The 115343-nt window shown below is 57.4% G+C and carries 109 protein-coding genes, 1 tRNA gene and 4 pseudogenes (2 of these 114 cut by a window edge); 48 read left to right on the forward strand and 66 right to left on the reverse strand.

The window, feature by feature from the left end; translation table 11 throughout:
* The 7 genes from AACY50_RS07070 to AACY50_RS07100 form a co-directional block, all read right to left on the reverse strand.
* Positions 1-1988 carry the 5' portion of a transporter substrate-binding domain-containing protein gene (locus AACY50_RS07070; RefSeq protein WP_339538344.1) on the reverse strand. Its footprint begins 1231 nt before the window's first position, so 1988 of the gene's 3219 nt are visible here — the first part of the coding sequence; its start codon is at positions 1986-1988; its stop codon lies beyond the left edge, outside the window.
* A 10-nt stretch (positions 1989-1998) separates the two neighbouring features.
* Positions 1999-2625 (reverse strand): response regulator transcription factor, encoded by a 627-nt coding sequence (locus tag AACY50_RS07075; RefSeq protein ID WP_339433448.1) that lies wholly within the window; start codon positions 2623-2625, stop codon positions 1999-2001.
* Between the two features lie 135 nt (positions 2626-2760).
* The gene (locus AACY50_RS07080; RefSeq protein ID WP_339465554.1) at positions 2761-3201 is read right to left on the reverse strand and encodes a chemotaxis protein CheY; all 441 of its coding nucleotides are present in this window, start codon (positions 3199-3201) and stop codon (positions 2761-2763) included.
* A 191-nt stretch (positions 3202-3392) separates the two neighbouring features.
* Positions 3393-4109, reverse strand: a complete 717-nt coding sequence (locus tag AACY50_RS07085; protein ID WP_123533034.1) for an MgtC/SapB family protein — start codon at positions 4107-4109, stop codon at positions 3393-3395.
* Between the two features lie 67 nt (positions 4110-4176).
* Complete coding sequence (mgtA, locus tag AACY50_RS07090; RefSeq protein ID WP_339538345.1) at positions 4177-6876, reverse strand: magnesium-translocating P-type ATPase; 2700 nt, start codon at positions 6874-6876, stop codon at positions 4177-4179.
* Positions 6877-7449: 573 nt separating this feature from the next.
* Positions 7450-8784 (reverse strand): lysine N(6)-hydroxylase/L-ornithine N(5)-oxygenase family protein, encoded by a 1335-nt coding sequence (locus AACY50_RS07095; protein ID WP_339538346.1) that lies wholly within the window; start codon positions 8782-8784, stop codon positions 7450-7452.
* Positions 8785-8919: 135 nt separating this feature from the next.
* Positions 8920-9402, reverse strand: coding sequence for a sigma-70 family RNA polymerase sigma factor (locus AACY50_RS07100; protein ID WP_339538348.1), 483 nt, complete (start codon positions 9400-9402; stop codon positions 8920-8922).
* Positions 9403-9725: 323 nt separating this feature from the next.
* On the opposite strand from AACY50_RS07100, the gene AACY50_RS07105 reads away from it, so the two are divergent.
* Genes AACY50_RS07105 through AACY50_RS07115 form a run of 3 tightly spaced genes read left to right on the forward strand, consistent with a single transcriptional unit; the run spans position 9726 to position 14268 of the window.
* Positions 9726-10895 carry an efflux RND transporter periplasmic adaptor subunit gene (locus tag AACY50_RS07105; RefSeq protein WP_339538349.1) on the forward strand — a complete coding sequence of 390 codons (1170 nt, stop codon included), beginning with the start codon at positions 9726-9728 and terminating at the stop codon, positions 10893-10895.
* The gene (locus AACY50_RS07110; protein WP_339538350.1) at positions 10896-12869 is read left to right on the forward strand and encodes a MacB family efflux pump subunit; all 1974 of its coding nucleotides are present in this window, start codon (positions 10896-10898) and stop codon (positions 12867-12869) included. It abuts the gene before it with no gap.
* A gap of 7 nt (positions 12870-12876) precedes the next feature.
* Positions 12877-14268 carry an efflux transporter outer membrane subunit gene (locus AACY50_RS07115; protein ID WP_339538351.1) on the forward strand — a complete coding sequence of 464 codons (1392 nt, stop codon included), beginning with the start codon at positions 12877-12879 and terminating at the stop codon, positions 14266-14268.
* Positions 14269-14310: 42 nt separating this feature from the next.
* Here AACY50_RS07115 and pvdP read toward each other — a convergent pair whose 3' ends face one another.
* Entirely contained in the window at positions 14311-15930 is a 1620-nt protein-coding gene (gene pvdP, locus AACY50_RS07120; protein ID WP_339538352.1) for a pyoverdine maturation tyrosinase PvdP, read from the reverse strand.
* Between the two features lie 186 nt (positions 15931-16116).
* On the opposite strand from pvdP, the gene pvdM reads away from it, so the two are divergent.
* From pvdM to AACY50_RS07145, 5 genes are all read left to right on the forward strand, one after another.
* Positions 16117-17487, forward strand: coding sequence for a pyoverdine-tailoring dipeptidase-like protein PvdM (gene pvdM, locus AACY50_RS07125; RefSeq protein ID WP_339465565.1), 1371 nt, complete (start codon positions 16117-16119; stop codon positions 17485-17487).
* Positions 17484-18764 (forward strand): pyoverdine-tailoring periplasmic protein PvdN, encoded by a 1281-nt coding sequence (pvdN, locus tag AACY50_RS07130; protein ID WP_339433458.1) that lies wholly within the window; start codon positions 17484-17486, stop codon positions 18762-18764. The genes pvdM and pvdN overlap by 4 nt, the downstream gene beginning before the upstream one ends.
* Positions 18765-18806: 42 nt before the next feature.
* On the forward strand, positions 18807-19715 hold the full coding sequence (gene pvdO, locus AACY50_RS07135; protein ID WP_339538353.1) for a dihydropyoverdine dehydrogenase: 909 nt from the start codon (positions 18807-18809) through the stop codon (positions 19713-19715).
* A gap of 147 nt (positions 19716-19862) precedes the next feature.
* Positions 19863-21512, forward strand: a complete 1650-nt coding sequence (locus tag AACY50_RS07140; protein WP_339433460.1) for a cyclic peptide export ABC transporter — start codon at positions 19863-19865, stop codon at positions 21510-21512.
* Positions 21513-21629: 117 nt separating this feature from the next.
* Entirely contained in the window at positions 21630-24092 is a 2463-nt protein-coding gene (locus AACY50_RS07145; RefSeq protein WP_339433461.1) for a TonB-dependent siderophore receptor, read from the forward strand.
* 568 nt (positions 24093-24660) lie between these two features.
* On the opposite strand, the gene AACY50_RS07150 is transcribed toward AACY50_RS07145, so the two are convergent.
* Positions 24661-25326 carry a ribonuclease T2 gene (locus tag AACY50_RS07150; protein WP_339433462.1) on the reverse strand — a complete coding sequence of 222 codons (666 nt, stop codon included), beginning with the start codon at positions 25324-25326 and terminating at the stop codon, positions 24661-24663.
* A gap of 165 nt (positions 25327-25491) precedes the next feature.
* Here AACY50_RS07150 and AACY50_RS07155 point away from each other — a divergent pair, with 165 nt between their 5' ends.
* Both AACY50_RS07155 and AACY50_RS07160 read left to right on the forward strand, forming a co-directional pair.
* On the forward strand, positions 25492-25974 hold the full coding sequence (locus tag AACY50_RS07155) for a hypothetical protein (protein WP_339538354.1): 483 nt from the start codon (positions 25492-25494) through the stop codon (positions 25972-25974).
* A gap of 76 nt (positions 25975-26050) precedes the next feature.
* Entirely contained in the window at positions 26051-26842 is a 792-nt protein-coding gene (locus AACY50_RS07160; RefSeq protein WP_339433464.1) for a transporter substrate-binding domain-containing protein, read from the forward strand.
* 3 nt (positions 26843-26845) lie between these two features.
* On the opposite strand, the gene AACY50_RS07165 is transcribed toward AACY50_RS07160, so the two are convergent.
* Entirely contained in the window at positions 26846-27055 is a 210-nt protein-coding gene (locus AACY50_RS07165; RefSeq protein ID WP_339433465.1) for a hypothetical protein, read from the reverse strand.
* 133 nt (positions 27056-27188) lie between these two features.
* On the opposite strand from AACY50_RS07165, the gene pseH reads away from it, so the two are divergent.
* Entirely contained in the window at positions 27189-27740 is a 552-nt protein-coding gene (gene pseH / locus AACY50_RS07170) for a UDP-4-amino-4,6-dideoxy-N-acetyl-beta-L-altrosamine N-acetyltransferase (RefSeq protein ID WP_339433466.1), read from the forward strand.
* A gap of 6 nt (positions 27741-27746) precedes the next feature.
* On the opposite strand, the gene rimA is transcribed toward pseH, so the two are convergent.
* The 3 genes and pseudogenes from rimA to AACY50_RS28715 all read right to left on the reverse strand — a co-directional run.
* Positions 27747-28526, reverse strand: a complete 780-nt coding sequence (rimA, locus tag AACY50_RS07175) for a S6 modification regulatory phosphodiesterase RimA (protein ID WP_339433467.1) — start codon at positions 28524-28526, stop codon at positions 27747-27749.
* A gap of 145 nt (positions 28527-28671) precedes the next feature.
* A complete protein-coding gene (locus AACY50_RS28710; RefSeq protein WP_409339157.1) occupies positions 28672-29544 on the reverse strand; it encodes a methyl-accepting chemotaxis protein in 873 nt (290 codons plus the stop codon).
* Positions 29530-30606, reverse strand: a pseudogene (locus AACY50_RS28715) (methyl-accepting chemotaxis protein); the annotation flags it as partial. The gene AACY50_RS28710 and the pseudogene AACY50_RS28715, both read right to left, overlap by 15 nt.
* A gap of 598 nt (positions 30607-31204) precedes the next feature.
* Here AACY50_RS28715 and AACY50_RS07185 point away from each other — a divergent pair.
* Both AACY50_RS07185 and AACY50_RS07190 read left to right on the forward strand, forming a co-directional pair.
* Positions 31205-31606, forward strand: a pseudogene (locus AACY50_RS07185) (phage tail protein).
* Positions 31603-31902, forward strand: coding sequence for a hypothetical protein (locus AACY50_RS07190; RefSeq protein WP_445261474.1), 300 nt, complete (start codon positions 31603-31605; stop codon positions 31900-31902). The pseudogene AACY50_RS07185 and the gene AACY50_RS07190 overlap by 4 nt, the downstream one beginning before the upstream one ends.
* On the opposite strand, the gene AACY50_RS07195 is transcribed toward AACY50_RS07190, so the two are convergent.
* The 3 genes from AACY50_RS07195 to AACY50_RS07205 form a co-directional block, all read right to left on the reverse strand.
* Positions 31889-32164, reverse strand: coding sequence for a hypothetical protein (locus tag AACY50_RS07195; protein ID WP_339538355.1), 276 nt, complete (start codon positions 32162-32164; stop codon positions 31889-31891). The genes AACY50_RS07190 and AACY50_RS07195 overlap by 14 nt on opposite strands.
* A gap of 477 nt (positions 32165-32641) precedes the next feature.
* Positions 32642-32731 (reverse strand) — tRNA-Ser (locus tag AACY50_RS07200).
* Complete coding sequence (locus tag AACY50_RS07205; RefSeq protein ID WP_339433880.1) at positions 32727-32975, reverse strand: hypothetical protein; 249 nt, start codon at positions 32973-32975, stop codon at positions 32727-32729. The genes AACY50_RS07200 and AACY50_RS07205 overlap by 5 nt, the downstream gene beginning before the upstream one ends.
* A gap of 631 nt (positions 32976-33606) precedes the next feature.
* Between AACY50_RS07205 and AACY50_RS07210 the strand changes: the two genes are divergently transcribed.
* Positions 33607-33951 carry a hypothetical protein gene (locus tag AACY50_RS07210; RefSeq protein ID WP_339538356.1) on the forward strand — a complete coding sequence of 115 codons (345 nt, stop codon included), beginning with the start codon at positions 33607-33609 and terminating at the stop codon, positions 33949-33951.
* A 541-nt stretch (positions 33952-34492) separates the two neighbouring features.
* The gene (locus AACY50_RS07215) at positions 34493-37156 is read left to right on the forward strand and encodes a TrlF family AAA-like ATPase (RefSeq protein WP_339538357.1); all 2664 of its coding nucleotides are present in this window, start codon (positions 34493-34495) and stop codon (positions 37154-37156) included.
* A 43-nt stretch (positions 37157-37199) separates the two neighbouring features.
* Here AACY50_RS07215 and AACY50_RS07220 read toward each other — a convergent pair whose 3' ends face one another.
* From AACY50_RS07220 to AACY50_RS07335, 24 genes are all read right to left on the reverse strand, one after another.
* Positions 37200-38177 carry a hypothetical protein gene (locus AACY50_RS07220; RefSeq protein ID WP_339538359.1) on the reverse strand — a complete coding sequence of 326 codons (978 nt, stop codon included), beginning with the start codon at positions 38175-38177 and terminating at the stop codon, positions 37200-37202.
* Positions 38150-38854 carry a hypothetical protein gene (locus AACY50_RS07225; protein ID WP_339538361.1) on the reverse strand — a complete coding sequence of 235 codons (705 nt, stop codon included), beginning with the start codon at positions 38852-38854 and terminating at the stop codon, positions 38150-38152. Before AACY50_RS07225 ends, AACY50_RS07220 begins: the two co-directional genes overlap by 28 nt.
* A complete protein-coding gene (locus AACY50_RS07230) occupies positions 38851-39411 on the reverse strand; it encodes a baseplate complex protein (protein WP_339538362.1) in 561 nt (186 codons plus the stop codon). The genes AACY50_RS07225 and AACY50_RS07230 overlap by 4 nt, the downstream gene beginning before the upstream one ends.
* Positions 39408-40331 carry a hypothetical protein gene (locus AACY50_RS07235; protein WP_339538363.1) on the reverse strand — a complete coding sequence of 308 codons (924 nt, stop codon included), beginning with the start codon at positions 40329-40331 and terminating at the stop codon, positions 39408-39410. The genes AACY50_RS07230 and AACY50_RS07235 overlap by 4 nt, the downstream gene beginning before the upstream one ends.
* Positions 40328-41035 (reverse strand): DUF4376 domain-containing protein, encoded by a 708-nt coding sequence (locus AACY50_RS07240; RefSeq protein WP_339538364.1) that lies wholly within the window; start codon positions 41033-41035, stop codon positions 40328-40330. Before AACY50_RS07240 ends, AACY50_RS07235 begins: the two co-directional genes overlap by 4 nt.
* Positions 41036-41043: 8 nt before the next feature.
* Positions 41044-42702, reverse strand: a complete 1659-nt coding sequence (locus tag AACY50_RS07245) for a phage tail-collar fiber domain-containing protein (RefSeq protein WP_339538365.1) — start codon at positions 42700-42702, stop codon at positions 41044-41046.
* A gap of 9 nt (positions 42703-42711) precedes the next feature.
* Entirely contained in the window at positions 42712-43236 is a 525-nt protein-coding gene (locus tag AACY50_RS07250; protein WP_339538366.1) for a phage tail protein, read from the reverse strand.
* The gene (locus tag AACY50_RS07255; RefSeq protein WP_339538367.1) at positions 43233-44408 is read right to left on the reverse strand and encodes a baseplate J/gp47 family protein; all 1176 of its coding nucleotides are present in this window, start codon (positions 44406-44408) and stop codon (positions 43233-43235) included. The genes AACY50_RS07250 and AACY50_RS07255 overlap by 4 nt, the downstream gene beginning before the upstream one ends.
* The gene (locus AACY50_RS07260) at positions 44405-44722 is read right to left on the reverse strand and encodes a DUF2590 family protein (protein WP_339464392.1); all 318 of its coding nucleotides are present in this window, start codon (positions 44720-44722) and stop codon (positions 44405-44407) included. The genes AACY50_RS07255 and AACY50_RS07260 overlap by 4 nt, the downstream gene beginning before the upstream one ends.
* Positions 44719-46704 (reverse strand): phage tail tape measure protein, encoded by a 1986-nt coding sequence (locus tag AACY50_RS07265; RefSeq protein ID WP_339538368.1) that lies wholly within the window; start codon positions 46702-46704, stop codon positions 44719-44721. Before AACY50_RS07265 ends, AACY50_RS07260 begins: the two co-directional genes overlap by 4 nt.
* A gap of 5 nt (positions 46705-46709) precedes the next feature.
* The gene (locus tag AACY50_RS07270; protein ID WP_339538369.1) at positions 46710-46850 is read right to left on the reverse strand and encodes a DUF6890 family protein; all 141 of its coding nucleotides are present in this window, start codon (positions 46848-46850) and stop codon (positions 46710-46712) included.
* Positions 46851-46873: 23 nt separating this feature from the next.
* Positions 46874-47164: a putative phage tail assembly chaperone gene (locus AACY50_RS07275; protein ID WP_339464390.1), complete on the reverse strand. Its 291-nt coding sequence runs from the start codon at positions 47162-47164 to the stop codon at positions 46874-46876.
* Positions 47161-47688 (reverse strand): lysis system i-spanin subunit Rz, encoded by a 528-nt coding sequence (locus tag AACY50_RS07280; protein WP_339538370.1) that lies wholly within the window; start codon positions 47686-47688, stop codon positions 47161-47163. The genes AACY50_RS07275 and AACY50_RS07280 overlap by 4 nt, the downstream gene beginning before the upstream one ends.
* A complete protein-coding gene (locus AACY50_RS07285; RefSeq protein ID WP_339538372.1) occupies positions 47685-48212 on the reverse strand; it encodes a lysozyme in 528 nt (175 codons plus the stop codon). Before AACY50_RS07285 ends, AACY50_RS07280 begins: the two co-directional genes overlap by 4 nt.
* Positions 48209-48505 (reverse strand): hypothetical protein, encoded by a 297-nt coding sequence (locus AACY50_RS07290; protein WP_339538373.1) that lies wholly within the window; start codon positions 48503-48505, stop codon positions 48209-48211. Before AACY50_RS07290 ends, AACY50_RS07285 begins: the two co-directional genes overlap by 4 nt.
* Positions 48505-48714 carry a TraR/DksA family transcriptional regulator gene (locus AACY50_RS07295; RefSeq protein WP_339496295.1) on the reverse strand — a complete coding sequence of 70 codons (210 nt, stop codon included), beginning with the start codon at positions 48712-48714 and terminating at the stop codon, positions 48505-48507. The genes AACY50_RS07290 and AACY50_RS07295 overlap by 1 nt, the downstream gene beginning before the upstream one ends.
* Positions 48714-49166 (reverse strand): phage protein, encoded by a 453-nt coding sequence (locus AACY50_RS07300; RefSeq protein ID WP_339433274.1) that lies wholly within the window; start codon positions 49164-49166, stop codon positions 48714-48716. Before AACY50_RS07300 ends, AACY50_RS07295 begins: the two co-directional genes overlap by 1 nt.
* Positions 49167-49172: 6 nt before the next feature.
* Complete coding sequence (locus tag AACY50_RS07305) at positions 49173-50288, reverse strand: DUF2586 domain-containing protein (RefSeq protein WP_339538375.1); 1116 nt, start codon at positions 50286-50288, stop codon at positions 49173-49175.
* Positions 50289-50299: 11 nt separating this feature from the next.
* The gene (locus AACY50_RS07310; RefSeq protein WP_339538376.1) at positions 50300-50980 is read right to left on the reverse strand and encodes a virion morphogenesis protein; all 681 of its coding nucleotides are present in this window, start codon (positions 50978-50980) and stop codon (positions 50300-50302) included.
* The gene (locus tag AACY50_RS07315; RefSeq protein WP_339538377.1) at positions 50970-51419 is read right to left on the reverse strand and encodes a phage tail protein; all 450 of its coding nucleotides are present in this window, start codon (positions 51417-51419) and stop codon (positions 50970-50972) included. Before AACY50_RS07315 ends, AACY50_RS07310 begins: the two co-directional genes overlap by 11 nt.
* A complete protein-coding gene (locus AACY50_RS07320; protein WP_339538378.1) occupies positions 51416-51877 on the reverse strand; it encodes a head completion/stabilization protein in 462 nt (153 codons plus the stop codon). Before AACY50_RS07320 ends, AACY50_RS07315 begins: the two co-directional genes overlap by 4 nt.
* 98 nt (positions 51878-51975) lie before the next feature.
* On the reverse strand, positions 51976-52680 hold the full coding sequence (gene gpM, locus AACY50_RS07325; RefSeq protein WP_339538379.1) for a phage terminase small subunit: 705 nt from the start codon (positions 52678-52680) through the stop codon (positions 51976-51978).
* Positions 52677-53699, reverse strand: a complete 1023-nt coding sequence (locus AACY50_RS07330; protein WP_339538380.1) for a phage major capsid protein, P2 family — start codon at positions 53697-53699, stop codon at positions 52677-52679. Before AACY50_RS07330 ends, gpM begins: the two co-directional genes overlap by 4 nt.
* A complete protein-coding gene (locus AACY50_RS07335) occupies positions 53700-54626 on the reverse strand; it encodes a GPO family capsid scaffolding protein (RefSeq protein WP_339433282.1) in 927 nt (308 codons plus the stop codon). It abuts the gene before it with no gap.
* 163 nt (positions 54627-54789) lie between these two features.
* On the opposite strand from AACY50_RS07335, the gene AACY50_RS07340 reads away from it, so the two are divergent.
* From AACY50_RS07340 to AACY50_RS07350, 3 genes are read left to right on the forward strand one after another with little or no spacing between them, the layout of a single operon-like run.
* Positions 54790-56847 (forward strand): terminase large subunit domain-containing protein, encoded by a 2058-nt coding sequence (locus AACY50_RS07340; RefSeq protein ID WP_339538381.1) that lies wholly within the window; start codon positions 54790-54792, stop codon positions 56845-56847.
* Complete coding sequence (locus tag AACY50_RS07345; RefSeq protein WP_339495596.1) at positions 56759-57625, forward strand: phage portal protein; 867 nt, start codon at positions 56759-56761, stop codon at positions 57623-57625. Before AACY50_RS07340 ends, AACY50_RS07345 begins: the two co-directional genes overlap by 89 nt.
* Before the next feature lie 52 nt (positions 57626-57677).
* Complete coding sequence (locus tag AACY50_RS07350) at positions 57678-57935, forward strand: ogr/Delta-like zinc finger family protein (RefSeq protein ID WP_339495589.1); 258 nt, start codon at positions 57678-57680, stop codon at positions 57933-57935.
* Here AACY50_RS07350 and AACY50_RS07355 read toward each other — a convergent pair.
* The 6 genes from AACY50_RS07355 to AACY50_RS07380 all read right to left on the reverse strand — a co-directional run bounded on the left by AACY50_RS07355 (position 57911) and on the right by AACY50_RS07380 (position 62466).
* A complete protein-coding gene (locus AACY50_RS07355; protein ID WP_339538382.1) occupies positions 57911-58123 on the reverse strand; it encodes a hypothetical protein in 213 nt (70 codons plus the stop codon). The genes AACY50_RS07350 and AACY50_RS07355 overlap by 25 nt on opposite strands.
* Positions 58124-58635: 512 nt before the next feature.
* Positions 58636-58878: a hypothetical protein gene (locus tag AACY50_RS07360; protein ID WP_339538383.1), complete on the reverse strand. Its 243-nt coding sequence runs from the start codon at positions 58876-58878 to the stop codon at positions 58636-58638.
* Positions 58872-59156, reverse strand: a complete 285-nt coding sequence (locus tag AACY50_RS07365; RefSeq protein ID WP_339538385.1) for a hypothetical protein — start codon at positions 59154-59156, stop codon at positions 58872-58874. The genes AACY50_RS07360 and AACY50_RS07365 overlap by 7 nt, the downstream gene beginning before the upstream one ends.
* Before the next feature lie 61 nt (positions 59157-59217).
* A complete protein-coding gene (locus AACY50_RS07370; RefSeq protein ID WP_339538386.1) occupies positions 59218-59469 on the reverse strand; it encodes a hypothetical protein in 252 nt (83 codons plus the stop codon).
* 13 nt (positions 59470-59482) lie between these two features.
* Complete coding sequence (locus AACY50_RS07375) at positions 59483-59776, reverse strand: hypothetical protein (protein ID WP_339538387.1); 294 nt, start codon at positions 59774-59776, stop codon at positions 59483-59485.
* Between the two features lie 470 nt (positions 59777-60246).
* Positions 60247-62466 (reverse strand): toprim domain-containing protein, encoded by a 2220-nt coding sequence (locus AACY50_RS07380; protein ID WP_339538388.1) that lies wholly within the window; start codon positions 62464-62466, stop codon positions 60247-60249.
* 213 nt (positions 62467-62679) lie between these two features.
* Between AACY50_RS07380 and AACY50_RS07385 the strand changes: the two genes are divergently transcribed.
* Entirely contained in the window at positions 62680-62877 is a 198-nt protein-coding gene (locus tag AACY50_RS07385) for a hypothetical protein (protein WP_339538389.1), read from the forward strand.
* A gap of 34 nt (positions 62878-62911) precedes the next feature.
* Here AACY50_RS07385 and AACY50_RS07390 read toward each other — a convergent pair whose 3' ends face one another.
* Positions 62912-63133, reverse strand: coding sequence for a hypothetical protein (locus AACY50_RS07390; RefSeq protein WP_339538390.1), 222 nt, complete (start codon positions 63131-63133; stop codon positions 62912-62914).
* Positions 63134-63220: 87 nt separating this feature from the next.
* Here AACY50_RS07390 and AACY50_RS07395 point away from each other — a divergent pair, with 87 nt between their 5' ends.
* The 5 genes from AACY50_RS07395 (at position 63221) to AACY50_RS07415 (ending at position 67431) form a co-directional block, all read left to right on the forward strand.
* Complete coding sequence (locus AACY50_RS07395; RefSeq protein WP_339538391.1) at positions 63221-63466, forward strand: helix-turn-helix domain-containing protein; 246 nt, start codon at positions 63221-63223, stop codon at positions 63464-63466.
* Positions 63467-63645: 179 nt separating this feature from the next.
* Complete coding sequence (locus tag AACY50_RS07400; RefSeq protein ID WP_339538392.1) at positions 63646-64653, forward strand: phage integrase; 1008 nt, start codon at positions 63646-63648, stop codon at positions 64651-64653.
* A gap of 41 nt (positions 64654-64694) precedes the next feature.
* On the forward strand, positions 64695-65384 hold the full coding sequence (locus AACY50_RS07405) for a crotonase/enoyl-CoA hydratase family protein (protein WP_339538393.1): 690 nt from the start codon (positions 64695-64697) through the stop codon (positions 65382-65384).
* A 217-nt stretch (positions 65385-65601) separates the two neighbouring features.
* Positions 65602-66324: a 1-acylglycerol-3-phosphate O-acyltransferase gene (locus tag AACY50_RS07410; RefSeq protein ID WP_339465576.1), complete on the forward strand. Its 723-nt coding sequence runs from the start codon at positions 65602-65604 to the stop codon at positions 66322-66324.
* Between the two features lie 135 nt (positions 66325-66459).
* Positions 66460-67431: a magnesium and cobalt transport protein CorA gene (locus AACY50_RS07415; RefSeq protein WP_339538394.1), complete on the forward strand. Its 972-nt coding sequence runs from the start codon at positions 66460-66462 to the stop codon at positions 67429-67431.
* 47 nt (positions 67432-67478) lie between these two features.
* On the opposite strand, the gene AACY50_RS07420 is transcribed toward AACY50_RS07415, so the two are convergent.
* The 3 genes from AACY50_RS07420 to AACY50_RS07430 form a co-directional block, all read right to left on the reverse strand.
* Complete coding sequence (locus AACY50_RS07420; RefSeq protein WP_339433877.1) at positions 67479-68207, reverse strand: amidotransferase; 729 nt, start codon at positions 68205-68207, stop codon at positions 67479-67481.
* Between the two features lie 94 nt (positions 68208-68301).
* Positions 68302-70446 (reverse strand): 3-hydroxyacyl-CoA dehydrogenase NAD-binding domain-containing protein, encoded by a 2145-nt coding sequence (locus AACY50_RS07425; RefSeq protein WP_339538395.1) that lies wholly within the window; start codon positions 70444-70446, stop codon positions 68302-68304.
* Between the two features lie 23 nt (positions 70447-70469).
* Entirely contained in the window at positions 70470-71675 is a 1206-nt protein-coding gene (locus AACY50_RS07430; protein WP_339433875.1) for an acetyl-CoA C-acetyltransferase, read from the reverse strand.
* A 640-nt stretch (positions 71676-72315) separates the two neighbouring features.
* Between AACY50_RS07430 and AACY50_RS07435 the strand changes: the two genes are divergently transcribed.
* Positions 72316-73083 (forward strand): c-type cytochrome, encoded by a 768-nt coding sequence (locus AACY50_RS07435; protein ID WP_339433882.1) that lies wholly within the window; start codon positions 72316-72318, stop codon positions 73081-73083.
* Between the two features lie 122 nt (positions 73084-73205).
* On the opposite strand, the gene AACY50_RS07440 is transcribed toward AACY50_RS07435, so the two are convergent.
* From AACY50_RS07440 to AACY50_RS07480, 9 genes are all read right to left on the reverse strand, one after another.
* Positions 73206-74015 carry a transglutaminase family protein gene (locus tag AACY50_RS07440; RefSeq protein WP_339538396.1) on the reverse strand — a complete coding sequence of 270 codons (810 nt, stop codon included), beginning with the start codon at positions 74013-74015 and terminating at the stop codon, positions 73206-73208.
* Entirely contained in the window at positions 74012-74962 is a 951-nt protein-coding gene (locus AACY50_RS07445; RefSeq protein WP_007914063.1) for an alpha-E domain-containing protein, read from the reverse strand. The genes AACY50_RS07440 and AACY50_RS07445 overlap by 4 nt, the downstream gene beginning before the upstream one ends.
* A gap of 12 nt (positions 74963-74974) precedes the next feature.
* Complete coding sequence (locus AACY50_RS07450) at positions 74975-76384, reverse strand: circularly permuted type 2 ATP-grasp protein (RefSeq protein WP_339433874.1); 1410 nt, start codon at positions 76382-76384, stop codon at positions 74975-74977.
* 465 nt (positions 76385-76849) lie between these two features.
* Positions 76850-77197, reverse strand: a complete 348-nt coding sequence (locus tag AACY50_RS07455; protein ID WP_003223226.1) for a ribonuclease E inhibitor RraB — start codon at positions 77195-77197, stop codon at positions 76850-76852.
* A gap of 207 nt (positions 77198-77404) precedes the next feature.
* Entirely contained in the window at positions 77405-77638 is a 234-nt protein-coding gene (locus AACY50_RS07460; RefSeq protein WP_221733906.1) for a hypothetical protein, read from the reverse strand.
* 276 nt (positions 77639-77914) lie between these two features.
* Positions 77915-78106: a PLDc N-terminal domain-containing protein gene (locus AACY50_RS07465; protein ID WP_221733907.1), complete on the reverse strand. Its 192-nt coding sequence runs from the start codon at positions 78104-78106 to the stop codon at positions 77915-77917.
* A gap of 71 nt (positions 78107-78177) precedes the next feature.
* Complete coding sequence (locus AACY50_RS07470; RefSeq protein ID WP_221733908.1) at positions 78178-78708, reverse strand: hypothetical protein; 531 nt, start codon at positions 78706-78708, stop codon at positions 78178-78180.
* Between the two features lie 86 nt (positions 78709-78794).
* Entirely contained in the window at positions 78795-79313 is a 519-nt protein-coding gene (locus AACY50_RS07475; RefSeq protein ID WP_339465584.1) for an ankyrin repeat domain-containing protein, read from the reverse strand.
* Positions 79314-79410: 97 nt separating this feature from the next.
* A complete protein-coding gene (locus AACY50_RS07480; RefSeq protein ID WP_339538397.1) occupies positions 79411-81249 on the reverse strand; it encodes a long-chain-acyl-CoA synthetase in 1839 nt (612 codons plus the stop codon).
* A 389-nt stretch (positions 81250-81638) separates the two neighbouring features.
* Here AACY50_RS07480 and AACY50_RS07485 point away from each other — a divergent pair, with 389 nt between their 5' ends.
* Positions 81639-81917: a DUF3509 domain-containing protein gene (locus AACY50_RS07485; RefSeq protein ID WP_339433871.1), complete on the forward strand. Its 279-nt coding sequence runs from the start codon at positions 81639-81641 to the stop codon at positions 81915-81917.
* Between the two features lie 86 nt (positions 81918-82003).
* Here the strand turns inward: AACY50_RS07485 and AACY50_RS07490 are convergent, their stop codons facing one another.
* From AACY50_RS07490 to aroC, 4 genes and pseudogenes are all read right to left on the reverse strand, one after another.
* Entirely contained in the window at positions 82004-82549 is a 546-nt protein-coding gene (locus AACY50_RS07490) for a 1,2-dihydroxy-3-keto-5-methylthiopentene dioxygenase (RefSeq protein WP_339538398.1), read from the reverse strand.
* Between the two features lie 162 nt (positions 82550-82711).
* Positions 82712-82786: pseudogene (locus AACY50_RS07495) on the reverse strand (methylthioribulose 1-phosphate dehydratase); the annotation flags it as partial.
* Entirely contained in the window at positions 82783-83928 is a 1146-nt protein-coding gene (locus AACY50_RS07500) for an MFS transporter (protein WP_339433869.1), read from the reverse strand. The gene AACY50_RS07500 and the pseudogene AACY50_RS07495, both read right to left, overlap by 4 nt.
* 31 nt (positions 83929-83959) lie before the next feature.
* The gene (gene aroC, locus AACY50_RS07505) at positions 83960-85051 is read right to left on the reverse strand and encodes a chorismate synthase (RefSeq protein ID WP_339433868.1); all 1092 of its coding nucleotides are present in this window, start codon (positions 85049-85051) and stop codon (positions 83960-83962) included.
* Positions 85052-85181: 130 nt separating this feature from the next.
* Between aroC and AACY50_RS07510 the strand changes: the two genes are divergently transcribed.
* The gene (locus AACY50_RS07510; RefSeq protein ID WP_339433867.1) at positions 85182-86135 is read left to right on the forward strand and encodes an alpha/beta hydrolase; all 954 of its coding nucleotides are present in this window, start codon (positions 85182-85184) and stop codon (positions 86133-86135) included.
* A gap of 99 nt (positions 86136-86234) precedes the next feature.
* Positions 86235-87026: a hypothetical protein gene (locus AACY50_RS07515; RefSeq protein ID WP_339538400.1), complete on the forward strand. Its 792-nt coding sequence runs from the start codon at positions 86235-86237 to the stop codon at positions 87024-87026.
* A 100-nt stretch (positions 87027-87126) separates the two neighbouring features.
* Here the strand turns inward: AACY50_RS07515 and prmB are convergent, their stop codons facing one another.
* A complete protein-coding gene (gene prmB, locus AACY50_RS07520; RefSeq protein WP_339433865.1) occupies positions 87127-88035 on the reverse strand; it encodes a 50S ribosomal protein L3 N(5)-glutamine methyltransferase in 909 nt (302 codons plus the stop codon).
* Between the two features lie 239 nt (positions 88036-88274).
* On the opposite strand from prmB, the gene AACY50_RS07525 reads away from it, so the two are divergent.
* From AACY50_RS07525 to AACY50_RS07555, 7 genes and pseudogenes are all read left to right on the forward strand, one after another.
* Complete coding sequence (locus AACY50_RS07525) at positions 88275-88865, forward strand: cysteine hydrolase family protein (protein ID WP_339433864.1); 591 nt, start codon at positions 88275-88277, stop codon at positions 88863-88865.
* Between the two features lie 131 nt (positions 88866-88996).
* Entirely contained in the window at positions 88997-89317 is a 321-nt protein-coding gene (locus AACY50_RS07530; RefSeq protein WP_007914024.1) for a hypothetical protein, read from the forward strand.
* A gap of 74 nt (positions 89318-89391) precedes the next feature.
* Complete coding sequence (locus tag AACY50_RS07535; RefSeq protein ID WP_221733919.1) at positions 89392-89949, forward strand: Smr/MutS family protein; 558 nt, start codon at positions 89392-89394, stop codon at positions 89947-89949.
* A gap of 264 nt (positions 89950-90213) precedes the next feature.
* Complete coding sequence (locus tag AACY50_RS07540) at positions 90214-91407, forward strand: hypothetical protein (RefSeq protein WP_339538401.1); 1194 nt, start codon at positions 90214-90216, stop codon at positions 91405-91407.
* 132 nt (positions 91408-91539) lie between these two features.
* Positions 91540-91707, forward strand: a pseudogene (locus AACY50_RS07545) (site-specific integrase); the annotation flags it as partial.
* A gap of 88 nt (positions 91708-91795) precedes the next feature.
* Positions 91796-92341, forward strand: coding sequence for a GTP cyclohydrolase I FolE (gene folE, locus AACY50_RS07550; RefSeq protein ID WP_010456659.1), 546 nt, complete (start codon positions 91796-91798; stop codon positions 92339-92341).
* Between the two features lie 102 nt (positions 92342-92443).
* On the forward strand, positions 92444-92815 hold the full coding sequence (locus tag AACY50_RS07555) for a glutathione S-transferase N-terminal domain-containing protein (protein ID WP_339433862.1): 372 nt from the start codon (positions 92444-92446) through the stop codon (positions 92813-92815).
* Positions 92816-92945: 130 nt separating this feature from the next.
* On the opposite strand, the gene AACY50_RS07560 is transcribed toward AACY50_RS07555, so the two are convergent.
* A complete protein-coding gene (locus tag AACY50_RS07560; RefSeq protein ID WP_339466494.1) occupies positions 92946-94112 on the reverse strand; it encodes an aminotransferase-like domain-containing protein in 1167 nt (388 codons plus the stop codon).
* Positions 94113-94194: 82 nt separating this feature from the next.
* On the opposite strand from AACY50_RS07560, the gene AACY50_RS07565 reads away from it, so the two are divergent.
* The 8 genes from AACY50_RS07565 (at position 94195) to AACY50_RS07600 (ending at position 110410) form a co-directional block, all read left to right on the forward strand.
* On the forward strand, positions 94195-94641 hold the full coding sequence (locus AACY50_RS07565; RefSeq protein ID WP_339538402.1) for a MarR family winged helix-turn-helix transcriptional regulator: 447 nt from the start codon (positions 94195-94197) through the stop codon (positions 94639-94641).
* Positions 94642-94874: 233 nt separating this feature from the next.
* Positions 94875-96224 (forward strand): NCS2 family permease, encoded by a 1350-nt coding sequence (locus AACY50_RS07570; protein ID WP_339433859.1) that lies wholly within the window; start codon positions 94875-94877, stop codon positions 96222-96224.
* Between the two features lie 89 nt (positions 96225-96313).
* Positions 96314-96943, forward strand: a complete 630-nt coding sequence (locus tag AACY50_RS07575; protein ID WP_339433858.1) for a LysE family translocator — start codon at positions 96314-96316, stop codon at positions 96941-96943.
* A 136-nt stretch (positions 96944-97079) separates the two neighbouring features.
* Complete coding sequence (locus AACY50_RS07580) at positions 97080-100580, forward strand: calcium-binding protein (RefSeq protein WP_339433857.1); 3501 nt, start codon at positions 97080-97082, stop codon at positions 100578-100580.
* Positions 100581-100975: 395 nt separating this feature from the next.
* Positions 100976-102643, forward strand: coding sequence for a hypothetical protein (locus tag AACY50_RS07585; RefSeq protein WP_339538403.1), 1668 nt, complete (start codon positions 100976-100978; stop codon positions 102641-102643).
* A 235-nt stretch (positions 102644-102878) separates the two neighbouring features.
* A complete protein-coding gene (locus AACY50_RS07590) occupies positions 102879-104573 on the forward strand; it encodes a hypothetical protein (RefSeq protein WP_339538404.1) in 1695 nt (564 codons plus the stop codon).
* 348 nt (positions 104574-104921) lie between these two features.
* Positions 104922-106631 carry a hypothetical protein gene (locus AACY50_RS07595; RefSeq protein ID WP_339538405.1) on the forward strand — a complete coding sequence of 570 codons (1710 nt, stop codon included), beginning with the start codon at positions 104922-104924 and terminating at the stop codon, positions 106629-106631.
* Between the two features lie 227 nt (positions 106632-106858).
* A complete protein-coding gene (locus AACY50_RS07600; protein ID WP_339538406.1) occupies positions 106859-110410 on the forward strand; it encodes a calcium-binding protein in 3552 nt (1183 codons plus the stop codon).
* A gap of 176 nt (positions 110411-110586) precedes the next feature.
* On the opposite strand, the gene uraH is transcribed toward AACY50_RS07600, so the two are convergent.
* Positions 110587-110940 (reverse strand): hydroxyisourate hydrolase, encoded by a 354-nt coding sequence (gene uraH / locus AACY50_RS07605; protein WP_339538407.1) that lies wholly within the window; start codon positions 110938-110940, stop codon positions 110587-110589.
* A gap of 420 nt (positions 110941-111360) precedes the next feature.
* On the opposite strand from uraH, the gene puuE reads away from it, so the two are divergent.
* The 5 genes from puuE to AACY50_RS07630 all read left to right on the forward strand — a co-directional run.
* Positions 111361-112287 carry an allantoinase PuuE gene (puuE, locus tag AACY50_RS07610; protein WP_339466485.1) on the forward strand — a complete coding sequence of 309 codons (927 nt, stop codon included), beginning with the start codon at positions 111361-111363 and terminating at the stop codon, positions 112285-112287.
* On the forward strand, positions 112284-112799 hold the full coding sequence (gene uraD / locus AACY50_RS07615; protein WP_339433963.1) for a 2-oxo-4-hydroxy-4-carboxy-5-ureidoimidazoline decarboxylase: 516 nt from the start codon (positions 112284-112286) through the stop codon (positions 112797-112799). The genes puuE and uraD overlap by 4 nt, the downstream gene beginning before the upstream one ends.
* A gap of 87 nt (positions 112800-112886) precedes the next feature.
* Positions 112887-113882, forward strand: coding sequence for an allantoicase (gene alc, locus AACY50_RS07620; RefSeq protein ID WP_339433962.1), 996 nt, complete (start codon positions 112887-112889; stop codon positions 113880-113882).
* Between the two features lie 120 nt (positions 113883-114002).
* The gene (locus AACY50_RS07625; RefSeq protein WP_016982872.1) at positions 114003-114506 is read left to right on the forward strand and encodes an ureidoglycolate lyase; all 504 of its coding nucleotides are present in this window, start codon (positions 114003-114005) and stop codon (positions 114504-114506) included.
* Positions 114507-114557: 51 nt separating this feature from the next.
* Positions 114558-115343: the 5' portion of a urate hydroxylase PuuD gene (locus AACY50_RS07630; protein WP_339538408.1), read on the forward strand. 558 nt of this gene lie beyond the right edge of the window; only the first 786 of its 1344 coding nucleotides appear in the window; the start codon lies at positions 114558-114560; its stop codon lies beyond the right edge, outside the window.

Here is a 115343-nt window from a genome sequence, read left to right on the forward strand (position 1 = left end):
ACCACCAGTTCACGCAGATTGGCCCGTTCGGGGGCCAGGGACAAATGCCCGTTTTCAATACGTGCAATGTCGAGAATGTCGCCGATCAGGGCCAGCAATTGTTGCCCGGCGTTGGAGGCCACCTGAATCGCCAAGCGATCAGTCACGCCTTCATCGGCCCTTTTCAGCGCCAGTTCGAGCATGCCGATCAACGCATTCATCGGTGTGCGGATCTCGTGGCTCATGGTCGCCAGAAAAGTGGTCTTGGCCCGATTGGCGTCGTCCGCAACGTCCTTGGCTTCCTGCAATTGCTGCAACCATTGCTGACGCTGGCGGATTTGCCTGCGCTGAAAACCGATCCAGACCAATGCCAGTAACAGCAGGCTCGCCGCCGCGACAAATCCCAGGACAATCATGCGGCGATGACGCAGCCAATAGCTATCCTCCACCACCACATCGTGCCCCCAGCGCTCGACCAGTTCGTCCATCTGCTGCGGGGCGATGCTCAGCAGTGCCTTGTTCAGGATCGAATGCAGTATTGGCGCCTGCGGCGAAGTGGCCAGCGCGATACGGGCGGGTTGATCACCCACGGTACCGGTAATGCGCAGACGCGAGCGGTACTGGCGGGCAATCAGATAACGCGCCACCAGCAACGAGCTGACCGTCGCGTCCACTTGGCCTTTGGCGATCAGCGCCATACCTTCGGCGGGACTTTTGACTTCGACCAGGTGAATCGCGGGTACGCGCCCCAGCAGATAAGCGCGCAATGGGTGACCACGATAAATCGCCATGCGCTTGCCCGCCAAGTCGTCGAGATTGCGAGGGCTCTGCGCAGTGGCCGCACTGACCAGCACAAAGGGATTGTTCAGATAGGCCCGGGTGAACTGCAGTTCGGTTTCACGCTCACTGCTGGGTGTCACCACGGGCAACACGTCAAGCGCCTCGGTCTTCAGTTGCTCGATCTGCCGGTCCAGCGAGCCCCCGCGCACGATCTCGAAATGCAGCCCGCTACGCTGGCTGATCAAGTTCAGCAATTGCGCCGAAAGCCCACTGAAACGGCCATCTGCATCAAAGAACGTCAGCGGGGCGAAATCTTCGATGCCGCCGACTCGCACCACAGGGTGTTGGCCCAGCCATTGCTGCTCTGCGGTACTGAGTTGCACCTGCGTCTGTTCGGCCATCTCGGCGAGACCCGCGCTCCAACGCTGTTCTATGCGCAGACGATGCTCCATGGGAATGCTCGCCAACGCCTTGTCGACGAGGCGTCTGAGGCGCACATCGGTTCGCAACAGCGCAAAGCCGAACGGATTGGCATCAAGCCCCGACGGCCCGGCCAATTGCAAGTCGTTGCGATAATTGGTGTTGATCAAGTAGTTGGCACTGATGAAGTCGCCCAGATAAACGTCATCTGCGCCAAACGCCACTGCGCCGAGGGCATCCATCGCCGAAGGGTAGCGCTGCACGAGCGCTTCGGGATAAAACGCCTGCACGCTCGCCAGCGGCAGATAGTCTTCGACCATGGCGACACGCTTGCCGGCCAGGTTCACCGGCAACGTTTCACCGAGCCGGGTCACCAGCATCGGCTGGTCGTCAGCATAGGCCCGAGACAGCATGATTTGCGGGTCAGCGACCTCAAAACTGTTGGACGTACCCAACAGATCGACATCACCGCGTTTGAGCGCAGCCATCACCGCATTGCGGTTGGCATAGCGCCGGACCTCGATGCCGATGCCGAGCAGTTGCGCCAGCAGATCGGCGTAATCGGCCGTGAGCCCTTCCAGTTCATGCTGATTGCGGGTGATCTCGAACGGCGGATAGTCAGGCCCGGACACGCCCATGCGCAACACCGCGTGCTGACGCAGCCTTTGCCGATCCTGCTCGTCCAGAGCAAGCTGGACGCTTTGCAGATCGGTGCGGGTCAGCACCTCCAGCCGCTGCGGCGGTTCACTCGCCCAACAGACGGCCAAAAGGCTCAGCCACAGCCAGCAAATCCGTAATACCAGCCTCATGACCCGGCGCTCAGAGCAAATGATTGCGCTTGGCGAAATCGCGCAAGTGCACCGCCGAGCTGACCCCAAGCTTCTTCATCAGACGGGTTTTGTAGGTACTGACGGTCTTGTGACTCAGGTGCATGTCCTCGGCAATCGTCTTGTTGGCTCTGCCCTGCCCCAGTTGCACAAAAATGCTCAACTCCCGGTCAGAGAGTTGATCGACCATCTGCTTTTCCGTGGTTTGCACGGCGTTCAGTGCGCTGACATTGTCCGGCAGCGCGGAAAAATAGGTGTAGCCCGACATCACCGCCTGAATGGCTTTATGCAGTTGTTGCAACTGATTGGTCTTGGTCACGTAGGCCATCGCCCCCGCACGCAGACAACGTTCCTGGTAAAACAAGGGATCGTGGGAACTGAAGACCAGAATTCGGCAGTCAAGGTCGCTGGCCTTGATTCGCGCCAGTACATCCAACCCGTCAAGCACCGGCAAACGCAGGTCTAGCACGACCAGTCGGGGTTTGTGCTCACGGATCAATGGCAGCACCTCGTTGCCACTGGACGCCTCGTGGATCTGCTTGAAACCCTCGGTTTGCAGCACGATTCGGATGGCGGCGCGCACCACCGGATGATCGTCGACGATCAGCGCAGACTTCATACCCACTCCCAGTGCAAAATCTGGCGATAGGACCACCGGCATGGGCTCATCCAGACTCAGTGGTTGCGCAGCGACTGTTGCACGGAACGGAAAGCGAATCACCTGTCAGACCTGACAGTTGCGGCAAACGTATTTTTATGCGTGGGCTCGACTTCGCACAAACTGATCCTGGTTCCAGGCTGACGATTGATGCTCGGTGGATGCCTCGACCCGCGACATCAAGTGCCTGATCGCTTGCGCATTGGGTAACGCCGCGTGACTGACTTGCACGTTTTCCTGGGCGAACCCCGAAGCCAACTGCAGCGGCGCCGAAGGATCGTTGTATATCAACGCGTGACGGACCTGCGGGTTTTCCAGCAGAAAACCCGGCAGGTCCAGTGAGCCGGCCGTCAGCTCGGCATTGATGACGACCACATCAAACGGTTCACAGCCGTACTCCACAAGGGTCAGCAACTCGACAAGGCTCTGCACAGGGGCAACACGGTAGTAATCGAGGCCATTGAACAGACGTTCGACGTTCATCCGGTGAAAATGCTGCGAGTCGGCGATCAGGATGCGCAGGGTTTTATTGATCATGCTTGATCTCCTGGTGGTGACGGTTTCTGAAGGCGGCAAGCCTACGCAAGCCCTGAGACGCTATCTGTAAGAATTTTCCTAAAAAACCGCTCATTTTTCCGAGCTCTGCACCACGCTGCGCTGTTGCAGCCACCTCAAAAAATCGGCCCCGGCCATCGGCCGTGGATGCCTAGGTAGGATATTTCCCAGCGCTAATCGGTTGTACTCGGACTCCAGAACGCCTGCACCACCAGCGTCGACGTCGAGATCCGCGCCACCAGTGCGTCGAGTTCATCACCATCGACCGAGGTGGTTGCCAGCGTCGCTTCGATCTCGATTTCATCGGCGCCAAAGGCATGCACGTCGACATCGCTGGCCGGGTAGTTACTGCGTTCAAGCTCCGCTTCGAGCAAGGCAAATACGGCTTTTTGCTGCGAGCGTCGGGCGATGACGTAGACGATGTTGGTGACTTCGGCCGAGACCACATCCAGCGGCTGACGGTTGATATTGTTGACGATCGGCCGCAGCAAGGTGTTTGCCGCAAGGATGAACAGCGTGCCGAGCACCGCTTCGGCGAGCAGGTCGGCACCCGCGCAGGCGCCGACCGCAGCCGATGTCCACAGGGTCGCGGCGGTGTTCAGGCCACGCACGTTGCCTTCTTCGCGCATGATCACCCCGGCACCGAGAAAACCGATGCCGGAGACCACGTAGGCAACCACGCGCACCGCGCCTTCAGCGCCGGCAAGACGGTTGGCCATGTCGACGAAAATTGCCGCGCCAACGGCGACCAGCACATTGGTGCGCAGGCCGGCGGTGCGCTGCCGGTACTGGCGCTCGAAGCCGATCAGGCCTCCGAGAATGAAAGCCGCGCTGAGGCTGACGAGAGTGTCGAGCAGCGAGGTGAGATTGAGGTTGTTGATGGCTTGCATGATGAAGTCCTCCTTGAGAACGCATCCCTCCTGTGGGAGCAAGCCCGCTCCCACAGGTACGGTGGTGTTACTGCCAGCCGAACCGGCGGATGTAGAAGCCTTTGACCGCTTGGGTCAGGGCCATGTACGCCAGCAAAATCACCGGCAGGAACACGAAGTACAGCGATGGCAGCGCCTGCAGTTTGAAGTAATGCGCCAACGGCCCCATCGGCAGGAAGATGCCGACCGCCATGATGATCCCGGTCATCACCAGCAGCGGCATGGCGGCACGGCTTTGCAGGAACGGAATCTTCGGCGTGCGGATCATGTGCACGATCAGCGTCTGGGTCAGCAGCCCGACCACGAACCAGCCGGACTGGAACAGCGTCTGGTGATCGGGGGTGTTGGCATCGAACACGTACCACATCAAGGCGAACGTGGTGATGTCAAAGATCGAACTGATCGGGCCGAAGAACAGCATGAAACGCCCGACGTCGCCCGGCTGCCAGCGTTGTGGTTTTTTCAGCATTTCGTCATCGACGTTGTCGAACGGGATGGCGATCTGCGAAATGTCGTAGAGCAGGTTCTGCACCAGCAGATGCATCGGCAGCATCGGCAGAAACGGAATGAATGCACTGGCCACCAGCACCGAGAAGACGTTGCCGAAGTTCGAACTGGCGGTCATTTTGATGTACTTGAGCATGTTGGCGAAGGTTCGGCGCCCTTCAAGCACGCCCTCCTCCAGCACCATCAGACTCTTTTCCAGGAGGATGATGTCCGCCGCTTCTTTGGCGATGTCCACCGCGCTGTCCACCGAGATACCGATATCAGCGGTGCGCAGTGCCGGCGCATCGTTGATGCCATCGCCCATGAACCCGACCACATGCCCATTGCCTTTGAGGGTGCGCACGATGCGCTCCTTGTGCGATGGCGTCAGCTTGGCGAAGACATTGGTGGTTTCCACGGCCACCGCCAGTTCGGCATCGCTCATGCGCTCGACGTCGTTGCCCAGCAACAGGCCCTGTTGCGCCAGGCCGACTTCGCGGCAGATTTTTGCGGTCACCAACTCGTTGTCGCCGGTCAGCACCTTCACGGCGATGCCATGTTCGGCCAAGGCCTTGAGCGCTGGCGCGGTGCTTTCTTTCGGTGGATCGAGGAACGCCACATAGCCGATCAGCGTCAGCAGCGCCTCATCGGCCAGGCTGTAAGTGTCGCGACCTTCAGGCATCGATCGGGCTGCCACCGCTACCACGCGCAAGCCCTCAGCGTTGAATGCGGCGGTGACCTGACGAATCCGGGTCAGCAATTCATCGCTCAAGGCTTCATCGACGTCGCCGTGACGCACACGAGAGCACACCGCCAGCACTTCTTCCACCGCGCCTTTGCAGATCAATTGATGCGCCTGACCACGCCCTTCGACCACCACTGACATGCGCCGACGGTCGAAGTCGAAAGGGATCTCATCGACCTTGCGAAACGCCGTGCCGACCTTGAGTTCACGGTGGACTTCGACGTGTTCCAGCACCGCCACATCCAACAGGTTTTTCAGGCCGGTCTGGTAATAGCTGTTGAGATAAGCCATTTCCAGCACGTCGTCCGAGTCTTCACCCCAGACGTCGACGTGGCGCGCCAGAAAGATCTTGTCTTGGGTCAGGGTGCCGGTCTTGTCGGTGCACAGCACGTCCATGGCGCCGAAGTTCTGGATCGCATCGAGGCGTTTGACGATGACTTTTTTGCGCGACAGGAATACCGCGCCTTTGGCCAACGTCGAGGTGACGATCATTGGCAGCATTTCCGGGGTCAGGCCCACGGCAATCGATAGCGCGAACAGCAGCGCTTGCGTCCAGTCACCCTTGGTGAAACCGTTGATGAACAACACCAGCGGCGCCATCACGAACATGAAGCGGATCAACAGCCAACTGACTTTGTTGACGCCTTGCTGGAACGAGGTAACGGCCCGATCCGTCGCGCCCACGCGTTGCGCCAGCGCACCGAAATACGTGCTGTTACCCGTGGTGAGAATCACCGCCACCGCCGTGCCCGAGACCACGTTGGTGCCCATGAACAAAATGTTGTCCAGCTCCAGCGGGTTGCGCGTGTCGCGATCCGCCTGACGTGGGAATTTCTCCACTGGCATCGACTCGCCGGTCATCGCCGCCTGACTGACAAACAGGTCTTTGGCGCTGAGCACGCGGCAATCGGCAGGAATCATGTCACCGGCCGACAACACGATCAGATCGCCGGGCACCAGTTGTTTGATCGGCACTTCAGTGCGTGGCTCATCACGGCGCATGACGGTGGCGGTGTTGCTGACCATCGCCTTGAGCGCATCAGCCGCCTGGTTGGATTTGCTTTCCTGCCAGAAGCGCAACAGCGTCGACAGCACCACCATGGAGAAAATCACCACGGCGGCTTGCAGATCTTCGGTCAGCCACGAGATCCACGCCAGCAGTGTCAGCAGCAGGTTGAACGGGTTTTTGTAGCAGTGCCACAGGTGGGTCCACCATGGCAGCGGTTGCTCGTGTTCGACTTCGTTGAAACCGTACTGCGCACGCAGCGCATCGACTTCCAAGTCGGTGAGGCCGTCGCAATGGGTGCCCAGTGAAGACAGCAATGCACCACTGTCGCAATGGGCAGCATCGACCAGCGTGTTGGCCAGAGTGGGGGGGACTTCACGGCTGACCGTGGTGTCGGTGATCGATTCCAGCAACGCCAGACGACGGAAGTGCCGGGCGAAGTGACGGGTCCGCAGAAAGCCTGCGAAAAATTCCTTGAGCGTAAGTTTCATGGCTGTTGCCCCTATGGTCAGCCGGGAAACCGTCAAGCAGGTACGGCCGCGCCTGTGCCGCCGGAAAAACCGGCACGGCAAGGCTTGGCGCGCCGGTCAGAAAAGACAGGCGTGTCGATAGGGCTGCGATGACGACGATGAGTCGAAATCACGCTCTTTCAGTGTCGATGAGAAGGAACGTCCAGACATGACCCAGGACGGGCCATGCACGGGATGCCGCTGCTCGCTTTTACGGCGAGACAACGGCACAAAAGAGGCGCGTTATCTTGCCGAGAATCTGCCGGTTATCGAGACCGGCCGACAACTGTCACTCGAACAAGTACCCACTGTGGGTCTCCGCTATTGATGAAAACGCGCGAAGCTTACGCCCCGATATCTGGAGAGTAAACCGGCAAAAGGAGGTGTATCGGGGAATTACAGGGCTCTTCAGGAAGGGTTCAGGATTCAGAATTTGTGTTGCTTCAAATGGCCCCTTCGCGAGCAAGCCCGCTTCCACATTTTCTCCTGCGTACACAGAAAAACAGTGTGGGAGCGGGCTTGATCGCGAAGGCGATGAATCAGTCGCAGCAGAATCTAGCTGGCAGTCGCCAACAACAGATCCGCCATCGAACGATGCCCACGATGCTTGCCATGCTCATACAACGAGCCGGCAATTTCATCGGCACGAATCGGCAGCACCGACAGCAGTGTGTCGCTCAAACCATGGCTGGCCTGGCAGAAACCCTGCATGTAGATGCCTGCCTTGCAGCGCTCATCGGTGATCACTTTGTAGTGGCGATCGACCTCGAACTCGCCCAGGTATTCTTCCAGCGGCGCCAGCAGTTTGCGGTGCATCTGCCGCTCGTAACCGGTGGCCAGCACCACGGCGTCGTAAAGGCGCACGGTTACCTCGCCGGTGGCGTTGTTGCGCACGGTCAGCTCGATACCGTTTTCGGTGGCGGTGGCGTTTTCGACGGTGGTCAGGGTGCGGAAGGCATGGCGGGCAATCCCGGACACCTTCTGACGATAGAAGATGCCGTAGATGCGCTCGATCAAATCGATGTCGACCACCGAGTAGTTGGTGTTGTGGTACTCGTTGACCAGACGCTCACGCTCGGCGCTGTTTTGCTGGAACACCAGGTCAGTGAACTCCGGCGCGAACACTTCGTTGACGAACGGGCTGTCGTCGGCTGGCTTGAGGGCCGAGCCGCGCAGGATCATGTCGACCTGCACCGACGGGAACGAATCGTTCAGATCAATGAAGGCTTCCGCCGCGCTCTGCCCGCCACCGATGATCGCAATGCTCATCGGCTGATTGCTCACGCACGGCTGCCTGGCCATCTGTGACAAGTATTGCGAGTGGTGGAACACGCGGCTGTCGCCCTTGAGCGCCTTGAACGCCTCGGGAATACGCGGCGTGCCGCCGGCACTGACCACCACCGAACGGGTGGTCCGCGCATGTTGCTGACCTTGACTGTCGCGGGAAATCACGCGCAGCGCTTCGACCTGATGGTTGTGCAGCACAGGCTCAATGGTCAGCACTTCTTCGCCATAACGGCTCTGCTCGGTGAACTGCCCGGCGACCCAGCGCAGGTAGTCGTTGTACTCCATGCGGCACGGGTAGAAGGTGCCGAGGTTGATGAAGTCCACAAGGCGGCCGTGATACTTGAGGTAATTGACGAACGAGTACGGGCTGGTCGGATTGCGCAGGGTCACCAGATCCTTGAGGAAGGAAATCTGCAGCTCGCTCTGAGTCGACAGGGTATTGCCGTGCCAGCTGTAGTTGGCCTGCTTGTCGAGGAACAGCACATCCAGCTCGCCCTGGCTCGGGCCGCGCTCTTGCAGAGCGATGGCCAGCGCCAGGTTCGAAGGGCCGAAACCGACGCCGATCAGGTCGTGAACGATGGGCGATGCAATTGCCTGTGTCATTTCCAGTGTCCTCTGGATGAACCCCTCAACAGCGGGGAAAGGAAAGCCTAAGTGACCTGACCGGCCTTGAGCAGGACGGCAGGTCGTCTGTTGAGTAGGAACGAGAACAGTGAAATAAAATTTAACGACGACGGCTCAATGGGCATCCCATTGTTTGATCCGCAGACGGCAATGTTTCATCGCATTGACGATGTGCTTTTCCACCAGGGCCTTGGAAATACCGAGCTGTGCGGCGATTTCCGGGTGCGACAGGCCGTCGATCTTGCGCAATAGAAAACTGTCGCGGCAGGCGGGCGACAGTTCAGCCAGCGCACGCTGGAGCATTTCCAGACGCTGGCCGTGATCGAGGGTGCCATGGGGGGAAGGCGTGAAATAGCGCTCTTCGTTGTCGAGCACTTCCAGCGGCTCGACCTGGCGCAGCGCGTTGCGTCGATGATCATCGATGACCAGATTCAACGCCGTACGATAAAGGAAGGCCCGGGGTTGCTCGATGGGTGTGTCGCTGGAACGCTCCAGCACCCGCAGATAAGCGTCATGCACCACATCCTCGGCAACCTGACGGTTGCCCAGCTTGGCGTTCAGGAAACACACCAGCTCGCGATAGTAGTTTTCCAACATGACTCCCGGCCGCAAAAGGTGCGGTTTGTGTCCTTGAGCACACTGATCGATCACCCCGCGATGAGCGGTAGCAAGATAGTGGCAACGTAAGGTGCGTAATTTATAGTAATTCTCATATAGATTTAAAGTAGCGTTTGTCTTTGCCCGATAAATAGTCCTGTTCTATAGCTGTTACTGGGTGTGTCCGCGCTTAAATTCCCCTGCACTTTCCTCGTTTACAGGACAGCTCCCCGTGTCTGTCGCGCCCTGCGACGGCGTTCAGCGCTGCCCGAATCCGTGTGCCAGCCGAACGACGGGCCGATTTCCACTGGCCGGAACCCTGCATGAAACGTCCCCGCCCCGCCCGACGCGCCCTGCTTGTAGTCCTTTGTCTGATCCCCGTTGTCGCTTACGCCGCGTGGCAGATCATGCCTCCGGGTCGGGATAGATTCGCCACCGTGCAAGTCACCCGTGACGATATCGAAAGCAGCGTCACTGCACTCGGCACCCTGCAACCACGCCGCTATGTGGATGTGGGCGCGCAGGCTTCGGGCCAGATACAGAAGATCCACGTAGAAGTCGGCGACGTGGTCAAGGAAGGCCAGTTGCTGGTGGAAATCGACCCGTCGACGCAGCGGGCCAAGCTCGATGCCGGGCGCTTCTCCGTCGAGAATCTAAAGGCGCAATTGCAGGAACAACGCGCCCAGCATGAACTGGCGCAACAGAAGTACCAGCGCCAGCAGCATCTCGCCGCCGGCGGCGCGACCCGCGAAGAAGACGTGCAGACCGCCCGCGCCGAGCTGAAAGCCACGCAGGCCCGCATCGACATGTTCCAGGCGCAGATCCGTCAGGCCCAAGCCAGCCTGCGCAGCGATCAGGCCGAACTTGGCTACACCCGCATTTATGCGCCAATGGCCGGTACCGTGGTCGCTCTCGATGCGCGCGAAGGCCAGACCCTCAATGCCCAGCAACAGACACCATTGATCCTGCGCATCGCCAAGCTCTCGCCAATGACGGTGTGGGCCGAGGTGTCCGAAGCCGACATCGGTCATGTCAAACCGGGCATGAGCGCGTACTTCACCACCCTCAGCGGCGGCCACCGGCGCTGGAGCAGCACTGTGCGGCAGATTCTGCCAGTGCCACCCAAACCGCTGGATCAGACCAGCCAGGGCGGCGGCAGCCCGGCCAGCAGCAAAAGCGGCAGCGCCCGCGTCGTGCTGTACACCGTGCTGCTCGACGTCGACAACACCGACAACGCCTTGATGGCCGAGATGACCACCCAAGTATTCTTCGTCGCCAATCAAGCCAAAGATGTCCTCACTGCACCGGTCGCGGCATTGCAAGGCAGCGACACGGCCAACCTGCAGACCGCTCAGGTAGTCGCCGCCAACGGCAACATTGAATCTCGCGAGGTGCGCACTGGCATCAGCGACCGGCTCAAGGTGCAGATTCTCGATGGTTTGAGCGAAGGTGATCACTTGCTGATCGGCCCCGCTGTCGGCAGCGGAGACTGAATGCAAACGCCTCTGATTGACCTGAAGGACATCCGCAAATCCTACGGCGGCGGCGACGCGCCTGAAGTCCACGTGTTGCGCGGTATCGATCTGACGATCCAGGCCGGCGAGTTCGTGGCGATCATCGGCGCTTCCGGCTCCGGCAAATCGACGCTGATGAACATCCTCGGCTGTCTGGACAGGCCAACGTCAGGTGAGTATCGCTTCGCCTCAGAACATGTTGCCGGCCTGAACAGCGATGAGTTGGCCTGGCTGCGCCGCGAGGCCTTCGGATTCGTGTTTCAGGGCTACCATTTGATTCCGTCCGGCTCGGCTCAGGAAAACGTCGAGATGCCGGCCATCTACGCCGGCACGCCGGCCGCCGAACGCCATGCCCGCGCCGCCGCCCTGCTTGATCGTCTCGGCCTCGCTTCACACCTGGGCAACCGCCCCCATCAACTCTCCGGCGGCCAGCAGCAGCGGGTCTCGATCGCCCGCGCCTTGATGAACGGCGGCCACATCATTCTCGCCGACGAACCCACCGGGGCCCTCGACAGCCACAGCGGCAAAGAGGTCATGGCGCTGCTCGACGAGTTGGCGAGCCTGGGTCATGTGGTGATCCTCATCACTCACGATCGCGAAGTGGCAGCGCGGGCCAAACGCATCATCGAAATCCGCGACGGTCTGATCATCAGCGACAGCGCCCGAGACAATCCCGAGGCACAGACCACGGCCAACCCCGGCGCCTTGCAGGCGGTGGATTTGCGCAAGCGTCTGGCCGAGGGTGCCGAGGCCACCGGCGCCTGGAAAGGTGAGCTGGTGGACGCCTTGCACGCGGCATGGCGGGTGATGTGGATCAACCGCTTCCGCACCGCCCTGACCCTGCTCGGGATCATCATTGGCGTGGCGTCAGTGGTGGTAATGCTGGCGGTAGGCGAAGGCAGCAAGCGCCAGGTCATGGCGCAAATGGGCGCATTCGGCTCTAACATCATTTATCTGAGCGGCTCCGCGCCCAATCCGCGCACGCCGCCGGGAATCGTCACCCTCGACGACGTCCATGCACTGGCGAGCCTGCCGCAAGTGCAGCGAATCATGCCCGTCAATGGCGCCGAGGCCGGCGTACGTTACGGCAACGTCGACCATATGAGTTATGTCGGCGGTAACGACACAAACTTCCCGGCAATCTTCAACTGGCCCGTGGTGCAAGGCAGTTATTTCACCGACGCCGACGAAGCGAGCGCAGCGGCCGTTGCAGTGATTGGCCACAAGGTCCGCAGTAAATTGCTCAAGGGTGTGAGCAACCCCATCGGCCAATACATCCTGATCGAGAACGTGCCCTTCCAGGTGGTCGGCGTGCTGGCGGAAAAAGGTGCCAGCTCCGGCGACTCCGACAGCGACGACCGCATCGCCGTGCCCTATTCGGCGGCCAGCGTGCGCCTGTTCGGCACCCGCGATCCCGAATACGTGGCCATCGCTGCCACCGACGCCCGCCGGGTCAAGGAAGCCGAACAGGCCATCGAGCAACTGATGCTGCGCCTGCACAACGGCAAGAAAGATTTCGAACTGACCAACAACGCCGCGATGATCCAGGCCGAGGCGCGCACGCAGAACACACTGTCACTGATGCTCGGTTCGATTGCCGCGATCTCGCTGCTGGTGGGCGGTATCGGCGTGATGAACATCATGCTCATGACTGTGCGCGAACGCACTCGCGAGATCGGTATCCGCATGGCCACCGGCGCCAGGCAGCGCGACATCCTGCGCCAGTTCCTCACCGAGGCGGTGATGCTCTCGGTGGTCGGCGGCATCGCCGGCATCGCCTTGGCGCTGATCGTCGGCGGCGTGCTGGTGCTCAGCGAAGTCGCCGTGGCGTTTTCCTTGACCGCGGTGCTTGGCGCCTTCGCTTGCGCCCTGATCACCGGTGTTGTCTTCGGCTTCATGCCGGCCCGCAAAGCTGCCCGGCTCGACCCGGTCACAGCCCTTACCAGTGAATGATCGATCTATGAAACCACGCCTCAGTTTGTTGACCGTGTGCCTGATCCTCTGCGCCTGCGCCAATCCCGTCCAGCGCCCGGACAGCGGCCTGCTGCCACCGGCGACGTGGCAATCGCCACAAGCCGCCAGCGCCGCCCGCAACAATGCACAGTGGTGGACGCAGTTCGGCAGCCCGGAACTCGACAGCCTGATCGAACAGGCACGCGCCGGCAGCCTCGACCTCGCGGCGGCCGTTGCCCGGGTGCGTCAGGCGCAGGCCGACACGGTGATCGCCGGTGGCTCATTGCTGCCAGAAGTCAAAGCCGGGCTCAACGCCAATCGGCAAACACTGCTGCGCGGTAACGGCTATAGCCAACTGGACGCCAACAGCAGCAACAAGGCCGTGGACTACTTCGATACAAATCTGAGTGCCACTTACGAAATCGACTTCTGGGGCGGCAAACGCGCGTCCCGCGACAGTGCGCAATTCACCCTGCAGGCCAGTGAATTCGATCGTGCGACCGTGGAGCTGACACTGCTCAGCGGCGTTGCCAATACCTATGCAAAAACCCTGTCGCTGCGCGAGCAAAGCCGCATCGCCGAGCTGAATCTGGCCAACGCGCAAAGCGTGCTGAAACGGGTGCAGACGCGCTTTGACTCAGGCTCGGCCACCGCGCTGGAACTGGCGCAGCAGAAGAGCCAGGTCGCCGCGCAACAATGGCAACTGCCGCGCGTGCAACAGGAGGCCCAGGAAGCACTGATCAGCCTGGCCGCCCTGCTCGGCCAACCGGTGCAGCAACTGTCGCCGAAAGAATCCTTCGATCACCTGCACTGGCCGGACATTGCTGCTGGGGTTCCCAGCGAGCTGCTCAGCCGTCGTCCGGACATCGCTCGCGCCGAAGCGCAACTGGCTGGCGCCGAGGCCGACGTCAAAGTCGCCCGCGCGGCCATGCTGCCGGCGCTGACCCTGACGGCTCAGCTCGGCTCAGGCGCCAACCAGTTCGACGACCTGTTCCGCAGCCCGTTCTATAACCTCACCGCCGGATTGGTCGCGCCCGTTTTCAATAACGGCCGTCTCGGCGCTGAACGCGACAAGGCCACGGCACGCCAGCAAGAACTGCTGGAGAACTATCGTGGCGCGATCATCAATGGCTTCGCTGATGTGGAGAAAGCCCTCAACAGCATTCGGCGCCTTGATGAGCAGCGGTTGTGGCAGAACGAAGAATTAAGCCAGGCGCAGACCGCCTTCAACATCGCCCAAAGCCGCTATCAGGCCGGCGCCGAAGACTTGCTGACGGTACTGGAAACCCAGCGCACGTTGTATGCGGCGCAGGATCAGAACGTACAACTGCGGCTGTCGCGGGTGCAGGCGAGCATTGCGTTATACAAGGCACTTGGGGGTGGGTGGCAGGCGCTGTAATTTCGCTGCCTGCCTGCTCGCGAAATAACCATGACGCAGCCCTCAAGCCGGGCTGGTTTTAGGCTTCAGATTGCGCGCATACCATGGTCGTTGCGGCACGCGACGGAACAGGCCGGCGAGCTTGTCCTCGTCGGTGATGAAGGTGATGCGCAGCGCCAGTTTCATGGTTTCCGGGTCCATTTCGACGGTTTTTCCCCTCTGCAATCCCAGCGTGGTGCTGCAACCATGGGTGATCGGCCCCAGCCACGGATCATCGACCTCGACCCAGCGCCCCGGTGCGAACCAATGCACGCCGTTGACTTGCAGGCGCGTGACTTCACCCGGATGGAAACGCTCGTGAGCGCGGAACCAGTCTTCGATCCGGTCATCGATCCAGCCATGAAAATGCCAAAACACCGGATTGACGTGGGACGAGAACGGATCGCCAAGAAAGTCGTTTTCGGCGTTGTACCAGCGTGCGGCGAAGTCCGCAGGATCGCGGGCAAACGGCACCGGTTGACCATTGGACGGATCGCGCGGCACCGAAGCCCAACGCATGTGCAGCCAGTCATGCAGGCCCAACTCGACTTCCGAGCCAAACTGCCCCAGCGTGAGTTTTGCCAGATACGCCGGATCACGGTACTGCGACTCCCAGACCTGGAAATTGCTTTCGTAAGTTTCGGCGGTCTTGATGTCGCTAACCCATTGACTGAACTCGTCATCGCCTGTGGCCGTCCACGTCGGTGGCAAAGCCGTGCCGTCATGATTATCGAAGTAACGGGCAAAACCGATGCGGTCGCGGATCAACTCCGGCTGCGGCAGCGGGAAGTATTCCCAGGAGGGCAGATCCTGCATCGATCGCGCCGTCCCGAGCATGTGCCGGTGCATGAAGAAAAAGTCCACGCCCGAACCGTTGCGATCCTTGCGCGGGCCACGGGCATCACGCTCCTTGTCACGCGGGCCGGGTTGCCAGCCAATGCCGCGCAACGCCTCGCGCTTGTCTTCGGGAAGCTTGTGCCACTTGTCCCGGGTTGCATGCCACAACTGGTGGAACAGGCGATGTTCAGGAGAGATCAGCCAGGCCAGCAACGTCGCGTTCAACGGTGTGCGCTCGCGCGATTCGGGAAACAGGCGCTTGACCGCCACGAAGCGGTTGTCCTGCGCTGGCAGGCTCAACGCCCGATCAAGTCGCAGCGCTTTGCCGCTGAGGGTGCCACTGCCGGCATTGCCGAAGTCGGCCCAGACTTCATCGAGGATCATTTCCAGCTCATAGCTGATCTGGCCATCAGCGCCGATCAGCCGCCAACTCAACTTCGCGGCATCGGCCCCGGCGAGATCGCCAAGAATTCGGTAACAAGGCCTGTCGCCAGAGCGCAAGCGTTCGGGCGCATCGAGAAAGCCGCACACGCCTCGGCCCTTCTGGCCAATGTCCAGAAACACTTGCAGCCCCTTCAGCGGCAAGCCTTCAAGACCTGCGTCACAGCCTTCGAAACGGATGTCCCAAACCCCGCGCAACGCATTCGCCAAGCGTTGCCCGGCCCTGTCGGCGACGTCGAATGATGCTTCGCCAGGCGTGATCGTCGGGTCCGGCTTCGTCCATTCACGATGCCCAAAATAAACCGCCGGCACGGCAGCGCCCGTCAGCGCCAGGCCCGCCATGAACCATCGTCGAGAAATCTTCATTGCCCTACCTGTGTCAGCCATGAAGCAGGCTTTATCCAAGCTAGAACGTTTGTTGCTGCGGCAAATTTAAGGCGCCGCTTTTGCCAGAGGTTCACGCGCCTAAATTTCCCTGCCGACTACTCGTTCTTCCCAGATAGCAAAGGCCCCCGCGCCTGCACCTCGATGGCGAACCTGACTGAGATGGCAATGACAAAACCACGTTCGAAAAAGGCTCTATTGATCGGCCTGCCACTGGCCCTGGCAATCAGCGCCGGCGCAGGCTTTGCCGTTTGGCAACTCGGGTTCAAGGACGACCTCGGCTACCCGGTCAAAGTCATGAAACAGGCCGATGAGCTGCACGAACGCATGCTCTCCTTCGACAGCCATGTCAGCCTGACGCAAAATTTCGGCACCGACGGCCACGAAGCCGACAAGGACGGTGACGGCCAGTTCGATCTGGCCAAGGCCAACCGTGGACGTCTGTCGGGCGCTGCGCTGACCATCTTCGGCTGGCCGGAAATGTGGAACGGTCCGAATGCGCCTCACAAACCGACGCCCGGCTTCGTCGAAGAGGCGCGCAACCAGCAGGAGATCCGCTTCAAGATCATTTCCGGCATGGTCCGTGACTATCCCAATCAGGTCGCCATCGCCTACACCCCGGACGATTTCCGGCGCCTGCACGGCGAAGGCAAGTTCGTGATTTTCATCAGCATGCTCAACGCCTATCCACTGGGCCACGACCTGAGCCTGCTGGACATGTGGACGGCACGCGGCATGCGCATGTTCGGCTTCAGCTACATCGGCAACAACGACTGGGCCGATTCGTCGCGTCCGCTGCCGTTCCTCAATGATTCGCCGGACGCCCTCGATGGCCTCTCGGATCTGGGCAGGCAAGCGGTCAAGCGCCTGAACGATCTGGGTGTGATCATCGACGTATCGCAGATGTCGACCAAGGCCCTTGAGCAAGTCGCGCAACTGAGCCGCACGCCACTGGTGGCTTCGCATTCGGCGCCGCGAGCGATGGTCGATATTCCGCGCAACCTCAGCGACAAGGAAATGCAGTTGATCAAGAACAGCGGCGGCGTCGTCCAGATCGTCGCGTTCTCGCAGTACCTGCGTCCGCTGACTCTGGAAACCCAGAACAAACTCAACGAAATGCGCAAGGCGTTCGACCTGCCGCCATTGCCGAATCTGGCCATGGCGCTGATGCCCGGCGATCCGATCATTGCCGCGTGGTCCGAGCAGAAGTTCGGCCAGTACGCCGGCCGCCTCTACGGGATCCTCGAACAAGAGCCGAAAGCCAGCCTCAAGGATCTGGGGGACGCCATTGATTACGCGGTGCGCAAGATTGGCATCGATCACGTCGGCATCAGCTCCGACTTCAATGAAGGCGGCGGCGTCAAAGGTTTCGAGAACGTGGCAGAGATCCGCAACGTCACCGCCGAGCTGATCTCGCGCGGTTATTCCGAAGCCGACATCGCCAAGCTCTGGGGAGGCAATTTCCTGCGGGTCTGGGATCAGGTCGAAAAAGCCGCGAAACCTTCGCTGGCCACCGCGCAGGAAACCGCCAAGCCATGAGCAATCGCCGTGACTTTCTGAAGCAGGCGGGAATTCTCGCCGCGGCGTTGCCACTGGGGGCGAGCCTGCCGAGTGTCGCCAGCGCCTCAGCAGCCGCGCCGTTGCCACGCAACAAGTGGGCGCAGTTGCAGCAACTGTTCGATCAGGATCCGGATTACCTGCACTTCTCCAATTTTTTGGTCACCTCGCACCCCAAACCCGTGCGCGACGCCATCGAAATGCACCGCTCCGCCCTCGACAAGAACCCTGGCCTGGCGATGGACTGGGATCTGGGTGTGATCGAACAGCGCGAAGAAAACGTGCGGATCTGGGCGGGTCGTTACCTGCAAGTCAACGCGAAGCAGATCGCGCTGACGGGCAGCACCACCGAAGGCTTGGCGACGATTTACGGCGGCGTACATGTGCGCGCCGATCAGGAAATCCTCACCACCGTCCACGAGCATTACGCGACTCACACCATCCTCGCTTTGCGCACCGAACGCGACGGCACGCGGGTGCGCAAAATCCCTCTGTTCAAAGATGTGCACCGCACCAGCAAAGCTGAAATCCTGGCCGCCATCGACAGCGCCATTCGCCCCGAAACCCGCGTGCTGGGGATGTGCTGGGTGCATTCGGGCAGCGGCCTGAAACTGCCGATCGGCGAGATCGGCGCCCTCGTCGACAAACACAACCGTGGGCGCAGTGACGCTAACCGAATCATTTATGTGGTGGATGGCGTTCACGGTTTTGGCGTGGACGACCTGAGTTTCACGCAGATGAACTGCGATTTTTTTATCGCCGGCACCCACAAATGGATGTTCGGCCCGCGCGGCACCGGCCTCATTTGCAGCCGCTTCGAAGAGGTCAGGTACATCACACCGATCATTCCAACGTTCTCCGAAGCGACAACGTTTTCCACCACCATGACCCCCGGTGGCTATCACGCGTTCGAACACCGTTGGGCGCTGGACGAAGCGTTCAAGTTGCACCTGCAATTGGGCAAGGCAGAGGTCGAGGCGCGCATTCACGCGCTTAACAGCTACCTGAAAAAACGCCTGCAACAACGCCCGTCAATTGAACTCGTCACGCCATTGAGCCCTGAGCTGTCCGCCGGCTTCACGTTCTTCCGGGTCAAGGACGAGGACAGCGACAAGATCGCTGCGCACCTGATGAGCAATCGTGTGGTGGCCGATGCCGTCAACCGCGATGTCGGCCCGGTCATCCGCACCGCTCCGGGGCTGCTCAACGACGAAGCCCAGATCGACCGACTGCTGGCCGTGCTCGACCAAGCTCTTTGATCCCGCGCGATCCCTTTTTTTCCTTTTAGCGAGCCCCCTCCAATGAACAGTGAACTGCGTCGTTTTTCCTTGAAGGCTGTGCCGGCACTGATGCTCACCGCCCTCGCCATCAGCCTGCTGCCAGGCGCCGCCCACGCCGCCACGCCACCTGCGCCGGGCAAGGTGTTCAAGGACTGCAAGGACTGCCCGGAAATGGTCGTACTGCCCACCGGCACGTTCACCATGGGCACTCCGGATGACGAAGTCGGCCGCGAACCTGACGAAGGCCCGATGCACCCGGTGACGTTTGCCAACCCGCTGGCGATCAGCCGCTTTCAGATTTTGAAGAGCCAGTGGGACGCCTACCTCACCGACACCGGTTACAACATGCCCGACGGTGACACCCGCCCCGGTCGCGCCTGCAAGGCCGGCATTCCCGACTATCAGGGCAGCGACCCGAAAAAGCAGTACACCGACAAGCATCCGGCGGTGTGCATGGACTTCCCTGAAGTCGAGGCGTACGTGGCGTGGCTGTCGAAGAAAACCGGCAAGCCATATCGACTGGTCAGCGAATCCCTGCGTGAATACGCCGCCCGCGCCGGCAGCAGCGGCCCCTTCCCCTTCCCGTTCGATGAGGGCAAGGAATACAGCATCGCCAAACACGCCAACACCTACGGCGCCGCCGATGGCTACAACTTCACTGCGCCGGCCGGCAGCTTCCCGGCCAACGCCTTCGGCGTCTACGACATGCACGGCAACATCTATGAATGGACAGCCGATTGCTACAACGAAAACTACGTCGGTGCGCCCAGCGATGGCAGTGCCTGGTCGAGCGGCAAATGCGAAGTGCGCCGCATACGCGGCAACGACTGGGGTGAGGCGCCAGTGTTCTCGCGCTCCGGCAATCGCAACGCGACCTACACCGACACGCGCGGCGACTGGATCGGCTTTCGCGTCGCCCGCGATCTGTAGCGCTATCGCCCGGCTAAATTAGCCGTCCTGCCAGTCGTTTTACAGGTGGGCGCCAACCGACACGGCGCGCCACCGCCCTCTACGTCATCCAGGCGAAGCCCGCGAGTCAATGCCGGCCTTCGCCGCTCTCTCAAGCAGGGAACCTCCATGAGCAATCCAACACGCGGGGTGATCAATGAATTGTTCGCCCTGCTCAAACCCTTTCGGCTGATCGTCACCGGCGCGATCCTGCTCGGCATGGTCGGTGGTCTGAGCGTCACCGCGTTACTGGCAACCATCAACAGCGTGCTGCACAGCGAAGGCGACCTGAGCAACACCATGGTCGCGGTCTTCGCCGGCCTGTGTCTGCTAGCCCTGACCACCTCGATTTTTTCCGACATTGGCACCAACTATGTCGGCCAACACATCATCGCCAAACTGCGCAAGGAACTGGGCGAGAAAGTCCTCTCGGCGCCGATCGAGCAGATCGAGCGCTACCGCAGCCATCGCCTGATTCCGGTGTTGACCCACGACGTCGACACCATCAGCGACTTCGCGTTCGCATTCGCCCCGCTGGCGATTTCGATGACCGTGACCCTCGGGTGCATGGGTTATCTGGCGATGCTGTCGTGGCCGATGTTTCTGCTGACGGTGGTCGCCATTCTGATCGGCACGGTCGTTCAGTACATTGCTCGCGGGCGTGGCATGCAGGGTTTCATGAAGGCCCGCGACTACGAAGACGAACTGCAGAAGCACTACCACGCGCTCGCCGAGGGCGCCAAGGAACTGCGCATCCACCGTCCGCGCCGGCACCGCATGTTTGTCTCGGGCATTGAAGGCACGGCGGACAAGATCTGCGACATTCAGGTGCGATCGGTGAACATATTCGTGATCGCCAAGACGCTCGGTTCGATGCTGTTCTTCGTCGTGATCGGTCTTGCGCTGGGCCTGCAATCGCTGTGGCCGAGCGCCGACAAAGCGGTCATGAGCGGCTTTGTACTGGTGCTGCTGTATATGAAAGGCCCGCTCGAACACATCATTGCCGCGCTGCCGATTGTCAGTCGCGCGCAGATCGCGTTCCGCCGTATCGCCGAGTTGTCCGAGCAGTTTTCCTCACCCGAACCGCACCTGCTGCTCAACGATCAAGGCCATAAAAAGACAACGGTGCAGAGCCTGGAGCTGACCGACGTCTCGTACAGTTTTCCGACCGTACAAGGCACGATCCCATTCCGTCTCGGGCCGGTGAACCTGAAGATCGAACAGGGTGACATCCTCTTCATCGTGGGCGAGAACGGCTGCGGCAAAACCACCCTGATCAAACTGCTGCTGGGCCTGTACGCGCCGCAGCAAGGTGAAATCCGCCTCAACGAGCAGATCATCGACGCCACCACCCGTGACGATTACCGTCAATTGTTCACCACGATTTTCGCCGACTACTACCTGTTCGACGACGTGGTGCAGGGCGACACGCACATTCCGCAAGATGCCAACAAATATCTGGAGCGTCTGGAAATCGCGCACAAGGTCAGCGTGCGCGACGGTTCGTTCACGACCACCGACCTCTCGACCGGCCAACGCAAGCGTCTGGCCCTGATCAACGCGTGGCTGGAAGAACGGCCGGTACTGGTGTTCGACGAGTGGGCCGCCGACCAGGACCCGACCTTCCGCCGCATCTTCTATACCGAACTGCTGCCTGACCTCAAGCGTCTGGGCAAAACCATCATCGTCATTTCCCACGACGATCGTTACTTCGATGTCGCCGATCAACTGGTGCGCATGAACGCCGGCAAAGTGGTCACCGAGCTTCAACCCGCCTGATTGTGAAAAATTTGTAAAAAAAGTGCGTTGAGTCTTTCCGGTTTTCGGAAGGCTCAACGTCTTACTTACAGTTAATAGAAATAGTTCTCAGTCAACACTTTGAAGAGTAGAAGAACAATGCCCGCACCGCACGGACTCCACCCGCTCGCCAAGGCTCTGCTGATCCGCCGCTCCTTAGGTTCCACGTTGCCAGCGCTGTGCGCCATGGCTCTGACCCTGCCATTGGCAGGCCAGGCCCAGGCCGCCGCCGTGGCGATCAATATTCCTGCTCAGTCGCTGGGGAGCGCTTTGCAGGAATTCGGCCGCCAGACCAACCTCCAGGTGCTGTACAGCCCGGATGAAGTGAGTGGCCTGCGCAGCACCGCCGTCAACGGCAACCTGGAACCAACGGCCGCGATCGCCCAGTTGCTCAATGGCACCGACATCGCCTACAGCGTGCAGGGCAACAACGTCGCATTGCGCGCCCGCAACGCCAACGGCGCCAGCCTGGATCTGGCACCGACCAACATTTCCGCCTCCGCGGAATCAGCCTGGGGTCCGGTTGCCGGGATCGTCGCCAAGCGCAGCGCCTCGGGTTCGAAAACCGATACGGCGATCAAGGAAATTCCGCAGACCATCAACGTCGTGACTCAAGACGAAATCAAGATGCGCGGTTCGAAGTCGGTGACCGAAGCCCTGCTCTACACACCAGGCATGACCGGCGGCGGTTTTGCAGACCGGGTGAAGATTTTCGACGAGCCAACCTCCCGTGGCTTTTCCCCTACCCCGCTGTACCTCGATGGCCTGCACATGCCTTATGGCGGCGGCAGCACCGGCGGTTCGCTGCAGATCGACCCGTACACCCTGGAGCGCGTCGAAGTGCTCAAGGGCCCTGCGTCGGTGCTTTACGGCCAGAACCAGCCTGGCGGTATCGTCAACATGGTCAGCAAGCGTCCGACCGCCACTGCGCTGCACGAAGTGAAGATCGGTGGCGGCAGCTATGACCGTAAATACGGTGCCTTCGACTTCGGCGGCCCGATTGACGATCAGGGCGAGTTCCTCTATCGCCTGACCGGCGTGTTCAACGACAGCAACTCGGCCATCGACTATGCCAGCCAGAACCGCATGTTGCTGGCGCCAAGCCTGACCTGGCTACCGAACGACCGCACCACCATCACTGTCTTCGGCCAGTACCAGAAAGACCACGACGTACCGGAAGCCCAGGGTTTACCTGCGTTCGGCACGGTCAAGAGCACCTCGAACGGGCGTATCAGCCGCAGCCGGTTCATTGGCGAGCCGGACGTGAACAAGTACCACCGCGAGCAGTTCGTCCTCGGTTACGAAATCGCCCACGAACTCAACGACGTCTGGACCCTGAAACAGAACGCTCGTTACGCCGACGTCAACGACCAGTACGTGGCGCCGCTGCACGGTTATTCGTTCCCGACCAACCCGGTCACCGGCCTTAACGACAATAGCTACCAGAACCGTTACGCGGTGGACTGGTCGCAGCACAACAAGGTTTACGGCATCGATAACATCGCCCAGGCCAAGTTCAAGACTGCCGATATCGACCACACCGTGCTGTTGGGCGTGGACTACTACCACTTCAACTCGCAGTTCCTTGGCCTCTATGACCGCACCGCCCCGGGTATCGACCTGTACAACCCGGTATATGGCAGCCAGATCAATTTCCGCCAGCCGTACAAATGGGACAACACCATCACGCAGACCGGCCTGTACGCTCAGGATCAACTGCGCTGGAACCAGTGGTTCCTGACACTCGGCGGTCGTTATGACTTCGCTGAAACGGATAACAAGCAACCACTGACTCGCGGCCACACCAACCAGAAGGACGAGAAGTTCACCGGTCGTGCCGGCCTTGGTTATGAGTTTGAGAACGGCATCACGCCATACGTGAGCTACGCCGAATCGTTCCTGCCGCAAACCGGTACTGACATGGGCGGCGGCGCATTCGAACCCACCACCGGCAAGCAGTACGAAGTCGGTATCAAGTACGAGCCGACGTCCATCGATGGCTTCATCCAGGTTTCGGCCTACCAGATCGACCAGGACAACATGCTCACCTCGGACCTCAACAATCCGGGTTTCAGCACCCAGAGCGGGACCGTGCGCTCGCGTGGTGTCGAGTTGGAAGGCAAGGTCAATGTCACCCGCAACCTGCGCGTAATGGCTGCGGTGTCACGTAACCAGACCAAGTGGGAGAAAGACAACGACGGTCGTGAAGGTCGCACCCTGGCGATGCGTCCACCACTGACCGCGTCCGCTTGGGTCAACTACGACTTCGACAACTCCACTGCCCTGGCCGGTTTCGGTATGGGTCTGGGTGCACGCTACGTGCGCAGCAGCTACGGTTCGGACTACGAGTCGGACTCGTTCCAGATCCCGTCCTACACCGTGTATGACGCCATGGTCTCCTATGACCTGGAAAAATCGCCGCTGCACATCAAAGGCGTGAAGCTGCAAGCCAACCTGCAGAACCTCACCGACGAGAAGTACGTTGCCGCGTGCAACAGCACCCTCGACTGCTACTACGGCGAAGGCCGTACCATGACCGCCGACGTGACCTACAACTGGTAATACGTTCAGCACTCACTAAAGCGCCGACATCTGTCGGCGTTTTTCTTGCTTGATTGAGCGAGGCGGCCGTTGGGCCGACCATGCTCTTGTAGCCTTTGTGAATATCCGTTTTTTGGGTGTTGCGGCTGGCGGTTCCGCTCTTACAGCGGGTCACTTTTTCCGGACGTACTTCATCTCGCCAAGACTCAGTGTTCCCTCGCTACGGTGGGCTCCAAGTCAAAGGCCAACGCAGATCAAAAGATCGCACCCTTCGGCAGCCTCTACAGGGAATGGGGGCACCCGCCAGAGACTGGTCGGCTGGCAGGCCACCATCGCCAACAGGCTGGCGCCTACAGTTTTAATTTGCGTACACACAACGAGCGTTAGCTCGCGTACAGCGCTTGACCTCAAAGGCCCGTCGGCAGGCTTCGTTCCGGGATTGATCCGGGGGTCGGAGCGCAGCGGCCGTTCGACGAAGTCGAACACATCGAGAGCAGGTGCAGCGAAGGGCTGCCCCCTAAGAAGCCATTACCTTCAAGCAAAAAAGGCGCCCATTCAGGCGCCGTTCCTTGAACAATTGCCGATCACATCACCGCGACGGCGGAACCCGAATATCCCCTGCCCGGCACTGAGTTTTCACACCCTTGCCACAGGCGCCAGGCTGCAGGTCTTTACCCATGCACACGCGTACCTCCGACAATTCCGGGCCGCTGCAAATCACCGCGATGCCATCCGCCGCAATCCCCGGGTTAGCCTTGCGGAACAAGTCGGAAATCTCCTGCGCCTCAAAGTAATAGGACGTACTGAACGGTTGCAGCTCTTGCGGGATTTTCACCGCGCCCACCGCTTTATCCGCCGCATCCAGATAGCCCATCGCGCCGAGACCACTGCACGTGCCATGTTTCGACCATTCGTGATCAAGCAATTTGCGGGTCGGGAACAGCGTCATGCCCTTGCTGCTCTGCTCTGCCGACAGCGTAGCCATCGGCGGGCAGAATTCTGGCCAGCCGCCCTTGGCGTATTGCGGCCACAGACCATGCAGCACGAAACCGTAACCTTTGCCGGAACACTGCACGTCGTCCTTGTGTGTAAGGCAAAACGTCGGCGACCAGGACAACGACAGCAGGTAGTAATCAAACACCCCCGCCACTGATTCCGCCTGCACCTTGCTGGCCTGGGATTGGCGCGCCGAACTCAGGCCGATACTACCGGCCGTCAGCGCAATCACCGCCAAAATTGTAAACAGCTTTTTCATACACCCGCTCCTTGGGACGCTTGCGTCCGTGGTTTTCGATCCTGACCCGACTGGGTCAGCCATGATTTCGACACGCTTGTGTTGCAAGCGCATGACGCAAGGCAACGCTGTACTCCGTTGAAAGGTCTACGATTAATAAGCAGACATCAAACACAGGGATCCGAAATGAGTAAAGCAGACGAACTCGCCGCGAAGCTCAAGCAAACCCGGCACACCCCCGCGGACGACATTACCTGCGCGGAACTGGAGATCGATTGCTGGCCGGCGCAGGTCTATGACCTGTACCACCGCATCGAGGCGTGGTTGCAGCCAGTGACCGAAGTCGGCCTGAAGATTCGACGCAACCCTACCCACGTTTGCGAAAGTTCGCCCGACGGCCAAACCCATGATTACGCCATCGACCAACTGATGATCGAGGCCAACCACCACAGCCTCACGTTTGATCCCATCGCACGCTTTACCGAGGATGGTTGCGGTCGTGTGCAGATTACCCTGCCAGGCAAAGACACTTCCCTGCTGCGCACCGTCGATGAGCACCACGAAAGCCATTGGTGGTTGCAGTCGATGGAAACCGGGCAGCAACTGGATGCGATTGCACTGACGGAAAACAACCTGTTGCAGGTGGTGCAGGAGGGATTAGGCTTGTAAGTGCATCGTACCGATAGGGATCAGCGCCAAGAACGTGGTTAACTTCTCGCTCCGATCCCTTGGAAGCTCGACAGCCATGAGAACAACCACAATCCTGCTCGGTACCCTGCTGGCCCTGCCCCTGACCTTCAGCGCTCAGGCTTCAGAACAATCGTCACATCTGGACACCCTCCAGCAACAAGGCCAACTGCGCGTCTGCACCACCGGCGACTACAAGCCCTACACTTTCAAGCGCGACGACGGCGAATTCGAAGGCATCGACATCAGCATGGCGCGCTCGCTGGCCGAAAGCCTCGGCGTCAAAGTCCAATGGGTGCAGACCACTTGGAAAACCCTGATGCCCGACATGCAGGCCGGTAAGTGCGACATCGGCATGGGCGGGATTTCGGTGACCCTGGAACGGCAGAAAAAGGCCTATTTCAGCAACACCCTTGACGTCGACGGCAAGATCCCGCTGGTGCGTTGCGCCGATCAAGCCAAGTACCAGACCCTCGAACAGATCAACCAGCCCAACGTAAGACTGGTCGAGCCTGCCGGCGGCACCAACGAAGCCTTCGTTCATGCCTTCCTGCCCAAGGCACAACTGGCCCTGCACGACAACGTGACGATCTTTGAGCAACTGCTCGACAACAAGGCCGACGTAATGATCACCGACGCCTCGGAAGCGCGTTATCAGCAGAAGCTCAAACCCGGCTTGTGTGCGGTCAACCCGCACCAATTCATGCAGTACGGGGAAAAAGCCTACCTGCTGCCGCGCGATGACATCAGCTGGAAACTGTACGTCGATCAGTGGCTGCATCTGAGCAAGGTCACTGGCCAATATCAGAAAGTGCTGAGTGAATGGATTGCCGTAACACCTGAGCAGTAATCCTCAGTCGTCATGCAACAGGCCGGAGCTGTATTGGTTGAAGCTGTTAGCCATATTGCTCCCGCCAAACTTCAAGGTGTTGGCATTGCGCCCCTGCGGCGACTGACAGTCGCTGGAGAAACAACTTGTCGTGGTCAACCCTCCCGCCCCCGAACACGCACTCAACACCGACACAGTCGCAATCAACAACACTTTGACGACGTTCAGACTCATGGCACGATTCCCCTCGGGATGGAAAGCAACGATCTTGTGTCAGCATCCTAGGCCCGCGCCGTACCCGGCAACATGAAACTTTCGTGATCGACAGCGCCAGTTCAGAATCACAGCGCCAGACAAGGACATCTGCATGCAATTTCTTCCCTTGACCGAAGCCAGCCCCGACCTCCAGGCCCACGTCCGCCACCTGCGCAATCAGCAAGACGTGCGCAAGTACATGTACACCTCCCACGAAATCACCGAACAGGAACATGCCAACTGGCTGGCCTCCTTGCAGGCCAACCCACGGCAGCAGGTTTTTGTAGTGATCAAGGATCAACAAGCGGCCGGGGTTGTTTCGTTGAATGCGATCAATGCAATGCACAAAACCGCCGATTGGGCGTTTTATCTGGATGTCAGATTGCAGGGTAAAGGACTGGGCAGTGTTGTTGAGTTCTGGATGCTGGATTACGCCTTTGACGTCGCGGGGCTGGAAAAGCTGAATTGCGAAGTGCTGGCGATGAATTCGGCGGTGGTCAAAATGCACCAGAAGTTCGGGTTCGAAGTGGAAGGCGTACGGCGACAGAACGTGGTGAAAGATGGAGTGCGGGTTGACGTCGTGCTATTGGGGATTACCAAGGCTGAGTGGCTACACAAACGCTCGGCGCTGGCCCCCGTTATCGAGCGGATCAGTGCGAGCTGAAGACGCTCAGCGCTTGAGCCACGCCCCCTTTGGAATCTGCGCCAGTGACTTGAAAGCAGGTTTGGCGAACCAGAAACCCTGCATCAGATAAATGCCGCAATCAGCGAGAAAGTCTCTTTCCTGCGCCTCTTCTATGCCCTCGGCGATCACCTCGACGCCCAACTCTCTACACATGTTCACAACGTTACGCACGATGGTCTGGCGAACTCGGTCAAGGTGGATATCCCGGATCAACGCCATATCCAGCTTGATCAAGTCCGGCTGAAAGTCCGCCAATAAGTTAAGACCGGAATAGCCTGCGCCAAAGTCGTCGATCGCCGTCTTGAAACCAAACTCACGGTACTCACGCAAGATGTTCGTCAGATGGCTGTTCTTTTCAACGTGCTCGCCCTCAACCGCCTCGAAGATCAAGCGATCCAGCGGGAACCCGTGAGCGCGCGCCGCTTCAAGCGTGCTGCGAATGCACAATTCCGGACGGTAAACGGCATTCGGCAAAAAGTTGATCGACAGGTACTCGGTCATACCTAACTGAGCCGCCGTGGAAATAGCCCGAACACGACACAGTTGATCGAATCGATAACGATTTTGATCGTCTACCTGCTCCAGAACTGACAACGCCCCCTCACCATTCACGCCGCGAACCAAGGCTTCATGGGCAAAGGTTGTTTGATCGCGCAGATCCACAATGGGCTGAAACGCAAAGGCGAAATCCAGATCCGGCGCGCCTTGGTTTTTGCAGCCCTGGCAGCCTCCGGGTGAGGCGGATGTTTTTGGAAAGTCGGTCATGACGCCCCCTGATAATGGGTTGCAACCGTCCGTGGTGATAAATAAAGAAACAGCGCTTGAGCCGGGTTATCTGCCAACCCAAGCATCACTTTAGCCCAACGGCGCCTGAATATTTGAAGGTGCCGTGGACTGATCGTTCGCATAATCAGGTGCGGAAATGCGCAGTCATTCGCTGCAAGTCCTGCCCCAGCGACGCCAGCTCAATCGTCGCTGCCGCACTCTCTTCGCTGGCAACCGCCGACTGGTCGGCCACATCACGCACGCTGACGATGCTGCGATTAATCTCGTCGGCCACGGCACTTTGCTGCTCGGCAGCGGCCGAGATCTGCAGGCTCATTTCCTGAATCGTACCGATGGACTGATTGATCTCGGTAATCGCCAACTCGGCTTTTTGCGCCAACACCACCGTATCGAGGGTGCGCTCGCGGCTGGAGGCCATCAGCGTAGAGGCCGCTTGCGTGCCTTGTTGCAGGGTAATGATCAGTGCCTCGATTTCCTTGGTCGAGTCCTGTGTGCGCTGGGCCAGCGAGCGTACTTCGTCTGCTACCACGGCGAATCCACGTCCTTGCTCACCCGCCCGCGCTGCTTCGATAGCGGCATTCAACGCCAGCAAATTGGTCTGTTCGGCGACGGCCTTGATCACATCGATCACTTTACCGATCTGCTCACTGTCCTGAGACAGCACGTTCATCGCACCGCCCAACGCTTCAATGGCCACAGCGAGCTCACTGATCTGCACCGTCGCCTGTTTCACCACCGTACTGCCGTGGCGCGCCTGTTGATCGGCCAACGTCGCGGCCGCGGACGCATCGGTGGTGTTGCGCGCGACCTCCTGCACCGTCGAGGCCATTTCGTGCATCGCCGTGGCGACTTGATCGACTTCACTTTTTTGCTGACGAACACCCGCGCTGGTCTGCTCGCTCATCGCCGAAAGTTTTTCCGCCGAGGTCGAAATATGCGTGACACCATTGCCGATGCCTTGCACCAACGTGTTCAGGTTCTGCGCCATGTCTTGCATCGCGTTTTGCAGATCGCCCAACTCATCCTTGCGATTTGATTTGGCCTGTACCGTCAGATCGCCCTTGGCAATTCGTCGAGCCAGATCAACCGTCAATGCCAGCGGCGCAGTGATCTGGCGCGAGATAACCACCGAAGCGAACAACCCGACCAACAGCGCCAACAGGGTCAACACCGCCATCTGAATAAACGCTGAGCGCTGATCTTCAAGCGCCAGGCGCTGCTGGGTATCCATCAGACCGTTCATGATGCTGTCCATCGCCTTGCTTTCCTGATCGACCTGCTGACGCATGCTCTGCTTCTGCGCAAACAGCCCGGCCACTTCCACCAAGACGTCGCGATAACGACGCATCCCGGCGTACGCTTCTTCAACCTGGCTCGACAGGGTCGCCGGCAAACGGGTACGCGCTTCAGTGATATCGCTCAGGAACGTGTCGGTCGTCGCCATAAGCACATTTTTGTTCACCTCATTCGGCACCGCGATGTAGCGACGCAACATCAGGCGAAACAGGGTCATGCCGTTGCGCAAGTCAGCCACCGTACGTAACTCCCGAACGCGCTCGCTATCGGCTGACGCCAGAGCGCTGGTTGTGGTGCTTTCAAGCATCCCGGCAAACGTGTCTGCGTACTTGTCGGACAGCGCACTCAGCGGTTTCAAGGCATCCGTCGTCGACTTGTCGGCATCGATCAGCCGCTTCACCTTTTCATCATAGGCAAGGATAGACGCTTGCAAAGCCTTCAAGGCTTGTTGGTTTTCGGCACGCGTCAACGTTTCCAGTGCCCTGCCCACCAAGCCCTGCAAGACATTGAGCTGAGCGTGATAAGAATCAACGAAAGCAGCGTCAGCCGCAGCTTCGTACTGTTTTTCGGACAATCGCATATTTTGCGTAGCGTCATTCAACGTGCCAATCAGGCGCGTCGTACTCAAGCGATCAACCAGCACGTTGTTGCTGTTATAGCCAATGAAAGCAACGGCCAAAACAGCCAGCAAAAGAATGCCGAAACCGGTTCCCAGCTTGCGGGAAACCTTGATGTCACCCAGGAAATTCGATGCTACTGCCATATTCAGCCTCAAACGCCCTGACGCGAAACGTCAGGCACAAAAAATAGATCTTCGGCAACTGCAGTCACCGTCCAGATATTCGGGGGTCGTCATCCAAGGCGTGTTACGGAACACTCCAGCTGTCCCGGAAATGCAAAATGCGATGCTGTTGATGCATCAAAGAGAAACCCGACGCGAGCATCGGCAGACAAACCAACACGTCGCAAACAGGGTGCCTGCACGCAAGGTTGATCGATTCAGCAAAGATATCTGGAAGGGATGCTATAAACTTTAGGAAAACTTGTACAACTTTTTATTTTTGTATAATCATTGAACTTTTAGAAGCGCGTGATGACGCATTGCCATCACACAATATGGCACATCGCTACTGGCACAAAACGATGCTGAAAATGTCGACTACCGCTCCCATGACAGCACCAACAGCGGTAACCAGAACGCCGACGACCTGATCCCAAGCATCGACGAACTGTGCTGGCGTCACTAAGGCCGCACCGCCGGCGTGACCTAAGCAGTACTCGAAGCCAACCCCGAGCAGCCAAGACGTTTTTCACCCGCAAGGTAGAGCGGACATGAATTACCAACATCATCAGGCCAAGCCATGAACAACCCCGACCGACTGTTGATTTTCATCGACAATGGCAAGGTTCGTTACATCGCCGCGCAGACGCTCTCTTTCGAATACAGTTTCGATCTGCAAGTCATCTTCATCGACTTCGCCGGTCATCCCGACAGCGTCATGTTGCACTTGATTGGTTGGTTGAGCGTCCACCAATCCGAGTTGCTGGAGAACCTCAGCAAAGCCGCGGATGGCATTCAGTTCAAGGCAGACATTCTCGAGCCTGACTTTGCCCCTGATCGAGCGCGTAGTGTTGGGCAAAGACGATTGGGGCAACACCACTATCCGTTATTCAGGGGAACTCCAACGAACTGCCAAATTCCTCATCCGAACTGAATACCTGGCGCTCAGGGCACCGGTAGCGAATGGGGGCTACCGAAATGACCAACCAACGCTGGAGGATTGGGCAGCAGGATTGCTTGGACAGCTTGAACCGGCATCACGCAACAAACTGGCCCGCAATCTCGGTCAAACGTTGCGACGCAGCCAGCGGCAACGAATCATTCAAATACGCGCGGCGGAAAAAGCATAAGCTGCGCGGAAAGGATTGCGCCGAGCGCATGACGACAGAGGTGCGTTATGAACAGCGTGAGGTGCTGGGCTTTAAAGATGCCAACCTTGATTTAATCAAAAATGGATTGCTCAGACACCTCATGCAGACTTCCTTTACAAACGTGTAATTACTGGTTCTTTCCGAGCAAGAAAGTATTTAACCTGCAGCCCGGCATCAACATCAATATTTACCCCTAGCGCATAGTCCCCGCTAGAAGTTGTAAAATAATCCGTCACACTACCTGTATAAACCGCGCCCTCATATTCAACTTTGACACGTTGCCCCGCTGATAAACGCTCATCTTCAATCGATAACGATCGCAGAGAACCCTTAGTCTCTTCTCTTGAGATTAAATAGTTGAATTCATTTACGCTAATTATTTTTTCCATAAACTTTTACCTCCAAGATAATTAACATGATCAAGCCGCTAAATAATCACTGAAAGCATGGAGAGTGGCACCTGTCAAACCTGACAGTAGGCAATACTTATTCGGCATCAAAATGCTGCTATGAATAACCAAATTTTTATTGTGTAACGGTTGGTTCTACAAACCGACAAGACTGAAATTCCCCACACATGGCGCCACCATTGGCGCGGATAGTAAGCAGGCTAATCGGCTTTTAGCCGCCGCCACCGGATCAGTCGATTGGCCTCTCTAGGCCGTTTTTAATCTGTGAACGATTCGCCCTCTCGCCATTCTCGGGGCAGTCACCAAGCGGCACCAAGCGGCACCAAGGCACAACAATGAGAGGCCAAAAATAGGCGTCCAGTCCCATATCGTTCCCATATCGCCATTTTCCAGACGCCAAAAACCACAAACCCCCGACTTTCTCTAGGAAAATCAGGGGTTTGTGTTTACTGAATGTGGCGGTGAAGGAGAGATTCGAACTCTCGATACAGTTTCCTGTATACACACTTTCCAGGCGTGCTCCTTAAGCCACTCGGACACTTCACCGTATCTCTTCAAACATGTTCTGTCTGTCGAGGCGCGCTAATGTAGTCGAAAGCTTTTCCGATGGCAAACTTTTTTTCAGAATTTTCATGCGGTTAAGAGAAGAAGTCGTTTCCACGCTCCGACAGGCCATGGCAAACCGGCCAATCTTCGGTGGGCGCGGCCTTTCTATATAGAAGGCGAAGCGCCAGCCATGTGGCGCGCTACGCTGGGCAAGCCGGGAAACGGTGACTGGCGGGTCAGTCACGGCGCTTTACCTGGCTTGCGTCGGTGAGTAACGTCTGCCCATCTTTCTTACAAGGAATAGCGTCATGAGTGAGTTGATTTCCTATCAACCCTCTGCGCCCCAGCATAGCGGTCAATGCCAGCAATTTTTGACCGAAGCGGAACATTGGCAGTCAATTTCCGAATAAGTTTACGGGCGATGTGGACACAATGTGGACACTGAATGATCGAGTCCTTGTCCTTATTCGTCATCTAACTCTTCGGGCCGAAAACGCATAACAGTGGCGCACTCCCCGTCTAGCCGAACTGATACCCCGCCCGGACTGACCGTCCCAACAACCGTCCCATAGGGCTCTTCCCAGGGTCGACGCTGAATCACCTTTTCTCTCGGTACGCTCACCCGCTTACCGTGTCTAAGCTTTGAAATATCCATACAGCTACTGCCTCACGAAAATCCAAGGCTCATGCTACCCCAGATGGGGATGATTCCATGACGGTCTAAGCACGGCGAGATCTTTGTGGATTTGTGGAGCGGATACCCCCATTTGCAAGGAGCAATGATGGTCTGCTGAAGCTCAACACACCTGAAACGCTTTTACTGATAGCCTTCTGCCGCAGCAAATCAACAATGACCATTGATAGAAGGAATCAAAATGGGTACCTCAATAATTCCGCGCGGCGCGCTTACTTACAAAGAGCCTAATGAAGACCCGGGGGCCGTCGAGCCACAGGACGATAGCTGGATGACGATCGAGGCTGACGAGCTGAAGCAAGGCCCGTTTGAGCCCTGGAGTAAGCCCTCATACAAAGAAGATCCAACTGAATATAGCGTCGTCTTCACTAAAGAATCCCCTGTTGGGACGTTTGAGTGGACAGTTACGTATTCAATGACCCATACAGGTCTGCACGTTGATGACCCCATTCTGAAAGCTCCGGAAGGCGTAGAGGTCAGAGGCAAGATTGAATTCATCACAGATCTCGATGATGAGGACGAGTAAATATTAGGGAACGGCTAACACCGCACTCGTTAGACGTGGCGGGATGATCAATTGTGCAATGCTCATTACTCATCCCGCTCCCCGCCCGCCCCCTGAAAACGAGGCTTCTAAACCTCCTTTAATCTGATCGTTCAGGAACCAACAACCCCACCTGAAGACCGATCAAGATTGAAAAAATCACCTGGTTCGCACGTTTTCGAACACTTGCCCCCAATGAAAACGGGCACTTCTGCGATACATCCTCCACGACTAACTCGTTCACCGATGTGCAGCCGCACTGCAGTTCCCCTCAAAAGTTTGCACTTTGTGCAATACGCGATCGCCTGCAAAGCCCCACGGCCCGCCTGGGCTGCAGGTTCGTTTGCACTACATCCGAATTTGCACAAAAAAATGACGCAAAGCCCGTCGGCGGGAGGGGGATAAGTGCTTTTTTGCACGAATTTTTTTATCCAAGGAATCTTTCACCGACAGACATAAATCTGGCAAAAGGCCATAGCACAGCTATCTTTCTCGCACACCCGACGTGAAATGCGAGGATTTTATGATTGGTTCGACTTGGAACAAATGGGATTTACACCTCCACTCTCCCCTAACCAATCTTTGTAACAACTTCGATAAAACTTCGTTATCTGACTATGCCAAGGCCATTAAGACCGCAAACTTAGCGGTAGTAGGAATAACAAATTACTTTTACTTTAAAGAAAATGAATTGGAACTCGTAAAAGCCGCCTTAATTACGGAGGGTTCAAAAGCCACGGTTTTTGGAAACATCGAATTTCGAATCACTCAGTCCAATAAAGATGGCGAATGGATAAACTTGCACGCAATATTTGCGGAGCACCTCACCACTCAGGAAATAAACGAACTACTATCCAAATACATAGTCCAAAACACAACAAATGATAGCAAACCAATATGGTGCTCCGAAAGTTCATTCCGATCATCAGGTCTGGATGCCGGGCAAATAGTTATCGACGCCCAGAACTTAATAAACTATCTATCCAGCGTACTTAAGCCCGGAAAGGATTTTTTTGTCGCAATTTGTCCGAACGGATATGGTGGGTTTCAACCTAATAAAACTGACGGGAGATCTGTAGCAGTAGCATTGGAATTAGAAAAGCTAGGTCATATTATTTTCGGCCGCCCAAGAGATCGTAGTTTTTTTCTCGATACAAACCGTACTATTGACGCTTTAGCCAAACCAGTATTCAGTTGTTCTGATGCTCACTCACTTGCCCAAATAGGTGAAAAGTATACTTGGGTTAAAGCAATGCCTACCTTTCAAGGCCTCCGCCAAACTGTTTTCGAACCCGCAGATCGAGTACAACAAACAGATGACTTTACTGAAAAAAGTTTTATAAAGCCATATTTCAGTAAAATCTCTATTCACGGCAAAATATTTAGCGATAGTGAGTTATGTTTTGAACGCCAAGACATACCATTAAATCCTAACATGGTCGCAATAATTGGTGGCCGCGGCACCGGCAAGAGTCTCTTCCTCGATGCCATGTTCTCCAAGCTCGGAAACTGTCAAGGCTCTGAGAAAGTGAGGGGAGTTTCAGTTGAAGACATTACTATCACCATCAATCAAGGAGGGGAACAGGGAGTTGAAATCGAATTCAATGACTTAGCAGACGGATCTTATTCTTACCTCCACGTATCCCAAGGAAAAATTCACGATTTCAGTAAAAACCCATCCACCTTGAGCGATGAAATAAAGCGGATGCTTGGCATACGCTTCAATGTATACGATCCTATTGCAACTCAGGAACTCACCGGCATATTGGGCTCCTATAGAGCATTTGTTGAATACTGGGAAGCTACTGACCCCGACCATAAACCAATCAACAAACCAGGCTACCAAAAATCTTTGATCGAAAAGAACACCCAGCTAATATCAACATTAACGAACCCTCAAAACAGCACACTCATACAGCGCTATCAACAAAACTCCAGCACAATCAATGAAAACAATGCATTCATAAACCGTTCAAAAGAAATAAAATCCGAAATAGAACGAAGCATTGCCCTAATCAACACGCGCATCACCGAATACAATAACTATAGAGATTCTGTTATTAAGTCTCCTTTTGCAAACATTGATAACATACTGCAAATATTGACCTCAAACATCACAACTGCCGAAGCCACTGTGACGGCTTTAGATAGAGACAACGAAGTCATTCGCAAAGAGTTTGCCGCACAAGGAATCAATCAAGATATTTCTTCACTACTCAGCAAAATTAACGAATACCAGTTCATCATTGATCAGGCAAAACATAAACTCGATGAAATAGAAACCAAGACACAAGAGTATCACTCCTATGTTGCACGAAGAGGAGAACTATCCGGACAATACAACGGTTATATTGAAAACATGCGAATCGATGTAGACGCAGCTTTTGGCAGGCTGCAACAAAGAAACCCTGACTGGAATGATGAACAAAATAACCTAGTCCAGAGCATGCTTTCAGACATTAATATTACTGGAGAAACGATTTTCGACTTAGAGTCTTTTTATTCAGGTTTGGAACGCTGCATAAACAGAGGGAAGTTTAGAGGATCGGCAGAGAAGACATCGCTAGAAAAACTTCAGCTCACATTCGGCGTATCCAGCAAAGATGATTTTTTCAGACTACTATCCGGTCAAAAAATAATAACTGTGGAAGATACACTTGTCAGCATCGAAGATTTTTTTTGGAAGGGTGAGTATTTCAATCAAGGCGGCAGATACGAACTAATAAACTACCTCTTCTCCCCCGACAGCATAAAAAACTTCCTGTATGTAAATGCTGACTTCACCTACAAAGGCCGTCCTGTTAATAAACTATCTGTAGGACAGCGGGGCACTTTCTACGTATGTTTAAAACTTGCCACCGATCCTTTCGGCAGTCCATTTATCTTCGATCAACCAGAAGACGATCTGGACAACGAATTCATTGTTAACGAACTCGTCCCATTGTTCAACATTATAAAAAAATACAGACAAGTAATAATCGTCACCCACAACGCCAACTTAGTAGTTAACTCTGACGCGGAGCAAGTAATCGTTGCCAGCAATGATGGCGAGCTAGTTTCCTATTATGCCGGAGCACTCGAAGACGGCGATGTCAAAAGTGAAAGAGGTATTCGATCCAAGGTTTGCTCTATACTTGAAGGAGGACACCGTGCTTTTGAGAAACGCGAGCAGAAATATGGAATATAGATTAGCTAGAGTTTTCGCGAGCAGTTCCGACGTCCAACTTACCTCAATAGGAAATGACTTTTAGTTTCGCTAACCGCTCCGAGGCCTCAGTGGAGTAGATTTTGAATAACTCTACATCCTGAGGGCTCGGGACGGATCTGTCAGCATGAGCATGCACTGCGAGTTGAGTATTCATTTTTTTCAAAATATCTAGAACCTCACATACCACTTGAAACAAATTCAATTCATCTGAGCCAATCCAGTTCTTCGGGGCTTGCAGGCGTTGGCCCTTGCCGGCCAAACTTTGACGCAAACCTTCAATCCGTTCATGCATATCGTCACCCACTGTGGCGTTGTGCTTCTGCCCCACAACTACGTTCAGATCCCGGCCGGTCGCCTGGTGCAGATCGCCCACCGCCGCCAGGCTCGCGGATCCTCCTGACATCAGCTTGAGCGCGCCCAGCGCCTCGATCTTTTTCACACCACCCACGTTCTCGGTCGAGTGGTCATCGATATTCTGCGTGTGGTTCTGGAACTGCTCGCGGTTGTCCAGGGCTTCAACTTCGCGCTCAATGGCCTGATCACGGATCTTGCCATCGGTCTGGCGTAGCCAGTTGCCATCGGCGTCGACGCGCTGCTGGGCGGCTTCGCTGTGCTGCCACACCTGATCACCTTTCGGCACCTTGGGCATGCTCAGGCCGTGCGGCAAGATCGATTGAATGTAGGGCTTGTTCGGTAGACCGTAGGCGAAGCACACCACGACCCGCGTGCCCTCCTCCGGAAAGGCATAAATGCCCATTTCCTCCCCACCGGTGGGCAGCGGTAAAGGAACGCCAGTGAGCGGCGGCATGGCCGGGTCCGGCGCGTCGTCGGGGCCGAGAACAACAATGTCCACGGCGTAGCGCGGTCGAAAGTCATCACAGATACCGGCGTCCGCCGGCGCGTCGGCCACGGCGGTGACCCGGGCGAAGCGCGGCAGGTGGTAACCACCGGTGAGTTCGGGAAATTGGCGCTCTACAGCGCGGCGGATTGCGTCTTCCATCGGATGGCCATCTGGTCATTGGCAAGCGTCACGGTGGTGACGCGCTCGCCGTTGTTGATCGTTGCACCTGGTCGCAATCCAGGAAGGGCCGCGACCATCGCACTTTGGTTGCCCTGGTAGCCGTCGAACAGCTCCGTGGGGATTTGCAGCGGCGCCCGGGCGCCAAAAAAACTGTCGGCCCAACTGCCGGCAAACACTTCACCGTTGCCCAGTTGGTGCCATGTGAAGTCGGGAATGCTGAACACCCGGGCCAAACTGTCCATCGCTTGGTAACCGGCGGCGAGGCTGTAGAAATACGGCGACTTCACGCTGGCGTAAGGCCGATCGGGAACGCGGAAGCGCAGACCGGTTTGCTCGCTGACCTCGGCCAGCACCGCACGCAGATCCACATGACGCAGGTTCAGCGGCAGCGGGTTGGCCAGCACGGCGGCCAGCTCGCGGCAAAACAGCACTTGCTCGACCGTGTTCGCGGCGGTGCAGCGCTCGACGTAGCCGATAAAGTGACGTTGCAGCGTGCCTTCGTTGTAGCCGATATCCAGCGTCACCAGACCTTTCAGCGGTACCAAAGATTGAACCGTGAAGTTCGCCCGGCCGGGACTGGTGGCGTCTAGCCGAACGTCTTCCTTGATCAGCGCGATCGGCGCGCCATTAATGGCCAACACCTTGTGCAGCTTCACGTCTGCTCACTCCCGCCCAGCCACTTATCCAAACGGCCCAGCACCTTTTCGAAGCCGCTCAGCGCGGGGTTTTCATCGGTAGCCTCGCCATTGCCGGCAGTACCACCGCCCTCCCCGACAGGACTGCCCGGGGCGTCTTGGGCGTTGACCTTGTTGCTGGCGCGCCGGCCTTCGACTTTTTCCGGATTCGATTCACGCTCGCTCAGCGTGAACTGCACAAGCCAGGCTTTCAGGTTGTCCGCTTCCCGGGCGCTGATACCGTCCGAAAACTCCACCTGGCGCACGCCGAAGGCCTCGGCCGTGTCGTTGACGATCCGGTAAAGGTGAAGCTGGCCACCGCTGGCCGTGGTTTCCGCCAGGCGCAGCAGAGCCGTGAGTTGGGTTTTATCCACAAACGCAATCATCAGCGAAACGGTCAGCGTCTTGGGCTTGAACCCCTTGTGGGCCTTGTCGGTGTTGCTGGTCTGGCCGGACATGTCGCCGCTTTCGATACGCAGGTTGGCGGTGACCTTGAGGTTCTTCCCTTGGACTTTTTGCCCGTCGAGTAGCAGCGTCATAGGCCCACCAGCTCCTGTACAAAACTGAGCCCCTGCTTGCTGCCCACCAATAGCAGCCCGGCGCACTGAATCCATTCGTGGCCCGGGGCATCGCCGGCCAGCAGCTCGTGGCGCAGTTCGCCGGCGTTGCCCGGGCCGATCAGCCGAGCGCGCATGCTGACGTCAGGATTTCCCCCTGCCAGCAGTGCTTTCAGGTCAGCCAATTGCTGATCCCGCCCTTGTTGCTGGGCGCTCTTGCGCGCTGCCAGCGCAGCCAGATCGGCCAACGGCGAACTGTCGGCGGCGTAGCCCTCCAGCACTGCCAATTGGCCCGCCATGGATTGCTTGGCGGCTTTGACCACGGTGCAGCGCTCCAGCGGCAAACCCTGCCAGCGCGGCAAAGGGCCGGCGCCGGGGATCTCCCACTTTTCGCTTTCCAGTTTCATCAGGTGTTGCGCCCGGCGCTCGGTGCGTACCAGGTCAGGAATCGGCAGCAACGCATTGAACCGCGCCAAGCTGCTGGCGAGCTGTTCCAGCCGTGTGCCCAGGAACAAGATCGACAGCGCGTATTGCGGCCCGGTCGGACGCCCGCTGTCGCTGGCGTCCTCCAGCTTGTTGGCGAGATGTTCCAGGACGTTCGGCGCGGACAGAAAGCGCTGGTATCCAGTGCCCTGGCCGACCCCACTTTGGAACGGTGTCACCACCAGACAGGCCGGAACCTGACCCAACTGGTCGGCCAGCGCAGCGCGTCCGGCCGCGATAGCGCCTTTGGCCACATCACCAACCGGCCCCGGGTTGGTGTTGGCCAACCCGCTCAGCCCAGCCAAGCGCTGGGCTGTGCTGGCCAGCTCACCGCCGGCCAGATCCTTGGCCGCTGACAGCCCGCCCATCCATTGCGTGGCCTGCTCTGGCCAGCGCATGGTCACCGGTGCCCAGGTCATGCCGGTGGCGTCCAGGTGATGGCTTTCATTGCCTTGAGGTCTTTGTCTTTCAGCGCTTTGGCCACGGCTTGGCGAAGCGTTTCTGCGTGCTGTTGGGCGGCTTGGCGGAAGCGCACCAGGTCGTGGCTGACTTTCTGCAACTGGGCGATCGTGTGCGGCAGGAAAGTCATTACCTGATGAGCGTCATAACATGGGTAAACGTCGTCCATGCCCAGCAGTACCTGGCCATTCAAATTCACCTGGTCATCGATCGCACTGCTGTAGCGGTAAGACTCGCCCAAGGCGCTGGAGTTGAAGCCGCCGGCGATGTAGGCCGCGCAGTCGGTCGCGATCGCTTGCAGTTTCTTGTCCTGGAGCGCTGCCAACACGGAATCGATGTCATCGATCCATTCACCGTTCTTCCAGATCTGATTCGCCTTGGGTTTCTTCATGGTGTAGCCCGCCGGCACGGGTTCGAAGCCTTCCAGCGTGCGCGCCTCACCGGTGGCGATGCTGTACACCACCGCGCCGCCGAAGTAGTCCACCAGTTGCCAATCTTGGCCATTCCACCAGGCGGCTTTTTGCTCAGGGATCGCCGGCGGCGGGATCTCGATGCACCCGCCGGGAATCATGTAAACGCCGGGTTCCAGTGGCGATTCGTCAGCCTTCACGGCACCAATGAAAATGCCGAGGCGGTCGGTCTGATAGACGAGTTTGTCAGTCATGCTCGATCTCAATACTTGATGCAGAAAAGTAGGGCCATGTTTTTCGGCCGGGTTTCGGTACCGCCGGCGGCGGCTACAGTGACGCCGTGGGTGTGGGCGCCGCCGGCACCAATGCCAACGTTGTGCGCGTGGTTACCGGCAGCATCCATCCCGATGTTGTGAGCGTGCTGTCCGGCCCAAGAGGTTTCGTGCGCACCAGCGGCCTGTTGAACGGAATTGATTCCTCCGGCGCCTTGACCAATACCTGGCGAGCTTGGAGCAGAGTGGTTATGCGCACCTTGGGCATCAGTCCATGCGCGGTGAGCGTGGTTGCCTTGCGCATCCGTCCAAGCGGAGTGGCCGTGGTCACCGACCGCTGCGGCCGAGGCCGTGTGCCCGTGAGAGTGGATCATCATGTCCTGAAAGGAACCAAGCACGCGTGAAGGGTCAAGGCCGCGACCGTCGTCCTTGCCACGAAGGAACAGACCTCGCAGATCGGGCAGGCCAAAAGTCGTGGAATCATCACCAACACCAAACACAACGCCGATGCGCGCAAACAATGCGGCGTAGGTCTTGCGTGACACCACGGCACCGTTGCATCTGAGCCAGCCCGGTGGCGGGACGTCCATCGCAAACGCAGCGACCATACCGGCCATTGAATCTCCGACTTGGGTTTTGAGCCTGTTCAGGGCGGCGGTGGTCGCCAGAATCTCGCTGCTGTTCGTATCTGGATCATCACTTTTGGCGTTGGGAAGGTTTCCCAGCTCAACGTCCACTTTTGTCGTGCCCCGGGCGCGCAGAGTCGCGTAATCACCATCACGCGCCGCGAAGTGTTGAACCAGTGGCCCGCCAATTGGCTCGGGCAGGCGCTCGTCCCAGAACGCCGTCGGCGGTGTGTAATGCGCAATCCGCACGCAGTAATGGCGCACGCCGGCGGCGTCGGTGTAGTCGGCTTGTTCGCCATAGACGACTTTCCACGTCGCAACCCGATCGTTTAACTGCCGCTCCAGGCAGACGTCGAGGGTGATTTTCCCTTCGGGGATCACACCGTTGATCGGCAGAGGCTTCGCCAGAAAAACCCGGACGCCTTCGATGTAGGCCGTGCCCGGGTTTAGCTGGAATCCATCAGCGGTCTTTGCAAAAGCCAGCGAGTCACCGAAAAAGCAGGCGCGCCCATACACGTCGCGGTTACTCAGGCGCTCGCGCTCATCGATGCCGGCAAGGCGCACCGTAAAGTCATGCTGCCAGGTGCTGGCATCGACCGTGACACCCGTCAGTTGCATGGCACCGTCAAAGGCCACCAGAAAGTTTCGCGTGACGTTGTTGCCGATCTGCTGGGGCGGGATGTTCTTGCGCTTTTGTTGCAGCGGCACGTAGGACACAGCGAAAAGTAGGCCGTCCGCGTCCTCAAGGCCCACCCAGTTAAAGTCCCAATCGCCGATGTCCGACCCCAACTGGGCGCTGTAGACGATCTGGTTGGGGTTCACAAAGCCGGCGTTTTCTTTCGGGATGTCGTAGACGTGAACAATCTGCCCAGCGGGCGGCTTGCCGGCGGCGCGATCCACCGGCACTTCCGGATCTAACAGGGGCACATTGGCAAAGATGAATTTGCTGATGATCAGCGGCTTTTTCTGGCTGTGCTTGAGGGCAATCTGGCCTTCACCGGCCAAGGTAATACTGGCGCTCACGGTGCGCTCCTACAGGCTGGCGACCAGCGTTTGCTGGTCGTCGTTAAAGTCGATCAGGGCGATTTGCAGCCCCATGGGAGTGATGGTCACGAAGTCATAGCGCCGGCAGGTGCGTCCGTATTGCTGGATCAGTACGCGCAACAGCTCTGGATTCAGTGACAACTGAGAGTTGCTGAATTTGAGTAACACGACGTCCCAATCCCGATCGGGCTGGCGTTCCTCGATCTCGACGTAACCCACGCCGAGGCGCTCGAAAATGCGTTTCATGCCGGCGGTACTGCCGGCGTCGACGGAGTTGATAAAGGCGTACTTCACACGCAGCCGGAACAGGGATTCCGGTTCACCTTGAAAGCGCGTCACGTCGCGCTGCCAGGCCCACAGTTCAAGGATGCTCATGTGGCAGGTGTCGGGATCGATCTGCGAATAGGGCCAGCGCAGCCAACCGGTGACCGTTTCCCACCACGCCTGTGCAGCGCTGACCAGCTTTGAAAGCTCGGTGCCTTCAAGCCAGAACGGCAATTTGAGCTTGATCACTGGATAGTCACCGACAGGGTTTGTAGGCGAGGGATCGACAGACCGTTTACCAAATCCACGATGGGCGTGATCTTCACCGCCTCAATACCTGGGAACTGCTCGTGCAGTTCTGTCACCAGACGGCTTTTGCTGAATCGCGATTGTGGGTAAGTCAGTGTGGGCTGGTAGTCGCGGGGAGTGCTCTCGCGAAAAGCAGCACGAACAAAGAATTCCACGTCCTGTTTCAGGGCGGTGATTTGCTCCGGCGTCTGGTTGGGAAAGGGCCATATGGTCAAAAAGATGTTGTACTCAATTTCTGGCATGGCCATCGCTAGCAGATCATCACCATGCCCATGATTGCCCTGGTCACGAATGTGCGCGTTGATCTGCTCCAGATAGCTGTCCGCCGGCACGCCTGCATCAAACAGCACATAGGCGTTCGCACTGCCCGGCCCACGCGGTGCGCCGTGTTCGAAATAGACGCCATCCGGACGCACGCCCGGGAAGGCTGAAATCATGGCGCGATACACCGCGTCGGTGTGCCACTGGTTGACCGCCGAGAACTGGTTGCGCACGCGCAAACGCAGTTGGTCGTTCGGCTCCGGATCCGCACCTGGTGATTCCAGCCAGCCGTCCTTGTTCACCACCTGGACAATGCCGGGAATGGGCACGGGCAGGATGGCGTAGTAACCGGGCGCGAGATTGAAGCCACTGCCAGACTCGACCGCCTCCACGGGCACTTCCAGTTGCAACTGACCCGCTACGAACGTCGCCGGCGCCGTGGTAATCAGTTTGTAGACGTTGCCGTTGATGGCGGCTGACTGCACTACAATGCCTTTTTCCAGCTCCAGAACGCCGTCCGGCAAAGCGCGGGTAAACAGCAAGGTGCCACGGGCTTTGGTGGCGCCCTTGCGCTCAACATTGACCGCCCATGCGAGCATGTCCAGCCAGGCGTCCACCGCCGTTTTCACAAAGAAGTTCGGCAGCACCGTCAGACACAGAAAATCCAGCAGCCACAACACTGGCTTGGTCACCAGTGCGGTCATCACCCGCCAGAACGGGGAATAACTGCTGGTGTTGGCCACCTTGGCGCCCTGGGCTTCCACTTCCTTTTCCCACGCAGCCTTCAACCCGGCCTCGGTGGTCGGGATGCCAGCGTCGGCAATCACCTTTTTAAAATCGACCTGGCTCACAGACTTACCTCAATCGAACCGAATTTCAGGGTTTTCGCAGTGACCAGGTACACGCCTGGCTCCTGCTGGGTGATGCGTGCCGTACCGGGCACCAGGCGTTGGTCGTCCTCCACCAACAGTTCCAGTTGCTGGATACAGTCGCGCTGGCGCAGCCGATCGCGCTCAGCCACCAACGTCACCAGCAGCCCGCTATCGCGGATCATGTGCGCGATGTCCTGGGCGATGCAGGCACGGTCATCGATGAGGCGCGGCTGATGCGACGGATCCAGTGCCAGGTCGTTGTCGATGATCAACAGATCGACGTACTCGCTCATCCGCCCACCGCCATGGCAACCATGTTTTCCATTTCCAGCGGCGACATTGGTTTACCGGTGTGGATGTTCACGTTCTCCACATGCGTGCCCTTGTTCTGGCTGCTGTTGTTGTTCTGGATGCTCGTCAACAGGCCACCGGGCGGCACCGCTGAAGGGCGCGCCGGCGAAAGGCTGGGGATTGCCGCGTTGATGGTCTGCTGGGCTTTTTGCGCGGCGTTGGCGGTGTCGGCGGCATTGGTCGCCGCGTCGACGCCGGGCACTTCGGGCATGTCGCCAAGACGCGCCTCGATGTTCACGCCGGGGATGTTGTTCATCAGCTCGATCAGGCTGTTGATGGCCTTCTGAAAAACACTGACGATGCTGTCCCACGCGGTCTTGACCATGCCTGACCATCCGCCTACGGAGCTGAACCAGTCGGAGAGTTTCTGGAATTGCGCGGCGACGAACTGGAACGCCGCCGTGTTCATCAGGGCAGACGTCCATTCGTCCCAGTAGTAAATCGCGACGGCAACGATCGCCACCAGGACAGCGATCCCCATCACGATGACGCCGATCGGGTTGGCCGTCAGGGCAAAGTTGACCAGCCAGATGGCGCCCTGCCACAGCAACATCGCGCCGCGAATAATGCGCAGAGCGGCGCTCAGCGTGTAGATCACGGCGACGTAAGTCAGCATCGCCAGCTTCTGCAAAATGAAGGTCGCGGCAATTCGAAGGTTAAGCAACCGGACGACTTTCCAGACCGTCACCAGACTCAGCCAGGCCATTTTCGAGACGCCTACCACCACGGTCAGCAACGACAGAGCGCCGACAATCACCATGATGGTCAGCGTGGTGATACCGATCACCCGCGTAATGTTTGGGAACAGCGTCGACCAGCGCACCAGGGTTTTGCCGATATCCACCATCTTGTTCATAAACGGGGTCAGTACCGGGATCAGCACCTGGCCAAACACCACACGCATGACCTCGACCAGGGACGCCCATTGCTGCCATGGGTCGACCATTTGCTGGGCCATCTTCTCGGCGTTCTCCAGCCCACGCACATTGCCCAACTGCGCGATGCCGTTGCGCAGTCGATCCGTATCCTTGGCCAGCGCGCCAATCACCTGCGCACCTTCACCACCAAACGCCTCCACCAGCTTGGCCCCGGTCGAGGCGGTGGTTAGATCGCCGAATTTGCCCTGAAGCTTGTCCAGAATGGTCATCATCGGCAGGAGCTTGCCCTGCTGGTCGGTGAACTGCATGCCCAGCTTTTCCGAGGCGGCGCCGATGTTCTCGAAAAACGCCTTGTAGCGTCCGCCGGCGTCGCCGCCTTCCATGGTGCTGCTCAGGGTGCCGATCACTGCCATCTGTTCGGCCAGATCCACGCCGGAGGTCGTAGCGATCGCGCCGGCCTCCTTGAAGGCGTCTTTCATCGCCGCGCCGCTGGTGCGGAACAACTGCACCGCCAGCGCGGTTTGCCCGCCAAGTTTTTCCACCCACGCGCCTTTGCCCATCGCATCGGCTTGGGACTTTTGCAGGTTGTAGAGCGTGCCGACGTATTCGCCCATGGTTTCGGCGTCGGATTTGGTGGCCTTGGCCAGCAGGTTGCTGGTGTTGGTAAAGACGGCGAGCTGGTTGCCGGCAAGCCCCTTGATAGCGCCCTCGATCAGGTACGCCGAGGCCACAAAGTCCTTGGCGTTCTCGCCGTAGTTCACCGCGAACTGCAATGACTTGGCATTGAGCGCAGACAACGCATCCTCGGCCACGCCCAGCGATCGCACGTCGCCCAGGGCGCGATTGACCTCCAATGCTGGTTCCATGGAAGCGCGAATCCCGACCACGGCCGCCGTCACGCCGGCCATGCCCAAACCGATCGTTTTGATGTGCTTTTCGCTCTGCTCGGCAAGGTCGGAAAAACCCATTTTCACCTTGCCCAAGGGGCCGGTGACCTTGTCCTGCAAGCTGAGAATGAAAGCCAGGCTGGCGCTACGGTCTGCCAAAGTCGTTACCCGTTCAGCGCAAGGGCGATGCCGTTAGCCACGGCAAATTCCATGCGTCTCCAGTGTTCGTCCTCCAGCCACTTGGCCGTTCCCATCGCCTCGGGCGTGGGTTCGACTCCAGGTAGCCAGCGGTTCGTCAGGGCCATGAGCTGGCCCAGTCCGTTTTCGCTTAGGCGCTCAGCGTGCTCGAGCGCTTTTTTACGATCACCTCAACGTTGGGTGCGTATTCCTCCAGCAGCGCGCCGGCGATCTGCATCACCATCACCGGGTTGGCCAGCACCGGTTTGAGCGTGGCTTTTTCGTCCTGCTTGACGGTGGTCATCAGCAGGTTGTTGCCCGGTGCGACCTTGTTGGTCTGGGTCAGTGCGTTGAAGTATTTGGTGACGTCCGCCGGGGTCAGGTTGAAGGTGAATTCCTGCTCGCCGACTTCCAGGGTGATTTCGGTGTTCTGTTGGCTCATGGGGTTGTTCTCTTGTTGAGGTTGGAAAAAGTGGTGTCCTGGTGCGCCGGCGATCGCCGGCATACGCCCAGGGCGTATTGCTGCAATCCGAGAATCATTTGCCGGCTTAGGGCGAGCTGATCTCGGAGGGTGAAATAATCCGGTCGAGCGTCTGCTGCGAGTTCGGCGCGTCCTGCATCAGCCACGCGGGCGGCGCCGGCGGTGGCGGGCACAGATCCGGTGGCGGGACAGTTGGCCCGGACGTACAACCGGCCAGTGCCATTGCCAACAGCGCGGCGCAGGCGCCCGTTTTCAGTGAGTGCATCGTTCAATTCCTTGGTGTTTCGTTGGTCGATCGCATCGCGCTCTGCGAGCATCTCGCCGGTGATGCGGGCCGCTTCGCGCAGACCGTTCGCTTCCCATTGCGCGCTGTCGCGCTCGCGCCTGGCGTCGTCGCGCTGATCGGTCACCCGATCAAACGCCACCCACAACAACAGAGCGAACAGCAGCGCGAACGGCGCCAGGCGCAACGGGGAAAGGCTCATCGCAGGCACAGCTCCATTTCAGCCAGCCGGCGGTTGTGCAAGCCTTGAACGAAGCGCTTGCGGCCCTGTGCGTCGGTGACATAAGCCCACACCGGTGTCTTGCCGTCCGGTGCCCAGGCCAACGCTTTGCAGCCGTCAGCGATGCGGCCGGCGTTGATCAATGCCACCGCCCGACTGGCGCAGGTGCTCGGCACGCCAACGTTGTGGCCATGGCTGGTCAGAGCGTCGAAAGTGTTCTGGCCCACGTCAGGGTTGGTGATGCAGTCGGCGAGCTGTAATTGCCCTTTGCTGATAACCAACTGCTCCACCTCGGCACACCGCTCGGGCGACCAGTAATCACCGACCACCACCGGAAACGGGCTGGTGTGTCGGGTGATGCCTTTGCACACGGTCGGCAGGCCACTGGCCAACTTGTCGGCATAAACAGTGTTCTGTCCGTTGCCCTCCCAAGTGCCCAGGAACGCCACCAAAGAGGCGCTGGCCAAGGTCACGGCGCCGGCCTGAATCTTTCCGCGCAGGCTCATGGGAACCACACCCGCAACAGCGCCGGCACCGCCATTTGCAGCACGGCACCAACCAGCGTGAGGATGGTCAGCAAGCGACCGACCTTCGCGCCAATGTCGTTTACCGCGACCGTCAAGGTCTGCTGGCCGGCGTTGAGTTCCGACAGTTGCCCGGCCATGTGTTCGAACCCCTGTTCCAACTTGGTCACGCGGGTCGGCACAGTTTCGTGGCGGTCTTCCAGCTCGCTCAGCCGGTGTTCGAATACAGCGAATCTCTGCTCCAGCGTTCCGAGACGAACGGCGTCAGTTGTCATCAGCGTTTACTCTGCTCAAAGCCCGTCTGGCACGGGACACACCGAGTTTTGCCGCCCAGTGCCTGGCGCGCCGGCGGGATCTCTTTGTCGCAGTCCTGGCAATGGGTCAGGCTCGGCCCGACCGGCACAGGTTTCAGTAGCTGGGCCTTGATCGCCTGTTCACGTTGGCGCTGCTCCAGCTCCTGGGCGCGGTCGAACCAATCCACCATCAGCGCAGCCCCTCGATCTCGGTAGCGTCGAGGTACGGAACGCCATTGATGTGGATAAAGTCCGGACTGGTGACGTCGAACGGCACCTTGTGCTTGGTCTTCTCGCCGCCTTTCGGGTCGATCGACAGCAGGCTGGAGATCTTCACCTTGCAGCCGAACGCCTCTACACGCAGTTCCTCGTCTTCGCCGGCCTTCGCGAAGAACACCGCGTCAAAAGGCTTGAGCTTGCGGAAGCTACCCGCCGATCGCGCCGCGTCGATCAGCAACTGAAGGTTGGAGCTGTCCAGTTCCAGTTCGCCAGCAGCGGCCACGTCGCCCTCCACGTAGCCGTCAGGTACGCCCCGGGTTTGGGCCACGGCCGAGTTGTCGGTGATGTCCAGGGTGCAGCTCTCGACGTGCAGCGACAGATCGCCCAGGCTCACGTCGAAGTTCTTGCCACCAATTTTTGCCATGGGGCGTTACTCCGTTTTTTCGTTGGAAAGATCCAGGGCAATGTTCGCCGTGAGGTCTTTCGGGCAGTTGAGGGGTTTGAGCTTGATGTAGGCCGCGACCTTGGTTTTGCTCAGCCATTCCAGTACCAGGTCACCGTCTTTCGGCGGCTCAATGTCGCCGGGGAACACCTCGCCGTTGAACTTGATCGACTTGGCCATGGCACGCAGCGGCGCCATCAGTTGGTTGGTGTTCACTGCCATGCTGTTGGGCGTGTTGTTTAAGCGGCGATCGGCGACGCGGCGGATCAGCAGCGGGCGGATCTGGCGAGCGGCCTTGTCGGTGATGCGCAGGTATTCCACAACCTGAAAGTCGCTACCGGGGGTGTCCAGCATGTTGCCGTCACCCCAGTACACGCCCGGGTAGTCCGGATAGGTCTGCGATACAGAGAAACGTGCTCGATCCAGCTCGCTGCGTACAGCCGACGGCAGCGGCACTTTTTCACCATCCATTGGCACAGGGCCAAGGCCCAGCACCGGGCCGGTGGCGACACGCATCGGACTGTCCGCGATGCTCACGGAGGAATGCGCCAGGCGCCCGGCGAGAACGCCCAGGTCGTTGCCGTGCAGTTGCGGCACTGGCAAGACACGCGGCGCGGCCAGATCCGCCACCAGCGCCTTTTGCTCGCTCACGTACTGCGCCCAGGTCTGCTCGGCAGTGATGCCGGCAACGGATGCCATGACAAACACGCGGCGCCCGTATTTGTTGTTGAGGGTGATTGCAGCATCGTGCATGGCCGACAGCTCGGCGGCCGTGGTGACAGGCTTGGTAATCACCACAGCCTCCACGGAAAAGCCCTGTTGCTGGGTTTTTTCCAGTGCGGTTTCCCAGTCGCCCTCGGCGCCGATTGGCGCGGCGATACAGGCCCAGCGCTGACCACCGTTCAAGCGGGCGGCGGTGATTTGGGTTTTCAGATCGCTGGCCGGAACGCCCAGGGAGGCGTCCAGATCGCTGTCGGTGTTCAGCGGTATGAACTGGCCGACGTTCTTGGCGGCGGGGCCGATGAAAAGAAAGTAACGCTCAACCTCAGTCACGGCACCCTGGCCTAGATTGAGATTGTCGACGGTGACTTGACCGAGTGCCATGCAGTGCCTCGTTAGCGGGGTGAAGTTAGGATTTGTTGAAAGACCTGGTTAACCAGCTCGCGGGTTTCGTTGCTGGTGGCCACGCCGAGGAACTGACGTTTTGGCAGGGTGATGTCCCAGCTTTGCGCGCCGGAGGTCTCGGTTTTCTCGCCATTCAAAATGCGGATCAGCAGACCGGCCTTGGCGTAGTTCACATGCTGTTGAATCCACGCCACGGACGGCCGCGCCGGCTTCTTTTTGCCCTTCTGGCGAACGCTGAATCCCAGACGGCGCAGGCGTTTCGCCTGTTTTTCCGTGCAGGCGATACCCGGCGCAACGGCGTTCCAGCGCTTCATCTGTGCAGCAGTGCGCCGCTCAGTAACGCCGTTGTGTTGCTGCGTGGCGACCCAGCGAGTCAGGGCGTTTTTCCAGCCCAGTTCGGCCTCGTCGGCACTGACCCGCGTGACTTGCAGCAGCTTGGCCAGACCGGCTTCCATCTTTTTCTTGCCCTTGGCCGATCCCTTGCGTTCGGCGAACGGCGAGCCGTCGACGTTCTGCTGAGCGCGTTGACGCTTGCGACTCATTGAGCGCACGCGCTTGGTCACGTTGTTCAGCAGGCGCCGGCGCAGCTTGGGCGGCAGCTCCAGCAGCGCCAGTTGAGCGTCGACGTTGAGTAGCCCCCTAACATCGAGGTCGCACGCATTAGCGCTCACCGCTGGCCACCTCGCCGTGCTCGGCAACCCAGAGGTCAAACGGGAGGAACGCCCAGCGTTTGCCGAAGGCCTCGATTTCACCGCCCGGCTCTTCAGCCAGATATTGCGGCTCGACGAATTCCAAGGTGATTTCCACGTCGAACAGGTCGTTGTCCAACGGCTCAACCGCGAACTCCGGCGCTGGCAATTCGTACCGATCGCGATCGGTGTCGTGGTTCTCCAGCCAACTGCCCACCAGGGCCATCAGTCGCGCAGGATGGTCGGCGAAACGCTCCAGGATGATCGCGGCGCGATAGTGCATATCGGCAAAGTGCATGCCGTCGACGTCGGGTTTCCAGATCAGCGAGAGCTTCACCTGCTCGGTGAAACTATCGAGCTGTTCAGGCTGGACTAGGCGACGTTCGCGCAGGTACGCGGTTAGACCTTGCAGCTTGATCACAGCAACACCGCCGTGATGCGGCCACGGCCTTGCAGCACCCGGACGGCCTGCTGGCTGAACTCCAAAAAGGTTTCGCCGCGCTCGGGCAATTCCTTGCCGATGTTTTCAGCGCTTTCGCGACGGCTCACGGTCGCGAACTGGGTGAGCAAGCTGGCCTTGGCGCGGCAATACACGGCGCGCTTGTACGTCGCTGCGTGAAATGTGCGCTCAGGTAGCACCGTGGTGTCCGCAGATTCCACTGTGGTGACACCGACTTTCTGCCACTGGCTTTTACGCTTGACCAGGTCGCGGTTGACCTCAATCATCGCGGTGTTCAAATCAGTGACCAGCATCTCGACCAGGTACTCCGCCGGCAGGCGGTAACCCTTCTGGAACTCGGACACGGAGAGGTTCGGCCAGAAGCCGTCGTTCTCAATCGCCTGTTCCACAAAGGTGGTGGGGTTCCCGGAAAAGCTCATTGCTGGCCACTCAAATAGGGGCGGGAAAACTGTTTCAGTGGGTCAGGGCCATAAATGGTTGGCTCACATCCACAGTTTCTCGCCGGGGGGGTAGTCGGTTATTCGGCGGCTTTGGTGGCCAGTTCTTTTGCCAGCGCTTTACGAGCGCCTTCCAGGCGTGTGCCCACGCCGGCGCCGGGGTGCAATTCAGTGGCACGTTCAAAGTGGGTGATGGCTTTCGCCCATTCCTTGGCGTCGAGCGCTCGGATGCCAATCAACTTGTGGTACTTGGCCGGGATCTGTTCGGTCAGATCCCATTCACCATCCACGAAGGGCAGCATGTTGCTCAGGTACGGCTCGGGGTTGCGACCGCACTTCTGCTCGTTTTCAGCCCACTCGATCACCGCATCGCCAACAAAGGTTGGGACGTCACGCTTGAAACGCTCAGGCATCGGTTGCCCTTGCCCGATGGCGAACATCGCCACTTCAAGGCCTAATTCGAACTGCTCGGTGTCGAATAGCCAGACCATGACCTGCATCAGCACCTGGTTCGGGTGATTCAGCCCGGAATCGCGGTAGCGCTCGACGTAGTCCATGTATTTGGGTAGCAGTTCGTCGCGTTTGAGCTGCTGGCGGCTGGCGAGGTTGTTCATCTCGCTGAGACGTTCCAGATCGATCGCCAGCGCGCCTTCCATCAGCTTGAGGTGCTTTTGCGCATTGGCTGGACTGGCCAGGGCAGTGCTGGAGCTGTAAGGCTCGACCGTTGCCACTGCCGCCGGGCCTAGCGCGAGAACACGCCGTTTGTGGGCCAGGGCAATGCTCACGGCAGCAGCTCCAGGTTGCCGGCTTCGATGGCCGCGAATTTTTCCAGTTGCTCGATCACGTAGCCCTCGTTGCGGCCGTTGTAATCTTCGACACGGGAGCGTTTCGGGTTCTCGATCAGGTGACGGCGCCAACTGCTGTCCTGGAAGTACAGCGAGAGGTTGTCCCAACTGGTGACCACTAGGCCCGTGGCTGGAAAGTGAGGGATCAGGAAGGACGGCAAGCCGCCATAGGTGGCGATCACCTGGGCACCTTCAATCCGTTCCTTCTCGGTCGGGGTGTCACCTTGCTTGGCGTACAGCTTGCCCTTGTCGTTGGCCAACAGGTCGCTGCCGATGATGGCGATCAGATCGCCGGCATCACGGAACACCGGATCAATCATCTGTTTGACGTCATGCACCAGGGCGTCAAGGTTGGCGTAGTCGCCGCCCGCGCCGAGGGTGATTTTGCCAGCGGTTTTGCCTTCCTTGAGTACCTGGGCAGGGATCTGTTCGCGGGCGATTTGCAGCCAACCCTTGTTCACATCTTCAAGCATTGGGTGCGCGACGATGTCGGTCTGTGGAGCCGCGTGGGTGCCGTGCCAGCCAATCATGATTCGATCGAGGGCGATCTGGCGTTGCACGGCCGCGCTGTAGCGATCGGCAAAGTCGGGGAACTTGGCCCAACTGTCGATCTTGGCGAAAGACAGCCCTACATCGGACTCGGTGTGAAACAGCTCATAGTCCAGCCCCGACAGATCGCTGAAATCCTTGGCTTCACGGTCGGTCGTTTTGGTGTTGGTGCGGCTGGACACTGGCCCAGTCACGCCGATCATCACCTTTTGACCCTTGATTTCGCTGACCGGTACCACGTTGATGCGACTCAGAAAATCGGATTTCTCGGTGATTTTGTCGTTCAGTTCCTGGGCAATTGCGGGTTCAACGGCGAACTGGCGAGACGCGTCCTGGACGTTGTACGTCTCGGCCAGATCGTCCTGCATCAGAGCGAACTGCTCTTGGGCGTTGCTGCTCAGCGTGGCCATTTACACGACTCTCCGCTTTTGGCTGTGAGTCGCGCCGGTGGAGCGCGGCACTTGGCGACCCTTCGGGGTGTTGAGCAGCGTGTTGAATTTTTTGTCCAGGTTGGCAATCGCAGTGGCCAACGCGGTGGTGGTCGAAGCGCCTTTACGGCGGCGGGAGAATTCGCGCTCTTCTTCGGCGGTGTCGAGAATGTCCTGAACGGAGGTTTCGACGCTATCGATCGGTTCCTGCTCAACCACTACGTCAGCGGTCACAGGCTCGATCAGGGTTTGAATGCCGGCAGAGACGAGCAGCAACTGTTCGACCAGTGCCGCCAGCGCTTTGGCTGTAGCTTCATCCATTGGGGGTTTGCTCTCTGTTTGGGGTTGCGAAGGTGCTGCGGGGGATTCTTCAAGGCCTAAGCGCTTGAACAGGCTGGTGAACAGTGCAGTCAACTTGCCCAGCTCGCCTTTGGGCTCAGCCTCTATCAGGGGGCCAAGCTCGACCGGGGCGGCGAAGTACGCGGCCTTACTGGTCTTATGGGAAAAGTAGAGTTCCTGAGTGCCCAGGCTGGCCGGGGAGTCGGTGACGGCCAGACCGGTCAGGTAGGCTTTGCCGGTGTTCGCGAAGTTCGGGGTGATCTCGATGCTGGTGAACAGCTTTTCACCCTGGTCGTTCAGCGACAGCAACTTGTCATTGGGCTTGAGTTGCGCCTCCAGGGCGATTTGCCCCGGCTCCAGATCTTCACCCTCTTCAACCAGGCGCACGGCGTAAACGGTGCCGTGGGAGCCCATCCAGCGTTCGTGTTCGCTCCAGATAACGGCCGTGTACTTCGACGGTTTGTAGGTCTCGGCGGCGTCACGCAGTTCCTGGGGAAGGATCTCGCGACCATCGGCGGTGGTGCCGCTGGTGGCGACACGTTTCCATAACGAAACAAGGGAACGGGGCATGGGTGTTAACTGCGCTCAGTCGGTGGTTTGAGCCGCCACGATAGGGAGCGAGCAGCGCCCAAACAAACGCTTTGCTTTTGCGTTCCTCCTATTTTCACGATCTAGGAGGATGGCGGAATTTAACCCCGCGTTTTACGTGTTTTCGCCGCATAGACTGCGGCCCATGCTCTATTCAATCGAAGTCAAAGAAGCCGCTAAACGCCTCTATCTGCGCCGCTGCAAGCCGCGAGAGATTCAGGCCCAACTCAAGCTGCCGAACATCCGCATCGTTTATTACTGGATCGCTAAGGGCGGCTGGGACGAGATGCTGTCGGACGAAGAACCGCTGACGGCGGTGGGTCGGCGAATCACCCTTATCCTGGAGAAAGCGGCCACCCTGACCAAAGGCGAACTGGATGAACTGGACCGGCTCACGACCGTTCGCGATCGGCTGTTGAAGCAGTCCGCCAAACCGTTGCCGGCAACGATCACTGATGCGCCATCGGACAACCCGGGAGAACGGCAGGGACAGCGCGGTGAACGCCGCGAACGAGGCGACAAGGGCGGCAAGAGGCGCGAGAAGAAAGTAAAAAACGACGTCAGCGGGCTGACAGAGGTGGACTTCCTCGACAAGTTCATCAGCAAGATGTACGGCTACCAAAAGGAGCTGTTCGCCGCCAAACAGAATCCGTTGACTTGCCGAATTCGGAACATCCTCAAGAGCCGCCAGGTGGGCCTGACCTACTACTTCGCCGGCGAAGCGTTTATGGACGCGGTGCTAACAGGCGACAACCAGATTTTCCTGTCGGCCAGCCGCGCCCAGTCTGAGATTTTCCGCAGTTACATCATCGCGTTCGCACAAGAGTGGTTCGGCCTGGAGCTGACCGGCAACCCGATTGTGCTGAGCAAAGACGGCAAACCATGGGCCGAACTGCGTTTTCTCAGCACCAACAGCAGCACCGCCCAGGGTCACCATGGCCACGTCTACGTTGACGAATATTTCTGGATTCGCGATTTCGAAAAACTGAATACCGTTGCCAGTGCCATGGCCACCCACAAGAAGTGGCGCAAGACCTACTTTTCAACGCCCAGTGCCGTATCGCACCAGGCTTACCCGTTCTGGACGGGTGAGAAATTCCGCAACAGCAAACGCAAAAACGCCAAGAACCCGTGGCCTAGCGAGACACAGGCGGCGATGGGCTCGCTGTGCCCAGACGGACAATGGCGCAAGGTCATCACCATCCTGGACGCCATTGCTGGCGGCTGCGATCTATTCGACATTGAGCAGTTGCAACTGGAGTACGACGAGGACAAATTTCAGCAACTGTTCATGTGCAAATTCATCGACAGCACCATGAGCGCGTTCTCCCTATCCGACTTGGAGCGCTGCTACTCCGACCTGTCGCTTTGGACGGACTACGACCCCGACGATCCGCGCCCCTTCGGCAACAGCCCTGTGTGGATCGGCTACGACCCCAGCCGTACCCGGGACGATGCCAGTTGCGTGGTCGTTGCACCGCCACTGGAGCCTGGCGCCAAGTTCAGGATTCTGGAAAAGCACAGTTGGCGCGGACAGTCGTTCAAGTACCAGGCGGAGCAGGTCAAGAAACTCACCGAGCGGTTCAACGTGCAACACATCGGCATCGATACCACTGGCATCGGCTACGGCGTGTTTGACCTAGTGCGCGATTTCTACCCGCGTGCGACCTCGATTCACTACAGCCTCGAAACGAAAAACACCCTGGTACTCAAAGCCCAAGACACTATTCAGGGCAGTCGGATCGAATGGGATGCCGGCTGGAACGACATCGCTCAGGCCTTCCTGACGATCAAGCGCGGCACCACAGGCGGTGGCCAAGTCACCTACAGCGCATCGCGCACCGACGCCTCGGGTCACGCCGATATCGCCTGGGCGATCATGCATGCCCTGGCCCACGAACCCCTCAATACCAACAAGCAGCGGCGTAGCCGCTACTCAATGACTGGATCAGCAAACAATGGCGCGAAAAAAACGACAGCAAACACCGGCAGCCGCAGCCCCCGGGCGAGCAAGGATGTTTTCATTCGGCGCACCCGAACAGGTACTGAGCGAAAACATCGGGCAGTACCTGGGCGTGTTCGCCACGCACGACGGCCGGATCTACACGCCGCCGGTGTCGCGCCAGGGGCTGGCCAAACTGCTGCGCGCCAACGCACACCACGGCGCCATTCCCGGGTTCAAGCGCAACCTGTTGCTGCGTGAGTTCATCCCGTCGGAGGGCTGCTCGATCACGACCATGGGCCGCGCCGGGCTCGACTTTATGGTGTTCGGCGAGGCGTATTTCCTGCGTAACCGCAACGCCTTCGGGCAGGTGCTTGAGATGGAGCATCTGCCGACGATCAACATGCGGGTCAAGGTGGATGGTGGTTTTGTGATGTTGCTACCGGACGGCAAAGAAGTGGAGTTCGACCAGGACGAAATCGAACACGTCATGAATTACGACGTGGAACAGAACATCTACGGCGTGCCTGATTACCTGGGCGGCATGCAAGCGCTGCTGCTTAACGAGGCCGCGACCCTGTTCCGCCGGCGCTACTACAGCAACGGCGCCCACGCGGGCTACATCTTCTACACCAACGACCCGAACCTGAGCGAAGACGACGAGGACGAGCTGAGGGCGCAGATCACCGCGAGCAAGGGTGTGGGTAACTTCCGCTCGATGTTCGTCAACATCCCGGGCGGCGATAAGGAGGCGATCCAGATCATTCCCGTGGGGGATTTCCAGGCGAAAGACGAGCTGGAGAAGGTGAAGAACATCACCCGTAACGACGTGATTGCCGCGTGGCGGATGAACCCCGCGCTGGCCGGGATCATCCCGGAGAACAGCGGAGGGTTCGGCGACATTGAAAAGATTGATCGGGTTTACACCAACAACGAGATTCGTCCGATCTGTCAGTTGTTCGACCAGTTGAATGATTCACTGCGGCCTGATCGGCGTATCGGATGGCGTGAACCTGTTGAGTCAGGCGCAGCGGTTTGAGGCTGCTTCACGTAGAATAGTGTATGTACATACACCATTGGGAAGGGGCGCAATGCGGATCACTTGTAGAGACTGTGGGGGTAAGGCTCGGATTGGCTCGCGGGAAAACATGAATGTGGAATATGCAAAGCTGTACTGCCAGTGCCTCAACCCACGTTGCGGGCATACATTCGTGATGAGCCTTACCTATTCACACCCTTTGCGTCCTTCTGCTCAGTCGGTCGACCAGTTGATTTTCGACCGACTACGGGAAATGCCGATTGCTCAGCAACGTCAGTTATTTGATCAGCTTAGTTCATTGCCTACCTGATTAAACAACTCTCCTAGTTCTTTAGAACATTCCAGTAATCGACCATGACTCCAAGTCATGGTCGCTACAACACCGCCGCTTTCCTCTTCGTTCAGTGGTCGAGCACCGACTGACACACTTAACGACATTATTACTTTCGCGACTTCTTCTAAAACGTCTCTTGTGTTGATGATTACGCGCTCGTCCATTACTTCGGCTCCATGCTGGGCGGATCAAATTGCGGCGCACTTTACGGATTTAAAAAATAGATTGTCAAATAGTATTTTGGAGGCTTTTTGAACTATGTACCTCACCCAAAAGCTCTCGCTATAAAATCCTGACTCAGCCGGTAGGCCAAGCAGACTGGGGTTCTGTGTGACATTGCAAAAGGCCATTAGTTCACTGAAGCATGCATGATTTTGTAGTTTCATGTATGAGCGATTACATCGATACAGATGTGTTTACTCGTCTCTTGGCTAGTGTTTATTAGTTCAGGCTCTCCGCTACCGGTTTTGTATAGATAAACTCTTGCGTTGTTTTTATCTAATTTGATTTTTTGTGCTGCTGGGTGCGGCCTGCATGATTTGCATATAAGTATATTTTCATGTATGTCAAGAAACAACAGTGATAGAGACTGCGACTGGTTTTTTAGGCAAAGAAAAAGGGCGCCATAGCGCCCTTGTGAACCATTAATTCAGTGCGACTTTAGCCGCTAAAATTATTACGTTTTATTGCGAGGCATCAGTAGGCTCACAACCCCGTATCGACGATGTCCCTGCGAATCTTCGAAAGCGGCAACCACAAGCCCTTCTGGCAAATGGATTTGTGCAATGCCGTTCCCTGTGTCGTGGTGGAGTAGCGCGGTGGCTTCCACCAGGTGAAAATCTGTGGGCAACTCCGCTTGTTTTCGAGCGTTGTCATACGCTGTTTCGCTTACTGCAACAAACTGGCCGTCGATCAGCATGCTGTAACTCCTTTCTGTTGTGGTGCTACTGGTTTGGCGAGCAACTGCGCTAAAACGTCGGCGTCACGGTCAGAAAGGTCGCCAAGCTGTTGTGCCATTGCCGCGAGGCTTTCGAGAAGCTGCCGGGCGTCTGGGGTTTTGTGAACCAGGTAGCCGATCAAGGCGGCGCCGATCATCGCCGTTGCCAATAACGGGCGAGGTGGCTTAAAGGTGACGCTGCCTTGCTCCGCCGGTGTGATAGCCTTGTTGTCGCTGCTGCTTGGGTGCTGTGCTTGCATGGTGTTGCTCCTCTTGTGGTGGTTGGTGTCGGGGAGCTGCAACTCCTCGACACCGTCTCTCTCACGCTTGCCGCAATTGGCTTGCCGTAAATACCGGGCGCTGTTCACAGCGCACTTCAAACAATCCCAGGTCATGCCCATCCACATCGCGCATATGCACGATCGTGACGAACGTCGGCGTGTCCTCCGGGTGATCCCTCCAATGTGCAGCCGCTGCCAGCTCGGCCAGATCCTCCGGTGAGCGCTGGTCGACGTAGCTGCTCGGTAACGGCAGCTCGCCGGGCAGGGTGTTGGCTACGAAGCGAATAATCATTGCTGCCCCCTCCTTACGCTTGGCGCACCAGGTGAACCACAAAATCAGATGGGATTCCGGAGTGAATGCCCTGGGCTTGCAGATTCATCGCGGCTTTGATCTGGAACTGGGTGCAGTCGTCGGCCAGGAATTGCTTGGCACCGGCCATTGCTTTCTCTGCGATCAGGTTCACGAAGTACGGGGTAGTCCACTGCTGGCCGACGAGGATTGGCGCCTCTATGCCTTGCGCTTTCAGTTCGGCTTGAATGGCGAGCAGTTGGGTGGTTTTGCCTGTGGCTCGGTCGCCAGTGATGACTTGTACTTGCATGGTGTTGCTCCTTGTTTTGCTGGTTGGATCAGGCCGCGCCTGAAAAAAATGTCGCGTGTGCCCCGGCGTCCCCCGGAACATCCGGAACAATTAAAAGTGGATGGCCGGCAGCCCAAGGATTACGGGGCTTTCAGCGTGGTGCTTGGGTGGAACGTTTAGCCGGAACATTGCGGAACAGCTTTTTCTTGAAAATCGCTGTAGCCCTTGAACGACGGGCGTTTGCGAGGTGTTCCGGCAAATGGCCACGGTGGAACACTTCTGGAACAGCCATTGGAAAGTTGTTCCGGTGTGTTCCAGCGTGTTCCGGTCTGTGGTGGTGGGCTGATGCTTGTTATCTATCTGTTTTTTATAGATATTTTTCTTATAGATATTAATGTTCCAGATGTTCCACCCAATCAGTGGGCACACACGCATTTGCTTAAAAACACGGGTACACCCCCATACGCATGTCTTTCCCCCAACGACGTTCATCACGATTTACTCCCCTTCCGGAACATCCAGCAGTTGAGCGATCGTTTCTCGATGACCGACCGGACTTTGCGAGTCTCGATGAAGGTGTGTGTGGTGCTGAGCGGCAGCGCACGGTGTAGCTGCGTCGCATGGATGACCTCTTGGCCAGCGAGGCGACAGGCGTTGTGGAAGTGTTCGATGTTGATGGCGATCAGGTCTTTGTCGGCGCTGTGGTTGAGCGTTTCCTGAGTGATATCGCGATCGCCGGCATCATCGCTGATCGAAACCACACGCTCGTTCAGGTAGTGATAGATCTGCCAGAAGCGCCCGGCTGTTGGGTTCTCAATGCTGACGCGCTGCTGTCGATCGATGGCGCGGCGTTCGATGTGCTTGATTACTTGTTCCAGAGTTTCGCCGCTCCAGTCCGGAAAGAGCGTCTGAGTGGCTTTCGCTGCGGCCATCATTTGCGCGTGGCACAGAACAATCCGCTGGTGCTGAAGCGCCGGGTTTGCTTGTAGACGTTGCTCGTATTCGGGAAAGGCGTCGAAGTAGCGCTGGAGCCAGGCGGATTCCTGCCCTATGCAGTGGCCCAGGTAGCCGGCTAATTGCTCGACGGCAATACCGTTGAGGCGTGTGGCCAGAACTTTCAACGCAGGGGTGTGGTGCGCCCTGTTCGCATGGAAATGACAAATACGGGTCAGGATTGCTTCTGAGCCTTCAACACTGGCGTTCTGAGCAATGCACAGGGCTGCGAGAAAGATCAGGCTGTCAGTGTCGTTACTCGAGGACTTAACTCCGACCGTTCTTAGCGTGGCGTTGTGGTCAAACAGGGCTTTCCATTTTTCCCAGTTGTACTGGCTGACGACCGTGCGCCCTTGGGCGTCGACGACCTGGCTATCAGACTCGATAAGCACCACCGGAAGATTGCTCACTTGGGACAGTGCACGGGTCAGGCCGATCGCACTGGCGCCGTCACTGTTGGGCTTGATGCCTTCGAAGTTGGAGCGACCGACCAACCGCCAAAGGAAACGCAGCAAGCTGGACTTGCCGGCACCGGCATCGCCTGTCAGCTCCAGGAAAGGCCACGACTCCTGTTTGGTACGGATCTGTTGCACGAACAGTGTGGCAGTCCACCACGACAATGCCGCGAGTCCGTTCAGGTGATGCACTGCGAAGAAATCGGAAAACCAACCCGGATCGAAGCCAGATCCGCGGATGATCGACAGGCTATTGAGCGACGTTTTCAGGCCGACTTTCCCGACCTCAAGATAACCGTGGTTGTTGGCTAGGTACTCGCGACCCTTGTGATAACCGAACTTCTGAAAGCAGTACGTCTTGCTTGATGCGTCATAGCCGACAAAGGGCAGCGATCGAACTGTCAGCGCGTTGTCGAGCCACTTGCTGCGCAACATGGCCAGCACCTTCTCTCCACCTTCGAAGTTGCCGCCAGGTGTGCGCTCCAGTAGCGATTTGGCGAAGCTGCGCGGGTCACCAATTGAGTTGGGCGCCAGAGGCTCTTTGCAGTTCTGTGCCGCATTCGGGAAATTGAATTGGAAGAAGAACTGCTGATCACCACTGAGGGCATCGCGCTGGATGTATTCAAAGTGCGGAACACAGTTGGCCACCTGCTTCATGTCGCAGTGCTTTTCGAATTTCGGCCAGTGGCCGTTCACCGTGTCGCCGTCCAGATCCTTGTTCAGTTCGTCGGTGTTGATCTTTGCCGAATAGAGACGGTTCTGAAACTCCACCAGGAAGAAGCTGCGCGGCCGCTTGAGATAGAGCAGAAACGCTTTTTTGGCTGAGCTGACAGCGACGAACAAGCGCCCCTGATAACAGGCTTCCAGCATGAATTCTTCATTGAGTTGGCCATCGCGGTATACGTCGTCCCAGTCGCGATCTGCACCGGCGAGCGCCACCCAGGCCTTTTCGTCTTTGGCATGCAGTTGGCTACGGTATTTCGGAATGACGGAGTGGCCGGCCGCGTCGTCGTCCAAGGCGATGACCCACCGGACTTTCTTGCCCTTGTGTTCCTCGACCAGGCTCCAGGGAAAGTTATTGGCCGAGATTGAGGCGACGGCCTTGTAACCGGCAAGGAACAAAGCGATGGCGTGAAAAATGCCCTCCACGATATAGACGGTGTCGCCCGGCTCGATCGTCATGCCCGGCGGTATCCAGCAGCCGCCTTTGTAGTCCATCCCCTTTTTGATGCCGGCTTTGTTGCCCTCGTTGGCCGCGACCATGGTGGCGTCAATGATGCGTTCCCAATAACCGTTGCACAGCGGGAAACGAACCGTGTCAGCCCATTGGCCGTCCTTCATCGGGCGGCGGCCTTGTTCGTACCAGCCTTTCATCTTGCCGATATCAAAGCCGCGATTACGCTGTAGGTAAGCGTCGGCCGTCGCGTTTGGATTCAGTTCGGTACGAGGGAATCGCTCGCTGAGGTTTTCGAACAGGTGGCTGTAGCGCTCCCGAGTTTTTTCCTCGAACTGGCATTGGTTCAAGCGGTTGCACTTGAGCTGGTAGGGCTGCTTACGGGCGATGTACAGGGTGCGTTCGCCGCAGCCTGGGCAAACACCTTTTTGAAAGTAGGTGGCGCCAATGTCTTTGAAATCCAGTTCGTGGTCATGCTCCAGGGCTTCGACCACTTCTAGACGGTAGATGTCTTCGAATTGCATTGGCCGCCCCTCAGCGCTTAGCCGAGGCGGACATGACGCGCTCTGCTTGCTGAGCCGCTTCAATAGCCAGTGCAAGCATGTTGATCAGCACTGCTTCCTTGGAACCTTCGTTCTTTTCACGAATGAGGATCCGGCCACGCTCGATTTCGTTCCGGATGGCTCGTTCGGATTGGCCGGAGCGCCGGGCCAGCTCTCTGACAGTGGTGTAGGGCGTGTCGATCGTGATCTGCATTTGATAAGCTCCATGGGTATATATGCAGCAGATATGTATCTGCACCCACAGAATATGTATGTAAATACACAAAATCAAGGGGTCGTCATGGATTTAGGAAGCAAGCTCAAGGAAGTGCGGCTGACAGAGCGACTGACACAAACTGAAATTTGCGAACTCACCGGCGTCAAAATGGACACTTGGAAGGGCTATGAGTACGGACGCAGCAAATCAGTCAGCTCGGTCGAGTTGCTGAAGGTCACCATGCACCCGAGGTTCAAAAAATACGCGCTGTGGCTAGTGACTGATGAGGTTGCACCTGAAGCGGGTCAGATAAGCCCTGTCATCGGCTAGTACCCCTGCCCGCCCGCCTAACCTGCGACAAGGATTGTTTCGTGCGTGTTTGCCACCCGGTCTGTGTGTGACTTATGTCAATAAAGAAGCTTGAGTCTGGCGAATGGCTCGTGGACTGTCGGCCGGATGGACGCGCAGGCGCACGCGTTCGAAAAAAACTCAGAACCAAAAATGAGGCAATGATTTTCGAACGACGGTTGATGGGAGACGGCGCCAAGGGCGAGTTTGAAAAAAAGCCTAAACGAGACGAGCGCCGACTTTCCGATCTAGTGTCTCTCTGGTTCAAGCTTCACGGCTGTCACCTCAAACAAGGTGAGAAATGCCTAGCTTTTCTTGAGCGCATGGTCAAAAACCTTGGTGATCCGCGAGCTACTGACTTCACCGCGAGCAGCTTCACCCAATACCGATCAGATCGACTTGCCGGTAAATGGGGTCGCGCAAAAGTAGATGAGGCTGGTAAGCGGAACGGTGCAACGACGCCAATCACAGCGAACACGGCAAACCACGAACTGAGTTATCTACGTGCAGTGTTCAATGAGCTGGAACGGCTGGGTGAGTGGTCTGGCGAAAACCCGCTGTCCAAGGTTCGGGCACTGAAATTCGATCAAAGCGAGATGGCGTATCTATCCAGCGAGCAAATATCGTTGTTACTGACAAGGCTGGATAAAGAAACGTCAGACGTCGGTGTCATCGCACGCGTCTGCCTTTCAACTGGTGCACGTTGGGCGGAAGCGGCAAATCTGGAGCCGGGCCAGGTGAGGGATGGCCGGATTCACTTCACTCGAACGAAGTCGGCTAAAAACCGCACTGTCCCGATCGCACCGGCGCTAGAGAAGATGCTTACAAACTGTATGCCGTTCAAGTCGTCTTATCGGGAAACCTGGTACACCTTTGCGGACGTCGTCAACGAGATAGAACTAGGGTTGCCGAAGGGCCAGGTTACGCATGTTTTGCGTCATACCTTCGCAAGCCATTACATGATGAACGGTGGGGATATCCTCACCTTACAGCGGGTGCTTGGACATTCAACGCTGGAAATGACAATTCGTTATGCCCACTTCAGCCCCGGCCACCTTGCGGAGGTGGTCAATTTGAACCCTCTCGCCGGCGACCGTGGACACTTTGTGGACACTTCGCCAAGAAACACCACAAGAAAACCACAATCTCAAATCAATAAAGCCCTTTAAAAATATGGGCTTCAGCCAACTAAAAACAAAAGGAACACAAGATGAGCGACCTGATTTCCTACCACCTCGAAGACGGTATCGCGACCCTGACCTTGAGCAACGGCAAGGTCAATGCCATTTCCCCGGACGTGATTGCGGCGTTCAATGCGGCGCTGGATCAGGCTGTGACTGATCGTGCCATCGTGATCATTACCGGTCAGCCGGGCATTCTGTCGGGTGGTTATGACCTGAAGGTGATGACCGCTGGCCCTAAAGAAGCCGTGTCGCTGGTGACCGCAGGTTCGACGTTGGCTCGCCGTCTGCTCTCTCACCCGTTCCCGGTGATCGTCGCTTGCCCGGGTCATGCCGTGGCCAAGGGTGCCTTCATTCTGTTGTCCGCCGACTACCGCATCGGCGTCGATGGCCCATTCAGCATTGGTCTGAACGAAGTGCAGATCGGCATGACCATGCACCACGCCGGTATCGAACTGGCTCGTGATCGACTGCGTCGTTCGGCATTCCACCGTTCGGTGATCAACGGTGAGATGTTTGATCCGAAAAGCGCTGTGGATGCCGGTTTCCTCGACAAGGTGGTTTGCGCCGAGGAGTTGCAAGGTGCCGCACTCGCTGCCGCGCGTCAGTTGAAGAAGATCAACATGACTGCGCACAAAAACACCAAGCTGAAGGTGCGTAAGGCTCTGCTGGAAACCCTGGATAACGCCATCATCCAGGATCAGGAGCATCTGGGTTAATCACCCGGTTCCAGCATTGAAGAAAAGCCCGGCCGTCGTGTCGGGCTTTTTCCTGCAAGCTCCGTTGAAAGCGCCACGGCTGCTCTAGGACGCGTCTGACAAACAAATCCGAAACATGCGCTTAAACATCGCCTATCTCCTGCCTCTATAGCGGCAATTGCCGAAAACAGTGCACATCCGTACACTGCGCCACCTTTTGTGCCGGTGGGGCCTTAAAATGCTGTTCGTGTTTCGTATGTTATTGATGAGCCTGCACTTTATTTTAGCCGGCGTGCTGGGGGTGATCCTCGGGTTGTGCCGCCCATTCAATCCGGACAACAGCCGTTTATGCGCCCGCCTCTACGCCTTGCCGGCGATGTGCATTTTGCGTCTGCGAGTGAAGTCCGACGTCAGCGGCTTGATGAGCAAGCCTGACAGTTGCGTGATCATCGCCAATCATCAATCCAACTATGATTTGTTCGTGTTCGGCAATGTCGTGCCGCGCCGCACCGTCTGCATCGGCAAGAAGAGCCTGAAGTGGGTGCCGCTGTTCGGGCAATTGTTCTGGCTGGCCGGCAACGTTTTGATTGACCGTGGCAATGCGCACAAAGCGCGCCAGTCAATGCTCACCACCACGCATACCTTGCAGAACGAAGACACGTCGATCTGGGTGTTCCCGGAGGGCACGCGTAACCTCGGTGAAGAACTGTTGCCGTTCAAGAAAGGCGCGTTCCAGATGGCGATTGCCGCGGGCGTACCGATCGTTCCAGTGTGTGTCAGCAGCTACATCAGGCACATGCGTTTGAATCGCTGGCGCAGCGGGAAAGTTCTCATACGCTCGTTGCCGGCAATTCCTACCGCTGGACTGACCATGGACGACATGCCCATGCTCATCAGCCAGTGCCGCGAGCAAATGCGCGAATGCATCGAATCGATGGATCGGCAACTGCAAGCCGCCTGACCAAATAAACCCGCCCCGTGCGGGTTTTCTTTTATGCGGTGAACTGTGCTGATTTCACTGACTCTCAAGCAGCGACACGGCTAAGCTGAAGCCGTGCAATCCCTGTCATCTGCCAAGAAGAAGTGAACCACCACCATGGGTCGAGTTGTTGCTGCCGCGGTGTACAGCGCGGGTAAGAAAGTCACCAATATTACCCTTGATGAAGGCGCCGCCTGGGCCGCCAAAACCGGCCACTTTGTCTGGATCGGCCTCGAAGAGCCGAACGCACAGGAATTGTCCAACCTGCAACGCCAGTTCAACCTGCACGAACTGGCCATCGAAGATGCTCTGGAAAAACACAGCCGGCCAAAACTGGAAACCTTTGGCGACGCGTTGTTTATCGTGACTTACTCGCCAATCCGTGAACACGGGATTTTGCAATTCATCGAAACCCACATCTTCGCCGGCAAGGGCTACATCATTACCGCGCGCAACGGCCACTCGGCGTCGTACGCCCATGTCCGTCAACGGTGTGAAGCACGCCCACTGTTGCTGGAGCATGGAGAAGACTTCGTCCTCTATGCGCTACTCGACTTTGTGATCGAGAACTACCAGCCCGTAGGCGAGGCGATCCATGCCGAAATTGATGAACTTGAGCGCAATGTGCTGTGCAGTGCGCTGAACGAACACGACATTCAAAGGCTTCATGGATTGCGCCGCGACGTAGTGCGCCTGCGCCGGTACGCGGCGCCGATGGTGGAAATCGGCGAAGAACTGCAACGACTGAGCTTTCCGTTTATCGACAAGAACATGCGCCCGTACTTCCGCGATGTGCAAATCCATGTCACAAGACAGATGGAAGACCTGACTACACTGGCGGAAATCGCCAGCCAGACCATCGAAGTCGGTGTATTGCTTGAAGCGTCAAGACAAAGCGTGGTGCAGCGCAAATTTGCGGCGTGGGCCGCGATTCTGGCGTTCCCGACGGCAGTGGCGGGGATCTACGGGATGAATTTTCAGAACATGCCCGAGTTGAGCTGGCACTACGGTTACTTCGGTGTTCTGGGGTTTATTACGGTGGGATGTGTGAGTTTGTGGGCAAGTTTCAAGAAATCAGGCTGGTTGTAGTGCTGTGGTAAGGGAATGCTCCCTTACCACAGATGCCGCGTCAGATTTTAAACAGCTTTAGCTTCTGGCTTGTGCGCCACAAAGCGCATCATCCACTCCGCGACCGTAGCGCCATGATGCTCCTGCTCAAGGCTGGCCACGCCTTTGCTGTAAATCTGCGTACCCAACGCGTCCTGACGCAGTTCGAGCAGCGCACGCGAATAATCGTGAATGAATTCCGGATGGCCCTGGAAGCACAGCACCTGATCATTGATGTGGTACGCCGCAAACGGGCAGAAGTCGCTGGAAGCGATGACCGTGGCGTTTTCCGGTAGCGCCGTCACCTGATCCTGGTGGCTGATCAGCAGTGTGAGTTCCTCACGCACCGGGTTCATCCACGGCGCCCTGGCCGCGAGTTTGTAGTTGTGGGTACCAACGCCCCACCCCTGAGCCGCGCGTTCGCTCTTGCCACCCAGCAGCAGTGCCAGCAGTTGGTGGCCAAAGCACACACCGAGCAGTTTGTCGCCACGTTCGTAGCGGCTCAGCAGGTATTGCTTGAGGGTTTGAATCCACGGGTCGGTACCGAAGGAATCAGCCTTGCTGCCGGTGACCAGGTACGCATCGAACGTCAGGTCGTCGCTCGGGTATTCGCCCTGCATCACGTTGTAGACGGCGAACTCGGCGGCGATCGGTTGCTGCGAGAACAGGCGCTGAAACATCTGCCCGTAACCCTGATATTGATCGACCAGTTCCGGACGCAGGATGTCGGTTTCCAGAATGCAGATGCGTAGCGACATAAAAAATACCTGACACATGATGGGAATAATGAACACCCAGAGCCTGCCCTGAATCACCCAGACAAGGCAAGCCCCGCAGCCTTCTCCCCATCACTTAAAACAGCTCGCCTTTCGCAGCCTTCTCCAACAACAACGCCGGTGGTGCAAAACGCTCGCCATATTGCTCCGCCAGATACTGCGCACGGGCAACGAAGTCTTTCACCCCGTATTGATTGATGAATTGCAACGCACCACCGGTCCACGCCGCAAAACCAATGCCAAAGATCGAACCAATATTGGCGTCCGCCGTTGAGGTCAGCACACCCTCCTCCACACAGCGCACGGTTTCGATGGCCTGCACGAACAACAGACGGTCACGTACATCCTTCGGCGAGATCTGCCCATCAGCCTTCTCGAAACGGGTCTTGAGTTGCGGCCACAAATGCTTCTGTCCACCGGCCGGATAATCATAAAAACCGCCGCCAGCCGCTTTGCCGGGGCGCTTGTATTCGTTGAGCAGCAAATCAATCACGGCGAAGGCCGGGTGCTCAATCAGCGGGTTCCCTTCAGCTTGCAGGTCTTTGGCCGTTTGTTGGCGGATATGGCTCATCAGGCTGAGGGAAACTTCGTCAGATATCGCCAGAGGCCCGACCGGCATACCGGCCTTGCGCGCTTCAGTCTCGATCATCGCTGCGCTTACGCCTTCACCGAGCATGGCGATGCCTTCATTGGTGAAGGTGCCGAACACGCGCGACGTGAAGAAGCCGCGACTGTCGTTGACCACAATCGGCGTTTTCTTGATTTGCAGTACGAAATCAAAACCACGGGCGAGGGTTTCGTCGCTGGTCTGCGCGCCTCTGATGATTTCCACCAGCGGCATTTTCTCCACAGGGCTGAAGAAGTGCAGGCCGATGAATTTGCTCTGATCGGGGACGGCACTCGCCAGACCGGTGATCGGCAAGGTTGAAGTATTGGAAGCGATCACGGCATCAGCGCCAACAACCTTCTGAGCTGCCGAAGACACCTGCGCTTTGAGTTCGCGATCCTCGAATACCGCTTCGATGATCAGATCACAACCCGCCAGGTCGACATCGGTTTCAGTGGCATGAATCCGCGTCAGCACCGCTTCGCGCTGTTCAGCACTCATTTGCCCGCGGGCGACTTTTTTGTCCAGCAGCGCCGCCGAATGCGCTTTGCCCTTCTCGGCCGCGGTCAGGTTGATGTCCTTGAGCACCACGTCAATGCCCGCCGAGGCGCTGACAAAAGCGATCCCGGCGCCCATCATCCCCGCACCGAGTACGCCGACTTTCTGCGTTTTATACGGCGCAAGCCCCTGCGGCCGCGACCCACCGGCATTGATCTCATTGAGCTGAAACCAGAACGTGCCGATCAGGTTTTTCGAAATCTGCCCCGTGGTCAGCTCGGTGAAATAGCGGGTTTCGATCAGATGCGCGGTATCGAAATCCACCTGAGCGCCTTCAACCGCCGCACACAGAATCTTTTCCGGCGCTGGCAGCGTGCCTTGGGTTTTCGTCCGCAGTATTGACGGCGCAATTGCCAGCATCTGCGCCACTTTCGGGTTCGACGGCGTACCGCCGGGAATCTGGTACCCCTTGACGTCCCAGCGCTGTACCGCCTCCGGATTGGCGACAATCCAGGCGCGTGCCTTGGCCAGCAGTTCATCGCGATTCGCCGCCAGCTCATCAATCAAACCGGCTTGCAACGCTTGCTGCGGACGCACTTTTTTACCCTCCAGCAGATAAGGCAGCGCCTTCTCGATACCAAGCATTCGCACCATGCGCACGACCCCGCCGCCACCCGGCAGCAGGCCGAGGGTGACTTCCGGCAAACCGAGTTGCACCGACGCGTCATCCAAAGCGACGCGATGATGACAAGCCAGGCAGATTTCCCAGCCGCCACCGAGCGCCGCACCGTTGATCGCCGCAACCACCGGTTTGCCCAAGGTTTCCAGAGTGCGCAATTGCCCCTTGAGGGACAGCACCATGTCGTAGAACGCTTTGGCTTCTGGCTTACCGACCTTGATCAGCTCATTGAGGTCGCCACCTGCAAAGAAGGTTTTCTTCGCCGAGGTGATGATGACGCCAGCAATGCGGTCTTTTTCAGTGACAAGCCGGGCGACGCAAGCGGCCATAGCCTCGCGATAGAGGGCGTTCATGGTGTTGGCGCTCTGGCCCGGCATGTCGATGGTCAGCACGACGATCCCGTCCTGGCCTTTTTCGTAACGAATGGCTTCGCTCATAACAAGTTCCTTGAATTCGGGGCTCAGAGTCGTTCGATGATGGTGGCAATGCCCATGCCGCCGCCGACGCACAGCGTCGCCAGGCCATAGCGCAGGCGTCGGGCTTCCAGTTCATCGAGCAAGGTGCCGAGGATCGCGCAACCGGTGGCGCCCAGTGGGTGGCCCATGGCGATGGAGCCGCCGTTGACGTTGACCTTGTCCGGATCGACGGCCATGTCCTTGATGAATTTCAGAACCACCGACGCAAACGCTTCGTTGACCTCGAACAGATCGATTTCCTCTACACGCAATCGCGCTTTGGCCAACGCCTTGCGGGTGGCCGGCGCGGGGCCGGTGAGCATGATGGTCGGATCAGTGCTGGTAACCGCCGTGGCGACAATTCGCGCCCGAGGCTGCAGGCCCAGCGCCCGGCCCTTGGCTTCGGAGCCGATCAGCATCAGCGCCGCGCCGTCGACAATGCCGGAACTGTTGCCGGGTGTGTGTACATGGTTGATCCGCTCGACATGGCTGTAGACCCGCAGCGCCGTGGCGTCGAAGCCCATCAGGCCCATCATTTCGAAACTCGGCTTGAGTTTGCCCAGCCCTTCGAGAGTCGATTCGGCACGAATGAACTCATCGTGATCAAGCAGGATGATGCCGTTCTGATCCTGAACGGGCACCAGCGACTTATTGAACGAACCATCAGCTCTGGCCCGCGCCGCTTTCTGTTGCGAGTGCAACGCGTAGGCATCGACGTCCTGGCGACTGAAGCCTTCGAGGGTGGCGATCAGATCGGCACCAACGCCCTGCGGCGTGAAGTGGCTGTGCAGGTTGGTCTGCGGATCCAGCGCCCAGGCACCGCCATCGCTGCCCATCGGCACACGCGACATCGATTCAACGCCCCCGACCACCACCAGGTCTTCAAAACCCGAGCGCACTTTCATGGCGCCGAGGTTCACCGCTTCCAGCCCCGAAGCGCAGAAGCGGTTGATCTGCACGCCCGCCACGCTCACGTCCCAATCGGCCACCTGCACGGCCGTTTTAGCAATGTCAGCGCCTTGATCACCCATCGGCGTGACGCAGCCGAGTACGACATCATCGACCTGGCGGGTGTCCAGCGAGGTTCGCTCTTGCAAAGCACTCAGCAGGCCGGCCACCAGATTCACCGGTTTGACGCTGTGCAGTGCGCCATCGGCCTTGCCTTTGCCGCGGGGCGTGCGTAACGCATCGAAAATCAAAGCTTGGGTCATGACGTCCTCGAACCTGTGCGGTGAGTGATTTCTTGTGCCTTCACTCTTGACCCGAGCGCCTACGGATTCAATGACCCCAGCGCTCAATACGCTTGACGCACACGCTCAGACGGACGGTCATCAGCCGCCGGGTGAACCGGTTCAGGTCGGCGAGTTGTCTAGCAAGCGGGCGGCAAAGAAGCTGGCAATAAGCCTCATGCCTTTTTAATCGCTACCGACATGAACTACATATGAAATGGGTCTAAGCCAAGCGTGACGCGAGCCCTAATGTAAGACAAGTACGTCATGGTCGTCGGGTTTTGCCGGGGCAGGCGTGCTTCAACAGGATGTGCAGCGCTTGCCGTCATGGATATGCAGGCAAGCATCAGGAAATAACAATAAAGGCGGTCAAGCCATGTTCAAACAACCGAAAGTTCGTCAAGCAGGACTCATTCTTTTCGCCACGACGCTGTTGTTGATTTTGCCGAACCTGACCAGGGTCATCGGTTGAACTCAAGCGTCAGGCGCGGCTTGTCGCCACTAAACATGTGACTGGCCCGCTACCCGGGCCGGCGTGTTTGTGCCAACCTTTGCGCACTCCCACAACAATGATGACGATCATTTGAAAGCGCTTATTGTGTTCTTGGCATTGCTGTTGAGCATGCCTTTGGCTGCGGCACAACTGGATCTGCGGCTTGGCCAAATCAGCCGCACCTGGCAGACCGAGGAGTTGCTCAAACATCCTCAAGTACAAACCCTCACGATCAAAAATGATGTGTCCTACAAGAAGGACATGACCTATCGCGCCGTGCCCATGGCTAGTTTGCTCACGGGGATCAAACCCGACGATCACTTGCAAGCAGTGGCACTCGATGGGTTTGCCGCCGAACTGGCTGCTGCGCCCTTGCTCGGCACCAAAGGCGCGCGCGCATGGCTGGCGATCGAAGATCCGGCCCAACCATGGCCACCTCTGTCCGAGGGCAAGCACAGCGCCGGGCCGTTCTATCTGGTGTGGACCGATCCACAAGCGGGAAATATCAGCCCGGAGCAATGGCCGTTCGAAGTGGCAAGCATCAAGCGCATGGCGCCGGTGGCCGAACGCTTCCCTGCCCTGCTGCCTGACCCTGCGCTGAAAGCCGATGATCCGGTGAATCAGGGTTTTGCGCTGTTTCAGAAAAATTGTCTGGCGTGCCACCGATTGAATGGTGCGGGAGATGCGCAGTTCGGGCCGGATCTGAATATTCCGTTTAACCCGACCGAGTATTTCGGCGCGGACTTCCTCAAACGCTACATTCGTGACCCGCAAAGTTTGCGTCAGTGGCCGCAGGCGAAGATGCCGGGGTTTTCAGTTGAGGTGTTGCCCGACCAGGATTTGCAAATGCTGATCGGGTATCTGCAGCACATGGCTGGGCGCAAGGTTAAGCCCTGAGCCTTGTGTTGTCGGTACTGATCTCTTCGCGAGCAAGCCTGCTCCCGCAGGATCAATGCTGATTCAAAATCAGCGCATAACCTGTGGAAGCTGGGTTGCCAGCGTTTGCGGCATCCCGAATCCTATTGCTGTTGCACGGAGACAACCGGCACCGGCGTCGGCGACACGAACACCTTCGCATGCATCTGCTCACACCCGCCACCACGGCGCATCCCGCGCACCGGGCAGGCGTCCAGATAATCCAGCCCCACCGCCAGCTTAAGATGTCGCTCAGGGCGCGCCAGTTGATTGGTCACGTCAAAGCTGTACCAGGCGTCATCCAGCCACGCCTCAGCCCAGGCATGGCTGGCCAGATGTTCACAATCCTCGCTGTACAAATAACCCGACACATACCGCGACGGGATTCCCAGGCTACGCGCGCAGGCCAGGAACGCGTGGGCGTGATCCTGACAAACGCCTGAGCGGCCAGCGAACGCCTCGGCGGCGCTGGTATCCACTTCAGTGGAACCCGGCGTGTACGTCATGTGCTGGTTCAAGCCATGCATCAAATCGATCAACGCCGTGCGGTCGCGACGTTGCTTGCAGTTTTTTTCGGCGAACGCACGCAGCGCCTCGTCGGCCTCGGTCAGTCGAGTAAAACGCAGAAACGGTAACGCGGACTGGCTCTCGTGCTCTGCCTCGCGCAACTCATCGATATCCACCTGACCACGGGCGCCGATGATGATCGCTTCGTGCGGCTCGTCCATGGTCAGTACATGCAGGATGTTGCCGAACGGATCGAGTTGCGCACGCACCGGGCGCGGCAGGTCGAGTTGCCAGCTCAATACGTGCTGACGCTCGCTGTCATGGGGTGTCAGCCGCAGGTACTGGATGCTCGCCCGCACCTGATCTTCGTAGTGATAGGTGGTCTCGTGGCTAATGGAAAGTCTCATGCAGCCTCCAGGTAGGAACTGTGAATGGCGTTACCCAACTGGCGCACCAGCGGGATGAATTCGGTCAGCCAGGCGTGCAGGCCTTCCTCGAGGATTTCGTTGATGCCGGTGTAACGCAGGCGTGCGTCCATTTCTGCGGCCAGGCGTTGTGCCGGCCGACCGTTGGCCCCGGGCAACTGCGCGAGAATCTGATCGATCTCTTCGGTGCAGGCACGCAGTGAACGCGGCACATCTGCGCGCAACAGCAGCAACTCGGCAACATGTCGCGCCCCCGGCGCATCGCGATAGATTTCGGTGTAGGCCTCAAACGACGACAAAGCCCTGAGCAAAGCACTCCACTGATAGTAGGCGTGAGCAGTGCCGTCACTGACCGCTTCGGCCTGATCACCCGCCATTTCGTAGCGGGCATCGAGCAGGCGCAAGGTGTTGTCCGCGCGCTCGATAAAGGTCCCCAAGCGAATGAAGCGAAACGCATCGTTGCGCATGATCGTGCCGTAGGACGCCCCACGGAACAGGTGTGAACGCTCCTTGATCCATTCGCAGAAACGGCTCATGCCATAGCGGCTCAGCCCCTGTTCGGCGATCCCGCGAATCTCCAGCCAAGTGGCGTTGATGTTTTCCCACATGTCAGCCGTTATTCGTCCACGTACCGCGTGAGCGCTGGCCCGCGCCGCGCCCAGACAGCTGTAGATGCTCGCCGGATTGGCGGCATCGAGGGCGAAAAAGTGCAGCAATCGTTCGGCATGCAGCGCGCCGTGACGCTCCAGATAATCGTCGAGTGTGCCGGTGATCAACAGCGGCATGGCCAGTTCGTGCAGACCATCGCCGCGGCCGTCTTGCGGCATCAGCGACAGCGAATAACTGATATCGAGCATCCGTGCGAGGTTTTCCGCTCGCTCCAGGTAACGCGACATCCAATACAGATCCGAGGCAGTTCTACTTAACATGGCAAACTTCCTTCAATCCTCGACCACCCAGGTGTCCTTGGTTCCGCCGCCCTGGGAGGAATTCACCACCAGAGAGCCTTCGCGCAGGGCGACACGGGTCAAACCGCCTGGCACAACCCGCGTTTCGCGACCGGACAGGACAAACGGGCGCAGGTCGATGTGGCGTGGCGCAATACCGTTTTCGACAAAGGTCGGACAGGTCGACAGCGACAATGTCGGTTGCGCGATGTACGCGTGGGGCTTGGCTTTGATCCGCTCGCGGAATGCATCGATTTCCGCCGTCGTCGCTGCCGGCCCCACCAGCATCCCGTAACCGCCCGAACCTTGGGTTTCCTTGACCACCAGATCCGCAAGATTGGCCAGCACATGGGAAAGTTCAGACGGATTGCGGCATTGCCAGGTCGGCACGTTCTTCAGGATCGGTTCTTCATCGAGGTAGAAACGGATCATGTCGGTCACGAACGGATACACCGACTTGTCGTCGGCCACACCGGTGCCAATGGCGTTGGCCAGCACTACGTTGCCGGAACGATAGGACGACAGTAGCCCCGGCACACCCAGCATCGAATCCGGATTGAACGCCAGCGGATCAAGGAACGCGTCGTCGAGACGGCGGTAGATCACGTCGACCGCTTTTGGCCCGTCGGTGGTGCGCATGAAGACTTTGTCGTCACGCACGAACAGATCGGCGCCCTCCACCAGCTCCACGCCCATTTCCCGGGCCAGAAAAGCATGCTCGAAGAATGCACTGTTGAAGCGCCCCGGCGTCAACACCACCACACTCGGGTCATCAATCGGGCTTGAGCTTTTCAGGGTGTCGAGCAACAGGTTCGGGTAGTGGTCGATCGGCGCGATGCGCTGCGCGGCGAACAGCTCCGGGAACAATCGCATCATCATCTTTCGGTCTTCGAGCATGTAGCTCACGCCGCTCGGTGTGCGCAGGTTGTCTTCGAGCACGTAATAGGTGCCGTCGCCGTCGCGCACCAGATCGACACCAGAGATGTGCGAATAAATATCGCGGTGCAGATCCAGCCCTTGCATCGCCAACTGATATTGCTCGTTGGCCAGCACCTGCTCGGCGGGAATGATCCCAGCCTTGATGATGCGCTGCTCGTGGTAAAGGTCGGCGAGGAACATGTTCAACGCCTTGACCCGCTGGATGCAGCCGCGCTCGACGATCCGCCATTCGCTGGCGGGGATGCTGCGCGGAATGGTATCGAAAGGAATCAGGCGCTCTGTGCCTTGCTCGTCCCCGTAGAGCGTGAAGGTAATCCCGGCACGATGGAATAGCAGATCGGCCTCGCGTCGCCGTTGGGCCAGCAGCTCGTCAGGCGTGTCGGCCAACCACCGGGCAAACTCCCGGTAATGCGGGCGAATCTGGCCGCCGGCATCGTACATTTCATCAAAATAAGTGCGGATCATGCCGTACTCCTTGTCACCCGGACATACAGGCCTTCGCAAGGCCCGTGCCATCGGCATAAACGCTTTGATTTCAATCAGTTGGATATTCACGCCGCAGGTGCCGCACCATTCCTGTGCAACAAATGCCCCAACCTGATTGCCCCCGCCTCATTGCGACGCAGTGTTGTCGTCTATCACCAGCATAGTCAGAGTTGATTTCACTGCTCGGCATGAGCGGCGGATAATCCGCGCATCCGCTGAAAGAGCTGCCACGCGCAGGTCTTCAGCTCAATTGATCCGGCCTGCCAGTGCAGCCCTTAAAGCCTTGGCCCTGAACGGTTTCATCGATTTATCGGTCTTCCCTTTTCGCCACCCTCTCCGGTGGCTTTTTTTTGCGTGCGTGAAACGTTTTGAAAGCAAAAGAGATCCATAAATGAAAACGGCCAACCCGAAGGTCAGCCGTTGCTCAACAAAAAACACCAGAGATCAGTTCAAACGGTAGCGGTTGCGTACCTCCTGCTTGACGCCCCAGCCCTCGATGATGCCACCCAACGGTTCGACCACGGCGGAGAAGCCCTGCTCGAAATCGCCAATATCGTCATAAGTCGCGTACATCACTTTGCTTAATTCCAGAGACCAGGCGCCGTCGTCGCGCGCACTGACCTGGGCATTGATGGATTCACCGCGAAACTTGCCTGCCGCCCTGCGCGCCCGCTCCTCGTCCGGGAAAATGGCGTAGAACTCGATGGGATGGAATCGGGAAAAATCGAAACCGCCTTCTTTCATGCGGCGCAGCACGTTGCTGCTGATGTCTTCTTGATAGGCTGTGCTCATGAATCGTCCCCCTCGGATGATGGATAGACTTTCCGTATTCCCGCCCCGGGCCTTGGGCCTAAGTACTTCGGCAAACTGGTTGCACGCGGGAAACAAGCATGTAGCTGACAAGACCAGACCTTAGCGATCCGTTCGCTGATCTCGCTTGCAGAGTAGCCCCAAGATAGAGCTGCTGCCAAGGCCTGGCGTGATAATGATGGAAGAATTTCAGATGGGGGTGATGCTGCGGATTTCGATGCTGTTCTGGGTTTTCAGACTTTTGACACCCGCATCGGCGGTGCGGCCTTCCAGATCGTTCAAATCCAGTGCGGCGGCAACAGGCAGGAGCCGTTGCTTGATCAGTCGAGCGGCCTCATCGTCGCTGGGACATTCGGCGCGCTCGAAGACCTCAACAACAGTTTCACCATGATCGTCCACGAAAGTGATTTTCCACTTTTGCATCGGTGCCTCCTCGATCAAACCCGCAAATGGGCTTACCTCTATCTCGACTTTTGGCCGGATTGATCGTTCAAAAGGATTGCATCGGGCGAACATGAAAAAAAAGACACCCAATGCGCAAGCAGGCTTTTGTGGCAAGGGGATTTATTCCCGATCGACTTAGAAGCAGTCGTAGATCACGGGTTTTCTGTCAGACCGCACCCACCGGTTCAAGGGACGCTTCGCGCGCCCATCGGCTTAACACAACCTCACAGGTTTTGCGTTGTTCGCGAGAATGGCTCAGATCCGCACATTCCCCCGTGGCCCGGCAATCGCCCAGATGATCAGGCCCAGCACCGGCAGAAGGACGATCAGCAGCACCCAGAGGACTTTCATCCCGGTCTCGGCGCCGCTTTTCAGTACGTTGATGATGGCCCAGATATCGAGGGCAAGAATGATCAGACCGATCAGACCGTTAAACGTCGAACCCATGGTGTCGCTCCAGAATAGTGGCATGCACTTTTAGGATAGACGGTCGCGCGAAGGGTTCCCTTTTATTGCCCTCAGACGTGAACAGCGACCTTCAAGGCCTCCAGCGATGGCGCAGCGGCGATGCCAACTTCGGCGCACAACGCCAGCACCCGTGGCACGTCGTTGCCGTAGACCAGTACGACTTGCAGCTCGTCGTCGAGCAACTGACTGAAGTTCATCAGCGTGTAACCGCCGTTTTCCTTGTTCAGGCTGCTCATCTGCACCTGAATGCGATTGAGCGCAGTCAATGCTTCGGTTTTGGCCAATTGCTTGGGCTTGAGGTTGAAATCGACCCCTGGACCGAACGAGGCAACGATCTGCGCGAACAGATCGACGTAGGTGTCGGCCTGAAACAGTACGGTTTCCGGCAGGCTGCCGACCACCACCCACTCGCCCAACGTGATCGGAAAAGTGTCGTCGTAGTTGATGTCCGGGTTGGCCGTCAGAAAAGCGCCGGCATCGGCGTAGGCCTGTGCGGCTTCGTCGGCCACTTTCAGGATCTCGTCCTCGCCCATGCAGCCGGAGCTGATTTTGCTGATGAGTTCGACGAGTGCGGCTTTCATGAGGGCAGATCCTGTGGCGAAGGTGAATTTCGAGGGCGCGAAGGATAGCGCATTCTCTCCCTCACCACAGTTCAACAGAGCTGATTTCAGCTCAACAGTTTTTCCAGCTGCGCGGTGGTGTCGACCGCACCCATGGTGCGAGCCGCGTCCAGTGCTGTCACGCCGTTGGCGTCCTTGGCTTGCGGATCGGCACCTTTGCTGATCAGGTAATCGACGATTTCAACGCGGTTGAACATTGCCGCCATCATCAACGCGGTACGACCGTCGAACGACGAACCTTCGATCTCGGCGCCCGCTTCCACCAGTGTCTTGACCACGGCCAGATCACCTTTGAACGCTGCGCCGGCAATCGGGCTCTGGCCGTTGCCATTGCGCATCTCCGGGTCAGCCTTGTGTTTAAGCAGCACCTGCACCGCCTCCACATGGCCGTAGTAACTGGCCAACATCAGCAACGTGTCGCCTTTGGCGTTTTTCAGGTTCACCGGCAGGCCGGCGCTGATCAGTCGATCCAGCATCACTGCATCACCGTCGCGCGCCTTGTTGAAAACCTGCTCGGTGAATTCGGCAGCCTCTTCAGGGGTCATCTGGCGGCTTTGGTCGGACATGGGGCAACTCCACTTTCGGTTAATCGCAAAGCCGACAGTTTCCCGAGCGCGGCGATAGCTGTCACCCCCTTTTTCTCAAGAAAGGCTATAGCCAGAATCAATAGCGGTATTTGCCCTGGTGAATGTCGGCCAGCACTTGATCGGTCACCTGCACATACGTCTGCGTGCCAGGCAGCCAGGCGAAGATCGGGTCATCACCCGTCAGGCCCGGGTCGAAGCCTTCGTTTTTCAACCGCGTTTTCTGGTATTTGAAGGTGCCGGTGGTTTCCATTTTCACTTTCACCCGCAGGAACAGAGGGACGGCGTAGGCCGGCATGCGTTGCCGGGCGAACGTCAGCAGTTCGGCGAAGTCCAGGGTGGCGAGGGATTCGGCAGGTGTGATCGCCGCCATCCCGGCGCGTCCGTTGGTGTTGCGGATTTCCACGCCGTAGGCCACGGCCTCGGAGATGTGCGGATGTTGCAGCAACAGGTTTTCAACTTCGGTGGTGGAGACGTTTTCACCTTTCCAGCGATAGGTGTCGCCGAGGCGATCAACAAACTGGGCATGACCAAAACCGATGTTGCGCAACAGATCACCGGTGTTGAAGAAGCGGTCGCCCTTGGTGAACACATCGTGTACCACGACTTTGGCGGTCTTCTGCGGATCGGTGTAGCCGTCCAGCGGCGCCTTCTCGTCGATTCGCGCCAGCAGCAAACCTTGCTCGCCCTTACCGACCTTGCGCATGAAACCGTCGTCGCTGCGAATCGGCTCGCCGCTGTCATGATCGTAGGCCACCAATTCCCAGGCCATCAGCGAAAACCCGATGGTGTTGTCGAAGTTGAGGATGTTGGTAAAACCGATATTGCCGTCGCTCGCGGCATACAGTTCACAGATATGATCGACCGCGAACCGCGTCTTGAACTCGGCCCACGCGCCTGGACGCAAGCCGTTGCCGATCATCTTGCGCACATCGTGGCGATTGTCATCGACGCTGGCCGGTTGATCGACCAGATAACGGCATAACTCGCCGACGTAACCGATAGTGGTGGCGCGATAGCGGCGCACGTCATTCCAGAACTGACTGGCGCTGAATTTGCGGCGGATGGCGAAACCCGATGCGCCGTTGATCGCCGAGCCCCAGCACACGCAGAGGCCGGTCGCGTGATAGAGCGGCAAGGTGCAATAGAGGACATCGTCGGGGCCCATGTCGAGGGCGATCATGCCGAAGCTGGCCGAACTGCGCATCCAGCGACCGTGCTTGAACACACCAGCCTTGGGCAGGCCAGTCGTGCCAGAGGTGTAGATGTAGAAACACGGATCGTCGAAAAACACCTGCTGGCTGCTCGGGGGATTATCGCTGCGAGCGTCGACACTGGCGCTGATCAGGTTGACGTAACCCTGGGGGGCAATGCCCGGATGGCTGTAAGTGTCGTGGTCCGCCACGAACCAGGTGCGCTCTGGCGTAATCGTCACTTGATCACGTACCGCGGCAAACGCCGGCACCAACTCTTCACCGACCACAATCGCCACCGGCGCCACCAGATTCACACTGTGGATCAGCGTATCGCGGGTCTGCGAGGTATTGAGCAGTGCGCTGACGGCGCCGACCTTGGCCAATGCCAGAATCGTCACCAGTAGTTCCGGACGGTTTTCAATGAACACCGCCACCACATCACCCTTGCCGATCCCCTGCCCGTTCAGATAGTGGGCGATGCGATTGGCCCACTGGTTGACCTGCGAATAGGTCAGCAAGACATCGCCCTGCAATAACGCCAGGCCATCGGGATTACGCAGAGCCGCTTGTTCGAACGTCCAGCCAAGGCCACAGCTTTGGGTCGGATCCTTGACGTTGGCCACCTTCATGCCTTTGACCACTCGCGGAATGGCTTTGGCAATCATCGGCAGTTTGCGGAGCATCATGCCCCAGGTAATCGTGTCGCTTGGCGCGTGACTCATGGAAGCTCCCGTTCGGCCCTGGTTTGCTGGCCGGCATTCTTATTTTTCGGGCAATCGATGGCTGCGACCGACACTTTCAGGCGAAGGTCGAGAGCGAAAGTACGCCAGCGCTTCTCAAGCTGTACACGCGGTTTTTGCAATGTTTTGTATCCGCAGGACCTTGGCCGGCAGCCGCGATCCTGTGGGGGCGATTTGGTTCCGTTTATTCGCAAGCGATCCCGCAAAATGCAGGATGCACGATGGCCGTTCATGCAGATTGCACGACGCGTTTAAATTCACGATTTTATAAACTATTGATTTATAAGTATTTTTAAAAAAAACCATGCTGGCACAATCACTGCAACCTCCTCTGCATGCTTGCCATTCAAGTGCATACGGAGCTGAAAAACATGAGCCTGATCCAAGAAAAATTTACCTCCCTGTTCTCCAACTTCGAAGTCACCACTACGCCACGTCCCGATGGCGGGATCCTGCTGACTCTGCGCAGCAGCGACGGCAAAGTGTTCAAGCGTGCGCTGACGTATCAGCAACTGCATGCCGGCGACCAATTGTCGTGGGCGATCAGTGCAATTCGTCGTGATCTGGCTGAACAGGCCAGCGAACTGCCACAAATCGCAATGCTGCAGAGCCAGCAGCGTTTTGCCCTGCCGACGTATCACTCGCTGTAATTGATTCGACCCTGTAAAACAAAGCAGGCCGTGAAGGATGCGCTTCACGGCCTGTTTTTTTATGGATGACGTTTATCGTCTTCGGCTCAGTCCTCAAGACGCGGGAAGCGGCCGGCGATGTCTTCGTCAGTGAAGGTGGCGACCCAGCCTTCGGGGTTGTTGAACAGACGGATCGCCACGAAGTGCGGATGTTCACCCATGTCGAACCAGTGTTTAGTGCCGGCCGGCACCGAGATCAGGTCGTTTTTTTCGCAGAGTACGGCGTAGACGTAATCGTCGATGTGCAGGGTAAACAGTCCACGACCGGCGACGAAAAAACGGACTTCGTCTTCGCCATGGCAGTGTTCTTCAAGGCACTTGGCGCGCAGTTCGGCTTTCTGCGGGTGATCGCTATTGAGGCTGATCACATCGACCGTGATGTAACCGCGCTCGGTCATCAATTCGTCGATCTGCTCTTGGTACGCGCTGATCACTTCTTCCTGGCTTGCACCGGGCTGGATCTTCGTGGCGGCTTGCCAGCGGTCGAAACGCACGCCCTGCTCGGCCAGAGTCGCGGCGATGTCTTCAAGATGGGTCAGCACCTTGTTCGGGATGTCGGGGCTTGAGACGTGATAAACGGACAGGCTGCTCATTGGGACAATTCCTCGGTATCGGCCTTGCCGTCCGGTTTTTTTCAGACCGGTCGGGCACAGCAATTCATCAGGTAAATGGGCGACTTCTGGCGAAGTCAGCCTTGGTGGTTCATGACGCTGCGGGTCTTCAACTCGCATTCAAACAAAATTCAGATACCACTGAGACCAGCCTCGACCATAAAGAAAACACCCGGCGTCGACGATTGGCCGGGCGAGTTGTTCACGCGCAAGGCTCACAGGCTGTCCTCTTGCATGCGTGTGGCAATGATAACGGCAGCCGCGAGCGCCGCGAGACTGGCAATACTAAAGGTCAATGTCGGGCCGAGGGTATTCCAGCTGTACCCGGCATACAGTGCGCCGAGCGCGCCTCCGGTGCCGGCCAGCGCGGCGTACAACGCTTGGCCCTGTCCTTGCTGGCGCGCGCCGAAGCTACGTTGCACGAACGCGATGGCAGCGGCGTGAAAACTGCCGAAGGTCGCCGCGTGCAGCACCTGCGCCAACAACAGCACCCAGAGAAACTCGGCGAACGAACCCAGCAGCACCCAGCGCAGCGCCGCCAGCAGAAAACTTGCCATCAAGACTCGGCGCAGGGAGAAGCGTGAAAGAATCCGGCTCATGGCCATGAACATCAGCACTTCAGCGACCACACCGACGGCCCAGAGCATGCCGATCACGCCGCGACTGTAGCCGAGTCGTTCAAGGTGCAACGTCAAAAACGTGTAATACGGGCCGTGACTCATCTGCATCAGTGCCACACTGGCGTAAAACGCCAGCACGCCAGGACGGCGCAGTTGCTTGAGAAAACCTTCCCCGGTCGGCCGGTTGCCCTGCGCCGGTTGCGCGTTCGGTACCCACAAACTGCTGAGCACGATCCCCGCCATGATCAGCACCAGCGCTGCCGGGTAGATGTCCAGACTAAGCCACTCGAACAGGCGCCCCAACACAACCACGGTGATGATGAAGCCGATTGAGCCCCACAGGCGAATCTGGCTGTAACGGGAGGTCTGCCCCTGCAAATGCGCCAGCGTGATGACTTCGAACTGCGGCAACACCGCGTGCCAGAAGAACGCATGCAACGCCATGACCATCGCCAGCCAGGCGTAGGTTTTGCTGACGAAAATCAACGAGAAGGTCAGCAGCGTACACACCGCGCCGAAGCGCACGATGGCCAGGCGTCTGCCCGTGTAATCGCCAAGCCAGCCCCAGATGTTAGGCGCCACGCAGCGCATCAACATCGGGATGGCGACCAGTTCGCCAATGCGCGCGGCGCTGAATCCGAGGTGATCGAAGTACAGCGCCAGAAACGGCGCCGTCGAGCCGAGCAAGGCGAAATAGAACAGATAGAAACTGGACAGCCGCCAGTAAGGGAGCGCCGCCACGGTCAGGCCGCGACGGCTTTGTGGTCTGCCATTAAAGCTGACCCAGCACCGGGGTGCTCACGCGCACATCGGCGTTCTGCCCACGGTGACGCAGCAGGTGGTCCATCAGCACGATGGCCATCATCGCTTCGGCAATCGGTGTGGCGCGGATGCCCACGCAGGGGTCGTGTCGACCTTTGGTGATCACGTCGACCGCGTTGCCTTCGACGTCAATCGAACGGCCCGGGGTGGTGATGCTCGACGTTGGTTTGAGCGCCAGATGGGCAACGATCGGCTGACCGGACGAGATGCCGCCGAGAATGCCGCCGGCGTTATTGCTGAGGAAACCTTGCGCAGTCATTTCATCGCGATGCTCGGTACCACGCTGGGCAACGCAGGCGAAACCGGCGCCGATTTCCACGCCCTTCACCGCGTTGATGCTCATCAGCGCGTGCGCCAATTCGGCGTCGAGACGGTCGAAAATCGGCTCGCCCAGACCCGGCATGACGCCTTCGGCGACCACGGTGATCTTCGCCCCCACCGAATCCTGATCACGGCGTAATTGATCCATATAGGCTTCCAGCTCCGGGACTTTGTCCGGATCCGGGCAGAAGAACGCGTTTTCTTCAACCGAATCCCAGGTCTTGAACGGGATTTCGATCGGGCCGAGCTGGCTCATATAGCCGCGAATGACAATGCCCTGGGTGGCCAGAAACTTCTTGGCAATTGCACCTGCCGCCACGCGCATGGCGGTTTCGCGGGCCGAGCTACGGCCGCCGCCACGATAATCGCGCTCGCCGTATTTGTGGTGGTAGGTGTAGTCGGCGTGGGCCGGGCGGAACAGGTCCTTGATTGCCGAGTAGTCCTTGGACTTCTGGTCAGTGTTGCGGATCAGCAGACCGATGGAGCAGCCGGTCGTGCGGCCTTCGAACACGCCGGAGAGGATTTCGACTTCATCGGCTTCCTGGCGCTGGGTGGTATGTCGACTGGTGCCGGGCTTGCGGCGGTCGAGGTCGCGCTGCAAGTCTTCGAGGGAAATTTCCAGGCCCGGCGGGCAGCCGTCGACAATGGCGACCAACGCCGGACCATGGCTTTCGCCAGCGGTGGTGACAGTGAACAACTTGCCGTAGGTATTGCCGGACATGCAGGACGCTCCGTGAAATCAAACCCAAATTCGTAATGCGCGCCAGTATACGCAGGCTAACCGACTAGTTCATCCTCGAACCTTAGCGGTGTTGGTGAGTCCAACCGGCACCTTGGCGAATGATGGCGTGATGATGCTGCGAGTTTTGATTTTGAGTCTTACCCTGTTTACGGGCTTTGCCCAAGCGACGGTCCTACAACGCCCGGTAACTTTGGATACGGGGAGCGGCGAGCTTTTCGGTTCGCTGTTGCTGCCAAAATCCGACAACCCTGTACCGGTTGTCCTGATCATTTCCGGCTCGGGGCCTACGGATCGTGACGGAAACAACCCCGACGGCGGGCGCAATGACAGCCTTAAACGGCTGGCCTGGGTGCTGGCTAAACACCACATTGCCAGTGTGCGCTACGACAAGCGCGGCGTGGCCGCCAGCCTTGCGGCCACGCCGGACGAGCGCAACCTGTCGGTGGAGGCCTACGCGGCAGACGCCGTGGCGTGGGGGCAGAAGCTCAAGGCCGACCCGCGTTTTGGCAAGCTCATCCTGCTTGGCCACAGTGAAGGCGCACTGATTGCCAGCCTTGCCGCGCCGAAGCTGGATGCCGCGGCGGTGATTTCCCTGTCTGGCAGCGCGCGGCCGGTCGATCAGGTGATCCGCCAGCAACTGGCGCGCAGCCTGCCACCACCGCTGATGTTGCGCAGCAACGAGTTGCTCGACAACCTCAAGGCCGGCCGCACCGACGACAATGTACCGGGGCCGTTGCAGGTGATTTTCCGGCCAAGCGTGCAGCCGTATCTGATCTCGCTATTCCGACAGGATCCGGCCGCAGCGTTCGCGCAACTGAAGATGCCGGCACTGATCGTTCAGGGCAGCAACGACATTCAGGTCGGTGTCCATGATGCAAAGTTGCTCAAAGCCGCCAAACCGGACGCCGAACTGGCGGTGATCGAAGGCATGAACCACGTCATGCGCATCGTGCCTAACGACGTGAAGCGGCAATTGGCCTCCTACAAAGACCCGAATTTGCCTCTGGCAGCGGAACTCGGCTCGAAAATCATCGAATTTATTGACGGACTTCGCACCCGATAAGCGCTGTTTGCCCTCCAGTCTTGCAAGAAACGGCCGATAAGCCTTTGTCGCCAGCGTACTGGCTGGCGGCAAGCAGGGCTTGGACAGGATCTCGCCGTTATGACTGATACCCAGACTTCACCCGACACCACCGCTGAAAAAGACGCACCGCCAGCGGTCGAGCTGCCGTGGGCGGATGTCCACGTCGAGCACCACAAGATGCTCCGCCTGGCCCCGTTGAAGACCGACCGCCACACCGGTGGCCGGCCATTGCGTTTTGTCGAATTCGGCTATGCCGAGCGCAATAGCAAAGAACACAGCCTGATGCGCATGGCGATCAAGCTGCCGAGCCAGCGTGTTCGCAAAGAGCAAAATCATCTCGACGTGTGGGTCAATCACACCACCAAACGTGTGAGTTTCGGCCCGGACAGCGGCTTGCAGATTGAACCGTTAAACCGTGGCATCGGCCGCTTCATGGCCGCGCATGGCATTACCTGGGCGAAAAAACGCTGGCCCGCCTACACCGTCGACGGCATGGACTTGAACAACAAGGACGCGCTGAACGAAGACACTCGACTGCGCCGCGATCATTTTCTGCGGGTGCACGGATTTGATGTGGTCTACGCCGACGCCCAGCATTTGAAGGGCAGCATCAAGGATGCTCAGGTCGGTGATCTGATTGGCGACTGGAACAGCGAAAAGCTGCAGATCGTCGAGATTCTTGAAGCCGCGCAAATGCTTCAGCAGGCCGAACAGAATCTGGCCGAGCAGGAAGTGAAGCTCCAGAAGCAGGAAGAAAAGGTCAGCAAGTTCAAGCGCGAAGACGCCGGGTTGCGCTTCACTATTACCTGTCTGGTGGCGTTTGCGGTGTTTCAGGCGGGGTTGTTGATCTGGATTGCTACGCACCGCTGATAACTTCAAACTGCGGCGCTGCCATTGGCGAACAGGCTCGCTCTCACAGGAACATGCATTCCAAAGGTGGGAGCTAGCCTGCTCGCGAAGCGTTCAGGGGTCAGACGCGAGAAGCGAATAGCGCTTGATGATCGCGGCACTGCTGCGCCGTCAACATGAACACGCCATGCCCACCGCGCTCGAACTCGAGCCAGGCGAAGTCGACTTCCGGGTACAACGCTTCGACGTGAACCTGGCTGTTACCCACTTCGACAATCAGCAACCCCTTCTCGGTCAGGTGATCCGCCGCTTCGGCGAGCATCCGCCGAACCAGGTTCAGACCATCATCACCGCACGCCAGGGCCAGCTCCGGCTCGTGCTGGTATTCGTCCGGCATGTCGGCGAAATCTTGCGCATCGACGTAAGGCGGATTCGACACGATCAGGTCGAAACGCTGACCCGGCAGCCCCTCGAAACCATCGCCCTGCACAGTGTAGACACGCTCATCGACGCCATGGCGCTCGATGTTCTGATTGGCCACTTCCAGCGCTTCGAACGACAGATCCGCCAGCACCACTTCGGCGTTCTGGAACTCATAGGCGCAGGCAATGCCGATGCAACCGGAACCGGTGCACAGATCAAGAATTCGCGCAGGGTCATTGCCAATCCACGGCGCAAAATGGTTTTCGATCAGCTCACCAATCGGCGAACGCGGGATCAATACACGTTCGTCGACGATAAACGACATGCCGCAGAACCAAGCCTCACCCAACAGGTAAGCGGTCGGGATACGCTCTTCGATACGACGCTTGAGCAGGCGTTGCAGATTGACCAGTTCGTCATCTTCCAGTGCGCAATCGAGATAGCTGTCGGCGATTTCCCACGGCAGATGCAATGCCCCCAGCACCAGTTGCCGGGCTTCGTCCCAGGCATTGTCGGTGCCATGGCCGAAAAACAGATCCTCCCCATGGAAGCGGCTGACGGCCCAACGGATGTGGTCGCGCAGGGTACGAAGTCGGGAAGTGATCACGGGGCAGAACTCCAGAAAAAACGACTGGCGATTCTAACAGCCAAAACGCGCCACGACGACGCAGGAAAAATCCCGCCACAGCGGTAGGGGTTTTCTGTTTTTTGCATCAGCTATTGAACAGAACGTGTAACTTGACAAGGCTGCAAGCCAGCAACGACGGTGCCTACGATGGTAGCGATTCACAGAACCGCTCAGCCAGAGGACAATGTCGCAAAAGCCCCACCCCAAGGAGCCCCAGAATGTCCGTTCCAAAAACGATGTTTCAACTCAGCGGTCGCGGTTACGCAGCGGCCACACTGAGCCATGCCACCGTGGTCATCATCGATGCCCAGAAAGAATATCTCAGTGGCCCACTGGCCCTGAGCGGCATGGATGCGGCCGTCGCGAACATCAAACAAGTGATCGCTGCGGCCCGTGCAGCCGGTCGGCCGATCGTGCATGTGCGTCATCTCGGCACCGTCGGTGGCCTGTTCGACCCACAGGGCGAACGCGGCGAATTCATCCCCGGCCTCGAACCGCAGGGCGATGAAACCATCATCGGCAAACTGCTGCCGAGCGCCTTCCATGGCACCGAACTGCTCGACCGCTTGCAAAACCTTGGCTCGCTGGACCTGATCGTCTGCGGTTTCATGAGCCACTCCAGCGTCAGCACCACCGTGCGTGCGGCGAAAAACCTGGGTTTTCGCTGCACCCTCGTTGAAGATGCTTGCGCCACCCGTGACCTGCCGTTCAAAGGCCGGGTACTCAGCGCCGAAGTGGTACAAGAAGCGGAAATGGCGATCATGGCCGACAACTTTGCCACCCTCGCCAAAACACAAGATCTCATCTGATCGCGCCCTGATGAGCGGCCCACACTGCCGCTCATCCACAAAAGCCTCTCATTTGACGCAAATGCCATAGCCTCAGGAACAACCCGGTCAACTCCCGGTCGAAGGGCCGATACCCATTGAGGAAGGTCGGAATGAAGTTATCCGATGGATTTGACGCACGCCGCTTGCGGCCCAAAGGCCAAAGCAACTGGCGTTTTCGATTCGGCGCGGCGATTGCAGCCATTCTGGCGACATTCGGCGTGCTGCTGGCAATGGCCGGGGCCGCCAGCCTGCTGGGGCGCCCGCCAGCGCTCGGCGACTTGAACGCCACGCCAATGGGCTCCGCGATCATTCTGGCAGTCGGTTTGCTGTTTCTGTATTTCGGTGTCGCCCTGTGGCGTCGCTGCCGCCGTCGTGCACGGCAATCGCGGGAATTGAACATGTCCCCGCACCTGATGAAAAAACACGACTGACTCGATGGCCTGGCTTTTTGCCGGGCCGTTTTGTTTCGACTTGGGTAAACTGGCCGCCCTTCGCGGAGGCTGACATGCAAGACGACGATTTTTCCCTGTTCAAAAGTGCGATCCAAGGCGTCAAGCCGATCAAGCACGACCGCGCCGACACCGGCAAACCCAAAGCTGACCGCGCGCAGATCGCCAAATTGCGCCAGTCCGCTACCGTGCGCACCGACACCACCACCGTTGATGGCCTGTCCGATCAGTTCGTGATTGACGTCGGCCCGGAAGACGAGTTGATGTGGGCCCGCGACGGGGTACAGGAAAGTCAGATGCGCAAGCTCAAGGTCGGGCAGATTCCGTTCGAGGGCAGCCTCGACCTGCACGGCATGAACGTGGAAAAGGCCCGGGAAACCCTCTGGGCGTTTCTTGCCGAAGCGACCAAATTCGAAATCCGCTGCGTTCGCGTCACCCACGGCAAGGCCGTGCGCCTCGACGGCAAGCGGCCGATGATCAAAAGCCACGTCAACACCTGGCTGCGCCAGCACGCACAAGTGCTTGGTTTCTGCTCGTGCCAGGCCAGACACGGCGGGGCCGGCGCGGTTTATGTGATGCTTAAACGCACCATGATGGAAGGTCGCGACGAATAAAACCGTTACACCGGCTCATCGAAAGGGACATCGCTCCAGCCAGATCAGTAAACCATCTGATCATTCGCTCCCTCGCTGACGCCAATCAAACACCCTGTTTCGCTTGGCATTTTTTAAGTCGTCACCTAGCCAGGCAAGGATAAGAACAACGTCTGGCATGACCGCCCTGAAAACCCCTTGAGCTACCCTTCATTCGATCGACATCACTGGAAATGACGACGATCAGGCTCCAAGTGAGCACTTGATCATTCTGGAGCAACGTTAGTGATCAGCAATGCCGGCCTTATTCTTGTTTCAATCCTGGTCGCCTGTATTTTCTTCCACCCTCGCGTACTCAGAATGCGACTGTGGCGTGCCACGGTCACTCCTCTGGCCTCGATTATTGGATCTGGGTTTCTGGTCGTAGGTCCAATTCTGGCAAACACGTTTGGTAGCGCGGCCTGGCTCGCCATGGCGGCGCTTTGCTCTTTGGGTTACCTCTACGGGGCGGTGATGCGCCATAACATTCGTTATGTGCAACCCGGTTTGAAGTCGTTGCCTCCAACGTCTGTTTTCATTGAGCGAGCTTCTGATTTCGCATTGTCACTCGCCTATTTCGTATCTGTCGCTTACTACCTGAATCTGTTCGCTGCCTTCGGCATGCGAATCGTGGAGGTAGAAAGCCGACTGGCGGTGCAAATTGTCGCTTCAATCGCGATTGCCACTATTGGCGTGATTGGACTATCTGGCGGGCTCAGGGCGCTTGAGCGTATCGAGGTCTACGCCGTCGGCCTCAAGCTCTGCGTCATTCTCGGAATTTTCGCTGCGCTGATTTTGTTCGCAACCACCGGCCATACAATCTCTTCGCCTGTTGAGCCACAGGAAGGACTCGGAAAACTCCAGGTTCTATTGGGACTGATCGTACTGGTCCAAGGCTTTGAAACATCCCGTTATTTGGGCGCCGAATACGACACACAAACCCGGCTGCGGACAATGCGCTATGCCCAGTGGATATCAACATTTATCTACGTCGGGTTCGTTTTTCTCCTGACGCATTTATTTCACGGCAGCCCCTCCGCCGAAGGCGGGGAAACGGCGATTATCGACATGCTTGCCCCTGTCGGTGCCGCCGTCACCCCACTATTGATCGCGGCCGCCCTTGCGTCCCAATCATCGGCAGCCGTTGCCGATATGAATGGCGCTAGCGGACTGCTCGCTGAAGCGACGCACAAGCGCCTGTCTGTGAATGTGGGCAGCCTCGTGACTGCGCTTGTGGCAATCGGCATCACTTGGAGTGCTGGTATTTACGAAATCATCACGTATGCATCAAAGGCGTTTGTGATTTTCTACGCGTTGCAATCGCTACAGGCGCTGCTGTCGTCACTGGACCGTAAAGAACCTGGCAAAGCGGCGCTATTTGCCGTGGGGTTGCTGATCGCCATCGGTATAGTCCTGTTTGGAAAACCGGTCGCAAGCTAGGAAAACCGTTTGACGGCGATTCGTCGAACTACCGGCCCCGTTGTGCGATTTGATGCCGATCGGTTCCGTCTCTTTGAATTTGCCTGACAGTCCCGGGGGCTCGGCAAAGGCTTCAGGTTCACACCGGCCGATTTGAGGATTCGCGCCCGCCGGCAATACAACTGCCGACACACTTACGCTACCATGTGCCTCATGGCGGGTATGAACCCTGCGTTTATTGCCACTCAGCTCGGTCATAGCGTTCAGTAGTTGCTATCGACCTGCGCCCGATGGATCAACTCCAGCACCGACTGGGGTTAACTCGGACAGCTCGAAATCAGCTTGATTGGTACAAAATTGGTACAGACAGAAACAGTACCCCTCTGAAACCCTTATGGAATCAGCCTCTGTGACACTGGAACAGAACTACACCGCGATTCTCGGCCAACTGGGCGAGGACGTCTCCCGCGAGGGCCTGCTCGACACGCCAAAGCGTGCCGCCAAAGCCATGCAGTACCTCTGCCGCGGTTATGAACAGACGCTCGAAGAGGTCACCAACGGTGCCCTGTTCAGCTCCGATAACAGCGAAATGGTGCTGGTCAAGGACATCGAGTTGTACTCGTTGTGCGAACACCACCTGCTGCCGTTCATCGGCAAGGCGCATGTTGCTTATATCCCGAGCGGCAAAGTGCTGGGCTTGTCGAAGGTCGCACGGATCGTCGACATGTACGCCCGCCGCCTGCAGATTCAGGAAAACCTCAGCCGCCAGATCGCCGATGCGGTGCAGCAAGTCACCGGCGCGCTGGGCGTTGCCGTGGTGATCGAGGCCAAGCACATGTGCATGATGATGCGCGGTGTCGAGAAGCAGAATTCGTCAATGATCACTTCGGTGATGCTCGGCGAGTTCCGTGAAAACGCAGCCACCCGCAGCGAATTCCTCAGCTTGATCAAGTAATTGGCAACAGTAAAAAACCGGCGTTGATCGCCGGTTTTTTTTCGCCCGTGAAAAATCGGGTAAGCTGCGCGCCTTCTTCAATATCTCTGTGAGGCTTGTAACGTGTTCGTTAAAGCACTTCGTGTTGGCCTCGGCCAACTGATCATTTTCATCGATTTCATCACCCGCCCTGGCAAGAAAAACCGCCCCGCCGCCGCTCAGGCACAGGTGGAAGCGGCTGCGAAGGACCTGACGTTGTATCAGTTCCACGCCTGCCCGTTTTGCGTGAAGACCCGTCGCACTTTGCGTCGCCTCAATGTGCCGGTGGCGCTCAAGGATGCGAAAAACAACGAGCAGGATCGCCAGACACTGCTGGAACAGGGTGGCCGAATCAAGGTGCCGTGCCTGCGGATTGAAGAGAATGGCCAGACGACCTGGATGTATGAGTCCAAGGTGATCATTGATTATCTGGATAAGCGGTTTGCTGCGGCCTGAAGTTTTTGTGCCGTTCTGACTGACGCCTTCGCGAGCAAGCCCGCACATCGTTCAATGTATTTCCCCTTTGGGGTCGGGGTTGCTCGCGAAAAAGACCGCCCAGTCAGCACAAAAATCCAGACAAAAATGTTCAGGCCGCCCTGTCTCGTTGCGCCTGACGCACCACCGCCGCCAATCGCTTGAGCCCTTCATCCAGCCGTGCCGCGTCAATGTGGCTGAAGTTAAGACGCAAATGTCCGAGATTTTTATCGGGATCGGGAAAGAACGGCTCCCCTGGCATGAACGCCACATCATTGGCCAACGCCTCGTTAAGCAACGTGCGCGTGTCCAGCGGCTGTTTCAGCGTCAACCAGAAAAACAGCCCACCCTGCGGCGTGTTCCAGTCCGCCAGATCCGAAAAGTGCGTTTCCAGCGCTGACTGAAAGGCATCGCGCCGTTCTCGGTAAAAACCGCGCAACTCACTCAAGTGCTGCTGGTATTGCTCAGTGCCGATCCATTGCAGTGCTTGCCACTGACCGATGCGATTGGTGTGCAGATCCGCCGATTGCTTGAGCTTGAGCAGAGGCGCAAACAGATCCGGGCTGGCGATCAGGTAGCCGACACGCAAACCGGGTAGCAAGGTTTTCGAGACCGTGCCGGTGTAAATCCAACTGGAATTGCGCAGCCGTGCGGCAATCGGCTTGGCGCTGGCGCCGTCGAACGTCAGTTCGCGGTAGGGTTCGTCTTCGATCAATGTCACACCGAATTCATCGAGCAATGCGGCGACGGCTGCACGCTTGGCCTCGCTGTAGCGCACGGCGGATGGGTTCTGGAACGTCGGGATCAAGTAGATGAACGCCGGACGGTGTTGCTCCAGACGACTGCGCAATTGCGCCAGGTTCGGGCCATCGGACTCCTGCGGCACGGTCAGGCATTCGGCGCCAAACAATTGGAATATCTGCAAAGCGGCCAGATAAGTCGGTGCTTCCAGAAGAATCTCGGTGCCCTTGTCGATGTACAGCTTGGCCGCCAAATCAAGAGTCTGCTGGGAGCCACTGACCACCAGCACCTGACTCGCCTCACACGCCAAGCCTAGCGCCCTCGCCTCTGCGGCCAGGGCTTCGCGCAGCGCCGGCTCACCCTCGCTCATACCGTATTGGCCGAGGGACAGCGGCATGTCACCCCATTCGACTTTCGGCAACATGGCCTCGGCAGGCAGGCCGCCGGCGAATGACATCACTTCCGGACGCTGAGCGGCGGCGAGGATTTCACGGATCAAAGAACTTTTAAGGCGCGAGACACGTTCGGAAAAAGCCATGGAAGTCACCGGTAGCGAGGCATGTGAAAAATGAGTCAAACTTATTGACTGAAATTACGATAACCCGAGCGAGTACGTCAACATGATTGACCTTAAAAACCCAACCAGTCAGCAACAGGCCATGGAAGCGTTCTTCTTCGGTTATCAGGCCTTCACCGCCAAGGCTGATGAAATGCTTGAGCGCCGCGGGTTGTCTCGGGTGCATCAACGGATTGTGTTTTTCATCGCTCGTTATCCAAATTTGAGCGTCAAGGAGTTGCTGGCCTTGCTTGGGGTGAGCAAGCAGGCGCTGAACATGCCGCTGCGCCAGTTGCAGGAAATGCATCTGGTCGACAGCATGGCATCGCAGGCTGACAAGCGTAAGCGCCTGCTGGAATTGACGGCCGAAGGGAGGAAGTTCGAACAGTCGTTGCGCCGTGAGCAGGTGAAGTTGCTGGAGCGGGTGTTCGCCGAGGCTGGGGAGACAGCGGTGAATGGGTGGTTGGCGGTGAATCTGGCCTTGGGTGAGAGTCAGGCACATCTCCATTGAATCGTCTGGCTTGCTCGCGAAGGGCACGCAGTGGCGATATATCGCTATCGTCGGACCGTTCGTAAACAAAATCAAAAACAATATTTGCTTTATTTGTACACAAAAGCATAATCCACAGCGTGCGAGTTCCTGACCTTATGGTCAACAAATTCGCGTATGCCTCAAAGGGCCGCTGCCACCCCTCATGGGTCCGGCCCTGGAAATAACAATAAAACTCTTGAGGAGTACTCGCTGTGGAAAGCCGCAAATCCGAAGCATCGACGCTGGATCTCTCGCCGCCGTTACGCAATGGCCTGCTGGAGCGCCTGTTTAAACTCAGCTTGCATGGCACCACGGTGAAGACCGAGTTGATTGCCGGTCTGACAACCTTCATCACGATGGCTTACATCATCTTCGTCAACCCGAACATCATGGCCGATGCCGGGATTGACCATGGTGCGGCATTCGTCGCCACCTGTATCGCCGCTGCGCTGGGCTGCCTGTTGATGGGCCTTTACGCCAACTGGCCGGTGGGTCTGGCGCCGGGCATGGGCCTGAACGCTTTCTTCACCTACACCGTGGTCGGCACCATGGGCTACAACTGGGAAACGGCGCTGGGCGCAGTGTTCGTCTCAGGCGTGCTGTTCATGATCCTGACCTTCTCGCGGATTCGCGAATGGCTGCTCAACAGTATTCCTGTGAGCCTGCGCTTTGCGATGGGCGCAGGGGTCGGTCTTTTCCTTGGCCTGATCGGCCTGAAAACCGCAGGCATCGTCGTCGACAGCCCGGCCACGCTGATCAAACTCGGTTCCCTGCGTGAACCGGGCCCGCTGCTCGCCGCCATCTGCTTCCTGATGATCGCCATCCTCAGCTACCACAAAGTTTTTGGCGCGATCCTCATCAGCATCATCACCGTGACGCTGGCCGGTTGGGGCCTGGGCATCGTGCATTACGAGGGCATCATGTCGACGCCGCCGAGCCTGGCGCCGACCTTTATGGCGATGAACGTTGCCGGCGTGTTTAACGTCAGCATGATCAGTGTGGTGCTGGCCTTCCTCTTTGTGCACATGTTCGACACCGCCGGTACCCTGATGGGCGTTGCCCAGCGTGCCAATCTGGTCGGCGCTGACGGTCGCATCGAAAACCTCTCCCGCGCCATGAAAGCCGACAGTGCTTCCAGCGTTTTCGGTGCCGTGGTCGGTGTACCGCCTGTCACCAGCTATGTAGAAAGTGCTGCCGGCGTGGCCGCTGGCGGTCGGACTGGTCTTACCGCCGTCACCGTAGGTGTGCTATTTATAGCGGCAATGTTTTTCGCACCACTGGCTGGCATGATTCCCGCTTACGCCACCGCCGGTGCACTGATCTACGTTGCGATGCTGATGATGGGCGGCATGGCCCACATCGAATGGGACGAAGCCACTGACGCGATTCCTGCCATCGTCACCGCGATCATGATGCCGCTGACCTTCTCGGTCGCCGATGGTATCGCGCTGGGCTTCATCACTTATGTGGCGCTGAAGACCGGTACCGGCAAGTACAAGGAAATTTCCGTCAGCCTGTGGGTGCTCTGCGCGATCTTCATCGCCAAGTTCATCTTCTTGTAAGCGTTAAGCGGTTCTGGCTTCAAAACAGCCTCACCCTGGCGGGTGGGGCTTTTGCACATTCTTGAGTACAACAAAAAAGGAGGAAAGTGATGAGTCTGGAAACCTGGCTGCTGTTCAGCGGCGCTGCACTGGTGGTGATCCTGATTCCGGGGCCACTGTCGTTGCTGATGATCAGCAACAGCCTGAATTACGGTTTGCGGCGCTCTTACCCGGCGTTTCTCGGCGGCGTGATTGCTTCGATCTGTTTGCTCAGCGCATCCGCGCTTGGCTTGGGGGCCCTGCTACTGGCTTCGGAACAGTTATTCAGCGCGCTGAAAATCATCGGCGCATTTTACCTGTTCTATCTTGCCTGGCAGAGCTGGCAGCAGTCGCGCCAGCCTTCGACAGGCGCCGAAGTGCCACAAGCGACGGCTGTCCCACGTTTTCGTGCACTGTTCGGGCGCGCGTTCGTGCTGGGCGCGAGCAATCCGAAAGACATTCTGTTCTTCGCCGCGTTTCTGCCACAGTTCCTCAGCGCCGAACAGCCTTTCCTGCCGCAGTTACTGGTGATGATTGCAACCTGGACCTTGCTGGACCTGCTGTGCAAACTGGCCTACGGACTGGGCGCCCATGGTGCTGCGCGCTATCTGCGCAGCGGCAAGGGACAAAGTTGGTTCAACCGGATCAGCGCCGGTTTGTTCGGTAGTGCAGGAGCCGTATCGTTACTCAGCAGCCACTGAGATATTTAAAGGGCATTTCAACTTGCCGCGTCGGGCGAAATACAACGCAACAACCCATGGATGTACAACTCTAAAAAACAAAACCTAATATAACCGCGCTATTCGACAAATAATTGGGCAGAACAAGGATGTTCAAATGGCCACTTTTACACCGGATTCGTTCCAGCAAACTGACTCCGTAGTAATCACCGATATAGGCTTCCATGCCAATGAGCGCACAGCTTCGACCATCGATTTTGATGGCGAAATCGCCACCGCGAACAAACGCCAAACACAACAGCTGAAAATCGTCGACGATCTGTTCGGTCCACTTCATATCGGCTCTATTTCAATTACACGAGTTTCCCTGGACGTTTTGGGCGCAACGACGGGCGGACAACACCTGAATGGTCAGAACACTTTCTTTCGAACGCCCAAGCGCTCCTTCATCAACTCGTTACAGTTCAGCTCGCCCGATATAGAAACCCGAATGAAATCAACTACGGTCACGGAGGGCTACCTGTTGTCGTCGCTGCTGTTCGAAATTGCCAGCCGACGTCCATTAGACGCCCCGCCGATGCTTGGAAACAATCCCACGAGCGATGTTGATCAGGGTACATACCACAGCACACTTGCGAAACTTCTAGGCTCCGCGCAAAAACTCGATTTGCGTCATGCCTACCTGTCCAAGAGCAGCCCTCGCTGGGTGTCAATGATCAAGAGCGACTGCCTGCTCGGCTCAAGTGTCGGGATTCAAGCCTTTGGAATATTCATGGGTTTGCGCGGGGTGGTCGATGCGGTCAGAAACAGTGACACCGCGCAAGCCGTAATCAATAGCGCGGGCATCACCTCTGAAGTGGGCTCCATAACTGTAGACATGGCCGTGACTAAAATGGCCACGCAAATGATCAAGGTTGGCCAATTTGCCTACAAGGACTTCGCCAAAACCCGATTCGCCGTGAGATTGGGTCGTTCCGGTGGGTTGATCGGGGGAGCGCTGACGCTGCCTTTCGATTTACATGCCGCGGTCACATCCTTGACCGCTGCAGACAATGCAACCGGGAAAGAAGCGCTGGATCATTACATCAGTGCCGGTTTGAGCCTAACGAGTGCCGCCATGACCCTGATACTCGGCAGCGCAGCGATGGCAGGCTTTTCTTTTGCAGGTCCGGTCGGACTCGCGGCGGGAGCGATTCTGGCCATTGGCGCTCAGGCTTACGCTGCCGTAAGACTGGTGGACGATATTGACGATTACATCGAACTCACCACCAATGAGCGCTGGCGCACAGGCTGGTTCTCGTTCTGTTTCATGGATCCTGACGCCGATGTGCAGGATCGCTACAGCATTGCCAAAACCAGGGTCGAGCACTCCAGGAAAATGAAGGACGCGGCAAAGAAACTGCTGGATGGCGAGCTGAAGGACACCACCGAAGCCATCGTTCATGGTGCTTTTGAGGTCAACCTCAAGCCGACTCGGATATGGGCACGTAACTGGTGGACTAAACAAGACCGGTGGCAAACCGTCAATCTTCCACAAATAACAGGAGTCGATGACACCATTGACGCCCGCGAAGGTGTTAGCGGTGCCACTCCGGGCGCGCAACTGGGCTCCGCGGCAGAGCATAAAGCGGTCCTGTGGTTCATCAGTGACGGTAAAGACTCAATCCGAGGGGTTGAAAAAAAACCAAACGCCTTTTTTTACAAGACCGGAAGAAAAGAGCTGACAGGGGGGGACAAAGACGATCGATTCGTCTTCGAAGGCGCTGCCGATCGACTCAAGAATGTTTCCAGGGATGACCATTATTCGACATTGAAGGGCGGAGCAGGCAACGACACTTTGTCCCTTGGCGGCCTTTATAACCTTAGTGCTGCGGAGCAACCCGGGTATGACATCGACCTGGTGGCGGGGAGGCTCCAGGTAATCACCCCTGATCCATCGGCCGAAGGCGGAAAAAAACGTACGCTCCACAGCGTTCTGGAAAGTATCGAGAATGTTGAAACCGTCGCGCATGCCACAAGCACCGTCACCGGTACAGCACAACGCAACATCATCAAGTCCCGTGGCATCGACACCATCAGAGCTGGTGCAGGAAACGACCAGATTCATTTGATTCACAAAGGTGCAACGGCATCGGGTGAATCCGGAGCAGACGAGTATTTCATTGCCCATGAAGCGGGCTGCATTTGCATCATCGAAGACGGTAAGCAAGAAAGCGTCATTGTCTTGAATTGGCGAATGGATCTGATTGAAAGCTGGATCATCGAGAAGAGCGCGCTGGTCATCACTTCGAAATTCGATTTCCACGACAGGCCCAGAAGCAAGGTCATCATCCGTGACATCTACAAACGGCTCGGTGACGATTATCAATTAAAGAACAACAAACTCACCTTCATTACCGAGGACGGCTTTTATCTGGTACCTGAGCTTCCTGAATCAATCAAAAGCGAAAGACCCATCGACGTCGAGGTGGTCATCACCCGCAAAGGACGACCGCAAAGTCCGGTCATTCTTTACACATCCGATTGCATAATCCGGCACAACAACGATGCCAGCTATTACATTCCAAGAACTCAACAACACACCCGGTTTTACGCAGTAAAGCGTACCAACGCTGTCACCAGAATTTTTCTGGACTTCGCGAGTGATGAACTGACTAAATCAGAAGCACACTTCCTGGCGAGAATATCGGCAAAAAAACATGATCTGTTAATGGGTTGCGATCTGGTCTATTACTTTGGGAAAAAGACATTAACAATCAAGTTGTTCGCGCAGGCAAGGGGTGGAAACGATCCAATGAATAGCGTGAAAACGCTAAGAACCATGGCGCTCTACCCCGATCATCAATATGTTTTTGCATTCAGTGACGGCGTCGCTTTCAATGCTCATCTCACACTGAAAACTGACGTGCCTCCCGTGGCTGCAAACTATAAGGTGTACGCATTCACGAAGTGGAAAACCCGGATCCCTCTTCCAGAGCAATACCGCGCAGGTCTTTACCTGTTTGAACTTCCCGTGAACGAAGCCTATCAACTGAGCGCCAGATCCGCCTGCGCCACGCTGACGTCTTATCCTGAACAAACCGCGATCGAAAGTCTGCTAGGTGACGGGGCGACATATCTGATCCATCTCGCGGCAGACCTAATAATCAGAATCGCTACGCCAGGCGCACTGGCAAAGGCCAACAACAGATTGCGCTTTTCGTCCACGTGGGAGTTCGATGCCAGCGCACTGGGCAATGTCGAAATAAAACTGGAGAAAAATCAACTGCAGATTGGAACGTGTACGGTCTATCTACCAGACTACGACAGTGAAGATCTTGTCGATCAAGTGCGTGTCGTCACTGCGAAAGGCATTGTCAAAACTGTCGACCTCTCCTTCGACACAATTTATTTCGATGGCCTCGATGCCAGATTTTTCGAAGCCCCCGACGACTGGGCCACAGCGTTGCCCGAAGAATTCATCGCCATTGCCGACAAGGACATCAGGGTCAGACATATCAGTGTGATCGACAATCGAGCCGGAATACTCAGCTATAGCTTTGCCAGACGCCGTTGGCTGCTGGACAGCGAAGTTGTTGATTACGCGAAACTGCAGGTCTTGAATCGCTGCACCCATCAGACACCGGGTCTATCAACGCCAGGTTTCGCCATAAATTAGCCTGCCCCACCAACACACAAAAATCGATTTAAAACCGACAACTTATTGCGCACTCGGCGGTTGAAGCGCTCAGGCATTACCGCGCGTTGATCGGCTGCGCCTGAACGCCACGAAAAGGCAGTTTCTCCCGCTTTCAAAAAATCCAATGGATGGAATAAACCTATATGATCAAGCCAACAAAAAAAGCGCCTGTTACTACAACTGGATCCGGTACTACGAGTACAACAAGTACAACAAGTACAACGACCCGATCTGTGGACTATCTCTCAGATAACCGCGGTACAACACACCTTCCGGACGTATACCTGCCTGGCATCGATTCAACGTCCGCACAGCACTTTCCGAATATCTCTCAAGACGCCACCTCTCGTGTAGCCAACGTCACAGTGAGCAGGATGCCCGGTGCCGAACTTGATAGCTACATCACCGCTCGCAGCCAGATTGCCTGGCCTCAAAGCCGATTCAACGAGTTGGTGCCGCTTGCAGACAACACAGGATTGTTCACTGGGCCGGATCTGCGAACCTACGCCCAGATCGGAACAGAGGGCCAGTTCGTTGTAGAACAGAATCGGCAAGGACAATATTACGTTCCACTCTCCTTTGCACCGGGCGTTCCAGGCCCGATTCTGACGAAAAATCAAGGCCAGGCCAGTTGGCGCATCGAACAACCGGGCTGGCAACTTACTCGGACTTCGGGCGCTGAAGCCGTAAAACCGCAAACACCGTCCTACCTTTCACCAGAAAACGCAGCAAAGCTGAGCAAAGCTGAACTCTCAGCGAACGGAATCCGCTACAACAAGCTCAAACAGACCTATGTCGATACGGCAGAAGGAACCGTCATGGTGCGTCAAAACGCCGATGGCGAATATCAGCAAGCCTTTGCCACGACAAGTGACTCACCCGCCATTTTTTTTGAACACATTCCCGGGACAAAACTCTGGCGCCGAAAAGCGCAGAGCACGACAACAGACGAAAGCTTCGCACCAGACCCTCTTCGCGCCGTCGCCGAATTTGACGAACCCTCGCCCGGCCCGAGCAAGCGACCGCGACTCAATGAGCCCGAGGACTCTACACCGCCGGCGAACGACAACAGTGCCTCATCGGTCCAGACACCCTACTTCTGGTTACCATGGGGCGATCTGAACCCACCATCATCCGCAGATTCCATCCAGCTCGGCTGGCTCCATTATCCCATCGTGCCCATCGGCTCTGCCCCCAACAGCCTGCCCAAAGTGTACTTTCTACAGCACCCCGAATTTGTTCCGACACATTTCGATGCTTTTGAGCAGATGCTGCAAACAAATCCCGAACGCCAACCGGTGGCAACGTTTCGTATCGGTACCGAGCCGGGGGAAATCCGTCCCGGTAAACGTTTTTTTGAAAAGCCCCTGTCGCAATCCGTAGCCGATACATTTCCGGACTTCTCTGATTTCACTTCGCGGGCCGTCGCCAGGAAACTGTTTGAACTCTCCGATAACTCGCCCACCATCACAGGCACCGGACTGATCAACATTCAGGCTGTCTTGCACCAGTGGAACCAAAAACCGTTTCCCACCGCACCCGCTTACGCAGATCCGATGAACATGCTGCCCGTGGTGACATCCGTTGATATCGGAAACAAAAGGATCCTTCCGCTGCGCCCCCAGGGTGATGGAGATTTACAACGGCTGACCTTCGATCCAACACACTTTCCGGTCGAATGGCGTCACTACCTGACCTATCCAAGCGACCTCAATCTCAGACGCCTCGTCGGCGCATTGCTGGTTCGCAGCGGCTACGACATCTTTCCCCTGACATATGAACACCGCAGTCCTACGTTGGTATTCAGACTCACAAATCATCAAGAGGTCTTTTATCTCAAACTGGGAACGGTCGGAGATCCAGGTCTATCGCATACCCCGGGCAACGAACTCGCTGATCCGAATTTGCCACAAAGAATCGGCAGTGCCGCCTTGCTCGCTCTTCAGACCGCCGAGGCCCAAAACAAAGTGGTCTGGCTGGTAGGCGGGGTGGCGAAGGTTGCGTCGAATCCGGTAGCGGTGGTCATTATTAGAGAGCGCTGACTGTCGTTCTCCCCTCGCCCGCCAACGGCGAGGGGAGCGTCATATCGGCCCTCTACAAACCGGTAATGCCTTGCATCATTGTTTTTGGATCAAGACATATATACCGCACGCGCTGACGCCATTTTACTGAACATCGCTCCCTTGAAGACTCGCCGCAGGCAACCTCGCAGTTGCGCTTCTATTGCCCGGCGCGTCCTTTCGGATAAATGAATCCACAATTCATCGGAGCAACGCAATGTTAAAGCCATCCAAGAAAACGCCAGGCTCGCCTTCACCGCAGACGTCTACGACAACACCAAGAAGCCCGTCGCCGCTTACAGGTACCCACAGCGACCCCACCTTATCCGTCTCAGGCGCTGTAGGTGGGGATCCGATATCGACTGCCCACTCATCCATCGCCTCGCCAGGGACATCCATCCCGCGCGCCAGTGTCATCATCAATCGCCTGCCAGATCCACAGCCCTCGCGGCACACTGCAACCGTGGCGCGAACCCAGGACACACCACCCCCCCATCAGGTTCCGGTTGTCGATACGTCGCTTGGCGACAGGCCAAAGCATCCGGTATTCATCGATGACAAATCGGCCGCCCAACTGAAAAGAAATCCAGCCACATCGGAAGGCATCCGCTACGACAAGTTCAAAAAGGCGTATGTCGAAATGGAAGGAGGAATCGTCATGGTGCGCAAAGACAAGGGCGGTTACCGCCAGACCCACGCAGGGGAATCGAGCCCGTCCGGTGAATGGGTTGAACAAATTCCCGATACAACCCTCTGGCGCCAAATTGAACCTGTCAACACCCCCTCGAAACGCCCTCTCCCTGAGATTGATCAAGCCCTTGCCGACACGCCCGAAGTAACGGCGGGCCCAAGTAAACGCTTCCGTGTGTCGGATGAAACCCATGTCGCGACCGATGCCGGTGCACTGGTGCAGAATCTTTTTCATCAACAAACGAGCGCACTGGACTTGTCCTTGGGCCAATGGAAAAACTGGGGAAAATCCATAGGACCGGAGACAGGCGAGTCTGTCGAAATAGACGGTCAGCACTATGTGATCGTAAGCCAAGGTTTACGCCCAGAGACCGGACTGGTCTATTTGCAACATCCAGCATTCGTACCTGATCACTTCGACGCATTCGAAAACATGTTGCGCGATGAGCCTTCGCGCCAACCAAAATGGGCGCTGAAACGGGATGGCCAATGGAAAGTTCTGGATAACCATCCGCCGTTTACCAAACCCTTGACGCAATACGTCTGCGACGCTTTCAACTATCTGTCGGAACATTCGGCCAGCGCTGTCGCCCGAGCCGTATTTACGCGAGCCAGCCGACCTGAAGGGATCAACGCCCATGGAATCTCGGTGATGGCCCTGACACTCCGTCACTGGACAGACCGGGTCACTAACGAGAAAGTCTTGCACAGTCTTTCCGATCCGTTGGTGATGTTGCCAAAGCTGCAAACACAGCCCTCCCCTCTCGTGCCGGGCGGATTGCTAACTCTGCCTGCCCGAGGCTCCGATCTTCTGCAGCGCTTGGACTTTGATCCACAGCGCTTTCCCCAGGAATGGGGCACCTACACGGCCGCACCGACCAGCGCCGGTTTGCATAACTTGTTCAGCTTCGTCCTGCAACAGAGCGGCTATAGCATCAACCCTTCCACGCGGCAGCACAGCGAAGACGCTTTGATATTTCACCGGCAAGGTGTTGCCGCGGTGTTCGTATTAAAACTTCCAGGCTTCACCGGCGATACTGTTCCTCGTAGCACGACTGCTGGTTCAGAACTCACTAATCCAGTGTTTCGAAACAAACTAAAGTCGCCGGAGAAAGAAAAACTGGACAGTTATCTTGCACAAAACGAAATCGTCTATTTAATCGGCGGCGTACAAGAATCAACCCCTTACACACCAACGCTCTTTGTCGTGAGGGAGGGATGAAACTCGCTATTTAGCGCGAATGCTTTACTGCAATCGGCCAAACGTCTTGATTATTTTTTAGTGGCCGCTTTATGGCGCTAGCCCTCAGCGCCGCATCGAACAATACGCACCTTATATTTAAATAGAGAGAATATATTAATGGCCAAACCACCGAAGCCTGTGCACGGTATAGCTGCGCCCCATACACCTCCAACGCCCAGAAGTCCTTCGCCGGGCACTCTGGAAAGTAATCGGCTGAACTTCGATAGCGCGTTCTGGAGAGTGCCGGGGGACAATCAAACGCCCACAATTCCCTCTCATGGTTATACCGGGAGCTCTTCGCCGCCGCCTTCTGTAAGGGTCAGCGAAATGCCTGATACCCGCCCGAAAACCGTTAGTACCGTTCTACGCTCGATTACGTGGCCTGCCGATCGGTTGCACATGTTGAATCCTCTCGGATCTGACAGCGGTCTTTTCACCAGTCCGGATGGCAAGCTCTATGCTCACGTCGAAAATGAGGGGCATATCCTTGTCCAGCGCCAGGGCGACGGCCGATATCAAGTGCCTTTCGACTTCATGCCGACGCTGCCTGGCCCTTTCCTGAACAAATCCGAGCGCCAGCCGACCTGGACCTTCGAACGCCCGGACTGGCTGACCAACGATTCCGAGGCGGACAGACCACATACCACCGCTGATGCCCCCCGGCCGCCAGAAGCACCGGTATTCCTGAACCCTTGGGACGCGGCCCAACTCTCTCCCGCAGAGAACACGCCGGACGGAATCAGACATGACAAACATCGCAAAACCTACGTTGACACGGTAGACGGAACGGTCATGGTGCGTAAAAACGCCGCCGATGAGTATCAGCAAGCATTCGCGACGACAACCTACTCGCCGGATATCTATTTTGAACAGATCCCCGGAACGAAAATCTGGCGTCGCAAAGCCCCTGAAACCGATCCCGTACCAGAGCGTTCGCAGCAAGACAGGCGTCGCCTTCCAACCGACACTGAAGAACCGATACCGGGCCCAAGTAAGCCACCGCATCTGGATGATGCCCCTCACCAGACACAAACGTTGACCGAGCGCCTGCTGTCAGCCAACCCGCAAGCCATTAATCTGTCTTATGGGCTGTGGCGCAACTGGGGAAAAAGAATTCAACCGCAACTGGGCCAACACATCGAGATAGACGAGCTTTATTATCGCATTGTCCAGCAGACGCTCAATTCCGACTCGCGGCTCGCCTATTTGCAACATCCTTTGTTTTCGCCCGCGTTGTATGACGCCTTCGAATACATGCTCCGCGACAATCCGTCTTTGCAACCAAAGTGGGCGATCAAAAGAAATGATCGGTGGATTGTCCTGGACCGGCGTTTCCCTTTTGAAATGCCCATCACTCAATATATTTCCCGGACGTTCAGATACTTGTCGGATCAGTCTGTAAGTTTTCTTGCCCGGGCCATATTCAATCAGGCAAATCGATCCGAAATCATCACCGCTCATGGGTTGGCCGTCTTGAACCAGACATTTAGCTACTGGACGGACAGGAGCTTCCTGCAACCCCCGCGACGCGAACTCGCTGACCCCTTGTTGATGTTGCGCGACCTCTTCAGCGAACAAGGCAGAGGCCACGGTACATCATTGGCAATTCCTTCGGTATTGGGAGAGGGCCTGCAGCGTCTGGATCTCGATCCAGGACGATTCCCCCACCACTGGAACGCGTATGCAAAGGCGCCTGCAATATCCAGCTTGCGATTGCTGTTCAGCCATGTGCTGGAGGATGACGGTTATGTCATCAGTTCCACATTTGAGCCGCACAGCGAGGATGTTTTGCTGTTTCACCGGGAAACAATAGACGCGGTATTCGTATTGAACCTTCCCGACATTATCGGTGGGAGGCTAAAGCGCCCCATCGCCCCGGGGTTGACACTGACCTCTGCCATGTTGCAGACCCGGATCGGTCAGCAACAGCACCCTCTGGCCAGTTACATGGATGCAAACAAAATTGTCTATCTGCTCGGAGGTGTTCAAACTGATGCTCTGGGGCAAACAACGCTGTTCATCATAAGAGAGCGCTGATCAGAACGATTAAGCGACCCGCCCGGCAGAAAACACATAACACTAAATCTGCGTCATATCCTTCCAGACCACGCTTGCGAAAAACAGCGCACGATCGTCAGCTGCTGCGAAAAAAACAAAAAACAAAAAACAAAAAACAAAAAAACTTATTGCATCAAATACCAGCTTTACCGCAGCAGCGCCCAGCGATACTTTTCAAGTTAAACATCACCAACAAGGAAGTTTAGATGTCAACGCCCATCCCGGTTGAAAAAACCTACCCACAAGATGACGCTATCGCCGTTTTCGATATGGGAATTCATGCCAACGAACGAACCGCCTCGACGATGGACTTCGAAGCTGACATCGACAACGATGGTAATAATACGACGCCCGAGAACAGTCGACGTAAACCCGGTCAACTCAAGATGCTCGACGATCTGTTCGGCCCTTTTAAAATAGGCCCCTACACAATAACTCGACGCGGCCTGGATGCTTTGGGTGCGACTATTGATGGTCAACCGCTGACTGGCCATAACACTCAGTTTCGTACACCCCCTCGATCATTCGTAAACTCCCTGCAACTGAGCTACCCCGAAATCGAGAAACGCATGAAAATTTCTACTTTCGGCGGTGACTATCTACTCCCCTCACTGCTGTTCGAGATGGCCAACTTGCGCCCGCCCACTGCTCCTCCGGTAATAAGAGAAGAAGCCGGTGTGAAAGTCGAGGAAGGTGGCTACCACAAAAAAATGTCTCGGCTTCTGAACTCGGCCCAAAATCTTGATCTGCGAGTGGCTTACTCAAAAAAGAAAAGCAGTCCAAGCTGGATCATCATCAAAAATCATTCCACCGTCGGCGCAAGCGTAGGTATTCAGGCCTTCGGCATCTTCATGGGCATTCGGGGTATTTACGATGCCGTCCAGAAGAATGAGAAGGATGAAATCATTTTCAACAGTGTCGGTGTCGGGGTGGAAGTCGGGTCGATTGTCACGGACATTGCCCTCACCAAAGCCTGGCAGCGCATGCTTGAGGCTGGCAATGGTGCGATGAAGGACTTCGTCAAAACCAGATCCGGAATCAGATTGAGCCGCTCAGGCGGGCTTGCTGGGGGAGCGCTGACGTTACCGTTCGATATCTATAGCGCAGTCAAAGAGTTCAATGCCGCCAGCAATAAAACCGGCAAAGAAGCCATGGATCATTACGTCAGCGGAGGTTTGAATGTTGCCAGTGCTGCCATGACCGTCATTCTGGGGGCCGCCGCCATGGCCGGCTTCTCTGCCGCAGGCCCCGTCGGCCTTGCATGTGGTCTATTCATGGCCATCGGCTCACAAATCTACGGGGCAGTTCGTGTGGTTGACGAAATCGACGACTACATTGAGCTGACCGCTGAGGAGCGCTTGCGTACCGGATGGTTCTCGTTTGTGCCGTTGATGGAAATCGATCAAGACATCAAGAATCGCTACGAACTTGCCAAAGCAAAAATCGAAACTGCCAAGCGGTTGCATACGGCAGCCAGAAACATGCTTGACCAGACACATAAGGACACCACTGAGGCCATCGTACATGGCAACTACGAAGACAGACTGAAGAAAAGAAGAGTGCAAGCAAGAAAATGGGGGCTGGATATCATGCCGATCGTCTACGTACCTGAAGTAGTGGGTCTGGCCGATACGATTGATGCACGAAACGGCGTCACCGCGCAAACGCCCGGCGCAGTACTCGGCTCCCCAGGGGAAAATAAAGGTGTTATCTGGCTGATGGGTGAGGGAGACGACACGATTATCGGGGTCGAAAAAAAACCCAATAACTTTTGTTACGGATCGGGGACAAAGAATCTGACAGGGGGTGATAAAGATGACAAATTCGTCGCCGAGAATGCGGCTCAAGTGCTCGAAAGCAATATCGAAAGTGCTGAGTTTTCCACACTTAAGGGTGGTGCAGGCAGCGACACGTTGATTCTTGAGGGCGAACAGTTGTTTCGTACATCCGGTCGGGGCATCGATGTCGACCTGTCGGCGGGCACCTTGCGGGTCTTCACACCCGGTCCGGAACCGTGGATTGAAGGCTCAAAAAAATATTCCTTGAAAGCACAACTCGACAGTATTGAAAATGTGGAAACCCTGCCAGGCGGAACGAGTATTGTCACTGGCACGGATGAATCCAATGTAATCAAGTCCAGAGGCAATGACAAAATCTACGCCGGTGCGGGTAATGACCAAATTTACCTGCAGGGTGGTGGGTCCGCATTCGGCCAATCCGGAGCGGATTTTTATTATGTGGCGCTGGCGGAGGGCTCAGTAGGCATTACAGAAGATGGTGTTGAGGAAAGTATTATCTCGCTGGGCTGGAGAATGGATCATATTGAGAAATGGGAATTGCGCAGGCACCGTCTCATTATCATATTAAAGTTCGATTTTCATTATGGGCGCCGCTACAAGGTATGCATCGATGACGTTTACAAAGAGTCTGGCGAACATCGAGCCCTGAAAAACAACAAACTGACCATTATTACCAGGGATGGTTATTATCTGAAGCCTGACCTTCCTGAAACAATAGAACACTACAACCCCATTGAAATCAAAGCCGAAATCATCAAAGCCGGCCGCCCGGAGAACACGGTCATCCTCCACAAATCCCTGTGCAGTGTTCCTACCGACCGCAACACACACTATTACGTTCAGCGTTTTAACTCACACACTCAATTCGTAACCGAACGCAACCCCAGCTCTTATTACGGCACTCGTATATTCCTCGACTATGACAGTTCCGAATTGACGAGCGCCCATGTGGCATTTGCGACAACACCATCCATAGAGATGAACAAGGCAGCCGACAAAAACAAAGTCAACGTTTCATGTGATTTCCTGTTTTACTTTGGAAAAAATCTGCTGCAGATTTCCGGATTTGGACAATATACGGAAACCACACTCGACGCCGCACTCAAACAAGCCATGGAAAAAGTGTCCATTCATGGATACATGCTGGTGTTCAGGGATGAAAAAGCCCACACCCTTAACCTTGAGAAACAATACGCCATCCCACCGAAACACTATAAGCATAGCGTCAGCGGAAATACGCTTACCAGCCACGACTACCGTTTTCCGTTACGAATGAAAGACGATGCAGTTTTTGAACTTCCCGAAACCGAGACGCTGGAGGTGGACCGTTTGGTTCGTTGCGCCACGGTACTACCTGTGAGCGAACAGATAGCCATCGACAACATAGAGGGTGCGGGAGGCGTCCATATTCTTCATCTGTCTGACAATAGAGTTTTACGAGTTTCGACTCCCGGCGGGCTGGCCAACGCCAAAGACAGGTTGAGAAACTCGACGACCTGGGAACTTGATGCCACTGAACTCAGCGAATTCACAATCAGCCTGGCAAATAACAAACTGTATATTGGAACGACTACGATTCATGTACCTCAATATTCGCATCCCGAAGACCTTATTGACGAAATCCTCGTGATTGCGCCAATGGGCGTCATTTATACCGTCAATCTCATTTTTGAAAATTTTTCCATTATCGGTCTGGACGCTCGTTTTTTTGTGCCACCAGTCGATGCTGAAACCGAGCTTCCCAAGGAACTTTCTGCCATTAAACAACGCGAACTCCCGGTCAAGCACATTGCAATGAATGATGGCAGTACCGGAAAACTAAAATTCAACATACCGGAGCGCAAGTGGATTCTAGACAGCAATAAGTCTCAAAAAATAAGTTACTCCGACCTGAAAGTATTTAATCAATGCCCCCATCAGACTCCAGATCTATTCAAGATTTCACTGCCTGATCATTGATACTGATGTTCTTCCGGCGCGTCGCTGGGAGAACATTCAGAATATCTCAAAGGGTGCTGTCAGGTGAGCGGTACGATTGCACTCACCTGGCGAAAAAAAGCCCGCAGTGTGAGCGGGCAAAAGACCAAAGAAGCTATATGCGCAGTCGCTTCCCGGTAGAGGCAGCTGCTTGGGGGTCAGCTGCCCCGATAGGTGGAATAGCTGTAAGGCGAAATCAACAATGGCACATGGTAGTGATCCTGCTCGGCTGAGATGCCGAAGCGCAGCACGACCACGTCCAGAAATGCCGGCTCAGGCAACTGAACGCCAAGGGCGCGGTAGTAGTCGCCCGCATGGAACTGGACCTGATAAACCCCGCTACGATAGTCATCGCCTTGCAGCAGCGGCGCATCAACCCGGCCATCGCTGTTGGTGAGTGCACTGGCGACCAATTCCAGGTGCGAACCTTCAACGCGGTAGAGCTCGACCTTGATCGAGCTGCCCGGGCAACCGTGTGCAGCGTCCAATACGTGAGTTGTCAAACGTCCCATTGATTCTGCGCGCCTGGCCGCAAAGAGCAGTCAGACTTCGCGCCTCCCGAAGTCAGGTGAAAAGGAGACCGCACCGATTCGGAGCACGAAAAGTTGCGGCGAGCGACTGATTAAGACACTTTTCAAAAAAATTGTACACAATAAAAACGACATTTTTCACTTCACCCCCGACACTCGGGCGTTTGCCCAGGATCTGCCCCCTACGCACTTATCTATTGAGCCTGCGATCCATTAGCTGACTGACCAGGCAGGTTTCTTGCAGGCTCACGCCATTGGCCGTAAAAGATGACAGTCGGTGAAAAATGCAAAAAATCAGGCTTACAAATTGAGAATAAAGTTGTATACAATCAGCCCATCGCTGTGACGCCAGCCTGCCAGGCCGCCACACAACTCTGTCAACGAATAAGAAGGAAGACTGCAGTGAGCGCTGACTACCCACGCGACCTGATCGGTTACGGCAGTAACCCTCCTCACCCACACTGGCCGGGCAATGCCCGCATCGCCCTGTCGTTCGTACTCAATTACGAAGAAGGCGGCGAGCGCAACATTCTGCACGGCGACAAAGAATCCGAAGCCTTCCTGTCTGAAATGGTTGCCGCTCAGCCGCTGCAAGGCGCGCGCAACATGAGCATGGAATCGCTTTACGAGTATGGCAGCCGCGCCGGCGTCTGGCGGATCCTCAAGCTGTTCAAGGCATTCGACATTCCGCTGACCATCTTCGCCGTTGCCATGGCCGCCCAGCGCCATCCGGATGTGATCCGTGCGATGGTCGATGCCGGCCACGAGATCTGCAGCCACGGCTATCGCTGGATCGACTACCAGTACATGGATGAAGCGCAGGAACGCGAGCACATGCTCGAAGCGATCCGCGTCCTCACCGAAATCACCGGCGAACGCCCACTGGGTTGGTACACCGGTCGCACCGGCCCGAACACCCGTCGCCTGGTGATGGAAGAAGGTGGTTTCCTCTACGACTGCGACACCTACGACGACGACCTGCCTTACTGGGAACCGAACAACCCGACCGGCAAGCCGCATCTGGTGATCCCGTACACCCTCGACACCAACGACATGCGCTTCACCCAAGTGCAGGGTTTCAACAAGGGTGACGATTTCTTCGAATACCTCAAAGACGCGTTCGATGTGCTGTACGCCGAAGGCGCCGAAGCACCGAAGATGCTCTCGATCGGTCTGCACTGCCGTCTGATCGGCCGTCCGGGTCGCCTCGCATCGCTCAAACGCTTTATCGAATACGCCAAAAGTCATGAACAGGTGTGGTTCAGCCGCCGCGTCGACATCGCACGTCACTGGCACGAAACCCACCCGTACCAAGAGGCCGCCCAATGAGCCGCTTTCAAACCCTGCAACCGTCGACCCTGAGCCGCGACGCCTTCGTCAAAGCCTTCGCCGACATCTACGAACATTCGCCATGGGTGGCCGAGAAGGCCTATGACCTGGGCGCGGACGCTTCGATCGACGAGATCGAAACCCTGCACCAGCGCATGAGCGACATCCTGTTGAGCGCCGATCATGCCAGCCAACTGGCACTGATCAACGCTCACCCGGACCTGGCCGGCAAAGCTGCCGTTCAGGGCCAGTTGACCGCGGCCAGTACTGAAGAACAGTCGGGCGCGGGGATTCACCAATGCACGGCCGAAGAGTTCCAGCGCTTCACCGAGCTGAACGACGCCTACAAAGCCAAGTTCAAGTTTCCCTTCATCATGGCGGTAAAAGGCAGCAACCGGCATCAGATCCTCGCAGCGTTCGAAACGCGCATTCACAACTCGGTCGACACCGAATTCAAATGCGCGCTGGCGCAGATCAACAAGATAGCCCTGTTCCGTTTACTGACTCTTTAGCAAGCCTGGCCCGAGCATGTCAGACGCGGAGAATGCCCAGGGCCTCGCAAGCATCCCCAGCCAACTTATTAAAGGCAGACAAGAAGAATGAAAGCTTACGCCGTACCTTTCGAGAAGTTCGTCAACCTGGCCGATGCCCGTCTGGGCACCAAAATCATCTCGGTCACCGATGACTGGTTCGCAGACGCCAATCGTCTGTTCCAACCGACCCCGGCCGTGTGGAAGGAGGGCGTGTTCGATGACAACGGCAAGTGGATGGACGGCTGGGAATCGCGTCGCAAGCGCTTTGAAGGCTACGACAGCGCGGTGATTCGTTTGGGCGTACCGGGCTCGATCAAAGGCGTGGACATCGACACTTCATTCTTCACCGGCAACTTCCCGCCATCGGCCTCGCTGGAAGCGTGCTTCCTGGCCTCGGGCGAGCCTGACGAAAACACCCAGTGGACCGAAGTGCTGTCGGCCGTCGAGCTGCAGGGCAACAGCCACCACTACCACGAAATCAGCCACGACCAAGCGTTCAGCCACCTGCGCTTCAACATCTACCCGGACGGCGGCGTAGCCCGTCTACGCGTGTATGGCGTGCCGTTCCGCGACTGGTCTGCTGTTGGCGACAACGAGCAAGTCGACCTTGCTGCAGCCCTCAACGGTGGCCGCGCCCTCGCCTGCTCCGATGAACACTTCGGCCGCATGAGCAACATCCTCAACCCGGGCCGTGGCATCAACATGGGCGACGGCTGGGAAACTGCACGTCGTCGTACTCCGGGCAATGACTGGGTCATCGTTGCGCTGGGTCACCCGGGCGAGATCGAAAAAATCATCGTCGACACCCTGCACTTCAAGGGCAACTACCCGGACACCTGCTCGATCCAGGGCGCATTCGTGAAAGGCGGCACCGACAGCCAGATCGAAACCCAGTCGCTGTTCTGGCGCGAACTGCTGCCAAGCCAGAAGCTGGAAATGCACGCCGAACACACCTTCGCCGAGCAGATCAAGGCACTGGGCCCGATCACTCACATTCGTCTGAACGTGTTCCCTGATGGTGGTGTGAGTCGCCTGCGCGTACTGGGCAAGGTCGCTAAGTAAGCAGTGAAGCCATTCGCGAGCACGCTCGCTCCCACAGGGGATTGCATTCCAAATGTGGGAGCGAGCCTGCTCGCAAAGGCGTCAGAACAGTCAACATAGTATTCGGATAAGAAGAACAGCATGCGCACACTGACGATTGAACCGCTGACCAAAGAAGCCTTCGCCCCTTTCGGTGACGTGATCGAAACCGACGGCAGCGATCACTTCATGATCAACAACGGTTCGACCATGCGCTTCCACAAACTGGCGACGGTCGAAACCGCCCAGCCTGAGGACAACGCGATCATCAGCATCTTCCGCGCCGACGCGCAGGACATGCCGCTGACCGTTTGCATGCTGGAACGCCATCCGCTGGGCAGCCAGGCTTTCATTCCGCTGCTCGGCAACCCCTTTCTGATCGTGGTCGCGCCACTTGGCGATGAACCTGTATCAGGCTTGGTCCGCGCCTTCGTCACCAACGGCAGGCAGGGCATTAATTACCATCGCGGCGTCTGGCACCACCCGGTGCTGACGATCGAAAAGCGGGATGACTTCCTGGTGGTTGATCGCAGTGGCACAGGCAATAACTGCGATGAGCATTTTTTCAAAGAGGATGAGCGTTTGATCCTCGCCCCCCACCAATAAGAGAAGGTCTGATCACTCGACAACAAGAGTGACAGGCGAGAGGTAAAGACTGTGGAAGCACATCTGTTGGAATGGCTGAACCTGAGCGTGCGCTGGGTTCACATGATTACTGGCGTGGCCTGGATCGGCGCGTCGTTCTACTTCGTCTGGCTGGAGAACAACCTCAACCGCGTCAACCCGAAAACCGGTCTGGCCGGTGACCTGTGGGCGATCCACGGCGGCGGTATCTATCACCTGGAAAAATACAAACTGGCCCCACCGGCAATGCCGGAAAACCTGCACTGGTTCAAATGGGAAGCCTACTTCACCTGGATGTCGGGTATCGCGCTGCTGTGCGTGGTGTTCTACTCCAACCCGACGCTCTATCTGCTGGCTCCGGGCAGCACGCTGAGCGGCCCTGAAGGCGTGGCCATCGGTATTGGCTCGCTGTTCCTGGGCTGGTTCATCTACTCCTTCCTGTGCGACTCGGCCCTGGGCAAACGCCCTGCTCTGCTCGGTTTCATTCTGTTCGTGCTGATCATCGGCGCGGCGTATGGCTTCAGCAAAGTATTCAGCGGTCGTGGTGCTTACCTGCACGTCGGCGCGATCATCGGCACCATCATGGTCGGTAACGTGTTCCGTATCATCATGCCGGCGCAGCGCGCACTGGTCGCCGCGATTGCCGAGAACCGCACCCCGGACCCGGCGCTGCCCGCCAAAGGCTTGCTGCGTTCGCGTCACAACAACTACTTCACCCTGCCGGTGCTGTTCATCATGATCAGCAACCACTTCCCGAGCACTTATGGCAGCCAGTACAACTGGTTGATCCTGGCCGGGATCGCCGTGTTGGCAGTGTTG

Source organism: Pseudomonas sp. RA_15y_Pfl2_54, assembly GCF_963971015.1.
GTDB classification, from domain to species: Bacteria; Pseudomonadota; Gammaproteobacteria; order Pseudomonadales; family Pseudomonadaceae; genus Aquipseudomonas; species Aquipseudomonas baetica_A.

Bases quoted from the DNA above. Each gene is read 5' to 3' on its own strand.
- AACY50_RS07075 (WP_339433448.1), bottom strand. From the start codon at position 2,625: ATGAAGTCTGCGCTGATCGTCGACGATCATCCGGTGGTGCGCGCCGCC.
- AACY50_RS07080 (WP_339465554.1), bottom strand. From the start codon at position 3,201: ATGATCAATAAAACCCTGCGCATCCTGATCGCCGACTCGCAGCATTTT.
- AACY50_RS07085 (WP_123533034.1), bottom strand. From the start codon at position 4,109: ATGCAAGCCATCAACAACCTCAATCTCACCTCGCTGCTCGACACTCTC.
- mgtA (WP_339538345.1), bottom strand. From the start codon at position 6,876: ATGAAACTTACGCTCAAGGAATTTTTCGCAGGCTTTCTGCGGACCCGT.
- AACY50_RS07095 (WP_339538346.1), bottom strand. From the start codon at position 8,784: ATGACACAGGCAATTGCATCGCCCATCGTTCACGACCTGATCGGCGTC.
- AACY50_RS07100 (WP_339538348.1), bottom strand. From the start codon at position 9,402: ATGTTGGAAAACTACTATCGCGAGCTGGTGTGTTTCCTGAACGCCAAG.
- AACY50_RS07105 (WP_339538349.1), top strand. From the start codon at position 9,726: ATGAAACGTCCCCGCCCCGCCCGACGCGCCCTGCTTGTAGTCCTTTGT.
- AACY50_RS07110 (WP_339538350.1), top strand. From the start codon at position 10,896: ATGCAAACGCCTCTGATTGACCTGAAGGACATCCGCAAATCCTACGGC.
- AACY50_RS07115 (WP_339538351.1), top strand. From the start codon at position 12,877: ATGAAACCACGCCTCAGTTTGTTGACCGTGTGCCTGATCCTCTGCGCC.
- pvdP (WP_339538352.1), bottom strand. From the start codon at position 15,930: ATGAAGATTTCTCGACGATGGTTCATGGCGGGCCTGGCGCTGACGGGC.
- pvdM (WP_339465565.1), top strand. From the start codon at position 16,117: ATGACAAAACCACGTTCGAAAAAGGCTCTATTGATCGGCCTGCCACTG.
- pvdN (WP_339433458.1), top strand. From the start codon at position 17,484: ATGAGCAATCGCCGTGACTTTCTGAAGCAGGCGGGAATTCTCGCCGCG.
- pvdO (WP_339538353.1), top strand. From the start codon at position 18,807: ATGAACAGTGAACTGCGTCGTTTTTCCTTGAAGGCTGTGCCGGCACTG.
- AACY50_RS07140 (WP_339433460.1), top strand. From the start codon at position 19,863: ATGAGCAATCCAACACGCGGGGTGATCAATGAATTGTTCGCCCTGCTC.
- AACY50_RS07145 (WP_339433461.1), top strand. From the start codon at position 21,630: ATGCCCGCACCGCACGGACTCCACCCGCTCGCCAAGGCTCTGCTGATC.
- AACY50_RS07150 (WP_339433462.1), bottom strand. From the start codon at position 25,326: ATGAAAAAGCTGTTTACAATTTTGGCGGTGATTGCGCTGACGGCCGGT.
- AACY50_RS07155 (WP_339538354.1), top strand. From the start codon at position 25,492: ATGAGTAAAGCAGACGAACTCGCCGCGAAGCTCAAGCAAACCCGGCAC.
- AACY50_RS07160 (WP_339433464.1), top strand. From the start codon at position 26,051: ATGAGAACAACCACAATCCTGCTCGGTACCCTGCTGGCCCTGCCCCTG.
- AACY50_RS07165 (WP_339433465.1), bottom strand. From the start codon at position 27,055: ATGAGTCTGAACGTCGTCAAAGTGTTGTTGATTGCGACTGTGTCGGTG.
- pseH (WP_339433466.1), top strand. From the start codon at position 27,189: ATGCAATTTCTTCCCTTGACCGAAGCCAGCCCCGACCTCCAGGCCCAC.
- rimA (WP_339433467.1), bottom strand. From the start codon at position 28,526: ATGACCGACTTTCCAAAAACATCCGCCTCACCCGGAGGCTGCCAGGGC.
- AACY50_RS28710 (WP_409339157.1), bottom strand. From the start codon at position 29,544: ATGCAAGACATGGCGCAGAACCTGAACACGTTGGTGCAAGGCATCGGC.
- AACY50_RS07190 (WP_445261474.1), top strand. From the start codon at position 31,603: ATGACCAACCAACGCTGGAGGATTGGGCAGCAGGATTGCTTGGACAGC.
- AACY50_RS07195 (WP_339538355.1), bottom strand. From the start codon at position 32,164: ATGGAAAAAATAATTAGCGTAAATGAATTCAACTATTTAATCTCAAGA.
- AACY50_RS07210 (WP_339538356.1), top strand. From the start codon at position 33,607: ATGGGTACCTCAATAATTCCGCGCGGCGCGCTTACTTACAAAGAGCCT.
- AACY50_RS07215 (WP_339538357.1), top strand. From the start codon at position 34,493: ATGATTGGTTCGACTTGGAACAAATGGGATTTACACCTCCACTCTCCC.
- AACY50_RS07220 (WP_339538359.1), bottom strand. From the start codon at position 38,177: ATGGAAGACGCAATCCGCCGCGCTGTAGAGCGCCAATTTCCCGAACTC.
- AACY50_RS07230 (WP_339538362.1), bottom strand. From the start codon at position 39,411: ATGACGCTGCTACTCGACGGGCAAAAAGTCCAAGGGAAGAACCTCAAG.
- AACY50_RS07235 (WP_339538363.1), bottom strand. From the start codon at position 40,331: ATGACCTGGGCACCGGTGACCATGCGCTGGCCAGAGCAGGCCACGCAA.
- AACY50_RS07240 (WP_339538364.1), bottom strand. From the start codon at position 41,035: ATGACTGACAAACTCGTCTATCAGACCGACCGCCTCGGCATTTTCATT.
- AACY50_RS07260 (WP_339464392.1), bottom strand. From the start codon at position 44,722: ATGAGCGAGTACGTCGATCTGTTGATCATCGACAACGACCTGGCACTG.
- AACY50_RS07270 (WP_339538369.1), bottom strand. From the start codon at position 46,850: ATGGCCCTGACGAACCGCTGGCTACCTGGAGTCGAACCCACGCCCGAG.
- AACY50_RS07275 (WP_339464390.1), bottom strand. From the start codon at position 47,164: ATGAGCCAACAGAACACCGAAATCACCCTGGAAGTCGGCGAGCAGGAA.
- AACY50_RS07280 (WP_339538370.1), bottom strand. From the start codon at position 47,688: ATGAGCCTTTCCCCGTTGCGCCTGGCGCCGTTCGCGCTGCTGTTCGCT.
- AACY50_RS07285 (WP_339538372.1), bottom strand. From the start codon at position 48,212: ATGAGCCTGCGCGGAAAGATTCAGGCCGGCGCCGTGACCTTGGCCAGC.
- AACY50_RS07290 (WP_339538373.1), bottom strand. From the start codon at position 48,505: ATGACAACTGACGCCGTTCGTCTCGGAACGCTGGAGCAGAGATTCGCT.
- AACY50_RS07295 (WP_339496295.1), bottom strand. From the start codon at position 48,714: ATGGTGGATTGGTTCGACCGCGCCCAGGAGCTGGAGCAGCGCCAACGT.
- AACY50_RS07300 (WP_339433274.1), bottom strand. From the start codon at position 49,166: ATGGCAAAAATTGGTGGCAAGAACTTCGACGTGAGCCTGGGCGATCTG.
- AACY50_RS07305 (WP_339538375.1), bottom strand. From the start codon at position 50,288: ATGGCACTCGGTCAAGTCACCGTCGACAATCTCAATCTAGGCCAGGGT.
- AACY50_RS07320 (WP_339538378.1), bottom strand. From the start codon at position 51,877: ATGAGCTTTTCCGGGAACCCCACCACCTTTGTGGAACAGGCGATTGAG.
- AACY50_RS07330 (WP_339538380.1), bottom strand. From the start codon at position 53,699: ATGGCCACGCTGAGCAGCAACGCCCAAGAGCAGTTCGCTCTGATGCAG.
- AACY50_RS07335 (WP_339433282.1), bottom strand. From the start codon at position 54,626: ATGCCCCGTTCCCTTGTTTCGTTATGGAAACGTGTCGCCACCAGCGGC.
- AACY50_RS07340 (WP_339538381.1), top strand. From the start codon at position 54,790: ATGCTCTATTCAATCGAAGTCAAAGAAGCCGCTAAACGCCTCTATCTG.
- AACY50_RS07350 (WP_339495589.1), top strand. From the start codon at position 57,678: ATGCGGATCACTTGTAGAGACTGTGGGGGTAAGGCTCGGATTGGCTCG.
- AACY50_RS07355 (WP_339538382.1), bottom strand. From the start codon at position 58,123: ATGGACGAGCGCGTAATCATCAACACAAGAGACGTTTTAGAAGAAGTC.
- AACY50_RS07360 (WP_339538383.1), bottom strand. From the start codon at position 58,878: ATGCTGATCGACGGCCAGTTTGTTGCAGTAAGCGAAACAGCGTATGAC.
- AACY50_RS07365 (WP_339538385.1), bottom strand. From the start codon at position 59,156: ATGCAAGCACAGCACCCAAGCAGCAGCGACAACAAGGCTATCACACCG.
- AACY50_RS07370 (WP_339538386.1), bottom strand. From the start codon at position 59,469: ATGATTATTCGCTTCGTAGCCAACACCCTGCCCGGCGAGCTGCCGTTA.
- AACY50_RS07375 (WP_339538387.1), bottom strand. From the start codon at position 59,776: ATGCAAGTACAAGTCATCACTGGCGACCGAGCCACAGGCAAAACCACC.
- AACY50_RS07380 (WP_339538388.1), bottom strand. From the start codon at position 62,466: ATGGTCGCGGCCAACGAGGGCAACAAAGCCGGCATCAAAAAGGGGATG.
- AACY50_RS07390 (WP_339538390.1), bottom strand. From the start codon at position 63,133: ATGCAGATCACGATCGACACGCCCTACACCACTGTCAGAGAGCTGGCC.
- AACY50_RS07395 (WP_339538391.1), top strand. From the start codon at position 63,221: ATGGATTTAGGAAGCAAGCTCAAGGAAGTGCGGCTGACAGAGCGACTG.
- AACY50_RS07400 (WP_339538392.1), top strand. From the start codon at position 63,646: ATGATTTTCGAACGACGGTTGATGGGAGACGGCGCCAAGGGCGAGTTT.
- AACY50_RS07405 (WP_339538393.1), top strand. From the start codon at position 64,695: ATGAGCGACCTGATTTCCTACCACCTCGAAGACGGTATCGCGACCCTG.
- AACY50_RS07410 (WP_339465576.1), top strand. From the start codon at position 65,602: ATGCTGTTCGTGTTTCGTATGTTATTGATGAGCCTGCACTTTATTTTA.
- AACY50_RS07415 (WP_339538394.1), top strand. From the start codon at position 66,460: ATGGGTCGAGTTGTTGCTGCCGCGGTGTACAGCGCGGGTAAGAAAGTC.
- AACY50_RS07420 (WP_339433877.1), bottom strand. From the start codon at position 68,207: ATGTCGCTACGCATCTGCATTCTGGAAACCGACATCCTGCGTCCGGAA.
- AACY50_RS07425 (WP_339538395.1), bottom strand. From the start codon at position 70,446: ATGAGCGAAGCCATTCGTTACGAAAAAGGCCAGGACGGGATCGTCGTG.
- AACY50_RS07430 (WP_339433875.1), bottom strand. From the start codon at position 71,675: ATGACCCAAGCTTTGATTTTCGATGCGTTACGCACGCCCCGCGGCAAA.
- AACY50_RS07435 (WP_339433882.1), top strand. From the start codon at position 72,316: ATGCCTTTGGCTGCGGCACAACTGGATCTGCGGCTTGGCCAAATCAGC.
- AACY50_RS07440 (WP_339538396.1), bottom strand. From the start codon at position 74,015: ATGAGACTTTCCATTAGCCACGAGACCACCTATCACTACGAAGATCAG.
- AACY50_RS07445 (WP_007914063.1), bottom strand. From the start codon at position 74,962: ATGTTAAGTAGAACTGCCTCGGATCTGTATTGGATGTCGCGTTACCTG.
- AACY50_RS07450 (WP_339433874.1), bottom strand. From the start codon at position 76,384: ATGATCCGCACTTATTTTGATGAAATGTACGATGCCGGCGGCCAGATT.
- AACY50_RS07455 (WP_003223226.1), bottom strand. From the start codon at position 77,197: ATGAGCACAGCCTATCAAGAAGACATCAGCAGCAACGTGCTGCGCCGC.
- AACY50_RS07460 (WP_221733906.1), bottom strand. From the start codon at position 77,638: ATGCAAAAGTGGAAAATCACTTTCGTGGACGATCATGGTGAAACTGTT.
- AACY50_RS07465 (WP_221733907.1), bottom strand. From the start codon at position 78,106: ATGGGTTCGACGTTTAACGGTCTGATCGGTCTGATCATTCTTGCCCTC.
- AACY50_RS07470 (WP_221733908.1), bottom strand. From the start codon at position 78,708: ATGAAAGCCGCACTCGTCGAACTCATCAGCAAAATCAGCTCCGGCTGC.
- AACY50_RS07475 (WP_339465584.1), bottom strand. From the start codon at position 79,313: ATGTCCGACCAAAGCCGCCAGATGACCCCTGAAGAGGCTGCCGAATTC.
- AACY50_RS07480 (WP_339538397.1), bottom strand. From the start codon at position 81,249: ATGAGTCACGCGCCAAGCGACACGATTACCTGGGGCATGATGCTCCGC.
- AACY50_RS07485 (WP_339433871.1), top strand. From the start codon at position 81,639: ATGAGCCTGATCCAAGAAAAATTTACCTCCCTGTTCTCCAACTTCGAA.
- AACY50_RS07490 (WP_339538398.1), bottom strand. From the start codon at position 82,549: ATGAGCAGCCTGTCCGTTTATCACGTCTCAAGCCCCGACATCCCGAAC.
- aroC (WP_339433868.1), bottom strand. From the start codon at position 85,051: ATGTCCGGCAATACCTACGGCAAGTTGTTCACTGTCACCACCGCTGGC.
- AACY50_RS07510 (WP_339433867.1), top strand. From the start codon at position 85,182: ATGATGCTGCGAGTTTTGATTTTGAGTCTTACCCTGTTTACGGGCTTT.
- AACY50_RS07515 (WP_339538400.1), top strand. From the start codon at position 86,235: ATGACTGATACCCAGACTTCACCCGACACCACCGCTGAAAAAGACGCA.
- AACY50_RS07525 (WP_339433864.1), top strand. From the start codon at position 88,275: ATGTCCGTTCCAAAAACGATGTTTCAACTCAGCGGTCGCGGTTACGCA.
- AACY50_RS07530 (WP_007914024.1), top strand. From the start codon at position 88,997: ATGAAGTTATCCGATGGATTTGACGCACGCCGCTTGCGGCCCAAAGGC.
- AACY50_RS07535 (WP_221733919.1), top strand. From the start codon at position 89,392: ATGCAAGACGACGATTTTTCCCTGTTCAAAAGTGCGATCCAAGGCGTC.
- AACY50_RS07560 (WP_339466494.1), bottom strand. From the start codon at position 94,112: ATGGCTTTTTCCGAACGTGTCTCGCGCCTTAAAAGTTCTTTGATCCGT.
- AACY50_RS07565 (WP_339538402.1), top strand. From the start codon at position 94,195: ATGATTGACCTTAAAAACCCAACCAGTCAGCAACAGGCCATGGAAGCG.
- AACY50_RS07575 (WP_339433858.1), top strand. From the start codon at position 96,314: ATGAGTCTGGAAACCTGGCTGCTGTTCAGCGGCGCTGCACTGGTGGTG.
- AACY50_RS07580 (WP_339433857.1), top strand. From the start codon at position 97,080: ATGGCCACTTTTACACCGGATTCGTTCCAGCAAACTGACTCCGTAGTA.
- AACY50_RS07585 (WP_339538403.1), top strand. From the start codon at position 100,976: ATGCCCGGTGCCGAACTTGATAGCTACATCACCGCTCGCAGCCAGATT.
- AACY50_RS07590 (WP_339538404.1), top strand. From the start codon at position 102,879: ATGTTAAAGCCATCCAAGAAAACGCCAGGCTCGCCTTCACCGCAGACG.
- AACY50_RS07595 (WP_339538405.1), top strand. From the start codon at position 104,922: ATGCCTGATACCCGCCCGAAAACCGTTAGTACCGTTCTACGCTCGATT.
- AACY50_RS07600 (WP_339538406.1), top strand. From the start codon at position 106,859: ATGTCAACGCCCATCCCGGTTGAAAAAACCTACCCACAAGATGACGCT.
- uraH (WP_339538407.1), bottom strand. From the start codon at position 110,940: ATGGGACGTTTGACAACTCACGTATTGGACGCTGCACACGGTTGCCCG.
- uraD (WP_339433963.1), top strand. From the start codon at position 112,284: ATGAGCCGCTTTCAAACCCTGCAACCGTCGACCCTGAGCCGCGACGCC.
- alc (WP_339433962.1), top strand. From the start codon at position 112,887: ATGAAAGCTTACGCCGTACCTTTCGAGAAGTTCGTCAACCTGGCCGAT.
- AACY50_RS07625 (WP_016982872.1), top strand. From the start codon at position 114,003: ATGCGCACACTGACGATTGAACCGCTGACCAAAGAAGCCTTCGCCCCT.